General features: G+C 65.0%; 119 protein-coding genes, 3 tRNA genes and 1 other RNA gene (2 of these 123 only partly in view). 37 read left to right on the top strand and 86 right to left on the bottom strand.

Annotation, left to right across the window (positions count from 1 at the left end; all coding sequences use genetic code 11):
* Positions 1-700 carry the 5' portion of a PhoH family protein gene (locus F462_RS08710; RefSeq protein WP_038053304.1) on the bottom strand. The gene continues 308 nt to the left of window position 1, outside the view, so the window shows 700 of its 1,008 coding nt (coding positions 1-700); the start codon lies at positions 698-700; its stop codon lies off the left edge, out of view.
* A gap of 5 nt (positions 701-705) precedes the next feature.
* Entirely contained in the window at positions 706-2,058 is a 1,353-nt protein-coding gene (gene miaB / locus F462_RS08705) for a tRNA (N6-isopentenyl adenosine(37)-C2)-methylthiotransferase MiaB (RefSeq protein ID WP_038053300.1), read from the bottom strand.
* Between the two features lie 943 nt (positions 2,059-3,001).
* Between miaB and F462_RS08700 the strand changes: the two genes are divergently transcribed.
* A complete protein-coding gene (locus F462_RS08700; protein WP_038053297.1) occupies positions 3,002-4,684 on the top strand; it encodes a DUF4394 domain-containing protein in 1,683 nt (560 codons plus the stop codon).
* 313 nt (positions 4,685-4,997) lie between these two features.
* Here F462_RS08700 and ssb read toward each other — a convergent pair whose 3' ends face one another.
* Together ssb and F462_RS08690 are read right to left on the bottom strand one after the other, a co-directional pair.
* Entirely contained in the window at positions 4,998-5,480 is a 483-nt protein-coding gene (gene ssb / locus F462_RS08695) for a single-stranded DNA-binding protein (protein WP_038053294.1), read from the bottom strand.
* Between the two features lie 126 nt (positions 5,481-5,606).
* A complete protein-coding gene (locus tag F462_RS08690; protein ID WP_038053291.1) occupies positions 5,607-6,977 on the bottom strand; it encodes an MFS transporter in 1,371 nt (456 codons plus the stop codon).
* A gap of 177 nt (positions 6,978-7,154) precedes the next feature.
* Between F462_RS08690 and uvrA the strand changes: the two genes are divergently transcribed.
* Positions 7,155-10,004, top strand: coding sequence for an excinuclease ABC subunit UvrA (gene uvrA / locus F462_RS08685; protein WP_038053287.1), 2,850 nt, complete (start codon positions 7,155-7,157; stop codon positions 10,002-10,004).
* A 172-nt stretch (positions 10,005-10,176) separates the two neighbouring features.
* Here the strand turns inward: uvrA and rplQ are convergent, their stop codons facing one another.
* The 32 genes from rplQ to F462_RS08530 all read right to left on the bottom strand — a co-directional run bounded on the left by rplQ (position 10,177) and on the right by F462_RS08530 (position 25,245).
* Positions 10,177-10,569, bottom strand: coding sequence for a 50S ribosomal protein L17 (rplQ, locus tag F462_RS08680; RefSeq protein WP_038053285.1), 393 nt, complete (start codon positions 10,567-10,569; stop codon positions 10,177-10,179).
* Between the two features lie 43 nt (positions 10,570-10,612).
* On the bottom strand, positions 10,613-11,602 hold the full coding sequence (gene rpoA / locus F462_RS08675; RefSeq protein ID WP_018139893.1) for a DNA-directed RNA polymerase subunit alpha: 990 nt from the start codon (positions 11,600-11,602) through the stop codon (positions 10,613-10,615).
* A gap of 42 nt (positions 11,603-11,644) precedes the next feature.
* On the bottom strand, positions 11,645-12,265 hold the full coding sequence (gene rpsD, locus F462_RS08670) for a 30S ribosomal protein S4 (RefSeq protein WP_038053282.1): 621 nt from the start codon (positions 12,263-12,265) through the stop codon (positions 11,645-11,647).
* A 15-nt stretch (positions 12,266-12,280) separates the two neighbouring features.
* The gene (gene rpsK / locus F462_RS08665) at positions 12,281-12,670 is read right to left on the bottom strand and encodes a 30S ribosomal protein S11 (protein ID WP_017941093.1); all 390 of its coding nucleotides are present in this window, start codon (positions 12,668-12,670) and stop codon (positions 12,281-12,283) included.
* Positions 12,671-12,691: 21 nt separating this feature from the next.
* Positions 12,692-13,048 carry a 30S ribosomal protein S13 gene (gene rpsM, locus F462_RS08660; RefSeq protein WP_018139891.1) on the bottom strand — a complete coding sequence of 119 codons (357 nt, stop codon included), beginning with the start codon at positions 13,046-13,048 and terminating at the stop codon, positions 12,692-12,694.
* Between the two features lie 65 nt (positions 13,049-13,113).
* Positions 13,114-13,227, bottom strand: a complete 114-nt coding sequence (gene rpmJ / locus F462_RS13385; RefSeq protein WP_018881305.1) for a 50S ribosomal protein L36 — start codon at positions 13,225-13,227, stop codon at positions 13,114-13,116.
* Between the two features lie 15 nt (positions 13,228-13,242).
* Positions 13,243-14,589 (bottom strand): preprotein translocase subunit SecY, encoded by a 1,347-nt coding sequence (gene secY, locus F462_RS08655; protein ID WP_018139890.1) that lies wholly within the window; start codon positions 14,587-14,589, stop codon positions 13,243-13,245.
* Positions 14,590-14,592: 3 nt separating this feature from the next.
* Positions 14,593-15,024 carry a 50S ribosomal protein L15 gene (gene rplO / locus F462_RS08650; RefSeq protein WP_038053280.1) on the bottom strand — a complete coding sequence of 144 codons (432 nt, stop codon included), beginning with the start codon at positions 15,022-15,024 and terminating at the stop codon, positions 14,593-14,595.
* Between the two features lie 2 nt (positions 15,025-15,026).
* Positions 15,027-15,206 (bottom strand): 50S ribosomal protein L30, encoded by a 180-nt coding sequence (gene rpmD, locus F462_RS08645; protein WP_018139888.1) that lies wholly within the window; start codon positions 15,204-15,206, stop codon positions 15,027-15,029.
* Positions 15,207-15,209: 3 nt separating this feature from the next.
* Positions 15,210-15,716, bottom strand: coding sequence for a 30S ribosomal protein S5 (gene rpsE / locus F462_RS08640; protein ID WP_018139887.1), 507 nt, complete (start codon positions 15,714-15,716; stop codon positions 15,210-15,212).
* A 26-nt stretch (positions 15,717-15,742) separates the two neighbouring features.
* Positions 15,743-16,096: a 50S ribosomal protein L18 gene (gene rplR, locus F462_RS08635; protein ID WP_018139886.1), complete on the bottom strand. Its 354-nt coding sequence runs from the start codon at positions 16,094-16,096 to the stop codon at positions 15,743-15,745.
* A 10-nt stretch (positions 16,097-16,106) separates the two neighbouring features.
* On the bottom strand, positions 16,107-16,637 hold the full coding sequence (gene rplF, locus F462_RS08630) for a 50S ribosomal protein L6 (RefSeq protein WP_038053278.1): 531 nt from the start codon (positions 16,635-16,637) through the stop codon (positions 16,107-16,109).
* A gap of 10 nt (positions 16,638-16,647) precedes the next feature.
* Entirely contained in the window at positions 16,648-17,040 is a 393-nt protein-coding gene (gene rpsH / locus F462_RS08625; protein WP_018139884.1) for a 30S ribosomal protein S8, read from the bottom strand.
* A gap of 14 nt (positions 17,041-17,054) precedes the next feature.
* A complete protein-coding gene (rpsN, locus tag F462_RS08620; protein WP_018139883.1) occupies positions 17,055-17,360 on the bottom strand; it encodes a 30S ribosomal protein S14 in 306 nt (101 codons plus the stop codon).
* Between the two features lie 15 nt (positions 17,361-17,375).
* Entirely contained in the window at positions 17,376-17,915 is a 540-nt protein-coding gene (rplE, locus tag F462_RS08615) for a 50S ribosomal protein L5 (RefSeq protein WP_018139882.1), read from the bottom strand.
* Positions 17,916-17,932: 17 nt separating this feature from the next.
* Positions 17,933-18,247 carry a 50S ribosomal protein L24 gene (gene rplX, locus F462_RS08610; protein ID WP_038053276.1) on the bottom strand — a complete coding sequence of 105 codons (315 nt, stop codon included), beginning with the start codon at positions 18,245-18,247 and terminating at the stop codon, positions 17,933-17,935.
* 7 nt (positions 18,248-18,254) lie between these two features.
* Positions 18,255-18,623 carry a 50S ribosomal protein L14 gene (gene rplN / locus F462_RS08605; RefSeq protein WP_017941081.1) on the bottom strand — a complete coding sequence of 123 codons (369 nt, stop codon included), beginning with the start codon at positions 18,621-18,623 and terminating at the stop codon, positions 18,255-18,257.
* Positions 18,624-18,645: 22 nt separating this feature from the next.
* On the bottom strand, positions 18,646-18,912 hold the full coding sequence (gene rpsQ / locus F462_RS08600; protein ID WP_018139880.1) for a 30S ribosomal protein S17: 267 nt from the start codon (positions 18,910-18,912) through the stop codon (positions 18,646-18,648).
* A gap of 4 nt (positions 18,913-18,916) precedes the next feature.
* On the bottom strand, positions 18,917-19,111 hold the full coding sequence (gene rpmC, locus F462_RS08595; RefSeq protein ID WP_018139879.1) for a 50S ribosomal protein L29: 195 nt from the start codon (positions 19,109-19,111) through the stop codon (positions 18,917-18,919).
* Positions 19,111-19,524: a 50S ribosomal protein L16 gene (gene rplP / locus F462_RS08590; RefSeq protein ID WP_017941078.1), complete on the bottom strand. Its 414-nt coding sequence runs from the start codon at positions 19,522-19,524 to the stop codon at positions 19,111-19,113. Before rplP ends, rpmC begins: the two co-directional genes overlap by 1 nt.
* A gap of 10 nt (positions 19,525-19,534) precedes the next feature.
* On the bottom strand, positions 19,535-20,215 hold the full coding sequence (gene rpsC / locus F462_RS08585; protein ID WP_018874514.1) for a 30S ribosomal protein S3: 681 nt from the start codon (positions 20,213-20,215) through the stop codon (positions 19,535-19,537).
* Positions 20,216-20,217: 2 nt separating this feature from the next.
* Entirely contained in the window at positions 20,218-20,559 is a 342-nt protein-coding gene (gene rplV / locus F462_RS08580) for a 50S ribosomal protein L22 (protein ID WP_018139877.1), read from the bottom strand.
* Between the two features lie 9 nt (positions 20,560-20,568).
* Complete coding sequence (gene rpsS / locus F462_RS08575) at positions 20,569-20,841, bottom strand: 30S ribosomal protein S19 (protein WP_018139876.1); 273 nt, start codon at positions 20,839-20,841, stop codon at positions 20,569-20,571.
* 12 nt (positions 20,842-20,853) lie between these two features.
* The gene (rplB, locus tag F462_RS08570; protein WP_018139875.1) at positions 20,854-21,675 is read right to left on the bottom strand and encodes a 50S ribosomal protein L2; all 822 of its coding nucleotides are present in this window, start codon (positions 21,673-21,675) and stop codon (positions 20,854-20,856) included.
* Between the two features lie 2 nt (positions 21,676-21,677).
* On the bottom strand, positions 21,678-21,974 hold the full coding sequence (gene rplW, locus F462_RS08565; RefSeq protein WP_018139874.1) for a 50S ribosomal protein L23: 297 nt from the start codon (positions 21,972-21,974) through the stop codon (positions 21,678-21,680).
* The gene (rplD, locus tag F462_RS08560; RefSeq protein WP_018139873.1) at positions 21,971-22,576 is read right to left on the bottom strand and encodes a 50S ribosomal protein L4; all 606 of its coding nucleotides are present in this window, start codon (positions 22,574-22,576) and stop codon (positions 21,971-21,973) included. Before rplD ends, rplW begins: the two co-directional genes overlap by 4 nt.
* A 4-nt stretch (positions 22,577-22,580) precedes the next feature.
* Positions 22,581-23,225 carry a 50S ribosomal protein L3 gene (gene rplC, locus F462_RS08555; protein ID WP_018139872.1) on the bottom strand — a complete coding sequence of 215 codons (645 nt, stop codon included), beginning with the start codon at positions 23,223-23,225 and terminating at the stop codon, positions 22,581-22,583.
* Between the two features lie 110 nt (positions 23,226-23,335).
* On the bottom strand, positions 23,336-23,647 hold the full coding sequence (rpsJ, locus tag F462_RS08550) for a 30S ribosomal protein S10 (protein ID WP_018139871.1): 312 nt from the start codon (positions 23,645-23,647) through the stop codon (positions 23,336-23,338).
* A 5-nt stretch (positions 23,648-23,652) separates the two neighbouring features.
* Entirely contained in the window at positions 23,653-24,843 is a 1,191-nt protein-coding gene (tuf, locus tag F462_RS08545) for an elongation factor Tu (protein ID WP_038053273.1), read from the bottom strand.
* 67 nt (positions 24,844-24,910) lie between these two features.
* Positions 24,911-24,986, bottom strand: a tRNA-Thr gene (locus F462_RS08540).
* Positions 24,987-25,030: 44 nt separating this feature from the next.
* A tRNA-Gly gene (locus tag F462_RS08535) sits at positions 25,031-25,104 on the bottom strand.
* Between the two features lie 56 nt (positions 25,105-25,160).
* Positions 25,161-25,245: transfer RNA gene (locus tag F462_RS08530), tRNA-Tyr, on the bottom strand.
* Between the two features lie 215 nt (positions 25,246-25,460).
* On the opposite strand from F462_RS08530, the gene pilB reads away from it, so the two are divergent.
* From pilB to zapD, 5 genes are read left to right on the top strand one after another with little or no spacing between them, the layout of a single operon-like run.
* Positions 25,461-27,176, top strand: coding sequence for a type IV-A pilus assembly ATPase PilB (pilB, locus tag F462_RS08525; RefSeq protein WP_038053271.1), 1,716 nt, complete (start codon positions 25,461-25,463; stop codon positions 27,174-27,176).
* A 43-nt stretch (positions 27,177-27,219) separates the two neighbouring features.
* Positions 27,220-28,431, top strand: a complete 1,212-nt coding sequence (locus F462_RS08520) for a type II secretion system F family protein (RefSeq protein WP_038053269.1) — start codon at positions 27,220-27,222, stop codon at positions 28,429-28,431.
* A 33-nt stretch (positions 28,432-28,464) separates the two neighbouring features.
* Complete coding sequence (locus F462_RS08515; protein ID WP_038053267.1) at positions 28,465-29,328, top strand: prepilin peptidase; 864 nt, start codon at positions 28,465-28,467, stop codon at positions 29,326-29,328.
* 10 nt (positions 29,329-29,338) lie between these two features.
* Positions 29,339-29,986, top strand: coding sequence for a dephospho-CoA kinase (gene coaE / locus F462_RS08510; RefSeq protein ID WP_038053264.1), 648 nt, complete (start codon positions 29,339-29,341; stop codon positions 29,984-29,986).
* A 58-nt stretch (positions 29,987-30,044) separates the two neighbouring features.
* Complete coding sequence (zapD, locus tag F462_RS08505) at positions 30,045-30,815, top strand: cell division protein ZapD (RefSeq protein WP_038053261.1); 771 nt, start codon at positions 30,045-30,047, stop codon at positions 30,813-30,815.
* 366 nt (positions 30,816-31,181) lie between these two features.
* Here zapD and F462_RS08500 read toward each other — a convergent pair whose 3' ends face one another.
* The 4 genes from F462_RS08500 to F462_RS08485 all read right to left on the bottom strand — a co-directional run bounded on the left by F462_RS08500 (position 31,182) and on the right by F462_RS08485 (position 37,157).
* A complete protein-coding gene (locus tag F462_RS08500; protein WP_038053259.1) occupies positions 31,182-32,159 on the bottom strand; it encodes a Nudix family hydrolase in 978 nt (325 codons plus the stop codon).
* Positions 32,140-33,351, bottom strand: a complete 1,212-nt coding sequence (gene argJ / locus F462_RS08495) for a bifunctional glutamate N-acetyltransferase/amino-acid acetyltransferase ArgJ (RefSeq protein WP_038053256.1) — start codon at positions 33,349-33,351, stop codon at positions 32,140-32,142. The genes F462_RS08500 and argJ overlap by 20 nt, the downstream gene beginning before the upstream one ends.
* A 27-nt stretch (positions 33,352-33,378) precedes the next feature.
* Positions 33,379-36,177 (bottom strand): preprotein translocase subunit SecA, encoded by a 2,799-nt coding sequence (gene secA / locus F462_RS08490; protein ID WP_038053250.1) that lies wholly within the window; start codon positions 36,175-36,177, stop codon positions 33,379-33,381.
* Between the two features lie 89 nt (positions 36,178-36,266).
* Positions 36,267-37,157 carry a M23 family metallopeptidase gene (locus tag F462_RS08485; RefSeq protein ID WP_038053248.1) on the bottom strand — a complete coding sequence of 297 codons (891 nt, stop codon included), beginning with the start codon at positions 37,155-37,157 and terminating at the stop codon, positions 36,267-36,269.
* A 45-nt stretch (positions 37,158-37,202) separates the two neighbouring features.
* On the opposite strand from F462_RS08485, the gene F462_RS08480 reads away from it, so the two are divergent.
* On the top strand, positions 37,203-37,634 hold the full coding sequence (locus tag F462_RS08480; RefSeq protein ID WP_038053246.1) for a DciA family protein: 432 nt from the start codon (positions 37,203-37,205) through the stop codon (positions 37,632-37,634).
* On the opposite strand, the gene lpxC is transcribed toward F462_RS08480, so the two are convergent.
* From lpxC to rsmI, 19 genes are all read right to left on the bottom strand, one after another.
* Entirely contained in the window at positions 37,631-38,551 is a 921-nt protein-coding gene (lpxC, locus tag F462_RS08475) for a UDP-3-O-acyl-N-acetylglucosamine deacetylase (RefSeq protein ID WP_081610798.1), read from the bottom strand. The genes F462_RS08480 and lpxC overlap by 4 nt on opposite strands.
* 127 nt (positions 38,552-38,678) lie before the next feature.
* A complete protein-coding gene (ftsZ, locus tag F462_RS08470; protein WP_018140231.1) occupies positions 38,679-39,836 on the bottom strand; it encodes a cell division protein FtsZ in 1,158 nt (385 codons plus the stop codon).
* Positions 39,837-39,933: 97 nt separating this feature from the next.
* Entirely contained in the window at positions 39,934-41,169 is a 1,236-nt protein-coding gene (gene ftsA / locus F462_RS08465; protein ID WP_018140230.1) for a cell division protein FtsA, read from the bottom strand.
* A gap of 23 nt (positions 41,170-41,192) precedes the next feature.
* Complete coding sequence (locus F462_RS08460) at positions 41,193-41,882, bottom strand: cell division protein FtsQ/DivIB (protein WP_038054923.1); 690 nt, start codon at positions 41,880-41,882, stop codon at positions 41,193-41,195.
* Positions 41,883-41,980: 98 nt separating this feature from the next.
* The gene (locus F462_RS08455) at positions 41,981-42,919 is read right to left on the bottom strand and encodes a D-alanine--D-alanine ligase (protein WP_038053245.1); all 939 of its coding nucleotides are present in this window, start codon (positions 42,917-42,919) and stop codon (positions 41,981-41,983) included.
* The gene (murB, locus tag F462_RS08450) at positions 42,916-43,878 is read right to left on the bottom strand and encodes a UDP-N-acetylmuramate dehydrogenase (protein WP_038053243.1); all 963 of its coding nucleotides are present in this window, start codon (positions 43,876-43,878) and stop codon (positions 42,916-42,918) included. Before murB ends, F462_RS08455 begins: the two co-directional genes overlap by 4 nt.
* Positions 43,875-45,302 carry a UDP-N-acetylmuramate--L-alanine ligase gene (murC, locus tag F462_RS08445; RefSeq protein WP_038053240.1) on the bottom strand — a complete coding sequence of 476 codons (1,428 nt, stop codon included), beginning with the start codon at positions 45,300-45,302 and terminating at the stop codon, positions 43,875-43,877. Before murC ends, murB begins: the two co-directional genes overlap by 4 nt.
* Entirely contained in the window at positions 45,299-46,393 is a 1,095-nt protein-coding gene (gene murG / locus F462_RS08440; RefSeq protein ID WP_038053237.1) for an undecaprenyldiphospho-muramoylpentapeptide beta-N-acetylglucosaminyltransferase, read from the bottom strand. Before murG ends, murC begins: the two co-directional genes overlap by 4 nt.
* The gene (gene ftsW, locus F462_RS08435; protein WP_018140224.1) at positions 46,390-47,595 is read right to left on the bottom strand and encodes a putative lipid II flippase FtsW; all 1,206 of its coding nucleotides are present in this window, start codon (positions 47,593-47,595) and stop codon (positions 46,390-46,392) included. Before ftsW ends, murG begins: the two co-directional genes overlap by 4 nt.
* Entirely contained in the window at positions 47,592-48,941 is a 1,350-nt protein-coding gene (gene murD / locus F462_RS08430) for a UDP-N-acetylmuramoyl-L-alanine--D-glutamate ligase (RefSeq protein WP_038053234.1), read from the bottom strand. Before murD ends, ftsW begins: the two co-directional genes overlap by 4 nt.
* A 4-nt stretch (positions 48,942-48,945) precedes the next feature.
* Entirely contained in the window at positions 48,946-50,028 is a 1,083-nt protein-coding gene (mraY, locus tag F462_RS08425; protein ID WP_038053232.1) for a phospho-N-acetylmuramoyl-pentapeptide-transferase, read from the bottom strand.
* On the bottom strand, positions 50,009-51,379 hold the full coding sequence (gene murF, locus F462_RS08420; protein WP_038054921.1) for a UDP-N-acetylmuramoyl-tripeptide--D-alanyl-D-alanine ligase: 1,371 nt from the start codon (positions 51,377-51,379) through the stop codon (positions 50,009-50,011). The genes mraY and murF overlap by 20 nt, the downstream gene beginning before the upstream one ends.
* Positions 51,376-52,917 (bottom strand): UDP-N-acetylmuramoyl-L-alanyl-D-glutamate--2,6-diaminopimelate ligase, encoded by a 1,542-nt coding sequence (locus F462_RS08415; RefSeq protein WP_038053230.1) that lies wholly within the window; start codon positions 52,915-52,917, stop codon positions 51,376-51,378. The genes murF and F462_RS08415 overlap by 4 nt, the downstream gene beginning before the upstream one ends.
* On the bottom strand, positions 52,914-54,629 hold the full coding sequence (locus F462_RS08410; protein WP_038053228.1) for a peptidoglycan D,D-transpeptidase FtsI family protein: 1,716 nt from the start codon (positions 54,627-54,629) through the stop codon (positions 52,914-52,916). The genes F462_RS08415 and F462_RS08410 overlap by 4 nt, the downstream gene beginning before the upstream one ends.
* Positions 54,617-54,901: a cell division protein FtsL gene (ftsL, locus tag F462_RS08405; RefSeq protein ID WP_018140218.1), complete on the bottom strand. Its 285-nt coding sequence runs from the start codon at positions 54,899-54,901 to the stop codon at positions 54,617-54,619. The genes F462_RS08410 and ftsL overlap by 13 nt, the downstream gene beginning before the upstream one ends.
* Positions 54,901-55,827: a 16S rRNA (cytosine(1402)-N(4))-methyltransferase RsmH gene (gene rsmH, locus F462_RS08400; protein ID WP_026181449.1), complete on the bottom strand. Its 927-nt coding sequence runs from the start codon at positions 55,825-55,827 to the stop codon at positions 54,901-54,903. The genes ftsL and rsmH overlap by 1 nt, the downstream gene beginning before the upstream one ends.
* Before the next feature lie 5 nt (positions 55,828-55,832).
* A complete protein-coding gene (gene mraZ / locus F462_RS08395) occupies positions 55,833-56,273 on the bottom strand; it encodes a division/cell wall cluster transcriptional repressor MraZ (protein ID WP_018140216.1) in 441 nt (146 codons plus the stop codon).
* Positions 56,274-56,558: 285 nt separating this feature from the next.
* Positions 56,559-56,905, bottom strand: an RNA gene (rnpB, locus tag F462_RS12955) — RNase P RNA component class A.
* Positions 56,906-57,209: 304 nt separating this feature from the next.
* Complete coding sequence (rsmI, locus tag F462_RS08390) at positions 57,210-58,046, bottom strand: 16S rRNA (cytidine(1402)-2'-O)-methyltransferase (protein ID WP_038054919.1); 837 nt, start codon at positions 58,044-58,046, stop codon at positions 57,210-57,212.
* 81 nt (positions 58,047-58,127) lie between these two features.
* Between rsmI and F462_RS08385 the strand changes: the two genes are divergently transcribed.
* Genes F462_RS08385 through F462_RS08375 form a run of 3 tightly spaced genes read left to right on the top strand, consistent with a single transcriptional unit; the run spans position 58,128 to position 61,737 of the window.
* Positions 58,128-59,990, top strand: coding sequence for a penicillin-binding protein activator (locus tag F462_RS08385; protein ID WP_038053225.1), 1,863 nt, complete (start codon positions 58,128-58,130; stop codon positions 59,988-59,990).
* On the top strand, positions 59,991-60,347 hold the full coding sequence (locus tag F462_RS08380) for a YraN family protein (RefSeq protein ID WP_038053222.1): 357 nt from the start codon (positions 59,991-59,993) through the stop codon (positions 60,345-60,347).
* 10 nt (positions 60,348-60,357) lie between these two features.
* A complete protein-coding gene (locus F462_RS08375; RefSeq protein WP_038053219.1) occupies positions 60,358-61,737 on the top strand; it encodes an FAD-binding oxidoreductase in 1,380 nt (459 codons plus the stop codon).
* Between the two features lie 67 nt (positions 61,738-61,804).
* Here F462_RS08375 and F462_RS08370 read toward each other — a convergent pair whose 3' ends face one another.
* The 6 genes from F462_RS08370 to F462_RS08345 all read right to left on the bottom strand — a co-directional run bounded on the left by F462_RS08370 (position 61,805) and on the right by F462_RS08345 (position 66,809).
* On the bottom strand, positions 61,805-62,233 hold the full coding sequence (locus F462_RS08370) for a ClpXP protease specificity-enhancing factor (protein WP_018140211.1): 429 nt from the start codon (positions 62,231-62,233) through the stop codon (positions 61,805-61,807).
* Positions 62,230-62,856, bottom strand: coding sequence for a glutathione S-transferase N-terminal domain-containing protein (locus F462_RS08365; RefSeq protein ID WP_018140210.1), 627 nt, complete (start codon positions 62,854-62,856; stop codon positions 62,230-62,232). The genes F462_RS08370 and F462_RS08365 overlap by 4 nt, the downstream gene beginning before the upstream one ends.
* Positions 62,857-62,961: 105 nt before the next feature.
* A complete protein-coding gene (locus F462_RS08360; protein WP_038053217.1) occupies positions 62,962-63,705 on the bottom strand; it encodes a cytochrome c1 in 744 nt (247 codons plus the stop codon).
* A complete protein-coding gene (locus tag F462_RS08355; protein ID WP_038053214.1) occupies positions 63,705-65,114 on the bottom strand; it encodes a cytochrome b in 1,410 nt (469 codons plus the stop codon). The genes F462_RS08360 and F462_RS08355 overlap by 1 nt, the downstream gene beginning before the upstream one ends.
* Positions 65,114-65,716, bottom strand: a complete 603-nt coding sequence (gene petA / locus F462_RS08350) for a ubiquinol-cytochrome c reductase iron-sulfur subunit (RefSeq protein WP_026181447.1) — start codon at positions 65,714-65,716, stop codon at positions 65,114-65,116. The genes F462_RS08355 and petA overlap by 1 nt, the downstream gene beginning before the upstream one ends.
* Before the next feature lie 343 nt (positions 65,717-66,059).
* Positions 66,060-66,809, bottom strand: coding sequence for a Nif3-like dinuclear metal center hexameric protein (locus tag F462_RS08345; protein ID WP_038053211.1), 750 nt, complete (start codon positions 66,807-66,809; stop codon positions 66,060-66,062).
* 94 nt (positions 66,810-66,903) lie between these two features.
* On the opposite strand from F462_RS08345, the gene F462_RS08340 reads away from it, so the two are divergent.
* Positions 66,904-68,022, top strand: coding sequence for a S1C family serine protease (locus F462_RS08340; RefSeq protein ID WP_038054916.1), 1,119 nt, complete (start codon positions 66,904-66,906; stop codon positions 68,020-68,022).
* Between the two features lie 181 nt (positions 68,023-68,203).
* Here F462_RS08340 and pepN read toward each other — a convergent pair whose 3' ends face one another.
* A complete protein-coding gene (pepN, locus tag F462_RS08335; RefSeq protein ID WP_038053209.1) occupies positions 68,204-70,843 on the bottom strand; it encodes an aminopeptidase N in 2,640 nt (879 codons plus the stop codon).
* Positions 70,844-70,965: 122 nt separating this feature from the next.
* On the opposite strand from pepN, the gene F462_RS08330 reads away from it, so the two are divergent.
* Both F462_RS08330 and F462_RS08325 read left to right on the top strand, forming a co-directional pair.
* On the top strand, positions 70,966-71,787 hold the full coding sequence (locus tag F462_RS08330) for a TatD family hydrolase (RefSeq protein WP_038053206.1): 822 nt from the start codon (positions 70,966-70,968) through the stop codon (positions 71,785-71,787).
* A 246-nt stretch (positions 71,788-72,033) separates the two neighbouring features.
* Positions 72,034-72,579, top strand: a complete 546-nt coding sequence (locus F462_RS08325) for a glycine cleavage system transcriptional repressor (RefSeq protein WP_018140202.1) — start codon at positions 72,034-72,036, stop codon at positions 72,577-72,579.
* An 18-nt stretch (positions 72,580-72,597) separates the two neighbouring features.
* On the opposite strand, the gene F462_RS08320 is transcribed toward F462_RS08325, so the two are convergent.
* Positions 72,598-73,287, bottom strand: coding sequence for a haloacid dehalogenase type II (locus tag F462_RS08320; RefSeq protein WP_038053203.1), 690 nt, complete (start codon positions 73,285-73,287; stop codon positions 72,598-72,600).
* Positions 73,288-73,406: 119 nt separating this feature from the next.
* Here F462_RS08320 and F462_RS08315 point away from each other — a divergent pair, with 119 nt between their 5' ends.
* The 4 genes from F462_RS08315 to F462_RS08300 all read left to right on the top strand — a co-directional run bounded on the left by F462_RS08315 (position 73,407) and on the right by F462_RS08300 (position 79,844).
* Positions 73,407-73,730: a BolA family protein gene (locus F462_RS08315; RefSeq protein WP_018874839.1), complete on the top strand. Its 324-nt coding sequence runs from the start codon at positions 73,407-73,409 to the stop codon at positions 73,728-73,730.
* 49 nt (positions 73,731-73,779) lie between these two features.
* Positions 73,780-74,934 (top strand): alkaline phosphatase family protein, encoded by a 1,155-nt coding sequence (locus F462_RS08310; protein WP_156100419.1) that lies wholly within the window; start codon positions 73,780-73,782, stop codon positions 74,932-74,934.
* Between the two features lie 61 nt (positions 74,935-74,995).
* A complete protein-coding gene (locus tag F462_RS08305; RefSeq protein ID WP_018874837.1) occupies positions 74,996-75,298 on the top strand; it encodes a hypothetical protein in 303 nt (100 codons plus the stop codon).
* A gap of 16 nt (positions 75,299-75,314) precedes the next feature.
* Positions 75,315-79,844 (top strand): Lhr family helicase, encoded by a 4,530-nt coding sequence (locus F462_RS08300; RefSeq protein WP_038053201.1) that lies wholly within the window; start codon positions 75,315-75,317, stop codon positions 79,842-79,844.
* Positions 79,845-80,270: 426 nt separating this feature from the next.
* Here F462_RS08300 and hisC read toward each other — a convergent pair whose 3' ends face one another.
* The 11 genes from hisC to F462_RS08245 all read right to left on the bottom strand — a co-directional run bounded on the left by hisC (position 80,271) and on the right by F462_RS08245 (position 89,644).
* Positions 80,271-81,365, bottom strand: coding sequence for a histidinol-phosphate transaminase (hisC, locus tag F462_RS08295; RefSeq protein WP_081911384.1), 1,095 nt, complete (start codon positions 81,363-81,365; stop codon positions 80,271-80,273).
* Positions 81,362-82,663 (bottom strand): histidinol dehydrogenase, encoded by a 1,302-nt coding sequence (gene hisD / locus F462_RS08290; protein ID WP_038053198.1) that lies wholly within the window; start codon positions 82,661-82,663, stop codon positions 81,362-81,364. Before hisD ends, hisC begins: the two co-directional genes overlap by 4 nt.
* A 15-nt stretch (positions 82,664-82,678) precedes the next feature.
* Positions 82,679-83,746, bottom strand: a complete 1,068-nt coding sequence (locus tag F462_RS08285; protein ID WP_018874833.1) for a 3-deoxy-7-phosphoheptulonate synthase — start codon at positions 83,744-83,746, stop codon at positions 82,679-82,681.
* Positions 83,747-83,757: 11 nt separating this feature from the next.
* Positions 83,758-84,408, bottom strand: a complete 651-nt coding sequence (hisG, locus tag F462_RS08280) for an ATP phosphoribosyltransferase (RefSeq protein ID WP_017942743.1) — start codon at positions 84,406-84,408, stop codon at positions 83,758-83,760.
* Positions 84,409-84,446: 38 nt separating this feature from the next.
* Positions 84,447-85,706, bottom strand: a complete 1,260-nt coding sequence (murA, locus tag F462_RS08275) for a UDP-N-acetylglucosamine 1-carboxyvinyltransferase (RefSeq protein ID WP_038053195.1) — start codon at positions 85,704-85,706, stop codon at positions 84,447-84,449.
* 101 nt (positions 85,707-85,807) lie between these two features.
* Positions 85,808-86,125: an STAS domain-containing protein gene (locus F462_RS08270; protein ID WP_018140192.1), complete on the bottom strand. Its 318-nt coding sequence runs from the start codon at positions 86,123-86,125 to the stop codon at positions 85,808-85,810.
* Positions 86,122-86,793, bottom strand: coding sequence for an MlaC/ttg2D family ABC transporter substrate-binding protein (locus tag F462_RS08265; RefSeq protein ID WP_018140191.1), 672 nt, complete (start codon positions 86,791-86,793; stop codon positions 86,122-86,124). The genes F462_RS08270 and F462_RS08265 overlap by 4 nt, the downstream gene beginning before the upstream one ends.
* Positions 86,794-86,826: 33 nt before the next feature.
* The gene (gene mlaD / locus F462_RS08260) at positions 86,827-87,285 is read right to left on the bottom strand and encodes an outer membrane lipid asymmetry maintenance protein MlaD (RefSeq protein ID WP_026181443.1); all 459 of its coding nucleotides are present in this window, start codon (positions 87,283-87,285) and stop codon (positions 86,827-86,829) included.
* Between the two features lie 21 nt (positions 87,286-87,306).
* Positions 87,307-88,089, bottom strand: coding sequence for a lipid asymmetry maintenance ABC transporter permease subunit MlaE (gene mlaE, locus F462_RS08255; protein WP_018140189.1), 783 nt, complete (start codon positions 88,087-88,089; stop codon positions 87,307-87,309).
* Positions 88,082-88,915: an ABC transporter ATP-binding protein gene (locus F462_RS08250; protein ID WP_018874830.1), complete on the bottom strand. Its 834-nt coding sequence runs from the start codon at positions 88,913-88,915 to the stop codon at positions 88,082-88,084. The genes mlaE and F462_RS08250 overlap by 8 nt, the downstream gene beginning before the upstream one ends.
* Positions 88,916-88,996: 81 nt before the next feature.
* On the bottom strand, positions 88,997-89,644 hold the full coding sequence (locus F462_RS08245; protein ID WP_018874829.1) for a hypothetical protein: 648 nt from the start codon (positions 89,642-89,644) through the stop codon (positions 88,997-88,999).
* Positions 89,645-89,722: 78 nt separating this feature from the next.
* Here F462_RS08245 and F462_RS08240 point away from each other — a divergent pair, with 78 nt between their 5' ends.
* From F462_RS08240 to F462_RS08170, 15 genes are all read left to right on the top strand, one after another.
* The gene (locus F462_RS08240; protein ID WP_026280137.1) at positions 89,723-90,823 is read left to right on the top strand and encodes an LLM class flavin-dependent oxidoreductase; all 1,101 of its coding nucleotides are present in this window, start codon (positions 89,723-89,725) and stop codon (positions 90,821-90,823) included.
* A 13-nt stretch (positions 90,824-90,836) separates the two neighbouring features.
* Positions 90,837-91,769 carry an NAD-dependent epimerase/dehydratase family protein gene (locus tag F462_RS08235; RefSeq protein WP_038053192.1) on the top strand — a complete coding sequence of 311 codons (933 nt, stop codon included), beginning with the start codon at positions 90,837-90,839 and terminating at the stop codon, positions 91,767-91,769.
* 57 nt (positions 91,770-91,826) lie between these two features.
* On the top strand, positions 91,827-92,804 hold the full coding sequence (locus F462_RS08230) for a calcium/sodium antiporter (protein ID WP_018874826.1): 978 nt from the start codon (positions 91,827-91,829) through the stop codon (positions 92,802-92,804).
* Positions 92,801-93,778 (top strand): KpsF/GutQ family sugar-phosphate isomerase, encoded by a 978-nt coding sequence (locus tag F462_RS08225; protein ID WP_038053190.1) that lies wholly within the window; start codon positions 92,801-92,803, stop codon positions 93,776-93,778. Before F462_RS08230 ends, F462_RS08225 begins: the two co-directional genes overlap by 4 nt.
* Positions 93,778-94,317, top strand: a complete 540-nt coding sequence (locus F462_RS08220) for a KdsC family phosphatase (protein ID WP_038053188.1) — start codon at positions 93,778-93,780, stop codon at positions 94,315-94,317. The genes F462_RS08225 and F462_RS08220 overlap by 1 nt, the downstream gene beginning before the upstream one ends.
* Complete coding sequence (lptC, locus tag F462_RS08215; protein ID WP_081911383.1) at positions 94,314-94,895, top strand: LPS export ABC transporter periplasmic protein LptC; 582 nt, start codon at positions 94,314-94,316, stop codon at positions 94,893-94,895. The genes F462_RS08220 and lptC overlap by 4 nt, the downstream gene beginning before the upstream one ends.
* Positions 94,876-95,406: a lipopolysaccharide transport periplasmic protein LptA gene (gene lptA / locus F462_RS08210; protein ID WP_038053186.1), complete on the top strand. Its 531-nt coding sequence runs from the start codon at positions 94,876-94,878 to the stop codon at positions 95,404-95,406. Before lptC ends, lptA begins: the two co-directional genes overlap by 20 nt.
* Positions 95,403-96,170 (top strand): LPS export ABC transporter ATP-binding protein, encoded by a 768-nt coding sequence (gene lptB, locus F462_RS08205; protein WP_038053184.1) that lies wholly within the window; start codon positions 95,403-95,405, stop codon positions 96,168-96,170. Before lptA ends, lptB begins: the two co-directional genes overlap by 4 nt.
* 88 nt (positions 96,171-96,258) lie before the next feature.
* Positions 96,259-97,740 carry an RNA polymerase factor sigma-54 gene (locus F462_RS08200; RefSeq protein WP_038053183.1) on the top strand — a complete coding sequence of 494 codons (1,482 nt, stop codon included), beginning with the start codon at positions 96,259-96,261 and terminating at the stop codon, positions 97,738-97,740.
* Between the two features lie 17 nt (positions 97,741-97,757).
* Positions 97,758-98,096, top strand: coding sequence for a ribosome hibernation-promoting factor, HPF/YfiA family (gene hpf / locus F462_RS08195; RefSeq protein ID WP_018140177.1), 339 nt, complete (start codon positions 97,758-97,760; stop codon positions 98,094-98,096).
* A gap of 3 nt (positions 98,097-98,099) precedes the next feature.
* Complete coding sequence (locus F462_RS08190; RefSeq protein WP_038053181.1) at positions 98,100-98,567, top strand: PTS sugar transporter subunit IIA; 468 nt, start codon at positions 98,100-98,102, stop codon at positions 98,565-98,567.
* 60 nt (positions 98,568-98,627) lie between these two features.
* Entirely contained in the window at positions 98,628-99,659 is a 1,032-nt protein-coding gene (gene hprK, locus F462_RS08185) for an HPr(Ser) kinase/phosphatase (protein ID WP_038053179.1), read from the top strand.
* A gap of 7 nt (positions 99,660-99,666) precedes the next feature.
* A complete protein-coding gene (gene rapZ, locus F462_RS08180) occupies positions 99,667-100,557 on the top strand; it encodes an RNase adapter RapZ (protein ID WP_038053177.1) in 891 nt (296 codons plus the stop codon).
* A 56-nt stretch (positions 100,558-100,613) separates the two neighbouring features.
* Positions 100,614-101,039 carry a PTS sugar transporter subunit IIA gene (locus F462_RS08175; RefSeq protein WP_018140173.1) on the top strand — a complete coding sequence of 142 codons (426 nt, stop codon included), beginning with the start codon at positions 100,614-100,616 and terminating at the stop codon, positions 101,037-101,039.
* Positions 101,011-101,280 (top strand): HPr family phosphocarrier protein, encoded by a 270-nt coding sequence (locus tag F462_RS08170; RefSeq protein WP_038053174.1) that lies wholly within the window; start codon positions 101,011-101,013, stop codon positions 101,278-101,280. The genes F462_RS08175 and F462_RS08170 overlap by 29 nt, the downstream gene beginning before the upstream one ends.
* A gap of 32 nt (positions 101,281-101,312) precedes the next feature.
* On the opposite strand, the gene F462_RS08165 is transcribed toward F462_RS08170, so the two are convergent.
* On the bottom strand, positions 101,313-102,185 hold the full coding sequence (locus F462_RS08165; protein WP_038053171.1) for a carbohydrate kinase family protein: 873 nt from the start codon (positions 102,183-102,185) through the stop codon (positions 101,313-101,315).
* Between the two features lie 137 nt (positions 102,186-102,322).
* Here F462_RS08165 and F462_RS08160 point away from each other — a divergent pair, with 137 nt between their 5' ends.
* Together F462_RS08160 and F462_RS08155 are read left to right on the top strand one after the other, a co-directional pair.
* Positions 102,323-102,733, top strand: coding sequence for a YybH family protein (locus F462_RS08160; RefSeq protein WP_018140170.1), 411 nt, complete (start codon positions 102,323-102,325; stop codon positions 102,731-102,733).
* A complete protein-coding gene (locus F462_RS08155) occupies positions 102,733-103,170 on the top strand; it encodes a nuclear transport factor 2 family protein (RefSeq protein WP_038053168.1) in 438 nt (145 codons plus the stop codon). Before F462_RS08160 ends, F462_RS08155 begins: the two co-directional genes overlap by 1 nt.
* 186 nt (positions 103,171-103,356) lie before the next feature.
* On the opposite strand, the gene F462_RS08150 is transcribed toward F462_RS08155, so the two are convergent.
* The 6 genes from F462_RS08150 to F462_RS08125 form a co-directional block, all read right to left on the bottom strand.
* On the bottom strand, positions 103,357-103,899 hold the full coding sequence (locus F462_RS08150) for a shikimate kinase (RefSeq protein WP_038053166.1): 543 nt from the start codon (positions 103,897-103,899) through the stop codon (positions 103,357-103,359).
* Positions 103,900-104,003: 104 nt separating this feature from the next.
* Positions 104,004-106,136: a type IV pilus secretin PilQ gene (gene pilQ / locus F462_RS08145; protein ID WP_167549485.1), complete on the bottom strand. Its 2,133-nt coding sequence runs from the start codon at positions 106,134-106,136 to the stop codon at positions 104,004-104,006.
* Between the two features lie 18 nt (positions 106,137-106,154).
* Positions 106,155-106,697: a pilus assembly protein PilP gene (locus tag F462_RS08140; RefSeq protein WP_038053164.1), complete on the bottom strand. Its 543-nt coding sequence runs from the start codon at positions 106,695-106,697 to the stop codon at positions 106,155-106,157.
* The gene (locus F462_RS08135; RefSeq protein ID WP_038053161.1) at positions 106,697-107,278 is read right to left on the bottom strand and encodes a type IV pilus inner membrane component PilO; all 582 of its coding nucleotides are present in this window, start codon (positions 107,276-107,278) and stop codon (positions 106,697-106,699) included. Before F462_RS08135 ends, F462_RS08140 begins: the two co-directional genes overlap by 1 nt.
* Positions 107,278-107,841, bottom strand: coding sequence for a PilN domain-containing protein (locus tag F462_RS08130; protein WP_038053157.1), 564 nt, complete (start codon positions 107,839-107,841; stop codon positions 107,278-107,280). The genes F462_RS08135 and F462_RS08130 overlap by 1 nt, the downstream gene beginning before the upstream one ends.
* On the bottom strand, positions 107,838-108,905 hold the full coding sequence (locus tag F462_RS08125; protein ID WP_026181438.1) for a pilus assembly protein PilM: 1,068 nt from the start codon (positions 108,903-108,905) through the stop codon (positions 107,838-107,840). The genes F462_RS08130 and F462_RS08125 overlap by 4 nt, the downstream gene beginning before the upstream one ends.
* 143 nt (positions 108,906-109,048) lie before the next feature.
* On the opposite strand from F462_RS08125, the gene F462_RS08120 reads away from it, so the two are divergent.
* Both F462_RS08120 and F462_RS08115 read left to right on the top strand, forming a co-directional pair.
* Complete coding sequence (locus F462_RS08120) at positions 109,049-111,430, top strand: penicillin-binding protein 1A (protein WP_038053155.1); 2,382 nt, start codon at positions 109,049-109,051, stop codon at positions 111,428-111,430.
* Positions 111,431-112,060 (top strand): hypothetical protein, encoded by a 630-nt coding sequence (locus F462_RS08115; protein WP_038053152.1) that lies wholly within the window; start codon positions 111,431-111,433, stop codon positions 112,058-112,060.
* 30 nt (positions 112,061-112,090) lie between these two features.
* On the opposite strand, the gene hemE is transcribed toward F462_RS08115, so the two are convergent.
* Positions 112,091-112,187, bottom strand: the 3' portion of a protein-coding gene (hemE, locus tag F462_RS08110; RefSeq protein ID WP_038053151.1) for a uroporphyrinogen decarboxylase. 959 nt of this gene lie beyond the right edge of the window; the window shows 97 of its 1,056 coding nt (coding positions 960-1,056); the start codon falls outside the window, past its right edge — the gene reads right to left on this strand; its stop codon occupies positions 112,091-112,093.

The following is a 112,187-nucleotide window of genomic DNA, read 5'->3' as shown; positions in this document are numbered from 1 at the left end:
TGATGAAGGACTCGTTCAGGGTTCGGCCACGCATATAGGCCAGCGGCGCGACCTCGATCACCTGGCGCTCCATCAGGCGCGCGGTCTGGTCGAAGCCCATCAGTTCATACAATGCGTCGTACATCGGCCGCAGGTAGGGGTCGATCTTCTGCGCCAGATCGCCGGGCAGGAAGCCCAGGCGTTCGCCCGCCTCCACTGCCGGGCGCACTAGCACCAGGCGCTGTACGCGATCCTGCTCCAGCGCGGCCACCGCCGCCGCAACCGCGAGGAAGGTCTTGCCTGTACCGGCCGGTCCGATCCCGAAGCTGAGGTCGTGCTTTGCGATCGCGGCCAGGTACTTGGCCTGACGCGGTCCACGCCCGCGGATCACTGCGCGCTTGAGCCGCAGCGACGGGTCGCTGCCATTCGCCCCGCCCCCATCATCGGCCAACCCCTCGACGTGGGCCGTCTGCAATGCGGTATGCACCTGCTCCAGACTGACCGGTTCCTCCTGCGCCATGCGGTGCAGGTCATGGATCAAGGCCCCGGCGGCCTGTACCGCAGACTTCGGACCGGTCAGGTTGAAACGCGGCCCGCGATTGTGCACCGCCACACCCAGGTGCGACTCGATCAGGCGCAGATGCGCATCCAGTGGCCCGGAGATCCGCGCGAGCGTCTCCTGGTCACCGGGTTCCAGGGTGAAATCCAGACGATTGGCCATTCAGTTCAGGCGCCGACGGCAGCGGGGATGTCCCGCGCGACCGTCTGCCCGCGCAAGGAGTGCGCAAGGGCCTCGGTAATCTCGACCGGAACCATCTGCCCGATCAGGCTGGGGTCACCGGCAAAGTTGACGATACGGTTGTTCGCTGTGCGACCGGCCAGCTCGCCTGGATTGCGCTTGGCCGGACCCTCGACCAGCACCCACTCCACATTACCCACCATGGTCTGGTTACGCTCGCGGCCGTGCTGTTCGATCATGGCCTGCAACTCGGCGAGGCGCGCCTTCTTGGTCGCCATCGGTACGTCGTCCGGCAAGGCCGCAGCCGGGGTGCCCGGACGGGCGCTATAGATGAAGCTGAACGAGAAATCAAAGTGCAGTTCCTCGATCAACTTCATGGTCGCAGCGTGATCGGCGTCGGTCTCGCCGGGGAAGCCGATGATGAAATCGGAAGAGAGATCCAGATCCGGGCGTGCCTCGCGCAGACGCCGGATCTTGGACTTGTATTCGAGCACCGTGTGGCCCCGCTTCATCTGCGCCAGGATGCGGTCGGAACCACTCTGGATCGGCAGGTGCAGGTGGCTGACCAGCTTCGGCTCGTCGGCATAGGCCTGAATCAGCGAGTCGGAAAATTCAACCGGGTGCGAGGTGGTGAAGCGGATGCGCTCGATCCCGTCGACTGCGGCCACATAGTGAATCAGCAGGGCCAGGTCGGCGGTATCGCCGTCGTCCATCGGCCCGCGATAGGCGTTCACGTTCTGGCCCAGCAGATTGACCTCCTTGACTCCCTGCGCCGCCAACGCCGCAACCTCGGCGATCACGTCGTCGAACGGACGGCTGATCTCGTCCCCTCGGGTATACGGAACGACGCAGAAGGAACAGTACTTGGAGCACCCCTCCATCACCGACACAAACGCGGTCGGACCATCGGCCTTCGGCTCCGGAAGACGATCGAACTTCTCGATCTCGGGGAAGGAGATATCCACCACGGGTGCGCGCTCGCGGCGCACGGACTGGATCATGGCCGGCAAACGATGCAGAGTCTGCGGTCCGAACACAAGATCCACATACGGGGCGCGGGCACGCAGGGCATCGCCCTCCTGGCTGGCGACACAGCCACCCACGCCGATGATCACCTCCGGCCGACGTTCCTTGATCTGACGCCAGCGCCCCAGCAGCGAGAACACCTTTTCCTGTGCCTTCTCGCGAATGGAGCACGTATTCATCAGTAGGACATCGGCCTGCTCCGGGTCGTCGGTACGCTCCGCCCCGTGCAGCTCGCGCAGGGCGTCGAGCATGCGATCGGAGTCGTACTCGTTCATCTGGCAGCCGTGCGTCTGGATATAGACCTTGCGGATCATGCTTCGGTACTTCGCTGCTTTGGTTTCAGGACGCGAGCCTCAAAATGGAAAGAGGGACCTGCCCTCACTTTCGATGTCCGTAACCATTTGTTGCAAAAAGTTAACTTGGATCATGTGCACGAGTTCCGTCAAGATAAATGGAAAGAACGAGGCGCTTTCGGCCCTGACTTGGCAGTCGTTCTTTACAGGGCCTCGTGCTCGCTCGGGCACCCCACGCTGATGCGCTTCGAGTCGCCCTTTGCGGCACCTAGTCCAATAGTGTAACGCTGATAGCGTTTGAGATGGGCCGGTTAGCAGGAAACGGGTCGCCTTTAAGGCGTCTGCACCTGGCCAATTCCTTCCAGCACGCTACCACCGGGGACGGATTCACAGCGCACGAGTTCGCGCGCACCAGGCGTCGCGTGTGCGCGCGATCGCGGACCCCGCAGCGCCGGGCCGGGCGCCCAGGCGCTTCTCAGCATGAAGCGCTGCTGCGCAACGCACGCCCGCAGCAATCGCTCCAAACTGCTCCGTGGGCGCCCTCAGGCTCTCTTCCGATCCCCACCCTAGGCCGGAGAAATTGCGCTCCGATAATCACCCTCACCCCCGACCAAAAAAAGCTGGACGCCATGATCCTAAACCCGCTCGCAGCACGAGAGCAGCGACGGATTGAATCAGCGTTCCCCCAACACGGCCTGCATCTGATTTAAGGCGACTTGGCTCACAGAAACCGTCCGGATCGGTCCTGAATTGATGAGTTTTCTGAACTCGACGCTGCAACTCGTGCTCTTCCCCGTAGCCAAGGTGCGATTTACGTCTCGTGTGATGAAGTTTAAGCACAAGCCGTGAGGAAGCGTCGGCTGGAAGGGGGAACGCAATATATTACTCGCGCCTAAATCCACCCTCGCAGGACGCCACAAGCTCGGTGTCGATTTTTCATAGAGACCACAAGGAGTAAGGAATCATGAACCGTTACGTACATTCCACACTTTCCGTTACCATATCGATCGCGCTAGGGACCGTCGTCATCGGGGCCAGCAGCAGTTCCGCTGATTCGGGTGCAGATCTGGACGCCACCGACATCTTTGCAGTGACCGACGCGAATGACTTGATTCGCTTTTCGTCGGAAGCACCCGAAGATTTCGAGGTACTTGGCTCCCTGAACGGCATGGATGTTGTCGGCTTGGATTTCCGTCCTGATGACGGCGACCTGTTTGCATTGACCGCGGGCGGTGAGCTGGTGATTCTGGATCCGGAGTCAGGCGCTATCAAGTCCACAGTCTCGGCCGAGATTGCGGACCCGGCACTGGATGGCAAAATCGACATGGACTTCAACCCGGCGGCCAACGCGCTGCGCATTACCGGCTCGACCGACGGTCGAAATCTGCGCGTGGGCCCGGGCAACCTGGAGCCGGACGCGAACGAGACAGCGATCGAGGATGGAAAGTTCGGTTATCGACAGGGCGTGTCCGGCACGTCGTATTCGAACAATGATCCAGACACTGACGACACGACGCACTATACGATCGATGATGAGGTCAAAACGTTGTTCACACAGGCCTCGAACCCGGGTCTCCTAAACGAGGTCGGCGAGCTGTTCCCTGGCGATGACACGCCGAACAAGCTGCTCGGCTATGACATCTTCCAAAATGCAGATGGCGTCAACGAGCACTGGCTTGCACTGGAACGCGACGGCAAAGCGGCGCTCTATAAAATCGATGCGGAAACAGGTGCAGCGGGCGACCCGGTGGCGAAGCTGGAGCCAGCACAGGGCACCTACATCGACATGACCGTTGAGGGGGATGCTGACGACGCCAGCCAGCGCGAGTTCATGATGCTGGACCAGCGCGACGGAATGGCGCCGCAGATCGTAGTGTTCACCAGAGGCGAAACCTCGACTTCTAGATCCCTGGACATCCACGGACTGGATGATGAAGACCTGATCGGCATGGATCTGCGCCGTGCTTCGGAGGATCCGGACAATCCCAACGGCTTGTATGCTTTCGGCACGGACGGCGGCATCTTTTACCTTGAGGAGGGAAGCAGCTCGGTAACGGCGAAGCAGATCGCCGAGCTGGCCCTGGCGGATGACGTCAGCATGCAGGGCGACCGGTTCTCGGTAGACTTCAACCCAGCGGTAGACTTGGTGCGCATCCTGAGCAGTAGCGGGCAGAACCTGCGCGTCAACCTGCAGGACGGCCGCGAATTGGAAGACGAAGCTCGCGACGCGGGATTTGGTTTTGTCGATGGCACGGTGCGTCTCGGCGACACAATGGTCCCAGACGTGGTGGCAGTTGGCTATCGACCCGCACCGGAGGAACTGGAAGGCGAAGTTCCATCGTTGGACTTCCAGTATGTGGTCGACAACCAAGGTGATGAAGCAAGCCTAGCGCGGGTGGTAGTGCCGAACGACGGAGCACTGGTGGATGTCGGGAGTCTGGGTGTCGGTGCGCTTGCGGGCACCAGTCAGCACAGCATCGACATCACGCAGGGCAATTCCGGGATTGCGGCACTGGTGCGGGACGAGGAAAAAGTCTCGCGGCTCTACCATCTGGATCTGATCGAAGGCACGGCCAAGGAGGTCGGCATGATCGGTGATGGCACGTTTACCGTGACGGCCATTTCAGCCACTTTGGGCGACGACTAAGCCAGCAATGCCTGGCTTCGGACAGGCAAGGGCGCATCCGGCAGGTTCCGGATGCGCCCTCTCGCCAGCTAACGAACCATCGGAACGTCACGCGTCTGCCTCGCGGGCCGCGAGACGGGAACCGGAGTAGCGTGCATCACGCTAGTGACCGAGTCGATGGACGACGACAGCCCTCAAATAGATGCTCGTTCGGCGTCCACCGTCTTGGTTCTCTACATCCGATTGCGGGCACAAAAAAGCGAGACCCCCCGAATAGCGGGGAAAGTCTCGCCTTGAATACGCACTACTCTTTACACCTTAACCAAGGTACTTCTCAGAAGGGGACGTCATCGTCATCGAAGGCGCCACCCGAGGCCGGCGCAGGGCTGCGGTTGCCACTCTGCTGGCCGCCACCACCGTAGGCGCTGCCACCACCATAACCCGGATCCTGGTCGAAACCGCCACCGCCGCCGCTACCCCCGCGCGCGCCGATCAGCTGCATCTCGTTGGCGACGATCTCGGTGCTGTAGCGGTCATTGCCGGACTGATCCTGCCACTTGCGCGTCTGGATCTTGCCTTCGACATAGACCTGCGATCCCTTGGACAGGTACTGCGCGGCGATATCCGCCAGGCGTCCGAACATCACCACCCGGTGCCATTCGGTATTCTCGCGCTTTTCGCCGGAATTCTTGTCGGTCCACTGCTCCGACGTCGCCAGACGCAGATTGGTGACGGTCACCCCGTTCGGGGTTTCGCGCTTTTCCGGGTCGGCCCCGAGGTTGCCGAGCAGGATGACTTTATTGACGCCGCGGGCCATGGGGCCTCCTTCAGTCGGGCATGGAGAGACAGACCCGCTAGTGTAGCAGCCTGCCCCGTCGACGACAGTGCGGCCCCGCACAAGGGCAGCCTCCATCGCTTGCCGGCTACCCACATCACAGTGGCACTAGGTCCCGGGCGATCGTGCCAGCCAGAGCGTGAGCTCGGGAGTATCCGGACCGTTCGGCTCCACCTTCAGGTACAAGGAGCCAGCATCCGGTGACAACGCCGCCTCGTGCACACCCGGCCACTGCGCAAGTGTTTGCCGCAGCTCCTCCTCGCGCCCGCGCCAGTGAGCAGGCACGGCCATCACCCGGTTGGACCGATAACGCGGTTGCAACCCGCGCGCGCTCCACCACCAGATCACGAGCAGCGGCACTCCGGCGAGAAACACCCCAACCGGCCCCGCAAGCGTAAGCAGTCCGCCCCCCAGTACGCCGCCGGCAAAGATGCCGAGAAACTGCGCTGTGGCAAAACCGCCCATTGCGGTGCCTTTGTGGGCCACCGGCGCCACGCGGGCGACCAGCGACGGCAAGCCAGCCTCCAATAGGTTGAATGCGGCGAAGAACAGGATCATCAGCGCCGCCAGCGTCCACAGGCCACCGCCATCCAGCACCAGAAGCGCCAACAGGATCTGCACCCCGACCAACAGGGCGATGGCGGCACGCATCACGCTGTGTAGCCGGCGGCGGCGCTCACCAAAGAGAATCCCCGGCAGCATCAATACGAATCCCGCCAACAGCACCGGCACGTAGAACTTCCAGTGGCTCGCGCCTGGCAGCGCGAGCGTCTCGACCAATAACACGGGTATCACCAGGAAATTGGCCGCCAGGACCAGGTGCAGCACGAAGATGCCAAGGTTTAAGCGCAGCAGATCGGGGGTCCGCAAGATCCGCGGCAGGGCCGACCATGCCGGGACCATGTCCGGGTGGGCCCGTGTATGCGAAGGGTCAGGCACCCATAGAAACAGGATCACAATGGCGACCAGCCCGAGCAGGCCCGAAAGGCCAAAGATCCCGGGCAGCCCTGCGGCCTGATCCACCACGGGTCCCAGGGCCATCGCAGCCGTGAAGGTCAGACCAATGGTCAGACCAATCACGGCCAGGGCCCGCATCCGCCGCTCCTCGCCCACGAGATCCGCAGTGAGCGCGAGGATCACCGCCGCCACTGCGCCTGCGCCCTGCAGGGCGCGCCCCAGGATGATCCCGTGGATGGACTCGGCGAGAGCCGCCACCAGACTTCCCGCCACGAACAACAGGAGGCCCGCAAGGATTAATGGCTTGCGCCCAACTCGGTCCGAGAGAAGCCCGAACGGGACCTGCAGCAGGGCCTGGGTGAGTCCATAGACCCCAAGCGCCAGCCCCATCAGCAGGGGAGTCGCTCCGGGAATGCGGTCGGCATGCAGCATAAACACGGGCAAGACCATAAACAGGCCGGCCATGCGCACGCCGTAGATGGCCGCCAGACCGCTGGTGGCGCGCAGCTCGCGCGAGTTCATGGCGCCCGGGACCGGAACGAAGCAGGGAAGGTAGTCATGTCCGCGGAGTTTACCGGCAACCCTGGCGCGGAAACCATGGCGCTTGCGGCCCGGGTGTTACCATGAACGGTTTGCGGCGTCCCGGGAATTTCCCCGGCCGCGCCGCCGGACGCAAACCACTGGAGTCGACCCAGCCCCATGGACAGCATCAGCATACGCGGCGCCCGCACCCATAATCTGAAGAACGTGGACCTCGACCTGCCGCGCGAGCGGCTCATCGTGATCACCGGCGTCTCCGGGTCGGGCAAGTCGTCACTGGCCTTCGACACCCTGTTTGCCGAAGGCCAGCGACGTTACGTGGAAAGCCTGTCCACCTACGCCCGCCAGTTCCTGTCGATGATGGAAAAGCCCGACGTGGACCAGATCGAGGGCCTGTCGCCGGCCATCTCCATCGAGCAGAAGAGCACCTCGCACAACCCGCGCTCCACGGTCGGCACCATCACCGAGATCTACGACTACCTGCGCCTGCTGTTCGCGCGGGCGGGCGAGCCACGCTGCCCGGAACACGGCGAGACGCTGGCGGCCCAGACCATCTCGCAGATGGTCGATCAGGTACTGGCTCTCCCCGAAGGCGACAAGGTGATGCTCCTGGCGCCGGTGGTCCGGGGCCGCAAGGGCGAACACCACAAGATGCTGGAGGCGATGCGCTCGCAGGGTTATCTGCGCGCACGCATCAATGGCGAGATCCATGACCTCGACGCGCTGCCGGCGCTGGACCCCAAGCGCAAGCACAACATCGAGATCGTAATCGACCGTTTCCGTGTCCGCGAGGATTTGCGCCAGCGCCTGGCCGAGTCCTTCGAAACCGCCACGGAACTTGCCGACGGCCTGGCCCTAGTCGCGTGGATGGACGAGCCGGAACGCGAGCCGATGATCTTCTCCGCGCGCTATGCGTGCCCCGTCTGTGGCTATGCGTTGCGCGAGCTGGAGCCTCGGCTGTTCTCGTTCAACAACCCGGCCGGCGCCTGCCCCACCTGTGATGGCCTCGGCGTGCGCCAGTACTTCGACCCGGAGCGGGTGGTCTCGCAACCCGCGTTAAGCCTGGGCGGCGGCGCGGTGCGCGGTTGGGACCGTCGCAATGCCTGGTATTTCAGCCTGCTGACGAGCCTGGCTCGTCACTATGGCTTCGACGTAGAGACCCCCTGGGAAGAGCTCCCGGCCGAGGTCCGCGCCGTCGTGCTGCATGGCTCCGGTACCGATAAGGTCAAGCTTTCGACCCCGGCCGCCAATGGACGCGTGCGTACCGACGAACGCGTGTTCGAAGGGGTGATCCCGAACCTGGAACGACGCTACCGAGAGACCGACTCCTCGGCCGTACGCGAGGAGCTGGGGCGCTACTTGGCGGAACAACCCTGTCCCGACTGCCACGGTACGCGCCTGAACTCGGCCGCCCGCCACGTTTTTGTCAACGACATGACCCTGCCGGAGGTCACCCACATGAGCGTGGCCAACGCCCAGGCCTTCTTCAGTGACCTGCAACTCCCGGGACGTTTCGCCCAGATTGCCGAGAAGATCGTGCGTGAGATCTCGTCGCGGCTGGGTTTTCTCAACGATGTCGGACTTGACTACCTCACCCTGGACCGTTCCGCCGACACCCTGTCCGGTGGCGAGGCGCAACGGATCCGGCTGGCCTCTCAGATCGGTTCCGCGCTGGTGGGTGTGATGTATATCTTGGACGAGCCTTCTATCGGCCTGCACCAGCGTGACAATGCACGTCTGTTGAACACCCTCAGCCACCTGCGTGACCTCGGCAATACCGTGATCGTGGTGGAACATGACGAAGATGCGATCCGCCAGGCCGACTACGTCGTGGACATCGGCCCCGGGGCCGGCCGCCATGGCGGTCAGATCGTCGCCTCGGGAACACCGGAGGCGGTCACCCAGCATGCCGATTCCCTGACCGGCGCCTATCTGCGCGGAACACGCTGCATCCCCGTCCCCGGACACCGCATTGAACCCGATCCGGACCGAGAGATCCGCGTGATCGGCGCGCGCGGCAACAACCTCAAGGGTGGAGATTTCGCCTTCCCGACCGGCCTGTTCACCTGCGTCACCGGGGTCTCCGGGTCAGGCAAGTCGACGCTGGTCAACAATACGCTCTACCCCGCCGTCGCCACGGAATTGCATGGTGGGCGCCATCACATCGAGGAACACGAACGTATCGACGGCCTCGAGCTGATCGACAAGGTGGTCGATATTGACCAAAGTCCGATCGGACGCACACCGCGCTCCAACCCGGCCACCTACACCGGCTTGTTCACGCCCATCCGGGAACTATTTGCGGCCACCGCCGAGGCACGTTCCCGTGGCTACAAGCCGGGTCGTTTCTCGTTCAATGTGCGCGGCGGGCGCTGCGAGGCCTGCCAGGGCGATGGCGTCATCAAGGTCGAAATGCACTTCCTCCCCGACGTCTTTGTTCCCTGCGATGTCTGCAAGGGCCACCGCTACAACCGAGAGACCCTGGAGGTTCGGTACAAGGGGAAGAATGTCCATGAGGTCCTCGAAATGACCGTGGAGGAGGCCCTGGACTTCTTCCAGCCGGTCCCAGTCATCCATCGCAAGCTGGAGATGCTAATGGAAGTCGGCTTGTCCTACATCCAGCTGGGCCAGAATGCGACGACCCTGTCCGGCGGTGAGGCCCAGCGCATCAAGCTGGCACGCGAGCTCTCCAAGCGCGATACCGGACGCACGCTCTACATCCTGGACGAACCCACGACCGGCCTGCACTTCGAAGACATCGCACAACTGCTTCGGGTCCTGCATCGGCTGCGCGACCACGGCAACACCATCGTCGTCATCGAGCACAACCTCGACGTCATCAAGACCGCCGACTGGCTCATCGACATCGGGCCCGAGGGTGGCAGTGGCGGTGGCGAATTGTTGGTAGCGGGCACTCCAGAGGCTGTCGCCGGACACCCGCGCAGCCATACCGGCCGGTTCCTGGCGCCCATGCTGGCCGCGCCGACTCGCGAAGCCGCCAGCGTTTAAGCGCCTGCTGGACGATCCGACCCGCACCCCCTCCACAGACGGAGATTGCGGGCTTCTTCGTGTAACACTCCCAACCCATCGCCATGTATCTAGCCACAAAAAAGCCGGCTCTAGGCCGGCTTTTGCTCCGCCCCTGAGCCGGGGCAGATCTATCGAGAGGAATTCCGCGACCTCAGGCCGCTTCGTCCTCTTTCACCTCGGTGTCTTCCGGGCGGTCCACCAGCTCGACATACGCCATCGGGGCGTTGTCACCGGGACGGTTGCCGCACTTGAGGATGCGCAAGTACCCACCGGGGCGCTCCTGATAGCGCGGGCCCAGCTCACTGAACAGCTTGCCCACGATCTCTTTGTCACGCAGGCGGGCAAACGCAGTGCGTCGGCCGTGCACGCTGTCTTCCTTCGCCAGGGTGATCAGCGGCTCGGCCACACGACGCAGTTCCTTCGCCTTGGGCAGCGTGGTCTTAATCAGCTCGTGCCGGAACAGAGCCACGGACAGGGCCTGAAACATGGCCTTGCGATGCGAACTGTTGCGGTTCAGCTGGCGGCCGGAATGACGATGACGCATGAGAGGCTTCCTCTAGAAAAACGATGGGCGCGGGGCGCCGTGATTACTCGTTGTCGTCGCGCAGACCCGGCGGCGGCCAGTTCTCGAGACGCATGCCGAGCGACAGCCCGTGGGTCGCCAGCGTGTCCTTGATCTCGGTAAGCGACTTTTTGCCCAGATTCGGGGCTCGCAGCAGCTCAACCTCGGTGCGCTGCACCAGATCACCAATGTAGTACAGGTTCTCGGCCTTCAGGCAGTTCGCCGAACGCACAGTGAGTTCGAGCTCGTCAACCGGGCGCAGCAACACCGGATCGATCGCACCACCCGCAGCACCCACGACTTCGCCTGTCTCTTCCTGAAGATCCACGAACGGGGCCAACTGGCCCTGCAGAATCGTAGCGGCCTGCCGCACGGCATCGTCAGGGGCAATCGCACCGTTGGTTTCGAGTTCCAGTACCAGGCGATCCATGTCGGTACGCTGAGCCAGGCGCGCGCTTTCAACGCGATAGGACACTCGGCGGATCGGGCTGAAGCTGGCATCCAGCAGCAGTCGACCAATCCCGGTGTCATCCCCGCCCTCGGCCTTGCGACGAGCGCTCACCGGCTCGTAGCCACGACCGGCGCGGGCCTGAAGCGTCATGTCCAGTTCCACGTTCTTGGTGATGGTCGCGATCACGTGTTCGGGGTTCACCACCTCGACATCGTGATCGACCTGGATGTCACCCGCGGTCACGACACACGGACCCTTCTTCTTCAGGGTCAGGTTCGACTCATCGCGCGCATGCATGCGCAGCGCCACACCCTTCAGATTCAGCAGGATATCGACGACGTCTTCCTGAACACCCTCGATCGTGGTGTATTCGTGCAGCACACCTTCGATGCGGGCCTCGACGATAGCCGCGCCCGGAATGGACGAAAGCAAAACACGGCGCAGGGCGTTGCCCAGCGTGTGCCCAAAGCCGCGCTCGAGCGGCTCGAGCGCAACCTTGGCCTGATTCCGATTCTCGGCTTCGACCTCGATCTGCTGTTTCTTGACCAGTTCGTTGGACTGCATTGTGACTCCTGGCGCCGGGTCGCTGGCGACTAAAACGTACGATTACTTCGAGTACAGCTCGACGACGAGCGACTCGTTGATGTCGGCAGGCAGATCGGAACGATCCGGAACCGCCTTGAACTTCCCCTCAAACTTACTGGTATCGACTTCGATCCAGCTCGGGAATCCGCTCTGCTCGGCCAGGGTCATCGAGTCCTGAATACGGACCTGCTTACGGGCCTTCTCACGCACGGTAACCACGTCCGAAGGCTGCACCTGGTAGGCCGCAATATTGACCACCTGGCCGTTCACCTGGATCGCGCGGTGCGCAACCAGCTGACGGGCCTCGGAACGCGTGGAGCCGAAGCCCATGCGATAGACCACGTTATCCAGACGGCCTTCCAGCAGCTTCAACAGGTTCTCACCCGTGGAGCCCTTGCGCTGCGCGGCCTTCTTGTAATAGTTGCGGAACTGCTTCTCCAGCACGCCGTAGATACGGCGCAGCTTCTGCTTCTCGCGCAGCTGCACGGCGTAATCGGACAAACGGGTACGACGTTCGCCGTGCTGACCCGGCGGCTTGTCCAGCTTGCACTTGGTTTCCAGCGCGCGAGCGCCGCTCTTCAGGCCCAGATCCACGCCTTCGCGGCGGCTGAGCTTGCATTTCGGTCCAATGTAACGAGCCATTCTTGAACTCCAGCCTTAAACGCGGCGTTTCTTGGGCGGCCGGCAGCCGTTGTGAGGGATCGGGGTCACATCACTGATATTCGTGATCTTGAACCCGGCATTGTTCAGCGCACGTACCGCCGACTCGCGGCCCGGACCCGGACCGCGCACCATCACGTCGAGGTTTTTCACGCCGTGCTCGGCCGCCGTCGTCCCGGCACGTTCGGCGGCAATCTGAGCCGCGAACGGGGTCGACTTGCGGGAGCCACGGAAGCCGGACCCACCCGAGGTGGCCCAGCTAATCGTGTTGCCCTGCCGATCAGTGATCGTAATGATGGTGTTGTTGAACGTGGCATACACGTGAGCCACGCCCTCGGCGATATTCTTGCGGACCTTTTTCTTGGTCCGAGTTTGCGCTTGTGCCATGTACCTGAAATCCCAGTCTGATTACTTGCGAATCGGACGCCGCGGACCCTTCCGGGTGCGAGCGTTCGTCTGCGTCTGCTGACCGCGCAGCGGGAGGCCGCGGCGGTGGCGCACGCCACGGTAGCAGCCGAGGTCCATCAGCCGTTTGATGTTCATGCTGACCTCTCGGCGCAGATCCCCTTCTACGGGAATCTTGTCGATCTGGGCGCGCAGTGCATCGACTTCGGCATCGGTCAGATCCCGCACCTTGATGTCCCGACGCACACCCGCTCCATCGCAGATCAGGCCAGCCCGAGTCGGGCCAATGCCATAGATCGCGGTCAGCGCGATTACCGTGTGCTTCTGGTCAGGAATATTGATTCCAGCGACGCGAGCCATCCAACCTCTCCATCTAAATCCGGCAAAGCCGGCTATAGTAGCAATGAATATCCGTTACGCCAAGTTCAGCCTTGACGTTGCTTGTGACGGGCATCCGAACAGATCACCCGCACCACGCCGTTACGCCGAATGACTTTGCAGTTCCGGCAGATCGGCTTTACAGATGCACGTACTTTCATGGTCTTTCTCCTGGTCTACCGGATCCCGGTCCCGCCGAAACCCTTCAGATTCGCTTTCTTCATCAAGCCTTCGTACTGGTGCGACACCAAGTGCGACTGCAGCTGCGCCATGAAGTCCATGACCACGATCACGATGATCAGCAGCGACGTCCCGCCAAAGTAGAAAGGCACATTCCAGTACAGGATCAGGAACTCGGGAAGCAGGCAGACCGCGGTGATGTACACCGCCCCGACCGCCGTCAACCGGGTCATGACCCCATCGATAAACCGTTCCGTTTGCACGCCCGGACGAATCCCCGGGATAAACGCGCCCTGCTTTTTCAGATTTTCCGCTGTATCGCGCGAATTGAATACCAGCGCGGTATAGAAGAAACAGAAAAAGATGATCGCGGCCGCATAGAACATCACGTACAGCGGCTGACCTGGCGCCAACGTCGTCGAAATCTCGCGCAGCCAGTCCATGCCTTCGGCCTGGCCAAACCACTGCCCCAGCGTCGACGGGAACAGGATGATACTCGATGCGAAGATCGGCGGTATCACGCCCGCCATGTTGAGCTTCAACGGCAGGTGCGACGACTGGCCACCGACCATCTTCCGCCCCACCTGTCGCTTCGCGTAATTAATCGTTACGCGACGCTGCCCGCGCTCCACGAACACCACGAAGGCCGTCACCGCGAGGGCCAGGACGATCAGGATCACCACGAACGCCGCCGCCAACTCGCCGGTACGCGCCAGCTCCAGGGTACCGCCGATGGCGCCCGGAAGGCCCGCCACGATACCAGCGAAGATGATGATCGAGATCCCGTTACCTATGCCGCGCTCGGTAATCTGCTCACCGAGCCACATCAAGAACAGGGTCCCCGTCACCAGCGACACCACCACCGTAAAGATGAAGATGAACCCGGGATTCAACGCCATCGGCATGCCCTGAATGGTCTGCCCATTCAGCGCGATCCCAATCCCAATACTCTGGAACAACGCCAGCGCGACGGTCCCGTAGCGCGTGTACTGCGTAATCTTGCGGCGGCCTTGCTCGCCTTCCTTCTTCAACTGTTGCAAGGCGGGCACCGTCGCCGCGAGCAACTGCATAATGATCGCCGCCGAGATATAGGGCATTACGCCCAGGGCGAAGATCGACAACCGCTCCAGCGCACCCCCGGAAAACATGTTGAACATGTCCAGGATGGTGCCGCTTTGCTGTTCGAAGAATTGCGAAACAGCCACCGGATTGATCCCCGGCACCGGGATAAAGGTACCGATCCGGTAGACCACCAGAGCGCCCAGCACGAACAGTAAGCGTTGGCGTAACTCGGTAAAGCCGGTGAGTCCGCCACCGGAACGTGCTGTCGCTCCACGCGCCATTATTTACGCCTCAACGCTCCCGCCAGCGGCTTCAATCGCCGCCCGCGCGCCTTTGGTCACACCCACACCCTTAACAGTGCAGGCCTTCGACACTTCGCCCGAGGCGAAGATCTTGGCGCTCTGGACATCATTGCGCACCACGCCGGCGGCCTTCAGGCTTTCCAGGGTGACGTCACCGTCGACCTTGGCCAGTTCACTGAGGCGAACCTCGGCGGCATAGCGCTGCTTGCGGGAACGGAAACCCACCTTCGGCAGACGACGCTGCAAGGGCATCTGACCACCCTCGAAGCCGACCTTGGTGAAGCCGCCTGACCGCGACTTCTGGCCCTTGTGGCCACGGCCACCGGTCTTACCCAGACCCGAGCCGATACCACGGCCGCGGCGCTTAGCCGGCTTCCGGGCGCCGTCGGGGCTCGCAATCTCATTCAGTCGCATGGTTAGACTTCCTCTACCTTAAGCAGGTACGACACCTTGTTCACCATCCCCATATTCTCGGGAGTGGCCTCGATCGTCGAAGTGCTGTGGGTCTTGCGCAGCCCCAGACCTCGCACGCACGCCTTGTGAGAGGCGATGCGGCCTGCGGTGCTGCGTACCAGGGTCAATTTCAGCTTGCTCATGGCTTAGCTCGTCACTTCGTCAACGGTCTTGCCGCGCTTGGCAGCAACCCGATCCGGCGAACTCACCGCAGTGAGCCCGTCGATGGTCGCCTGCACGACGTTAATCGGGTTGCGCGAGCCGACGCATTTGGCCAGCACGTTGCGCACGCCTGCCACTTCAAGCACGGCACGCATCGCACCCCCGGCAATGATCCCGGTACCTTCGGACGCCGGCTGCATGTACACGTTCGCCGCGCCATGATGGCCATTGACTGCGTAATGCAGGGTCCCGTCGGTCAGTGAGACGTCGCGCATTTCCATGCGCGCTTGTTGCATCGCCTTCTGGATAGCCGCCGGCACTTCCCGCGCCTTGGCATAGCCATAGCCGACACGGCCTTCGCCGTCACCGACCACGGTCAATGCGGCAAACCGGAACTGGCGGCCGCCCTTGACCACCTTGGCCACGCGGTTCACGCCGATCAGTTTTTCCTGCAGGCCGTCTTGCGCTTCGCTTACATCGTTACGTGCCATTTCTATCTCCGCTCGATCCCGTTTGACTAGAACTGCAGGCCGTTTTCACGTGCGGCGTCGGCCAAAGCCTTCACTCGCCCGTGATAACGAAAGCCCGCGCGGTCAAACGCGACCTGTTCAATGCCGGCTTTACGCGCACGTTCAGCGATCGCCTGACCCACTCGGGCAGCGGCGTCCGTGTTACCGGTCGAACCGCCGGCATTCTTCAGATCCTTCTCAACCGTCGACGCCGCGGCCAACACCGCGTCGCCGGACGGCGCAATGATCTGCGCGTACATGTGGCGCGGCGTCCGGTGGATACAGAGACGATGCACCCCCAGCTCACGGATCTTGAACCGTGCGCGACGCGCCCTCTTAAGTCTGGCCTCTTTCTTGTCCACTGGTGCCTACCTACTTCTTCTTGGCTTCTTTGCGCACAATGCGCTCGTCTTTGTACTTCACGCCCTTGCCCTTGTAGGGCTCCGGCGGGCGGAAGGCGCGAATATTCGCAGCCACCTGCCCCACCTTCTGGCGATCCGTTCCCTTGACCACGACCTCGGTCGGGGTCGGCGTCTCGACCGTGACCCCTTCCGGGATCTCGAAGTTGATCGGGTGCGAGTAGCCCAACGTCAGATTCAGCTTCGCACCCTGCATCTGGGCGCGATACCCAACACCGACCAGCTCCAGCGCCCGTTCGAATCCTTCGCTAACGCCGTGGACGTGGTTGCCCAGCAAGGCGCGAATCGTACCGGCCAGCGCCACGTTCTTCGCGTTCTCGGCGGCTTTCACACGGACCACGCCGTCCTCGACGGTGACCAGCACCGCCTCGGGGCAGGTGAGCTGAAGCTCGCCCTTCGGGCCCTTGATCTTGATCTCGCTGTCCGACTGCTCGACGGAGACGCCGTTGGGCAGCTTGATCGGCAGATTTGCAATGCGCGACATGGCTGATTCCTCAGTAAATCTTGCAGAGGACTTCGCCACCCTGGCCAGCGGCCCGGGCAGCGCGGTCACTCATGACACCCTGCGGCGTGGAAATCACCGCGACACCGAGCCCCGCGTTGATCCGCGGAAGCTCATCCTTGCCGCGGTAGATCCGCAGCCCCGGACGGGAGATCCGATCGACGGACTCGATGACCGGCCGGCCCTCGAAATATTTCAGGCGAACCACGAGCTTTTTCTGGGCCGCTTCACCCTCGACCTGGATGTCGCCCACGTAGCCCTCATCCGCGAAGACCTTAAGGATGCGCTCCTTGGCCTTGCTGTAGGGAATAGCGACCTGCTCTTTATTCGCGCGCTGTGCATTGCGCACGCGGGTGAGCATGTCGGAAATCGGATCGGTCATCATCGCTTCAAATCTCCTTACCAGCTCGCCTTGCGCAGGCCCGGAATCTCGCCCTTCATGGCGTGTTCCCGAAGCTTGTTGCGCCCGAGGCCAAACCGGCGATAGTAGCCCTTCGGCCGGCCGGTCACGCCACAGCGGTTCGTTTGCCGCACGCGCGACGAATCGCGCGGCAGTTTCTGCAGCGCATGCATGGCCGCGAGACGCTCTTCAGACGACTTGGTGTCATCCACCAGAATCGCCTTGAGTTCAGCCCGCTTGGCCGCGTACTTGTTCACCAGTCGTGCGCGCTTTTTTTCGCGCTCGAGCATCGATACCTTCGCCATGTGCGCCTACCTCTTCTACTGCCGGAACGGGAACTGGAAGGCCTCCAAAAGGGCCTTGGCTTCCGCATCCGTCTTTGCGCTGGTTGTAATCGTGATATCCATGCCGCGCAGCTTGTCGACACGGTCGTAATCGATCTCCGGGAAGATGATCTGTTCCTTGATGCCCAGGCTGTAGTTACCACGGCCGTCAAATGCTTTCGCGGAAAAACCGCGGAAGTCGCGAACGCGCGGCAACGCCACGTTGATCAGGCGATCCAGAAACTCGTACATCTGCCGGCGGCGCAGGGTCACCTTGCAGCCGATCGGGTAATCGTCACGGATCTTAAAGCCCGCGATGGACTTGCGCGCCTTGGTGACCACCGGCTTTTGCCCGGCGATCGCCGTCATGTCGCTGACCGCGTGCTCGATCACCTTCTTGTCCGCCACGGCATCACCCAGACCCATGTTCAGGGTGACCTTGGTGATGCGCGGGATCTCCATCACGTTCGCATAGCTGAACTGCTCGCGCAGCGCCTGCTTCACGTTGGATTCGTATTTTTCTCTCAAGCGTTCCATAAACCGTCCGTCCCGCGTTATGCGTCCACGACCTCGCCGTTCGAGCGGAAGACACGCACCTTGCGGCCGTCTTCCAGGGTCTTGAACGACACGCGATCACCCTTGTCGGTTGCAGGGTTGAAGACCATCACATTGGAGATATCGATCGGCATTTCCTTCTCGATGATCCCGCCACCGACACCCTGCTGCGGGTTCGGCTTCTGATGCTTCTTCACCATGTTGATGTTCTGGACCAGAACCTTGCCATCCAGGACCTTGATAATGGTTCCTCGACGACCCTTGTCCTTGCCAGCAATCACGACGACATCGTCGCCCTTGCGAATCTTGTTCATTCCGTCCTCACAGCACTTCCGGGGCGAGGGAGATGATCTTCATATACTTCTCCCCTCGCAGTTCACGCGTCACCGGCCCGAAGATACGGGTGCCGATCGGCTGGTGCTGGTTATTCAGCAGGACCGCGGCATTGCGGTCGAAACGGATGATCGAGCCATCCGGACGGCGCACGCCGGAGGCGGTCCGCACGACGACTGCGTCGTACACGTCGCCTTTTTTCACCTTGCCGCGCGGGATCGCGTCTTTAACGCTCACCTTGATGACGTCGCCCACACGAGCGTAACGGCGGTGCGAGCCACCCAGCACCTTGATGCACTGGATGCGTCGGGCGCCGCTGTTGTCGGCGGCCTCGAGCACGGTCTGCATTTGAATCATGACTTATCTCCTGGCGCCCAAGTCAGAGCGCGTCCTGCCCGACCACTTCGATCAGGGCAAAGCGCTTCTGCTTGGAAACCGGCCGGCATTCACGGATACGGACGCGATCGCCCATGCGCGAGACATTTTCCTCGTCATGGACGTGCAGCTTGGTGCTGCGACGAATGAACTTGCCGTACAGCGGATGGCGGACACGACGCTCCACCAGGACCGTGCGGGTCTTGTCCATCTTGTCGCTGACCACACGGCCGACGACAGATCGCTGAGTCTTGGAACCTTCTTCGGTCATCTTCTTAGCCTGCCCTTCTGCGTTCATTCATCAGCGTCTTGATCTGCGCGATCTCGCGCCGCACCTTGCCCACGCGATCCGGTCGCGCGAGCTGTCCGACGGATTTCTGCATACGGAGACCGAACTGCTCCTTGTAGAGCGCTTCCAGTTCCTGATTCAGATCGTCGTCCGACTTCTTTCTGAGTTCTTCTGCTTTCATCACATCACCTGCCGACGGGTGAAGACCGTCTTGACCGGGAGCTTGGCAGCGGCCAGACGCATGGCCTCGCGGGCCACGTCTTCATGCACGCCTTCCATTTCGTAGAGCACGCGACCGGGCTGGATCTTGCAGACCCAATACTCGACGCCGCCCTTGCCCTTACCCATACGCACTTCGAGCGGCTTCTTGGTCACCGGCACGTCCGGGAACACCCGAATCCAGATCTTCCCGCCACGCTTGATGTGACGCACCATCGCACGCCGGGCCGCCTCAATCTGACGGGCCGTGATACGACCGCGTTCGACGGCCTGAAGGCCGTACTCGCCGAAGCTGACCTTGGCGCCGGTGGAGGCCATGCCTCGGTTCCGGCCCTTGAACTGCTTGCGGAATTTCGTTCTTTTTGGCTGCAACATGGTCTATGTCCTAGCTCGCGTTGGCCGCAGCGCGCGTCCCTTCGACCGGTTCCAGACCGAAGACTTCGCCCTTGAAGATCCACACCTTCACACCGATGATTCCGTACGTCGTACGGGCCTCGGCGAAGCCGTAGTCAATATCGGCACGCAGGGTGTGCAGCGGCACGCGGCCTTCGCGATACCACTCGGAACGCGCAATCTCGGCGCCGTTCAAGCGGCCGGACACGTGAACCTTGATGCCCTGAGCGCCCAGGCGCATGGCGTTACCGACCGCACGCTTCATGGCGCGCCGGAACATGATGCGTCGCTCCAGCTGCTGCGCGATGCCTTCCGCGACCAGCTGGGCTTCAATCTCGGGCTTGCGCACTTCTTCAATGTTGATCTTGACGTTACCCTGGTCCAAGCCGGTTTCAGCGGCCACTTCCCGGCGCAGCTTCTCGATGTCCTCGCCCTTCTTGCCAATCACGATGCCCGGACGAGCCGTATGAATCGTGATATGTGCGGCCTTGGCGGGGCGCTCAATGGCGATACGGCTGACCGACGCGTGGGCAAGCTTCTTCTGCAGAAACCCGCGCAGCTGGATGTCGTTGTTCAGCGTCTCGCCGAACTCGCGGCCATCCGCGTACCAGGTGGCCGACCACGGGCGAGAAATGCCCAGCCGGATGCCGGTTGGATGTACTTTCTGACCCATGGTTAGTTCGCTCCCTTCTCGCTAACGCCAATCACGATGTGACTGGTGCGCTTCATGATGCGGTTGCCGCGACCCTTGGCCCGCGCCTGCATGCGCTTCAAAACGGGACCCTCGTCGATCTGGATCCGCGAGATGCGGAGCTCGTCGATGTCGGCGCCGTCGTTGTTCTCGGCGTTGGCAATCGCGGACTCCAGCACCTTCTTCACGATGGCGGCCGGCTTCTTCGGGCTGAAGGTCAGCTCATTCAGAGCCTCCTCCACGCGCATGCCACGAACCTGGTCGGCGACCAGCCGCGTCTTCTGCGGCGAGATGCGCGCGTAGCGCAGTTTTGCAATCGTCTCCATCGTTCGTCCTCAGCGCGACTTCTTGTTGGCGATGTGACCCTTGAAGGTCCGCGTCAACGCAAACTCGCCCAGCTTGTGGCCGACCATGTTTTCGTTGACCAGCACCGGTACATGCTGACGCCCGTTGTGTACCGCAAGGGTGAGCCCCACCATCTGCGGGATGATCATCGAGCGGCGCGACCAGGTCTTGATCGGCCGGCGATCGTTCTTCTCGCGCGCCTCTTCCACCTTCTTGCGCAGGTGGTGATCGACGAACGGACCTTTTTTCAGTGAACGCGGCATGCTGGCACTCCGTTACTTCTTGCGCCGACGCACGATCATGCCGTCGGTACGTTTGTTGTTACGGGTCTTGTAACCCTTGGTCGGACGGCCCCACGGGGTCACCGGGTGACGCCCGAAGTTGCGTCCTTCACCACCACCATGCGGATGGTCGACCGGGTTCATGGCGGTACCGCGCACGGTTGGGCGTACACCCGTCCAGCGCTTGGCACCGGCCTTCCCGAACTTCTTGAGACTGTGCTCCGTGTTCCCCACTTCGCCGATCGTGGCGCGGCATTCGGACTGGATGCGGCGCATCTCGCCCGAGCGCAGCCGGATCGTTGCGTGGGTCCCTTCACGAGCCACGACCTGGGCCGAGGCACCGGCCGAACGCGCAATCTGGGCGCCCTTGCCCGGCTTCATTTCAATGCAGTGAATCACGGTCCCCACCGGGATCGAACGCAAGGGCATCGCGTTGCCCACCCGAATGGGGGCCTGCGAACCACTGGCGATCGAATCGCCCTGCTTCAGACCGCGGGGCGCGATAATGTACCGACGTTCGCCGTCCGAGTACAGTACCAATGCCAAATGAGCACTGCGGTTCGGATCATATTCCAGGCGTTCAACCTTGCCCGGCACCGAATCCTTGTTGCGCTTGAAGTCGATAACACGGTAGCGCTGCTTGTGCCCACCGCCGATATGACGGGTGGTAATGCGACCGGAGTTGTTACGGCCGCCCGAGCGGGTCTGCTTTTCGACCAGCGCGGCGTGCGGCGCGCCCTTGTGCAGCCCTTCGCCGCGGATCTTGACCGCGTGGCGGCGTCCAGCAGACGTCGGATTGGTCTTGATAATCGCCATGGCTAGACCTGTTCTCCTTCACCCATATCGATGCTTTCGCCCTCGGCGAGCGCCACATAGGCCTTCTTCCAGTGGTTGCGACGACCGAACTGGCGACCGAAGCGCTTGTTCTTGCCCTGCTGGTTCAGCGTACGCACCTGCTGCACCCGAACCTCGAACAGCTTTTCGATCGCAGCCTTGATCTCGGCCTTGTTCGCATCCGGCAGCACGCGAAACACGTACTGACCCACTTCCCCGGCGTTGGTCGATTTCTCGGAAACCACCGGGCCTTGAATAATCTGCATCAGCCGTGAATTCATGCCAGCCACTCCTCGAGCTTGCGGATGGCGCCTTCCGTGATCACGACCGTTTCGGCCCCAACCAGGTTGGCGGGATTAACACCGCTGACATCGATCGCGTCCACGTGCGGGATGTTGCCCAGCGCACGCGCGGTCAAGGCATCCTCTTCGGCCAGGACCACAAGGCCCCGCACCAGACCGAGCTCTTTCAGCTTGGCGACACCGTCACGGGTCTTGCCGGATTCAACCGCAAACCCCGCCACCACCTTGAGGCGGTCCTGACGCACCAGCTCAGAAAGGATCGATGCCATCGCGGCGCGATACATCTTCTTATTGAGCTTCTGCGAAAAGTCTTGGGTGCGCGAAGCGAACACCTTGCCGCCCCCGGTCCACAGCGGGCTGCGAATAGTGCCGGCGCGGGCGCGGCCCGTACCCTTCTGACGGAACGGCTTGATGCCGCCGCCACTCACCTGGGCACGGGTCTTCTGGGCGCGCGTGCCACTACGGGCACCGGCGAGCTGAGCGACCACGCTCTGATGCACCAGGGATTCGTTGAAATCCCGCTCGAAGCAGGCCGGCGACAGCTCGACGCTGGCCCCGGTATCGGCAGTCGTTACTTGCATTGTCTTAACCCTTCGCCTTCACGGCCGGACGGATCATCACGTCGGTACTCGGCGCGCCCGGCACGGCACCCTGAACCAGGACCAGGCTGCGATCGGCGTCGACGCGCACCACCTTCAGATTCTGAATGGTCTTGCGCTCGGCACCCATGTGGCCGGCCATCTTCTTGCCCTTGAACACACGACCGGGGCTCTGGTTCTGCCCGATGGAGCCCGGAGCGCGGTGCGACAACGAGTTGCCATGGGTCGCGTCCTGGGTGCTGAAGTTGTGACGCTTCACCGCACCCTGGAACCCCTTACCTTTGCTCTGCGAGGTCACGTCGACGGTCTGGCCTTCTTCGAAGCGGTCGACGGTGATCGCATCACCGGCGGCCAGCCCTTCGAGGTCGGCTTCCTCCACGCGGAATTCCCACAGCCCGCGACCCGGCTCCACCGACGCCGCAGCGAAGTGGCCGGCTTCCGGCTTGCTTACCCGGGACGGCTTGCGCGAGCCCGCCGTCACCTGGACCGCGTTGTAGCCGTCGCCTTCGGTGCGCTTGATCTGGACCACGCGATTGTTGTCCACCTGCAGCACCGTGACCGGCACGGAGACGCCATCGTCCGTAAAGACGCGCGACATGCCGAGCTTGCGACCGATGAGTCCAAGAGCCATTACAAAACCCCTTCCGTATCAGACGGCGCTTAAGAGCGCCCTAAAGCCGTGGCCCGGCGAAGATTCCGCCGGGCCACGGAAAGCCCAATAGTATGGCAGAAAATTTAACGTTAGTTAAGCCTGATCTGAACATTGACGCCTGCGGCCAGATCGAGCTTCATCAGGGCATCCACGGTCTTGTCGGTCGGATCGAGGATATCCATCAGGCGCTTGTGCGTACGCAGCTCGTACTGGTCTCGCGCGTCTTTGTTGACGTGCGGAGAAATCAGGACGGTGTACGCCTCGCGCTTGGTCGGCAGCGGGATCGGGCCCTTGACTCGGGCACCGGTCCGCTTGGCGGTTTCGACGATCTCGGCCGCGGAGCGGTCGATCAGTCGATGATCAAAGGCTTTGAGACGAATTCGAATGCGCTGGTTAGCCATCTGGTTCACTCAATAATCTTGGAGACGACGCCGGCGCCGACGGTGCGGCCGCCTTCGCGGATCGCAAAGCGCAGACCGTCTTCCATCGCGATCGGGTTGATCAGGGACACCGTCATCTTCACGTTGTCACCCGGCATCACCATCTCGGTGCCTTCCGGCAGCTCCACCGATCCCGTCACGTCCGTCGTGCGGAAGTAGAACTGCGGACGGTAGCCGTTGAAGAACGGCGTATGACGACCGCCTTCTTCCTTGCCCAGGATGTACACCTCGGCTTCGAAATGCGTGTGCGGCGTGATCGAACCCGGCTTGCACAGCACCTGACCACGCTGCACGTCGTCGCGCTTGGTACCACGCAGCAGAATGCCCACGTTGTCGCCCGCTTCGCCCTGATCCAGCAGCTTGCGGAACATCTCGACACCGGTGACCGTGGTCCTCTGGGTGTCGCGAATGCCGACAATCTCGATCTCTTCGCCCACCTTCACCACACCGCGCTCGATACGACCGGTCACGACCGTGCCGCGACCCGAAATCGAGAACACGTCTTCCACCGGCATCAGGAAGGCGCCGTCCACGGCACGCTCCGGCTCCGGAATCCAGGTGTCCATCGCCTCGACCAACTTGTAGATCGCCGGGGCGCCCACTTCGCTCTCGTCACCTTCCAGCGCCTTCAGCGCCGAACCGGTGATCACCGGGGTGTCGTCACCCGGGAAGTCGTAGGAAGACAGCAGGTCGCGCACTTCCATCTCGACCAGCTCCAGCAGCTCCGGATCATCGACCATGTCGGCCTTGTTCAGGAACACCACGATGTACGGCACACCCACCTGACGCGCCAGCAGAATGTGCTCGCGAGTCTGCGGCATCGGGCCATCGGCCGCCGACACCACCAGGATCGCGCCATCCATCTGCGCCGCACCCGTGATCATGTTCTTCACATAGTCCGCGTGCCCAGGGCAGTCGACGTGCGCGTAATGACGAATATCCGACTCGTATTCCACGTGCGCGGTCGCAATCGTGATCCCACGCGCCTTCTCTTCCGGCGCATTGTCAATCTGATCAAACGCTCGGGCTTCACTTCCGTACTTCTTGCCCAGCACCGTCGTCATCGCCGCCGTCAGCGTCGTTTTCCCATGGTCCACATGACCAATCGTTCCCACATTCACATGCGGCTTCTTACGCTCGAACTTTTCCTTGGACATCTCTCGCTTCCCCGGATCGTGACGCTAAAACTCAACAGCGACGCAGGTTGTACGCTGACATTAAATTTGGAGCTCATGACCGGATTCGAACCGGTGACCTCTTCCTTACCAAGGAAGTGCTCTACCGACTGAGCTACATGAGCCGAACTACCGCCAGGACCCCACCCGATACTCTGCGGGCCAATACTGGAGCGGGTGATGGGAATCGAACCCACATCATCAGCTTGGAAGGCTGAGGTTCTACCATTGAACTACACCCGCAGAACCCTGGCTTACTGAACCACCGCCTGCTTCAGGCCGCTGGCTTGAAAACCCGATGGTGGAGGGAGGAGGATTCGAACCTCCGAAGGCTGAGCCAGCAGATTTACAGTCTGCCCCCGTTGACCGCTTGGGTATCCCTCCTCGATCAAGCCGCGTATTCTGAACCAGCGCGAAGCGCAGCGTCAAGCGCTCCTGCGCGCCTGTCTTCATGCGCCGGCAACAGCCTTGTGTTTGGCAGGGCTGATTTCTATGATCGAGGCTCGACGAGGGCGCGCTCCATTAGGGAGTACGTTTCCCTTCCGCCGCGGACGCACGTAGAGTGTGGCGCATCACTAGGTTTGTTTACGCAGAGGCCCATGGCGAACACCACTACGGCACCGCGGCTACCCGGGCTGGCGAAGCGCCTGGTCGAAGCCGGCCTGATCGCGGAGGACATTGCCTCCCAGCTGGTCGAGGAGTCCCAGTCCCAGCAAACTCCGCTGATGACCCTGCTAGCCAGCAAGGGCCAGGTGGCCGAGGCACGCCTCGCCGAAGCGGCTGCCGAGGAGTTCGGTCTGCCGGTCTTCGACCTGGCCTCCTTTGAACCCGAGCTCCTGCCCAAGGACCACCTCAACGAGAAGCTGATTCAGAAACACCATGCCTTGCCGCTGATGGTCCGCGGCAATCGGCTTTACATCGCCGTATCCGACCCCACCAATCTGGGCGCCACCGACGAGTTCAAATTCGCGACAGGGATGCCCGTGGAAGCGGTCTTGGTGGAGTCGCACAAGCTCGACCGTCTGATCGACAGTGCCCTGAGTGCGGCGTCGTCGTTGATGGACGACCTTGGCGACGATGGCCTGGACGGGCTGGCAATCGAATCCGGTGACGACGACAAGGAAGGCTCGGACACCGCCGAAGGCGCCGACGACGCGCCCGTGGTCCGGTTCGTCAACAAGTTGCTGATGGACGCGATCAACCGCAAGGCATCGGACATCCACCTCGAACCCTTCGAGAAGGACTTCCGCGTGCGCTTTCGCATTGATGGGGTACTGCACGAGGTGGCCCACCCGCCGAATGCCCTGGCGCCACGTATCACAGCGCGCGTGAAGGTGATGTCACGCATGGACATCGCAGAACGTCGCGTACCCCAGGACGGACGCATTAAGCTAAAGCTCTCGCGCACGCGCGCGATCGATTTTCGTGTGTCGTCCCTGCCGACGCTGTACGGCGAAAAGATCGTGATGCGTATCCTCGACCCGAGCAGCGCGTCGATGGGCATCGACCAGCTGGGTTACGAAGAACCGCAAAAGGAAGCGTATCTCAAGGCGCTCAGCCGACCCTACGGGATGATCCTCGTAACAGGCCCCACCGGGTCGGGTAAGACGGTCTCGCTCTATACCGGACTGGGGATCCTTAACACCGCCGACCGCAACATCTCCACCGCGGAAGACCCGTCGGAAATCAACATGCCCGGGGTCAACCAGGTCAACATCAACCCCAAGGTGGGCTTGACCTTCGCGAGCGCGCTACGCGCATTCCTGCGCCAGGACCCGGACGTGATCATGGTGGGGGAAATTCGTGACCTCGAGACAGCCGAGATCGCCATTAAGGCGGCTCAGACCGGTCACCTCGTACTCTCCACCCTGCACACGAACGACGCCCCGCAGACGTTGACACGCCTCGCCAACATGGGCGTGCCCCCGTACAACATCGCCTCGTCGATCCTGCTGATCATTGCCCAGCGCCTCGCGCGTCGGCTGTGCCCGAACTGCAAAGAGGCAGAGCAGCTTCCGGAAGAGGTCCTGCGCAAGGAGGGCTTCACCGATGCCGACATCCAGGCGGGGGTCAGTTCCTTCCGCGCGGTGGGCTGCGACCAGTGCACCAACGGCTACAAGGGCCGACTGGGGATCTATCAGGTCATGCCGATCAGCGAAGAGATGCAGCGCGGGATTCTGGAGGGCTATAACTCCATGCAGCTCGCGGAGCAGGCAGAAAAAGAAGGTATCGAGGACCTGCGACGCGCCGGCCTCATGAAAGTCATGGCGGGGCTGACTAGCCTCGAGGAAGTTAATCGCGTGACCAAGGACTAGTGCCGCAAACAGCACAGGTCACCAGCTACAGGGGGACAGGGGGATGGCCGACTCCGGGACGATCTACACCTGGGAAGGACTGAACAAGAACGGGGACCGGGTCAAAGGCGAGACCCCGGCCGATAACGAGGCGACTGCGCGCGCCGATCTGCGCAAGAACGGCATCAATGTCGTCAAGATCCGCAAGAAGCCGAAATCGCTGTTCTCCGGGGGCAAGAAGAAGATTGTCCCGGCGGATATCGCCTATTTCCTGCGCCAGATGACCACCATGCTGCAATCGGGCGTGCCCCTGGTCCAGGCCTTCGAGATCGTCGGACGCGGGAACGAAAAGCCCGCGATGCGCGACCTGGTGCTGAGACTGAAGGCCGACGTCGAGGGGGGCGAGACTTTCGCCAAGGCGCTGTCCAAGCATCCGCGGCATTTTGACGACCTGGTGACCAACCTGGTCGAGGCCGGCGAACAGGCCGGGACGCTCGAGACCCTGCTGGACAAGATCGCCACCTACAAGGAAAAGACTGAGGCCCTGAAGGCCAAGATCAAAAAGGCGTTGTTCTATCCGGCAGCCGTGGTGGTGGTCGCCATCGTCGTAACCGCAATCCTGCTGATCTACGTGGTGCCGCAGTTCGAGGCCCTGTTCCAGGGCTTCGGCGCCGACCTGCCGGTATTCACGCGCATGGTGGTCGACCTTTCGGAGTTCACCCAGAGCTGGTGGTGGGCCATCCTCGGCGTATTCATCGCGATCGGCTTCATCTTCGTGCAGGCGCGCCGGCGATCGCCTCGCTTCGCGCGTTTTCTCGACATCATCATTCTCAAGGCCCCGGCATTCGGCCCGATCCTGCGCAAGGCGGCGATCGCCCGCTTCGCCCGGACGCTGTCCACCATGTTCTCCGCGGGCGTGCCACTGGTCGATGCCCTGACCTCGGTTTCCGGTGCCACCGGCAACGCGGTCTACCGTGAGGCCACGCTGCGCATGCGCGACGAGACCGAGGCCGGCGGGCAACTCCAATGGTCCATGCGCAATACCGCAGTGTTCCCGAACATGGTGGTGCAGATGGTGGCCATTGGCGAGGAATCCGGCTCCCTGGATTCCATGCTGTCCAAGGTCGCAGATTTCTACGAGGAAGAGGTGGACAACGCCGTGGACAGCCTGTCCAGCCTGCTCGAGCCCCTGATCATGGTGGTATTGGGCGTACTCGTCGGTGGTCTGGTCATTGCGATGTATCTGCCCATCTTCCAGATGGGCCAGGTGATTTGATGCCCCGGGCCCGCGACTCAGGGAACTAAGGGGATGCTGGCCGAGATCGGGACGGTACTGGGGGGCTGGGCACTCCCGATCGCCGGGGTGTTCGGGCTGCTGATTGGCAGCTTCTTGAACGTCGTCATCGCCCGTCTTCCGGTGATGCTGGAACGCGAGTGGGAGACCGAGGCCCGCGCGATTCTGGAGCACGAAGCACCCGGCGAGCGCGAACGCTTCGATCTGATCCAACCCCGTTCCCGCTGCCCGCAATGCCAACGCCCGATCCGGGCGCTGGAGAATGTCCCCATCCTCAGTTTTCTGTTCCTGCGCGGACGCTGCCCTGGCTGCGGCACGCGCATCAGCTGGCAATACCCGGCGGTGGAGGCGCTCACCGCACTGCTGTTCATCGTCACGATATGGACGTTCGGGATCGGCGCGGCTGGACTGCTGGCCCTGGCGTTTACGGCCACCCTGATCGCCGCGGCCGGAATCGACGCGCGCTCGACCCTGCTCCCTGATCAACTCACCCTGCCGCTTTTGTGGCTGGGCCTGCTGATCAACATCCCGGGCACCTTCACCGACCTGCAATCCGCAGTGATAGGAGCCGTTGCCGGCTACCTGACCCTGTGGTTGATCTTTCATGGCTTCCGTCTGCTCACCGGGAAGGAGGGCATGGGCTTTGGCGACTTCAAGCTATTGGCCGCCCTGGGGGCCTGGCTGGGCTGGCAGGCCCTGCCCGTAATTCTGCTGCTGGCCTCCCTGGTTGGCGCGGTGGTCGGCATCGCACTGATCCTGCTACGCGGCCGCGATCGCAACATCCCGATCCCGTTTGGCCCCTACCTGGCCGCGGCCGGGTGGCTGGCGCTTATCTGGGGCGACGAATTGCTGGCCCTCTACTTCCCGCAAGGGTTTTAGGGCCAAGCGGGTGCTGCAAGTCGGGCTCACCGGAGGGATCGGCTGTGGCAAGAGCCGGGTCGCAGGACTGTTCGCCAGTCTCGGGGTCCCCGTGCTGGATGCCGATACCATCAACCGCGAATTGCAAAACCCCGGGCATGACCTCTATGCCGCGATCATCGATCGTTTCGGTCCCGGCGTTCTGGATGCTCGCGGCCACCTCGACCGAGGCGCCCTGCGCAGCCGGATCTTCGCCGACCCGCGCGAGCGCCAGGCACTGGAGGCACTGGTGCACCCGGCGGTGGAAGCCGCCATCGAGGAGCGACTGACCGCCCTGTCGGACGAGAACGTACCGTATGCGCTGATCGTCGTGCCTTTGCTGTTTGAGGCCGGATGGGAAGGCCGGTTCGACCACGTGATCGTGGTGCATTGCGAACCCGCGGAACAGATCACCCGAGTGACTCGCCGCGACGGCCGCAGTCGCGCCGAGGTCGAGACGATCATCGAGGCCCAGATGGACCCCGAGGAACGGCGCCGACGCGCAGACAGCGAGATTCGCAATAGCGGAGACGCATCGGACGCCGAACTGGCGACACAGGTAGCAGATCGCGATGCTGCCCTGCGACAGCTAGCGACCACGACTGCCACACGGGTAGAAAACCATCCCCGGAATACCTGATACTGCGTGGATTGTTGGTCGACAACCCGCCCAGCCCACTTTGCCGAACAGGCGCGCCGTGAGCCAAACCCTGACCTTCGAACAACCCCTGCACGAACGCGTGCGCCTCCTGCTGCGTCTGGAGGCGCTGAACGCGCGTTTCGGGGATGCACTGGAATCCGGCCGTCCATTCGACCACCACGAGGCCCTAGTGTCGCTAGTCGACATCTATGCCTTGGTCACCCGGGTCGACATCAAGCGTGAGCTGATGGGCGAGATCGAGCGCCAGACTGCCAACCTGAACCGGCTGGCCAATCAACCGGGTGTCGACGCCGAGCGTTTCCGCGAAACCATGGATGGGCAAAGACGGCTGCACAGCGCCCTGGAGGAACAGGCAGGGGCACTGGATCACCGCGTACGCGGCAGCGAGTTCTTTTCCAGCGTGCGCCAACGCATGGCCTTGCCCGGTGGCGCATTCGACTTCGACCTGCCCATCTACCACTACTGGCTGGCCCAGCCCGTCGCCGCGCGCACCGAGCTGTTACTGGAGTGGTTCGAACCGCTCAACACCGTAGCGGAAGCGACCGGACAGGTTCTACGCTACATGCGCCATTCGGGGAATGCCGAGCCGACCACGGCCGAGGACGGCTACTTCGAGCGCAACCTCGATACTGCTCATGCCTGGCAACTCATCCGCGTCACCGTCGACACCGCACTCGGCGTCTATCCCGAGATCAGTGGCGGGCGCCAGCGCTTCACGGTGCGCTTCTTCACCCCGGGCGACTTCCGCGAGCGCCCTGTGCCCGCCAGTCGCGATATCCCTTTTAAGCTCTGCTGCTGCGCGATCTAACCGGGCCGGCGTACTACACAGGCGGTCCGGCTTACGCCGGGTGTTCCACTAGGGAGACGCTGATTTAATCGCGCGTCCGCGCTCGAGTCGCTTTTGCGTGCGCACAAGGCGCGGTGACTGCCGTGCAGTCATTCTGCACAAGGGAACCGCAACGCTGTGCGCGCACCAAAGCGGCCGAGCCCCTGCTTTCAATAGCTTGTGGGGTTGGTGCCCCCCCGATTCTGAATGAATATGGCCCGATCCTGCGTTGCGCGCCCAATCCATCAGAAACGGGCGGGTAGAACCACTACCCGCTACACGACGCGCCTTGTCTCGGAACGTTTGTCTCGAAAAACTGGGGGGCACCAACGCGGACGTGCGATTCAATCAGCGTCTCCCTAGCAATCCGCGAATGGCCGCGATCCCCTGCGCGCCGACCGCCTGCGCCCGGGGCAGAGCCCCAAGATCCATCCCGCCCAGCGCATACACCGGGATGGCGGACTGGCGCACCCATTCGCCAAACCGTTCCCAGCCCAAGGGCTCGGCCCCCGGGTGGGTCGCGGTCGCCTGAACCGGCCCCAGAACCGCGAAGTCGAGACCCAGGGACGCGGCCGCTTCAAGCCCCGCAACATCATGCACCGAAGCCGCCACCCGACCTGGGACCAACGGCCGCGCCTCCAGCGCGCGCCAGCGGCGCTCGGGCAGGTGCACTCCGACTTTAGAGAAACCGTTCAACCACTCCAGCGGCGCGTTCGCCAGTACGGGGATGTCGAGCGGGTCGGCCACTGCCGTGATTGCGGCGAGGAACTGACGATAGGCGTCGCGCGCCAGGGCCGGCGCGCGCACTTGCACCATACCTGCACGCGCCGCGCGCAACGCGTTCGCCACATCCAAGATCACCGAGCCCATTTCGGAGGCACTATCGGGCGACGGAGTCACCAGGTATAGGGAAGGCAGGGTCAGAGCCTGCAGCATGGGACGATTCGCCTCCGGGAAGTCCGCCGGGTCGAGCAGCGTCGGGTCTCGCCATTCAAGGGACTGGCGCTCGCGCCCTGCCGGCTGCCCCGACCACTCGATGACACGGAACACGTGCAGCCGGACCGTCCGTTCAGCGTAGCGATGGGGGATGGTGAGGCACTGGACGGCTGATTCCACACGGATGCTTAACTCCTCATCCAGTTCGCGCGCGAGGGCCTCCGCGGGCTGCTCGTCCCGATCCACCTTACCCCCAGGGAATTCCCACAGGCCGGCCAGGTGGCGGCCCTGGGTGCGATGGGTTACCAGCACCCGGCCCGTGGCATCAAGGATCATGCCGATCGCAACTTCGACCGGAACCGCACCCGTATCAGGAACGGTACTCGGCATTAATGCGTACGTACTCGTGGGAGAAGTCGCAGGTGTACTTGCGCGCCGTCGCGTCACCCCGCCCAAGGTCAATCACAATATGGATCTCCTCGGCGGTAAAGGCCTGCTGGCCATCGGCCTCCTGATACGCGGGTGCACGACCGCCGTTGCGCACAATCTCGACCTCGTTCACCCGGATCGCCACACGTTCAATCACCAGATCCGGAATCCCGGCGCGCCCCACGGCGGCCAGAATCCGACCCCAGTTCGGATCCGAGGCAAACAGCGCCGTCTTGACCAGTGGCGACAGGGCTACGGTCTCCGCCACTCGCACCGCCTCGTCGTGCTCGCGGGCACCGGTCGTCTCGACGGTCACGAACTTGGTGGCCCCTTCGCCGTCGCGCACGATGGCCTGGGCCAGCTCGAGGCAGATCGCATCCAGGGCAGAGGCGAAGGCCTCGCGATCTGCAGCGGTCGCCAGCCCCGCGCCGCTGGCACCGCTGGACATGCAGACCAGCGCATCGTTGGTCGAGGTGTCGCCATCCACGGTGATCGCGTTGAAGCTGTCTCGGTTGGCCTGACGCAACAGACCCTCCAGCGCATCGGCTTCGACAACCAGGTCAGTACCGATAAAGGCCAGCATGGTCGCCATGTTCGGATGGATCATCCCGGAGCCCTTGGCGATGCCGGTCAGCGTGACCTCTCCCTGCGACAGCTGAACGCGGCGGCTGCCGCCCTTGACCACGGTGTCGGTGGTCATAATCGCGCGAGCGGCCTGCATCCAGGCATTCGGAGCGAGGGCGGCATACAAGGCCGGCAATGCGGTCGTGATGCGGTCCACCGGCAACGGTTCGCCGATCACTCCGGTGGAAAAGGGCAGAACCGCATCGGCTGACCCACCCGCGACCCCGGCCAACGCCTCGCAGCAGGTGCGAGCAGCCAGCAGACCCGGTTCACCCGTGCCCGCATTGGCGTTACCCGCGTTGATCAACAGCCAGCGCGGATAGCCGCTCGCCTGGTGTTCGGCAGCGACCACTACCGGGGCGGCGCGAAAGGCGTTGGTGGTGAACAGCGCGGCGATGGTCGCATCGGGACCCGCATCCATCAGGACCAGGTCATCTCGCCCGGCATACCGGATACCGGCGGCCGCAGTGGCGAGACGGATTCCGGGAATGGGCTGCAGTGCCTCGGGGATGGAAAGTCCTACGGCCATGCGATCAGCTCGACACCGGGGACCGGCCTACAGCTTGCCGTGGCAATGCTTGAACTTCTTGCCGGACCCGCACCAGCAAGGTTCGTTACGGCCCAATTTCGGCTCCTCGCGCCGGTACGGGGCGTCGCCGCTAGCGACAGGCTCGCGGGTACCCGCCTCGCCCTCGGCGCCGGTGTTCAGGGCGCTGTCCGGGTTCTGGTGCTGGAACTGCAAATCGTCCTCGGCCGGCGCGGCCTTCTTCGGCTTGAGCGCCTCGACCTCCTCCGGGGAGCGCAACTGCATCCGCATCAAGAACTTCACGACATCGTGCTTGATGCGTTCCAGCAACGTCTGGAACATCGCGAAGGCTTCTTTCTTGTATTCCTGCTTCGGATTGCGCTGGGCATAGCCGCGCAAGCCAATACCTTGGCGCAGGTAGTCCATTGCCGCCAGGTGTTCCTTCCACTGGCTGTCGAGGACCTGCAGCATCACGTCGCGCTGCAGTCGGTTCATGGTCTCGTCCCCCAGATGCGCGCGCTTATAGCTGAGCATCTCGCGCGCGTGACCAACGATGCGCTCGCGCAGCGGCTCCTCGTGCAGGTCATCTTCATCGTCCAGCCACTGCTGGACCGGAAGGTCGAGCCCGAACTCGCCCATCAGAGCCTGCTGCAGACCCTCGATATCCCACTCGTCCTCGATCGACCCGGGCGGGAGATACTGACTGATCAGGGCATTGACCACATCCTCGATCAGCGTATCGATAGTGTCGCTGATGTCATCGGTGGTCAGCAGCTCGGCGCGTTGTTCGTAGATCACCCGACGCTGGTCGTTGGCGACATCGTCGTATTCCAGTAGCTGCTTGCGGATATCGAAGTTGTGCGCCTCGACCTTGCGCTGGGCGTTCTCGATCGCGCGCGAGACCCAGGCGTTCTCGATCGCCTCGCCCTCCTTCATGCCCAGGCGCTGCATCAGGCTGCGCACACGCTCGGAGGCAAACACCCGCATCAGATTGTCTTCCAGCGACAGGAAGAAACGGCTGGAGCCCGGGTCCCCTTGACGACCGGAGCGGCCGCGCAGCTGATTGTCGATACGGCGGGATTCGTGGCGCTCGGAACCGATGATGTGCAGGCCGCCCGACTCCAGCACGGCGTCATGGCGCTGCTGCCAGTCGGCGCGGGTCGCCTCCTGCTTCGCGGTATCCTCGGGATCGATCTCGGCCAGTTCAGCGTCCAGCGATCCCCCCAGCACGATGTCGGTACCACGACCGGCCATGTTGGTCGCCAGGGTCACGGCCTTGGGCTGGCCGGCCTGAGCAATGATCGCGGCCTCGCGTTCGTGCTGCTTGGCGTTCAGGACCTCGAAGGGGATGCCGGTCTTCTTCAGCGCCGTGGCCAGCTGCTCGGAGCTCTCGACCGAGGCGGTACCCACCAATACCGGTTGGCCACGATCCACACACCACTGGATCTCCTTGATGATGGCCTCGTACTTCTCTTCCTGGGTCAGAAACACCAGGTCCTGCATGTCATCGCGGACCAGCGGCTTGTTGCCGGGGATCACGACTACTTCCAGGTCATAGATCGTCTTGAACTCGTAGGCCTCGGTATCGGCCGTCCCGGTCATGCCGGAGAGCTTGTCGTAGAGGCGGAAATAATTCTGGAAGGTGATCGAGGCCAGCGTCTGGTTCTCACGCTGAATTGGCACACCTTCCTTCGCCTCGATCGCCTGATGCAGGCCTTCGGACCAGCGCCGCCCCCCCATAATGCGGCCGGTGAACTCGTCAATGATCTGGACCTTGTTATCGCGGACCAGATAGTCCACATCGCGATGGAACAACGCATGGGCACGTAATGCCGCATTCAGGTGATGCAGCACCGCGATGCTCGCGGAGTCATACAAGGTCTGATACTCCTCGAGCAGCCCGGCCTCGCGCAGCAGCAGCTCGGCTTTCTCGTGACCCTCTTCGCTGAGGAAGACCTGCTTGGCCTTCTCGTCTACGAAGTAGTCACCCTCGCTCTCTTCATCTTCCTGACGCACAAGCTGCGGCGGGATGGTATTGAGACGTTCGTAGAGTTCGGAACTGTCCCCGCTGGGACCAGAGATGATCAACGGCGTACGGGCCTCGTCGATCAGGATGGAGTCGACCTCGTCGACCACCGCAAAATTGAGCGCGCGCTGCACGCGCTGTTCGGCCGAGAACGCCATGTTGTCGCGCAGGTAGTCGAACCCGAATTCGTTGTTCGTGCCGTAGGTGAGATCCGCGGCATAGGCTTCACGCCGGGTCACAGGGCGCAGGTGATCGAAGCCGCCTTCCTCGGCGTGGTAATCCGGGTCGAACAGGTACGAGGCGGAATCCACCCCCAGGCCACCGGAGCTGTTCACCACCCCGACGGACAAACCAAGGGCATGGTAGAGCCGCCCCATCCAGGCGGCGTCACGGCGGGCCAGGTAATCGTTCACCGTAACCACGTGCACACCGTCACCCGTGAGGGCGTTGAGATAGGTGGGCAGCGTCGCCACCAGGGTCTTGCCCTCACCGGTGCGCATCTCGGCAATACGGCCGTCGTTGAGGACCATGCCCCCGATCAGCTGGACGTCGAAGTGCCGTAGCCCCAACACCTGCGCACTCATCGCGCGGCAGACCGCGAAGGCCTCGGGCAGCAACTTCTCCAGATCCTCGCCTTCGGACAGTCGGCGCTGGAACTCCTGCGTCTTGTGCCGCAGCTCCTCTTGCGGCAGTGCCTCGGTGGCGTCGGCTAATGCGTTGATACGCTCGACCGCGCGGACATAGCGCTTGAGGATGCGATCGTTGCGACTACCGAAGATCTTCTGTACGAGCTGCTTGACCATGGGGATCCGAAAGGGTTGGCTGAAACCCGCCTAGGATAAACGATCCGCCCGGGAAACGCTGTCCCGGGAGGCGGCAAGGGAAACGCTGATCAATCCTGATCGGGGAGGAAGGAATACGGATTGACGGCCTGGCCGGCCTTGACCACTTCGTAGTGCAGGTGGGTGTCGGTGGCGCGACCGGTGCGGCCCATGGTGGCAATGACGTCACCCGCCTCGACGCGCTGACCCGGTTCGACCAGGATGTCTTCGTTGTGGGCATAACGGGTGTTGAGTCCCCCGCCATGGGCAATCTCTACCAGATTGCCATAGGCACCGTGGCGTCCCGCAAACACGACCAAGCCACCTCCGGCGGCGCGAATGTCGGAGCCAGGCCGCCCGGCGAAGTCCATACCGGAATGAAAACGGCGCTGCCCGGTGAACGGGTCCTCGCGATAACCAAACGCCGAACTGACCCAGGATTCTTCATCCACCGGACGGAAATGCGGGTTCAATGCCTCGCGAGCGGCATCCTGCCGGAGTTCGGCGCCCATGGTATCGACTGCGTCGAGGTGCCGGCCGAGCAGGTGTTCCAGCGCGAGCAGACGATCATGGATCTCCAGCGGCGAGTCCGGCCCCTCCAGCAATGGCCCGCCCTGGCCACCGGTCTCCGGTTCCAGTTCGGTGACATCCAAGCCCAGGGAGTCTCCGACGGAGCGGATTCGCAAGTCCACCCTCGCCAGCTGGCGCTCGAGGGAGACGACGCGATCGACCAGCAGGGTCAAGCCCTCACGCGCCGCGTCGCGCTCGGCGGCATCCACCGCCACCGTGTCCAGGGTGCTGGTTACGGGGATCTTGACCACCTCGCGCTGACCTTGACCGGCGTGGTAAGCCGCCATCAGGGCCGCCAACATCAGCAGCGCAAAAACCGCCACGGCCAGCGTTATTACCCAAAGCGGCAGACGCGCACAGAGGCCGTCGGGACGTAGTACGATCAACTGCATGCAAATCCTCTCGTTCTATCCGGCACGAAACGGCGAAGGGCCACGATGAAACCACAGCGCATCAGCCGGTTCATTGCCCACGACTGGTCGGCTCACTCTAGCCGCGACCGGGGCGTGGAACGCGCCATGGAACCGCTCGTGGGCGATGCCCTCCAGGCCGGCCGTCTCGCCTTTACCTTGCGCGACGACAGCCTGGTCGCGATCTGCGCCGATCGCGGATTGGCCACGGAACTGCGCTTCCAGCAGCGCGAGCTCCTCAAGACACTGGCCGCTGCGGGCTTCGCGGGCATTGAGCAGATGCGAATTCGCCTGACCCAGACGCCGCGCGCCCCTGAACCGGCGCAGCGCCTGGAACCGCGCGAGATCCCGGAATCGGCACGCCAAATCCTCGCCGATACCGCCGCCGGGATTCAGGACGACGGGCTGGCCAACGCCCTGCAACGGCTGGCGTGCGCGGCGAAGACGCCGCCCGACTAGCCTGCCGGTGTCGGCGCCAGCTGGCCGAAGGAGATCGGCAACCGCTCGCTCGGATCCTCGAAGGTGACCTTTTCCCACGCCGTCTCGTCGGCGGCGAGCTGCCGAATCAACTGATTGTTCAGGGCATGACCGGACTTGTGCCCGGTAAATGCGCCAATCAGGCTGTGGCCCAGCAGATAAAGATCCCCGACCACGTCGAGGATCTTGTGCTTGACCAGCTCGTTGTCATAACGCAGCCCGTTTTCGTTCAGGATCTTGTAGTCATCAAGCACCACCGCGTTGTCCAGGCTGCCACCCAGTGCCAGCTGGTTGGCCCGCAGGGCCTCGATGTCACGCATGAACCCGAAGGTGCGGGCACGCGAGACCTCCTTGACGAAGGAGGTGGAGGAGAAATCCAGCTCCGCGCGCTGGCTTCCATCGGTAAACATGGGGTGTTCAAAATCGATACAGAAGCCGACCTTGAAGCCCTCGTAGGGGTCGAAGCGCACCCATTTGTCGCCCTCGCGGACTTCCACGCTGCGCTTCACCCGGATGAATTCCTTGGGTGCATCCTGCTCTTTCAGTCCGGCGGACTGCAGCAGAAACACAAAGGGACCGGCACTGCCGTCCATGATCGGCACCTCGGCGGCACTGACATCCACGTGCAGGTTGTCGATACCCAATCCGGCAATGGCCGAGAGCAGGTGCTCCACGGTCGAAACCCGGACATCACCTTTGACCAGCGTAGTAGACAGTCGCGTGTCGCCGACATTGTCAGCACAGGCGCGAATCTCCACGGACGGATCAAGATCGCAGCGGTGGAACACAATCCCGGTGTTCACCGGGGCCGGACGCAGGGTCAACACTACCTTTTCTCCGGTATGCAGACCGACACCGGTCGCCCGAATGCTGTTCTTGAGCGTTCTTTGTCTGATCAACGATTTGAGCCTCTTTCTCTATACAGCAAGGCGCATAAGCGGAGCCCGGGCCCTCCCAGGCTCCCTATGCACACAACGATGACCGCATTATTGCAGGATTCCGCCCATCCTGCATGTGCCCGCGGTCTCAGTCCGCCTGCTTTCGCAGGAAGGCCGGAATATCCAGCACATCAATGCCTTGCTGCTGGTTATAGTCCACCGCCAGGTTGTCGCCACCACGACGCTTGACGGTCGGCTGGTCCAGGTCGACCTCGACATCCGAGCCCACGGCCTTCTTCGGTTGTGCATCCACCACCCGTACCGCCGGACGCTCCGACTGCGTGGCCGGCGTACCGAGCCCAGTAGCCACCAGGGTCACCCGCAGCTCGTCGGTCATCTCGGGGTCGATGACCGTTCCCACGACAACGTTGGCATCTTCCGAGGCCAGGGCTTTCACTGCTTCGCCCACCTCTTCGAACTCGCCAATACCGACATCCATACCGCCAGTAACGTTCACGAGGATGCCGCGCGCCCCGGAGATGTCGATGTCTTCCAGCAGGGGGCTGGCAATCGCGGCCTCGGCTGCCTCGCGGGCACGATCCTCACCGGTACCGGTGCCGGTCCCCATCATCGCCATACCCATTTCGCGCATCACGTTGCGCACGTCGGCAAAGTCGACGTTGATCAGTCCCGGACGCGTGATCAGTTCCGCGATCCCCTGAACCGCCCCGAACAGCACATCGTTGGCGGCCTTGAAGGCGTCCAGCAGCGTGGTGTTCTTGCCCAGCACCGTTAGGAGCTTCTCGTTGGGGATGGTGATCAGGGAGTCCACCTGTTCGGTCAGGGCCTTGATCCCGGACATCGCGACCTGCATGCGGCGCTTGCCCTCGAACGGGAATGGCTTGGTGACGACCGCGACGGTCAGGATGTTCATCTCCTTGGCGATCTGTGCCACGACCGGCGCGGCACCGGTCCCCGTACCACCACCCATACCGGCGGTGATGAAGACCATGTCGGCCCCCTGCAGCAGATCCTGGATGCGTTCACGATCCTCTAGCGCGGCCTCGCGACCCACGGACGGATCCGCCCCGGCACCGAGGCCCTTGGTGATGTCGCCGCCCAGTTGCAGCAGCGTCTTGGAATCCAGGCTCTTCAATGCCTGGGCATCCGTGTTGGCGCAAATGAAGTCGACGCCTTCCAGCTGCGCGTTGACCATATGTTGGACGGCGTTACCACCGCCGCCTCCGACGCCGACGACCTTGATCGTCGCGTTCTGGCTATAGGTGTCCATCAGTTCGAACGTCATGGCTGCGTCCTCTCGTTGCGTGTGTACATAAACTGCTGTTGGCCTGCTTCATGGTCGGAGAGCGGTCCGACCCCCACGATCCGGCGTGTTCTAATCATCAGAACTGTCCGGAAAACCAGCGCTTCATGCGCGTCCATACGCCCTGGAACCCGCTGCTCACGGGCCGGGCCTCCTGCTCCGCACGCGACTCGCGGGCGTAGAGCAAAAGCCCAACACCCGTTGCGTGAATCGGATTTCTCACCACATCCAGGAGCCCGGTGACGCGTTGCGGCACCCCCAGGCGTACGGGCATGTGGAAGACCTCTTCGGCGAGGTCCACCACACCTTCCATTCGGGACGAGCCGCCGGTGAGCACCACCCCGGCGGCAATCATTTCTTCGGTGCCGGAGCGGCGCAGTTCCGCCTGCACCAGCTGCAACAATTCTTCGTAACGCGGCTCCACCACCGAGGCGAGCGTCTGGCGCGACAGCCGCCGCGCGGCACGATCGCCCACGCCGGGGACCTCGATGCTCTCACCGGGGTCGGCCAGCGAGCGCAGCGCGCAGGCGTACTTGATCTTGAGTTCGTCGGCGTATTGGGTCGGGGTGCGCAGGGCGACCGCGATGTCATTGGTGACCTGGTCGCCGGCAATCGGGATAACCGCGGTGTGCATAATGGCGCCGTGGGCGAACACGGCGATGTCGGTGGTACCCCCGCCAATATCAACCAGGCACACCCCCAAGTCTTTCTCGTCGTCGGTCAGCACCGAGTAGCTGGAGGCCAGCTGCTCGAGGATGATGTCATCGACCCGCAGGCCGCAGCGTTCCACACACTTGACGATGTTCTGCGCCGCGGACACCGCGCCGGTGACCAGGTGCACCTTGGCTTCCAGCCGCACCCCGGACATCCCGATCGGCTCGCGGATGCCCTCCTGCTCGTCGATGATGTATTCCTGCGGCAGCACGTGAAGGATGCGCTGATCCGCCGGGATGGCGATCGCGCGCGCGGCATCGATCACCCGATCGACATCGCCGGCGACCACCTCGCCGTCCTTGATCGCGACCACCCCCGTAGAGTTGTAGCTCTTGATGTGGGAGCCGGCGATCCCGGTGTAGACCGAGTGGATCTCACAGCCGGCCATCAGCTCGGCCTCCTCCACCGCGCGCTGGATCGACTGGACGGTGGACTCGATGTTGACGACCACGCCCTTCTTGAGCCCGCGCGACGGCGAGGACCCGATCCCGATGATCTCGATCTCGCCTTCTTCGGTCAGCTCCCCGACAACCGCCTCGATCTTCGAGGTCCCGACATCCAGGCCGACGATCAGACCGGGTTCCGACTTCTTTGCCATCATCTTTTTGCGTCCTGTCGTTCGTGTCATCGGGCTTTCCCCGCACCGTCATCCGCCGTATCCGCCCAGGCCACCGCGAGGCCGTGGGGATAACGCAGGTCGATGCGTTCCACCGGTGCCTCGCGATAACCCCGGATGGCCGGTACCGCCCGTACCAACTGCCCCAACCGACTCCGATCGGAGTCACGCCCCATGAGCACCCGCACGCCGTCGGCCAGATGGATGGTCCAGTCATGCCGCGCACCCTCTTCCAGACCCACCACCTCCAGCCCGGCATCGGCGAGCCGGGCCGAGACCTCCAGATAGCGATGCATCAGCACCACCTGGCGACCATCAGTGCCCGCCAACGCCGGCAGGCTGTCCCATTCCGTCAAATCGACCGGGCCGAACAGACGACCATGGCGATCGACCAGGTGGTCCGCGCCCCACTGCGCGACCGGAACCGGCTCGCGAATCTCGACCACCAAGGTGTCGGGCCACTGCCGCCGCAGACTCACCGCGTCGATCCAGGCCTGCGCCTCCAATGCATCGCGCAGCCGCTCCAGCTCGGCGCCGACGAACCCGGGTGCGTGGGCGCGGGCGAGCTCGCGTACCGCGGCGACATCGGCGTGCTGCGGATTACCGGCCACTTCGATGTGCTCGATCGGCAGCAGGGCGTCCGGGTCGAACTGGAGCCAAGCCACCGTGCCCAACACCAACACTCCGGCCAGGCCCATGCCGGCCATCAAACGCAGACCCGGCCCGACCGCACGGCGCAGGGGCGAGGGCCCCTGACGCTGTGGCTGGCGCGCCGGTCGAGTTGTGCGACGTGCGCTCAACGCAGCCCTCCACATTCGAAACTCGAATCCAGTATTCGCAGGCACAGCTCATCGAAATCGATGCCGGCCTGGGCCGCGGCCTTGGGTACCAGGGAGTGATCGGTCATACCCGGGATGGTGTTCACCTCGATCAGGAAGCTCTCGCCATGCTCGTCCTGCAGAATGTCGACCCGCCCCCAGCCGCAACCTTCCAGGGTCGCGAACGCCGCGATGGCCAGCGATTGCAGCTCGAGCAGCTCGCTGGAAGACAACGGCGGCGGGCAGATGTAGCCGGTATCATCGGCCTCGTACTTGGCGTGGTAGTCGTAGAAGCCGCCGGGGGTACGAATCTCGACCACCGGCAAGGGCTCGTTGCCCAGGATCGCGACGGTGTATTCGCGGCCCCGGATCCACTGCTCCGCGAAGACCTGGCCCGGCTGCAGCCGCGCGGCCTCGAAGGCGGCGGGCAGATCCGCCACCCGGTCCACTCGGGTAATGCCCAGGCTGGATCCGCCGCGCGCCGGCTTCACGATTAGCGGGAGTCCCAGGGCTTCAGCGACGGCGTCCAGGTCGAATCCCGGTGTCAACAAACGGTAGGGCGCGCTGGGCAGATTGCTGCCGGCCCACAGTCGCTTGCAGGCCAGCTTGTCCATGCCGAGAGCCGATCCGAGGACCCCAGTGCCGGTGTACGGCAAGCCTGCCATGTCCAGGCAACCCTGCAACGTCCCGTCCTCGCCGCACTCGCCATGGAGCACAATGAACACCCGGTCATAGCCTTCCACGGCCAGACACCGAGCATTCTCGCGGGTCAGATCCAGCGGATGGGCGTCCACACCTCGGCGCCGCAGCGCCGCCAACACCGCCTGGCCACTGTTCAGCGAGATCTCGCGCTCACCGGACCACCCGCCCATCAGGACGGCGACCCGGCCGTAGTCTTGTGCGCTTCGCTTGCTCATGACGTTCCCTCGTTTGCGTCGGCCCCGTCGACGGGTCGTCCCAGCACCCGCACCTCGGGCTCCAGCTGCACCCCGAACTGGCGCTGGACCTCGGCTTGGGCATGGCGCAATAGCCACTCGATATCGGCGGCCAGCGCAGTGCCGTCGTGGGTAATAAAATTGGCGTGCTTGAATGAGATCTCCGCCGCGCCGCGGCGCAGGCCCTTCAGGCCTGCCGCCTCGATCAGACGCGCGGCATGGTCGCCCTCCGGATTACGGAACACCGATCCACAGGACGGCAGCCCCAGCGGCTGCTTGGCGGAACGCTCGCGCAGGAGTTCCCGAATGCGGCGGGTGCCGACGTCCGCGTCGCCCGCAGTCAGCTGCAGTACACACCCGGTAAACCACTCCTCTTCGGGTCCATGCACGCTGCGATAACCGATGACGTAATCCTTCGGGGTGCGGCTATGGAGTTCGCCACGGGCATTCACCGTGCCGACCGACTCCACCAACGGCCAGATCTCGCCGCCCCACGCGCCGGCGTTCATCTGCAATGCACCGCCGACCGTGCCGGGGATACCGGCCAGGAACTCCGCCCCGACCAGGCCTTCGCGGGCACTGAAGCGCGCCGCCTGGGCGCAAGCGAGACCACCCCCCAGCAGCAGACGATTTCCATCCAACCGGCGGCGCTCGTTGAGGACCCCCGACAGATGGATCACCAGGCCGTCGACACCTCCATCCCGGACCAACACATTGCTGCCCAGGCCGAGGAAGGTCACCGGCAACTCCGGGGAGTGGCGGGCGTGATCGCGCAAGGCATCCACCAGGTCATCCAGGTCGGCAGGCTGGAACAGCCAGTCCGCCGGGCCGCCGACCCGCCAGGAGGTCAGGCCAGCGAGCGGCACTTGCGCCTGCAACCGACCACGCGGCGGCTGGGCGAACGGGCCCTTGGCCGGATCCACTGTGCGGGCCGCCATCATGATTCCCCCTCGGTGTCGCGCAGTTCCTGCGGCAACAGCCCAGCGAGGCGGCCGATGTCGCCTGCCCCCTGCGCGATCACGACATCATCGGGGCGCAGCATCCCCTGGATCACACCGACGACGTCCTCGGCATGCTCGACAAAGACGGGTTCCACCTGCCCGCGCAGGCGAATCGCGCGCGCCAGGCTGCGGCCATCGGCACTCGCAATCGGATCTTCCCCGGCGGCATAGACCTCCAACAGGATCAACACATCGGTCTCCGACAAGGCCTCGACGAAGTCCTCGAACAGATCCCGCGTGCGGGTATAACGATGCGGCTGGAAGATGGTGATCCGGCGGCGGCCAGGCCAGGCATCAAGTGCGGCGGCCTGAGTCGCGGAGATCTCGCGCGGGTGGTGGCCGTAATCATCGACCAGGGTCACCGGACCGCTGGCCGCATTCCAGGCCTGCACCTGGAAGCGCCGCCCGATGCCCTGGAATCGCTTGAAGGCGGCCTGGATTGCGGCCGGCCCCACTTCCAGCTCATGTGCGACGGCGGCCGCCGCCAGGGCATTCAGGACGTTGTGACGTCCCGGAAGATTCAGGGTCACCGGGAACGGGGCCTGTCCCGGGAGCTTCAGGTCGAAGTGCATCCGTACCCCTTCCTGACGCAGGTTGTGGGCACGGACGTCGGCGGGCTCATCGATGCCGTAGGTCAGACGCGGGCGCTCCAGTTCCGGCGCGAGCGCCCGAACCTGTGGGTCATCCAAACACAGCACGGCGAGGCCGTAGAACGGCAGGTGGTGCAGGAACTCGAGGAACGTAGCCCGCAGTTGCTGAAAATCGTTGCCGTAGGTCCCAAGGTGGTCCGCGTCGATATTGGTGACCACGCTGACCATCGGCTGCAGGTGCAGGAAGGAGGCATCGCTCTCGTCGGCCTCGGCCACCAGATAATCCCCGGCACCCAGGTTCGAGTGGCTGGCCGTACTGTTCAGGCGGCCCCCGATCACGAACGTCGGGTCCATCCCCGCCTCCGCCAACACGCTGGCGGTCAGACTTGTGGTCGTGGTCTTGCCGTGGGTACCGGCGACCGCGATGCCATAACGAAAACGCATCAACTCGGCCAGCATCTCGGCACGGCGCACGATCGGAATGCCGCGGCGGCGCGCCTCCTGGACCTCGGGGTTGGTCGGATTGATCGCGCTGGAGACCACCAGCACGTCGGCCTCGGCCACGTTGTCCTCGGTATGGGCCGCAACCACCGGGATGCCCATGCCCTTCAGGCGTTCAACCATGGGTGACTGACCCAGGTCCGAGCCCGAGACCTGGTAACCCAACTGATGCAGCACTTCGGCAATCCCGCTCATGCCGGAACCGCCGATCCCCACACAGTGGATTCGACGGATGCGACGCATCGCGTGACGGGGCAAACGGGCCGCGTTCATGACGATTTCTCCCGGCGGGCGCCCGCCATCTCCATACAGGCATCCGCCAGCCGCCGCGCGGTATCCGGACAGGCCTGTTCGCGCGCCCGCACCGCGCGGCCGCGCAAGGTCTCGCGGTCCAGTGGTGCCAGAAGGTCATACACCCGATCCGCGCTCAGGTCAGCATCCGCGATACGCCAAGCAGCGCCGGCCTGGACCAGGGCTTCGGCATTGGCGGTCTGATGGTCATCGACTGCATGCGGGTACGGGACGAAGACCGCCGGGAGGCCCGCCGCCGCGATCTCCGCGACGGTCAATGCCCCGGCGCGGCAGATCACCAGATCGGCCCAGGCGTAAGCGGCGGCCATGTCGTCGATGAACGCGCTGACGTCTGCTTCCAGGCGGGCCTCGGCATAGGCGGCTTGGGCCTCATCGAAGGTGCGCTCGCCCGCCTGATGGCGGATATTCAGGGGCTGTTCCGCGGCTATCCGTGCCAGCCCCGCCGGTAGCGTGCGATTCAGCGAACGCGCCCCCAGGCTGCCACCCAGCACCAGGATATTCAGGGCTCCGGAGCGCTCGTCATAACGAGCCTCGGGCGCGGGCAACGCACTGATCCGCGCGCGGACCGGGTTCCCTACAACGGTCACGGCGACCCGCTCGGGGAAACTGTTTTCAAATCCTGCGTACACGCGATCCGCAACCTTGGCCAACCAGCGATTAGTCATTCCCGCCACGGCGTTCTGTTCATGGATCGCCAGCGGGCGCCCCATGGCAGCGGCCATCAAGCCGCCAGGACCGGCGGCGAATCCACCGAAACCCATCACGGCATCAGGGCGCAGCCGGGTCATCAGACCCAAGGCCGCCCACAGCGAGATGCCCAGCCGCCAGGGGGCAAGCGCCAAGCCCATCAGGCCCTTGCCCCGCACGCCGGCAATCGGCAGCGTATGCAGCTCGATACCGGACTCCGGCACCAGGCGGGACTCGACCCCGCGAGCGGTGCCCAGCCAGCGCACCTCGGCGCCCCGCTCGCGCAGCTGTTCGGCCACCGCCAGGCCGGGGAACACGTGTCCGCCGGTGCCGCCGGCCATGATCAGGATGCGTGGGGCCCTCATGCGGCACCCCCGCGCCGACGACGTGCCGGCGGTGCCGCACGGGGAGCCGGCACCTGCGCCTCGCGATAGACCCGCATCACCAACCCGATGGCGGCCAGCGAAACGATCAGAGAGCTCCCGCCGTAGCTGAGAAACGGCAGGGTCAGACCCTTGGTCGGCAGCAGTCCCATGTTCACCGCGAGGTTGAGGAAGGCCTGTAGTCCCATCCAGATCGCAACGCCGAAGGCCAGGTGCGAACCAAAGGCATGGCCCGCGCGCTCGGCGGCAAGCCCGATCCGGATACAGCGCCACACCAACACCCCAAACAAAGCGATCAGGGCCACGACCCCGACAAAACCGAACTCCTCGGCAAACACCGCAAACAGGAAATCGTTGTGGGCCTCGGGCAGGTAGAAGAGCTTCTGCACGCTGTTCCCAAGTCCGGCGCCAAACCAGCCACCGGAACCGATCGCAATCAGCGACTGCGTCAGCTGGAAACCGGTGGCGAAGGGGTCCTGCCACGGGTCGAGAAAGGCGGTCAGGCGCGCAACCCGATACGGGGCCGCCACCGCCACGACCGCCATGCCAATGGCGATGGTCGCTCCCAGCGCCATGAACTGCCACAGCTTGGCACCGGCGAGGAACAGCATGCCCATACCGATGGCCAACATGATCGCAGCCCCGCCGAAGTCGGGTTGCAGCAGGAGCAGGATGGTCCCCACCCCGAGCACGATCAGGGGGCGGATAAAGCCGAGGAAATGGAGCCGCAACGTCGAGTAATGGCGCACGATATAACCCGCCAGGTACATCACCACCAGCAGCTTCACCATCTCGGCGACCTGGAGGTTGAAGACCCCCAGGGGAATCCAGCGTGTAGCGCCATTGACGGTGCGGCCGACACCCGGAATCAGCACCGCGATCAGGAGTGCCATCACGAGGATCAGAAGCCAGGGCCCGGCGCGTTCCCAGCGAGCCAGCGGGACCGTCCAAAGGAAGGTCGCGACCACGAGCCCAATCGCGGCGAAGATCACCTGGCGTTGAAAGAAATGCCAGGTATTGCCGAAATAGCGTTCGCCCAGGCCCATGGAGGCGGAAGCCACCATCACCAGGCCAATCCCCAACAGGATGGCGGTCACGGCGAGCAACGGCAGGTCCACATGGTCGCGCATGCCGGCGACCAGACCGCGCTCCGGGAGTCCGATATTGGCGCTGGAGACGCTCATGCCGCCAGCCCCCCAACGGCGCGCGCGAAGTCATCGCCGCGCGCCTGGTAATCCACGTACATGTCGAGACTGGCGCAACCGGGCGACAACAAAACGGTATCGCCCGGCTCCGCCCAGGCCGCCGCCTGGGCAACGGCCGCATCCATATCATCCACACGCTGCACCGGCACGACGGACGCCAGAGCGCGGGCGATGGCCGGCGCATCCTCACCCAGCAGGACCACCCCGCGGACCTTGCCCGGGATGTAGTCCGCCAGCGGCGCAAAATCCTGGCCCTTGCCCTGGCCACCCGCGATCAGCACCAGCGGTCCAGGTGTACCCCGCAGCGCGGCCAGGGTGGCACCCACATTGGTGCCCTTGGAGTCATTGATGTATTCGACGCCGCCAACCTCCGCGATCCACTGCGAGCGATGCGGGAGCCCGGCAAAGTCAGCCAGGGCCGCCAGCGCCTCGGCCCGGGAACGGCCCGACTCCAGCCAGGGCCATGCCAGGGCCAGTGCGGCAAGGGCGTTGGCCCAGTTGTGCTGGCCACGCAGACGCAGTCGGTCGGTCGCGAGCAATGCCTCATCCCCCCGCACGAGATCGGGACCGCCTTCGGTGGCGGCCCGCACACCGAAATCGGAGCCGGCATGGGGGGCATCCAGGCCAAAGGAGATCACCTGCAGGCCGGCTGGCAGGGGGAGTTCACGCAGCCAGGCGTCGTCGCGGTTCAACACCCCACGTTCGGCGCGATCCAGGATACGGGCCTTCGCTTGCACGTAGGCATTCAGGTCCGCGTACCGGTCCAGATGATCGGGGGAGATATTCAGGATCGCGGCCGCCGCCGGCGCCAGGCGTTCGCTGCGCTCGAGCTGAAAACTCGACAGCTCCAGCACATAGAGCTGCGGGGTAGGCGCCAGCAGATCCAGCGCCGGGGTCCCAAAATTCCCACCCACCGCGATGTTCCAGCCAGCGGCCTGCAGCAGCTCGGCCACCAGCGCGGTGACCGTGCTTTTGCCATTGGAGCCGGTGATCGCGATGACGGGTGCGGCGGCGGCATCGGCAAACAGGTCAATGTCGCCCGTCAGCTCGGCACCGGCGGCACGGGCCCGTTGCAACACAGGATGCCCCAGCGCTACACCCGGCGAGACGATGATGCGCTGAAAACCGGTGGTATCCACCTGATCCAGCGGACCCGTCCAGGCGTCTTGCAACCAACGGGGGGCGGCGCCCGACTCCAGCGCCGCCGGGGCCGCGCGGGTATCGGTAACCGCAAACGACTCACCTTGCGCCCGCAGGTAACGGGCGACCGACTGTCCAGTCGCCCCCAGGCCCACGATCAGGTTGTCGTTGTTGGCTTGCGTCATGGGATCAGCGCACCTTCAGGGTCGCAAGACCGATCAGTACGAACACCACGGTCAGGATCCAGAACCGCACAATCACGCGCGGCTCCGGCCAACCTTTGAGTTCGAAGTGGTGGTGCAAAGGGGCCATGCGGAAGATCCGACGCCCGGTCAACTTGAACGACGCGACCTGGATCATGACCGAGAGGGTCTCCAGGACGAAGATGCCGCCCATGATCAACAGCACAATCTCCTGGCGCGTAAGGATGGCCAGCATGCCCAGGGCCGCCCCCAGGGCGAGGGCCCCGACATCGCCCATGAAGACCTGCGCCGGGTAGGTATTGAACCAAAGGAATCCGAGGCCGGCCCCGACCAGGGCAGCGGTGAAGATCACCACCTCGCCCACGCCGGGTACGGCCGGGATACCGAGGTAGTCGGCAAAGATGGCATGACCGGCGGCGTAGGCGAACACGCCCAGCGCGCCCGCGACCAGGACGGCCGGCATGATGGCCAGGCCATCAAGTCCGTCGGTCAGGTTCACGGCATTCGAGGATCCAACGACCACCAGCCACACCAACGGGATGAACAACCACCCCAGACTGAACTGGATGTCCTTGAACACCGGGAGATAGAAGGTCGTCTCCACCGGCCCCTGTGCGGTGTACATGATCACGCCGGCCGCGATCAGGGCGAACAACGTCTGCCACAGAAGCTTGGCGCGCGCCGACAGTCCCTTGCTGTTGCCGTAGCGCAGCTTCAGGTAGTCATCCCAGCCCCCGACCGCACCGAAGGCAAGGGTGGTCAGCAACACAAGCCACACAAATCGGTTGGTCAGGTCGCTCCACATCAGGGTCGCAACCGCAACCGCAACCAGGATCAGGGCGCCGCCCATGGTCGGCGTGCCGGCCTTGGTAAGGTGCGATTCAGGACCATCGTCACGAATCTGCTGGCCGATATTGCCGACCGTCAGTCGGCGGATCATCGCCGGACCGATCAACAGTGCGATCGCCAGCGCGGTCACCACGCCGAGGATGGCGCGGACGGTCAGGTACTGAAAGACGGTGAAGCCGGAGTAGAACTGGCTCAGGTATTCAGTCAGCGCGAACAGCATCGGCCACCTCCGGCGCTGACGAGGCCAGATCCAACCCCTCGATAATCCGCTCCATGTGCTGACTGCGCGAACCTTTCACCAGAACCGTGGCGTTGGCATCCAGCAGTGGCGGGAGTCGAGCGGCCAGCGCCGCGTGATCGTCGAACCACTCGCCGCCGGAGCCAAAGGCCTCAGCGGTGGGTCGCGCGGCGGCGCCCAGGGCCAGGCAATGCTCGATACCCATCGCCCGCGCCAATTCTCCGGTCTCGGCGTGCAGGTCGGCCGCGCCTGCTCCCAATTCGCCCATCGCGCCCAATACCAGAATGCGGCGCCCAGGCATCGCGGCCAGGACTTCCAGCCCCGCACGCAGTGAATCGGGGTTGGCGTTGTAGCTGTCGTCCCACACACGGGCGCCGGTGACATGCCACAACTCTTGCAGGCGGCCCCGTACTGGCTGCCAACGAGACAGACCCTCGACAATGCGATCAATGCCAATGCCCACGGCGTTGGCAGCCGCTGCGGCCGCAACCGCATTGGCGGCGAGGTGGCGGCCCGGCCCCGCCAGACGCAGGTCACGCCCTGCCCCAAGAATGGCCAGTCGCAGCCGGTCCGGGGCTTGCCACATGCCCTCAACCTCGCCGCCACCTTCCAGCGAGAAGCGCTGGCAGTGATGGTGTTCGTTCAGCGACAACCAGTAGTCGGAGAAAGGGTCATCCAGATTGATGACCGCGGTGCCGCCCTGCGCCGGCAGACCGGAATAGATCTCGGCCTTGGCATGAGCCACACCCTCCAGACTCCCAAAGCCTTCGAGGTGGGCTCGGCCCGCGTTGGTGATCAGGGCCACCTGGGGTTCCACCCACCGCACCATACGGCCGATCTCGCCGGCGTGGTTCGCACCCAGCTCAATCACCGCGTAGTCGCTATCCAGCGGCATCGCCAGCAAGGTCAGCGGCGCCCCAATCTCGTTGTTCAGGTTGCCGGCCGTGGCATGCACCGACCCCACCCCTTCGAGGATGCAGCGCAGCATCTCCTTGGTCGTGGTCTTGCCGTTGGAACCGGTTAGCGCGATGACCCGCGCGCGACTCTGGCGGCGCCAATGACGACCGAGCCGGCCCAGGGCCTCGCGGGTATCGGCCACGATGACTTGCGGGCGAGGCAGATCAAGGGGCCGCTCCACCAGCAACACGGTTGCCGGAAGATCCGCCGCGAGGTGATCGTGAGCGTCAAAATTAGGCCCTTTCAGCGCGATAGACAGCGCACCGGGCCGTGGCTCGCGGGTATCGGTAAACACCCCCTCGAAGGACACGTCCGCAGCGCCCTGCAGGCGCCCACCCACGGCCGTGGCCAGCTCCTGGCTCGTCATTCGGATCATTGCCGCGTCTCCCCATTCGTGCGGTCTTGGCTGCGCGTTTCCTTTGCGTGCCGGCTTGCCCAAACCTGCACCTGCTCACGGTCGCTGAATGGATAGCGCTGCCCGCGAATTTCCTGCGTCGTCTCATGCCCCTTGCCAGCGACCAGGACCACATCGCCGGCGCCCGCCTCGGCCAGCGCGCTGGCGATCGCGGTGGAGCGATCACCGATTTCGTGGCATTCGGCGGGATTCGCGCAGCCGGCAAGGATTTCGGCGCGGATCGCAGCCGGATCCTCCCCGCGGGGGTTATCGTCGGTTACAAAGATCACGTCAGCCTGACGACAAGCCATCTCGCCCATCGCCGGCCGCTTGCCTCGATCGCGCTCGCCGCCGCAGCCAAACACCACACTCAAACGGCCCTCGGTATGCGGGCGCAGCGCGCAGAGAGCGGCTTCCAGAGCCTCGGCGGTGTGGGCATAATCCACCACTGCCAGTGCCCCGTTCGGCTGCGGGAACCGCTCCATCCGCCCCGGCACACCGGGCAATTCGGTCACCGCGGTGATCGCATGCTCGCGATCCACGCCCAAGGCCTGCAGGGTGGCCAAAGTGGCCAGCAGATTTCCGACCTGAAACAGACCGAACAGGGGGGATCGCACCGCGTACGCCTGGCCGCCGGCATGCAGGGTAAAACGGAGGCCCTCGGGGCTCGTCTCGACGTCCTGAGCGCACAGATCGGCCGGTGCGCCAGCAGCGCTATAGGTCACTGGCTGAACGCCGGATGGGAGGCGTTGGGCGACCTGACGGCCAAAGGCATCATCCGCGTTGAGCACCGCCGTCTGCAGCCCGGGCCAGGCGAATAGAAGGGCCTTCGCCGCGGCATAGGCCTCCTGATTGCCATGGAAATCGAGATGATCGGAACTCAGGTGCGTCAACACGCCGACGGTAATCGGCGTGCCAGCAAGGCGTCCTTGCGCCAGGCCATGCGAAGAGGCCTCCAGCGCCACCGCACCGCAGCCGACCTGAGCCAGCTCCGCAAGGTGCCGATGCAGGTCGATCACGCCCGGTGTGGTATGGCCGGTATCGACCAGGTGGCCAGGACGGCCCACACCCAGCGTGCCGATCAGACCCGCCGGCCGGCCCAAGGCTTCGAGGGCGAGCGCGATCAGGTGGGTCACCGAGGTCTTGCCGTCGGTACCGGTGACCGCCACGATCGGGGCCTTCTGCGGCCAGGCACCGAATACTTCCGACGCCATTTGCGGTAAAAGGCTGCGCAGCCCCGGCACGCGGAGCAGGGGGACATTGGTCGCCACGTCGGCGCTCTCGGCCTCGTCCCACAGGACGATGCTGGCACCCCGTGCGGCCGCATCGGCCGCGTGCTCCAGGCCATGGTGACGAGTGCCTGCCAAAGCCACGAAGACGGTTCCCGGCACGACCCGACGGCTATTCTGCACCAGATCCGCCACTGGCAGCGCCGCTTGGTCGCGAGTCAGGAACTCGACCGGGAGCAGATCCCCCAGCACAGGCCCGCCCACACCTCGGGTATCACGAGCGGCCATCATGTCGCCCCCTCGTGTTCGGCGGCCAATCGCATCGGGATTTCCGGCATCGCATCCGGGTACACGTTGAACATGCGCAGGGCCGAGCTAACAACGCGCTGAAACACCGGGGCCGCGACGGCACCGCCGTAATAGACGCCAGCACCCGGTTCGTCGATAACCACCGCCATCACAAAACGCGGGTCGGAGGCCGGAGCCAGCCCAACAAAGGATGAGAAATAGCGATCCTCGGTATAACCGCCTGGGCCGCTCTTGCGGCTGGTGCCGGTCTTGCCCGCGACCCGATAGCCGTCGATCGCGGCCTGCCGGGCCGTGCCCTCGGTACCGATCACGTGTTCCATCATCCCCAGCACCTGGCGCGCGGTACGCGGGGTCATTACCTGTGTCGGTTCGCGCAGGTCATCGGCGGTACGCACCAGGCGGACCGGTACACGCTGGCCATCGTTGGCGAAGGCGGTATAGGCCGCGGCCATCTGCAGCGGAGACAGGGACAGGCCGTAGCCGTACCCGAGGGTGGCCTGCTCAACCTCGCGCCAGGTGGGGAAGTCGCGCAGACGGCCGGCGGCCTCGCCCGGGAAGTGGGTGCCGGGGCGCTGACCAAACCCGGCCTGATGCAGGGCCTGCCAGAACTGATCCGGCGGGGTATCCAGCGCCAGCTGGGTGGCCCCCACATTACTGGAGCGCGCAATCAGGGTGGTGAGGTCAATCGTTCCGTAGTCGCGCAGGTCACGCACGGTCAGACGCCCCACCCGCATGGTGCCGGGTCCAGTTTCCAGCGTGTCGTTGACATCCACCGCCCCCGAATCGAGGGCTGCCGCCACGGTGAAGGGCTTCATGACCGAACCCGGTTCCAGCGTATCCGTGACCGCGCGGTTGCGAGCATGGTCGGAGCGGATGGCGCCGCGATTGTTGGGGTTAAACCCGGGCTGATTGACCAATGCCAGGATCTCGCCGCTGCGGGCATCCAGCAGCACGGCGGAACCTCCGCTGGCGTTGTGCTCGGTGACCGCAGTTTTCAACTCACGGTAGGCCAGATATTGCAGGCGCTGATCCAGGGTCAGCGCCAGGGTGTTGCCATCACGGGCGGGCCGGATGCTCGCCACGTCACGAATGGTCCGGCCATGGCGATCCCGCAGCACGCGCTTGGCGCCCGGCTGACCCGACAGCCATTGATCAAACGCCAGCTCCACGCCTTCCTGACCCTGGTCGTCGATATTGGTGTAGCCGAGCACGTGCGATGTGGCCTCGCCATGCGGATAGTAACGACGGAATTCGCGGGTCAACCCGACGCCCTGCATACGCAGTGCGGCGACGCGCTCGGCCTGCTCTGGAAGCATGTGGCGCCGCAAATAGATGAATTCGCGCGACGCACGGCTCTCGATCCGCTCCGCCAGCCAGCGATCCTCCACACCCAGTGCCGCGGCCAGGTCCGGCCAGCGCTCGCGCTGACCGATCAGATCCCGCGGGTTGGCCCAGGCGGTCTGCACAGGGGCCGAGATGGCCAGGGGTTCACCGTAGCGGTCGGTAATCATGCCGCGGTTGGCCGACTCGGTGAGGGTGCGCACCTGACGTTGCTCGCCCTGCTTGGTCAGGAAATCGCGCTCCAGCACCTGCAGGTCGATGGCGCGCAGCAACAGGGCCACACTGGCCACGGCAAAGACGGCAATCACGACCTTAAGACGGCCGCCGCTGATCTGTCGCTTCAAGGCGCCCATTGGTCACCCCCAATCACGACGATGCGGTCGGAATCCGGCTGGATCATCCCCAGGTTCTCGCGCGCCTGCTCCTCGACCCGGCCCTGGGTCGCCCAGGTGGACTGCTCGATCTGTAACTGGGTCCATTCGAGATTCAGGGCGTCGCGCTGGTCCAGGGCCTGTTGATGATCGACAAAGGCCTGGCGCGCCTCATGCTTGGCCGCCACAACACCGATGGCCGAAGCGAAAACACCCGTCGCCAGCGCCACCGCGAGGAGCCCGCGGGCAACCATCAGAGCCGCTCCCCGACCCGCAGGACCGCGGACCGCGAACGTGGGTTGATGCGCTGCTCTTCACGATCGGCATGGACCGGCTTGCCCACCGGGCGCAGTTTGCGCTCGGGTTCTTCCAGCATCACCGGCAGCCCCCGCGGCAAGCGCACGTTGGCCACCGGCTTGCGCAGGGCCTGCTTCACCATCCGGTCTTCCAGCGAATGGAAGCTGATCACCACCAGCCGCGCCCCACTGGGCAAGGCATCGGGGATCGTCGCCAGCCACTGCTCCAACTCGGCCAATTCCTCGTTCACGAAGATGCGGAGGGCTTGAAAGGTACGGGTGGCCGGGTGCTTGCCGGGTTCGCGCTTGGGGACGGCGCGACGCACGATCTCGGCCAGCTCTCCAGTCCGGGTGATCGGGGTCTCGGCACGCGCCGCCACGATGGCTCGGGCGATGCGACGGGAGTGACGCTCTTCGCCGTAGTGGTAGATCACATCGGCAATCTCGGCCTCGTCGGCAGCGGCCAGCCAATCCGCCACGCTCGCGCCGCTCGTCGGGTCCATGCGCATGTCCAGAGGGCCGTCGTGCTGAAAGCTGAACCCACGCTCGGGGGTGTCCAGCTGCGGCGAGGACACGCCGAGGTCCAGAAACACGCCATCCGGCCCGCGGTCTGGCGAACGCTGCTGCAGGGTGGCGGCCATAGTGGAGAACGGTGCCGCCTCGAAGGAAAAGCGGGAGTCATCGGTAAAGGCCGCAGCGGCGGCGCCCGCCTCCGGGTCGCGATCCATCGCCAGCAACCGGCCATCCGGCCCCAGGTGTTCCAGGATCGCGCGGCTGTGACCACCGCGGCCGAAGGTGCCGTCGACGTAGAAGCCATCAGCGCGCACGGCCAGGCCCTCCAGGACTGCGTCGCGCAGCACCGGGGTATGGGAGACGGCTTCCATGTCCGTCACAACGCGATGGACTCGAGCGCTTCGTCATCCACGTCACCCCCCAGTACCTGGGCGCAGGTCTCCTCCCAGGTCGCTTCATCCCAGATCTCGAACTTCTTGCCCTGACCCAGCAGCACCACCCGTTTTTCCAGGCCGGCATAGCTGCGCAGGGGCGTGGGCAGGAGCAAACGGCCACTGCCATCCAGTTCGCACTCGGTGGCGTGACCCACCAGTAGGCGCTGCAGGTTGCGCACCTTGGGATTCATGTTGGGGCGGGACATCAGGTTCTGCTCGATGCGCTCCCACTCCGGAAACGGGTAGAGGAGCAGGCAGCGGGAAGGGTCGACCGTAATCACCAGCTGGCTGTTGCAGCTCGCCGCCAAGTCGTCGCGATACCGCGCCGGCATGGCCAGGCGGCCTTTCGCATCCAGATTGAGTTGGCTGACACCTCGAAACATGATTAAGCGGTGGTTACCCACCTTTCCCCACTTTGCCCCACTTTTCGACACTATAGGTACGGGCATCCCCCAGAGTCAAGAAAATCGACCCTGAAAAACGAAAAATAAGCGTTGAATCACAGAGACTTAGCGCGACCACCGCCAGGCGGATGAAAGACCGGAAAGAAGGGTATTAAAAGCCTGGCGTTGAACCTCAAACTTAATGCATCACTTTATAAGTTTTCGGCACACACGACGGGTTGGGTGCAACCGGAACCGGCCACCTGAGGAAGCAACGTGGGAAAAAGTGGGAGCCGGCCGTAAGCCGGGTTCTGTCGTGGACAGTCATTCATCTGGGACGTCCGTCACCGGACGCCTCGAGCAGCCTACCCGGGTGCGATGCGGGCCACACCATGCACCCCTATTTGGCCTTGCTCCGGACGGGGTTTACCCTGCCACGGACTGTTACCAGCCGCGCGGTGCGCTCTTACCGCACCATTTCACCCTTACCTGTGCCCGAGGGCCATCGGCGGTGTATTTTCTGCGGCACTTTCCGTCGGCTCGCGCCGCCCAGGTGTTACCTGGCGTCCTGCCCTGTGGAGCCCGGACTTTCCTCCACATCCAATGGATGCAGCGACTGCCAGGCCGACTCCCGCGCTCCTTGTACGCCGCCCCGCCCCCGAACGCAAGGCTTTTCAATGGCCTGCCCCGACGTCCCTTTTTTTTCACCACGAAGCACACGAAGGCACGAAGAAGGTCAAGGGCGCTTCACAGGAAGACGGGAAGATTTGAAGGAATGAATGCGGGTTAAACACGCCGGGCTCGGACGGTGTAGCCATGAGTGTCCGGCCAATCCTGCCAGCGGGAATGCCCTTCTATCGTTCCAGCCTTCCTGTCGATTGCTTTTGACCTTGCCCTTCTTCGTGCCTTCGTGTGCTTCGTGGTGGAAAAGAGGCTCTAGCCCTCGGCGTCTTTGAGGGCGAGGGCGCGGGCGTAGACGCGGTTGCGGGGCAAGTCGGTGGCGTCGGAGAGGAGACGCGCGGCGCGCTTGAGGGGGAGTTCCTGCAGTAGTCCGGCGAGCAGGCGTTCGTGTTCGGCGGACAGGGGATCGTCGGCCTCGCCGCCCGTGTCGGGCAAGGGTGCCGGCGCCAGGATCAACACGAACTCGCCACGAGTGCGGTTGCTGTCGGCATCCAGCCAGGCGGGCAGCTCGCCCGCGGGGCCACGATAATGCTCCTCGAACTGCTTGGTGAGCTCACGCGCCAGGAAGACCTCATGCTCCGGTGCCAGTTCCGCCAGGTCATCGGCGGCGGCCCGAATGCGGTGGGACGATTCAAACAAAATGGTCGTAACCGGTTGTGCGAGCAGCCGCTCGAGCCGGCGGTGACGCGCGCCGGAGGCGTGCGGCAGAAAGCCCTCGAAGCAGAAGCGGTCCGACGGCAAACCCGCAACGGCGAGCGCCGCAAGCGGCGCACTAGGACCCGGCACCGCACGCACGGGAGCGCCGGCCTCGCGGGCAGCCCGTACCAGGCGGAAACCGGGATCGGAAACCAGTGGCGTACCGGCATCCGAGATCAGGGCGATGTCCTCACCCGCCGCCAATGCCTCCAGTAACGACGGGATGCGCTCGGCCTCATTGTGCTCATGCAGGCTGACCAGGGGCGTGCGCACCCCTAAATGTGCCAGCAGCCCGGCGCTGTGTCGCGTATCCTCCGCGGCAATACGCTGCACTCGGCTCAGGACCTCACCGGCGCGCGGGCTCAAATCCCCGAGGTTGCCGATCGGGGTCGCCACTACCCACAACGTGCCCCAGTTCGTTGACACGGCCTGATGCGCTTTCAATACTGACTCCTCATTCGCTGACGAATCGCTATCGTGATCCTAATCCCCAATCGCGCCGGGCCCGCCCGGCCCCTGTCCCGCCTTGCCTTGTTGGTGCTCACCACCGCGATCGTGGTGGGCTGCGCCACCCCGCGCCCGGACCCGGAGCCAACCCCGGATCCCGAAGAGCGCCCCGACCTGGCGGAGCTTCCGGCCGAGGTACAGGCCAGCCTGCTTCTAAGCGAGGCCCGCGCGCGCCCGGAACCCGAGACCGCCCGGCGCGCGATTGGCGCCGTGCTGGCACTGGACGAGCCAACACAGGACCAGATCGACCAGGCCGAGGCCCTCTGGGCCGAACTCCCCGATGTCGAACGCGAGACGCAGGCGGGGCGCCTGCTGGGGGCGCAGCTTGCGGCCCTCCAGGAAGACTGGGAACGGGCCCGAGAGCGACTGGGTGCGGATGATCCGGAGGACCCCACCCGAACCCCGGAGGTGTACAGCCAAGGCCTGTCGCTGCACGCCCGGCTGCTGGAGCGCGAGGGGCAATGGTATCAGGCCCTGGACACCCGCCTGCGCCTCGATGGGCTGCTGGTGATGGAGCCGGATGCGCATGGCGAGAATCAGCACCGCATCTGGGGCCTGCTGGCCGCCCTCCGGCCCGCTCAACGCGAACAGGTCGTGGGCAACCACCTCCCGGATGGCGATGCCTGGGTGAGCCTGTTCCGACTCTTGCGAGCGGCCGAAACAGAAGAAGAGGCGCGCCGGGCCGCCGGGCAATGGCGCGAACGCCATCCCTCGCACCCCGCGAATAGCCTGCTACCAGACCTGCTGGCGAGTCACCCCCTGGCCGTGGACGCACCCGGCGACACTCTGGTGCTGTTGCCGCTATCCGGGGACCTTGGTGAACTCGGCAATGCCATTCTCGATGGAATCACTCGCGCCTATTACGCGGAGGGCGGTCAAGGCCGCCTGATCGTACAGGACACGCGGGGCGAACCAGAGGCCGCCGCCGCCCTCTATCGGCGCGGAGTGGAATCCGGGGTGGACCGCATTATCGGGCCATTGCGGCGTGAATCCGTCGCCCAGGTCGCCAGCAACGACCGTCATGCCCGCACCGTCCTGCTAAATCGGACGGAATCCCCCGTGGACGCGCCACTCACCACCCTGGCGCTAAACCCGGAAGAGGATGCCCGCGCCGTCGCCGATCGCGCCGACCGGGCCGGATGGCACCACGGACTGATCATCCTGCCCGAGGGGACATTCGGCGACCGTGTGGCGTCGGCCTACCAGGCCGCGCTGGAAGAACAGGACCGGCGCCCCCGCGACATCATCCGGATTCAGTCCGACGACGGCGAACTGAATAGCACCATTGGCAACGCCCTGGGCATCCAACAAAGCGAATCGCGCATCCGCGATGTCGCCCGACGCACCGGGTTGCAACTGGAAGCTGACCCGCAGGTTCGCGCGGATGTCGACCACATGTTTATTGCGGGTTCGGCGTCCCAGGTCCGCCGGGTCGTACCGCATTTGCATTTCCACCGGGCCAGCCACCTGCCGATGATGGCCACCGCCCATGTCTACGGCGGGTCTCCGAACGCCAATCGCGATGCCGACCTGAACGGCATCGTGTTCCCCGACGCCCCCTGGCTGTTTGACCGGGTGAGCCCGCTTGTTGGAGACGAAAACGGCACGCCCGATCCGGAGACCCTTCCCCGCTTCGTGGCGCTGGGAATGGACGCGATGCGCCTGAGCGTGCGCCAGGACTCGGTGCGCAGCGCCGCTCATCATCAACTCACCGGGGGCAGCGGCACCTGGGGTCTGAATCTCTTTGATGGCCAGTGGGTGCGCGAGCCTGCATGGGCCCGCTTTGAACGCGGCGAACCCCGACGTATCGACGTCATGGGTACGGATTCCTGAATGTTCAGACCGGGCGTCTCGGGCCAGGCGGCCGAAGACCAGGCCGCCCGTCACCTTGAACAGCAGGGGTTGCGGGTCCAGGCTCGCAATGTGCGCCGCCCCTACGGCGAGCTGGACCTCGTGGCGATGGAAGGCGAAACCCTGGTGTTGGTGGAAGTCCGCAAGCGCAGCCACCCAGGCTTCGGCGGGGGCGCGGAGAGCATCGACCGCCGCAAGCAGGCGCGCCTGCTTCGAGTGGCCGAGGCCTATTTGCAGGAACGTGACTGGAACGGGCCGGTGCGCTTCGATGTGATTACCCTGGACGGCCAGGACCGGATCGAGTGGCTGCAAGATGCCATCCAGGCCTCCGTCTCGTGAGGCGGCTGCTATGAAGCCGCTGGCGCGCGAACTCGAGCAGATTCTCTCCACCGGGGATCGCCTCCTGGATCCCGCGGACTGCTGGGCCTACGGTGCTGACAACTCCAAGCTGCATGCCGCGCCGGACGCGGTTGCCTTCCCGCGCGACGCCGACACGGTGCGCGAACTCGTGCGCCTGTGCCGCCGGCTGGGCGTGCCGCTCACTAGCCGCGGACGCGGTACCGGCACCACCGGGGCCGCCGTTCCCGATCATGGCGGGCTGGTCGTGTCCTTCGAGCGCATGAATCGCATCCTGGAGGTGGACCCCGCCAACCGCGTGTTGATTGCAGAGCCGGGTGTGACCAACGGAGAGATCCAGCAGGCGGCGGGGCGCGAGCGCTTTTTCTGGCCCCCAGACCCCACCAGCAGCGCCTACTGCACCCTGGGTGGGAACCTGGCGTACAACTCAGCCGGACCCCACGCGGTGAAATACGGGACCCCGCGCGACAACACGCTGGGGCTGGCCGCGGTGGCCGGTACCGGCGAGGCCTTCCGCACGGGCGTCCATACCACCAAGGGCGTGGTCGGATACGACCTGACCAGGCTTCTGATTGGCTCGGAAGGGACCCTCGCCGTGATCACCGAGGCGACGTTGCGACTCACACCCCAGCCTGAGGCCACCCGGCTGATCCAGGCGGTCTACCGTACAGTCGGTGACGCAGCGCGAGCGGTCTCGCGCCTGATGGCCCGTGCGGAGGTGCCATCGGCGCTGGAGTTCATGGATCACTCCGCGATCGCGATGATCCGTGACTATGCGCCCGACAGCCCCCTGCCCAGAGAGGCCGGTGCGATCCTGATGATTGAGACGGACGGTACCGAGGCCGGCATCGAGGCGACGACGACCGGCATCCGCCGAGCCGCCGAGGGCGAGGGCTGCCTGCAGACGCTGGCGGCCGACACACCCGAGGAAGCCCAGGCCTTGTGGGCGGTGCGCAAGGCATTATCCCCTGCCTTGCGCACCGTCGCGCCGAAAAAGATCAACGAGGATGTGGTGGTGCCGGTCTCGCACATCCCCGATCTGATTACCGGGCTGGACCGGCTGGCCCAGGAGCACGGAATCAAGATCGTAAACTTCGGTCACGCGGGGAACGGCAACATCCACGTGAACCTGCTGGTCAACCCAGACGATCCCCAGGAACTGGCCGCAGCCGAACGCTGCCTGGATGCGGTGTTCGCATTGGTCCTGTCGCTGGACGGGACCCTGTCGGGCGAACATGGGATCGGACTGGTGAAGCGCCCCTTCCTCGCCCGTGAGTTGGATCCGGTCGCACTGGGGCTGATGGCGGGGATCAAGCGCGAGTTCGATCCGGACAACATCCTCAACCCGGGGAAGGCCCCCGGCCCGCCCTGAGGCGCCGCTCCCTTCGGCCGGAACCCGTCCCCGGAAAAGAAAAGGGCCCCGTACGGGGCCCTCCACACTACTTGACGACCTTGAGCGACGGCCCCTTGCGCTTGGGCGCCGGGGCATCCTCTCCGCCCCCGCCATCCCCGGACCCATCCGGCGGCGCGCCTGGACCATCGTCCTCGGGGCCAGGCCCCGGCTCGCTGCCGAACATCATCCCCTGCCCGTTCTCGCGTGCATACACCGCAAGCACCGCCTGCATGGGCACAAAGACATCCATCGGGTTACCCGCGAAACGGGCGGAAAAGGCAACGGCCTCGTCCCCAATGTTCAGGGCCTGGACCGCCGAGGGACCCACATTCAAGGTGATCTTGCCCTGCTCCACAAACGCCTCGGGCACAATGACGCCTTCAATGGTGGCATCGACCAGCAGATGTGGCGTAAAGCCGTTATCCGTGACCCACTCCCACAGTGCACGGAGCAGATAGGGGCGGGACGAAGTCACAGCCGCAGCTCGCGCTCGGCCTCAGTCAAACTCAACTGGAACGACTCGCGCTTGCACACGCGGTCGGCGTACTCCTGGATGGCCTGCGGCAACGCCGACAGATCGATCCCCACCGCAGGCAGCCGCCACATCACCGGTGCGATGGCGCAGTCCACAATGGAAAACTCGTCACTCAGGAAGTACGGCTTGAGCTCAAAGATCTCCGCCGAGTTGACCAGACTCTCACGCAGGATCTTGCGGGCCTTGGTCAGGCCGGAGCCCGATGCCTGATACACGGCATCCATACCGTCATACCAGTCGCGCTCCACGCGGTAGAGCGCCAGGCGCGCGGCCGCACGCGAGACCGGGTCCACCGGCATCAGCGGCGGATGCGGAAAGCGCTCGTCCAGGTACTCGGTGATGACATGGGTGCCGTACAGGGCCAGATCACGATCCACCAGGGTCGGGACCTCGTTGTACGGATTCAGATCGGAGAGATCTTCGGGCAACTCGTCCGGCCCGAGATTCACGACATCTACGGCGATGTCCTTCTCCGCGAGAATAATGCGCACCCGATGGCAACGCACGCAGTCGTGGGCGGAAAACAGGGTCATAACAGAACGACGGTTGGCGACCAGCGCCATAGCTTTCTCCCTACCCCGGCCTGGCGGTTTCCCGCGCCGGGCAGACGGTCAATAACACCGGCGGGCGCCCATCCCTGAGCGCCCGCCGGCGACGGATCAGGCCGCCTAGTGTACGTCTTTCCAGTACTCCTTTTTCAAGAAGTAGGCGAGGATCGTGAAAATACCCAGGAAAATCAGCACGTACAGACCGATACGCTGACGGTCCAGCTGCATCGGCTCGCCCATGTAAGAGAGGTAGGTGACGATGTCGCGCACCGCCCGGTCGTATTCGCTCGGCGTCATTTTGCCGGAGCGCACGAGCTCGATCCGCTCGTTGCCGTCGTCGTCAACCACCTTTTCCTGCCAACCTTGCAGCTCCCAAAGCACGTGCGGCATGCCGACGTTGCTGAACACGGTGTTGTTCGCGCCCAGCGGACGCGACTCATCGATGTAGAAGCTCTTCAGGAAGGTGTAGACCCAGTCTTCACCATGAATACGCGTGGTCATGGTCAGGTCCGGCGGGACCACACCAAAGGCCTCTTCGCCATAGTCGTCGCTCATGGCGTTCTTCATCAGCGAACCAACGCCGACCGGCTCACCATCCTCGTCGGTGATGAAGATGAAGTTGTCCTCCACCTGCTGCTCGGTCAGACCAATGTCCCGGCCTACACGGTTGTAGCGCATGTATTCGGTCGAGTGACAGGCCATGCAGTAATTCATGAACAACGTGGCGCCGCGCTGCAGCGAAGCCTCGTTGGACACGTCGACATTGGCCTTTTGCAGGTCACCCGAGGCCGAGGCGGCGGAAGCCGCCGGCACGGTGAACAGGGCCGCAGCGGCCAGGAACGTAGTTGCAATCAGCGTTTTCATTACGAAGTCACCCTTTCCGGAACGGCACGGTCACGGCCCAGGCCACGCGCGAAGGCGGGGGCCACCATGGTCACGAACAGATACACGGTCGGAATCAACCAGGACCACATGATCAGACCCGCGTCACTCGGATCAAACCGCAGGATGTCGTAGATCGTATAGATCCCGGCGACCACGGCGAATGCGATCAGGCTGAAGGCCACGGAACGTTCCTTGCTGAGGAACCACAGCAGGAAGAAGAACGCGAAGTAGACCGTCGAGAAGCGATAGCTCATCTCGCTGACCTCGGTGGTGGCCTGCTGCAGGCCCAGCCAACCCAGGATCACGAAGGCCACCACGAACACCGCCAGGTTGAACTTGGCCGCGAACGAGCGGTAGCGCATCGACAGAACCGGGTTGCGATCCAGCCAGGGGATGAAAAACAGCATCACCACCGCAAGACCCATGGCAACCACACCCAGGAACGGGTCGGGCACGGAGCGCAGCACCGAATACATGGAGGTGAAGTACCACACCGGCGGAATCAGGTCCGGCGTCACCAGCGGATCCGCCGGGATCATGTTATCCGGCTTCAGGAACAGACCGGCCCCGGTAGGGAAGAAGAACATGATCGCGGCGAACACCATCAGGAACACGCCGACACCCACCAGGTCCTTCACGGAGTAGTAGGGGTGGAACGGGATGCCATCCTTCGGGATGCCGTTCTCGTCCTTGGTGTCCTTGATGTTGACGCCATCCGGGTTGTTGGAACCCACTTCGTGCAACGCAATGATGTGCGCGGCCACCAGCATGATCAGCACCAGCGGCAGGGCAATCACGTGCAGCGCGAAGAAGCGGTTCAAGGTCGCGTCGGACAGCAGGAAGTCACCGCGAATCCAGGTGACCAGGTCCGGCCCGATATACGGGATGGTCTGGAACAGGTTCACGATGACCTGCGCACCCCAGTAGGACATCTGACCCCACGGCAGCAGGTAGCCGGCGAAGGCCTCGGCCATCAGCACCAGGTAGATCAGCACACCAAAGATCCAGATCAGCTCGCGCGGCTTCTTGTAGGAGCCGTACAGGAGCGCCCGGAACATGTGCAGATAGACCACCACGAAGAACAGGGAGGCGCCCGTGGAGTGCATGTAGCGAATCAGCCAACCCCACTCCACATCACGCATGATGTACTCGACCGACGCGAAGGCGAGCTCGGCGTCAGGCTTGTAGAACATGGTCAGGAAGATGCCGGATACGATCTGGATGACCAGCACCAGCAGGGCCAGGGAACCGAAGAAGTACCAGAAGTTGAAGTTCTTCGGTGCGTAGTACTGCGCCAGATGCTCGTTCCACATCTGGGAAAGCGGGAAGCGGGCGTCGACCCAGCCCAGAACACCGCCCTGGATCTTGGTATCAGGATTGCTGGCCATTAGATCGCCTCCCCGTCTTCATCTTCGCCAATGACAAGCACGGTGTCGGTCCGATACATGTGCCGCGGGATCACAAGGTTGGTCGCTGCGGGCATGTTGCGGTAGACGCGACCAGCCAGGTCGAAACGCGAGCCGTGGCAGCCGCACAGCCAGCCGCCCTGCCAGTCGGAACCCATCTCGGGGTCGCCGATCTCCGGGCGGTAGCTCGGCGAGCAGCCCAGATGGGTGCAGATGCCGATGACTACCAGGAACTCCTCCTCGCGCGAACGGTGTTCGTTTTGCGCATATTCCGGCTGCTGGCTTTCCACTTCGGAATCCGGATCACGCAGGCGATCCCTGATCTCGGACAAACCGGCAATCATCTCGTCGGTGCGCCGCACCACCCAGATCGGCTGACCGCGCCACTCGACGCTGACACGCTGACCCGGCTCGATGGCGGACACGTCGAACTCGACAGGGGCCCCAGCTGCCTGAGCGCGCGCGCTGGGCTGCAAGGACGCCAGGAACGGGGCCGCGACTGCGGCGACCCCGGCTCCGCCTACGACGGATGTCGCGGCGACGAGGAACCGGCGACGGCCTCGGTTTACGCCTTGGTTTGCCATGTTTGTCTCTCCAAACAACGTGTTGAAATCGTGTTCCCGCGACCGCACAACGAAGGCGCAGCCAGCGCGCGAACGCCCGGGGCGATGCGCGCGAATACCCATCTGGGCGGGCTGTAAAATCCGATAGAATTCCCGAACACGCTAATAAGGTCAAGTAGATTACTGCCTTAAGACCGAGCGCGGCACTCGGAGACAGCACAACCACTTAAACATAAGCGATTGATGATAGAAGACTAATCCGAGCCACATCCACGAACGCTCAAATGCCCCGAATCGGAACACCCCGCACCGCGGGAGGGCGGAGCCGGACGATCCTGGGAAAACGAATCCCTGAACCCGGCGATCAGGCCGGGTTATCAATCTCGATAAACTGGTGATGAACCCCGAATCGGTCGGCGCACCACTGCCCCAGGGCGGGTGCCCCATAGCGCTCGGTGGCATGATGCCCCGCAGCGAAATAATGCACCCCCAATTCGCGCGCCTCGTGTGTGGTCTGCTCGGAAATCTCGCCACTGATGTACGCATCCACCCCCAGCGCCGCCGCCTCGGTCAGCAGCGACTGGGCGCCACCGGTGCACCAGGCAATGCGCCGAATCGAGTGGTCACCCGCCTCCACACACAACGCCTCGCGCCCCAGCACCTGACTGATGTGAATCCGCATCGCATCGGCCGACATCGGCTGCGCCGGGGTTCCGACCTGTCCCACCCCGTCCTCACGCAAGGTCCCGTCAATGGAGAAGCCCAGTCGACGGGCCAGTTGCGTGTTGTTTCCAAGCTCCGGGTGGGCATCCAGCGGCAGGTGATAGGCCACCAGATTGATCTCGTGTGCGAGCAACTGACGCATGCGCGCGCGCTTCATGCCGGTCACCGGCTGTGGCTCGCCTTTCCAGAAGTAGCCATGGTGCACCAGAAGCATGTCCGCATCCGCCTCCACGGCCGCCTCCACCATGGCCAGAGAAGCGGTCACCCCGCTGATGATCGAACGGATCTCGCGACGCCCCTCCACCTGGAGCCCGTTCGGGCAGTAATCATGGAAGCGTTCCGGCTGGAGCTCCGCATCCAGTGCCTGCATCAGTTCTTCGCGGTCGACCACGACGGGATCCCCTCTTGATTGTTCGCACGCAAAAGTGACTCGAGCGCGAGTGTGTTCAGTGTTTCCTTAATCTATGTTTCGGTATATTCAGCCTATGGTGAATTTCTCTCGCTTCCTGCTGCAAGCCGCGCTGACCGGGGTCGCCCTGGCCGTGGTGATCGCCGTGTTCTTTCCCGACATCCTCAACCGCGGCGACGAGGCTTCGCTGCAGGTCACGGAAACCGTCGGCGAATCGACCCCGGCCGCCGCCCCCGCGAGTTACGCAGAGGGCGTGCGCCGCGCCGCGCCGGCGGTGGTCAACATCATGACCTCGCGCACCATCGACAGGCCCACGGGCTTCGGCCTCCACGAGTTCTTTGGCCAGCCACTGCCACCCGACGAACGCGAGCAGTCCAGCCTCGGCTCCGGGGTCATCATGACCGATCAGGGGCACATCCTCACCAATCACCACGTGATCGAGGAGGCGGATGCCATCGCGATCATGCTGCCCGACGGTACCGCACACCCTGCGGAGATCATCGGCATCGATGCCGACACCGATCTGGCCGTGCTTCGGGTGCGCGTGCCGGACCTGGCGGTCGCCACGCTTGGGCACTCCCGCGACCTGCAGGTGGGGGATGTGGTCCTGGCCATTGGCAACCCGTTCGGCGTAGGTCAGACCGTTACCCAGGGCATCGTCTCGGCAACCGGGCGCAACCAGCTCGGCATCAACACCTTCGAGGACTTCATCCAGACCGATGCGGCCATCAACCCCGGCAACTCCGGCGGCGCGCTGATCAACGCCGGCGGCGAGGTCATCGGCATCAACACCGCGATCTTCTCGCGCTCCGGCGGTTCGCACGGCATCGGCTTCGCCATCCCCGTGGACCTCGCCCGCAGCGTGATGACGGAAATCATCGAACAGGGCTATGTCGCCCGCGGCTGGCTCGGCATCGAGGTTCAGGCCATGAACCGCGAGCTGGCCGAATCCTTTGGCCTGGACGCCCCGCGCGGCGTGCTCGTCGCCGGCATCCTGCGCGAAGGACCCGCCGAAGAGGCGGGCATCCGACCGGGCGACATCATCACCCATCTCGACGGCAACAGCGTCAATACCCCGCACGAGGCCCTGAACGTGATCGCCCGGACCACCCCCGGCGAAGCACTCGACATCCGTATCCAGCGCGACGACGAGTCTCAAGAGCTGGCCGCCACGGTCGCCCAACGCCCGATCTGACCCACGGAACAGACAGGCCAGTCCCCACTACTAAGGGGACTGGCCTCGGTTGCGCCACCGAAGACCCCATTCAGAACCTTTCCACAGGAGCCTGCTTGCAGGCGAAACCCCGCTAGAGTCAGACCCGCTTAGAACATTCGCCTGCAAGCAGGCTCCCACAAGGACCCAGGTCAACAGACGCCTATTCCGCCAGCGCGCGCTCGATCACGTCGCGCAGGTCGCGCGACAAATCGAGCGCGGCGAGGCGCTCGAGTTCCGCGCGCATCTGTTCGCCGCGGGCGCTGTCCACCTTTTGCCAGCGGGTCAGCGGCTGGGCCAGGCGCGCGGCGGTCTGCGGGTTCATCACGTCCAGCTTCTCGACGAAGCCGCCCATGCGGCGGTAGCCCGCGCCGTCCTCCTGGTGGAAGTGGCGTTCGTTGCGCGCCATGAACGGCCCGAGCACCGCACGCACCCGGTTCGGGTTGGTCCAGCGGTAGCCGGGGTGCTCCAGCAGCGCCTCCAGGCGCTCGAAGCCGCCCGGGACCTGACTGCCGGCCTGCAGGCCGAAGTATTTGTCCAGCACCAGCGGGTCGTCCCGGTAGCGCTGCTCGAAGTCCGTCAGCAGCACCTCGCGGGCCTCGTGATCGAGCTCGTTCACCGCATTCAGCGCGCCCATGCGCATGGTCATGCTGCGCGCCTTCTGGTACTGCGCCAGGGCCTCGGGCACCGCGGCCTGGTCGCGGGCTGCCACACGCAGCGCCAGCAGGCGGTTGCGCAGCTGGCGCAGGCCCATCGCCTCGGCGGTGAAGGCCCCGTTGTCGACGTCGTCCAGCTTCGGCTGGATGTGCTGCATCGCGCCGGTCAGCGGGGCGTAGAGACGCTTCTCCAGGTCGTCGCGCTCCATGCGCAGGCGCACCGGATCGACGCGCTCGAACAGCTCGGCCAGCTCGCGCGTGGGCGGCAGCTGCAGGATGGTCGCCAGCAACACCGGCTCGATCGCCGGGTCCTCGATCAGGGCATGCAGGGCCTGCTCGATGGCGGCCTCCAGTGCGGAGTCGGCGGCGTCATCCTCGATACGCGCACGGATCGCACGGCGGAACAGGGTCTGCGCGGCCTCCCAGCGGGCGAAGGCGTCATCATCGTGCGCGAGCAGGTGGGCCAGTTCGTCCACGCCCTGGTTGGCGTTCAGGATCACCGGGGCGGAGAAGCCACGCAGCCAGGAGATCGCGGCCACCTCGGCGGAAAGATCCTCGAAGCAGAAGGTGTGCTCGGCGGCGTCCAGCTCCAGCACCCATTCGTCGCGCGCGGCGGCGTCGCCTTCCCGACGCGCGCGGATGCGCTGGCCATCCGCATCTAGAAAGGCGACCCGCATCGGGATCACCACCGGCTCCTTGTGCGCCTGCCCCGGGGTCGGCGGAGTCTCCTGCGCCAGCGTGATGCGGGCCGGGCCGCCGGGGCCGTCGAACGCAGTGCCTGCGGTCACGTGCGGGGTGCCGGCCTGGGTGTACCAGCGCTTGAAGCGGGAGAGATCGCGCCCGCTGGCCTCGGCCATTACCGCGACAAAGTCGTCCGTCGTCACGGCCTGGCCGTCGAAGCGCTCGAAGTAGAGGTCCAGCCCGCGGCGGAAGGTCTCGCGCCCGATCAGGGTGCGCAGCATGCGGATCAGCTCCGCGCCCTTCTCGTAGACCGTCAGGGTGTAGAAGTTGTTGATCTCGGCGTAGTGGTCCGGGCGCACCGGGTGCGCCAGCGGGCCCGCATCCTCCGGGAACTGGAAGGCGCGCAGCATGGCGACATCGTCGATGCGCTTGACGCCGAACAGGGTGCAGTCGGTGGTGAACTCCTGGTCACGGAAGACCGTGAGCCCCTCCTTCAGCGACAGCTGGAACCAGTCGCGGCAGGTCACGCGGTTGCCGGACCAGTTGTGGAAGTACTCGTGGGCGATCACCGACTCGATGGCGACAAAGTCGCTGTCGGTGGCGGTGTCGGGGCTGGCCAGCACGTACTTGGCGTTGAACAGGTTCAACCCCTTGTTCTCCATCGCCCCCATGTTGAAGTCGTCCACCGCGACGATCATGTACACGTCCAGATCGTATTCGCGGCCGAAGGCCTCCTCGTCATAGCGCATCGCGCGCTTCAGCGAGGCCAGCGCATGATCGCAACGATCCGCGTTATGCGCCTCCACATACAGCTCCAGCGCCACCTCGCGCCCGGACATGGTGGTGAAGGTGTCGCGCTGGCAGGCCAGCTCCCCGGCGACCAGCGCGAACAGGTACGACGGCTTGAGGAACGGGTCCTCCCACACCGCGTAGTGACGTCCGCCGTCCAGCTCGCCGGCCTCCACGCGGTTGCCGTTCGCCAGCAGCACCGGGTACTGCGCCCGATCCGCCTTTAAACGCACTCGGTAGGTGGTCAACACGTCCGGACGGTCGGGGAAGAAGGTAATGCGGCGAAAGCCCTCCGGCTCGCACTGGGTGCACAGGTTCCCACTGGAGGCGTAGAGGCCTTCCAGCGCGGTGTTCTGCTCCGGGCGGCAGCGGCCGACGATCTCCAGCCGCGCCGACTCCGGCAGGCCGTGCAGCAGCAGGCCCTCGGCATCGTGCTCGAGCATGTCCTCGCCGGGCTCTGCATCATCGACGGTCAGCGACACCAGCTCCACGCCATCGCCGTAGAGCCGCAGCGCGCCGTTCGGCTTCGCCGCCTGCGGGTTGCGGCGCACCGCCATGCGCGTGGTCACCTCGGTGGTCGCCGCCGCCAGATCAAAGTCCAGCTCCAGGCTCTCCACTACGAACGCCGGCGGCCGGTAATCGCTGAGATAAACCGCCTGGGGACTCGCGTCACGCATTCCGAACTCCAAATCAAAGGCACTGAAAAAGGTTTAACACACCGCCACGGCAGCTCCGGCTCCTCGCCATGATGACGGCCCGGAAACTGGCACCACAACATCAATCCGTTAGCATACCGCGCATGGAATGGATCGATATCTGCTTCAACCTCACCCACGAATCCTTCAACAAGGAACGCGACGAGGTCCTCGAGCGCGCCCGCGAGGCCGGCGTCTCCTGGATGCTGATCACCGGCGCCGACGCCCACCAGAGCGAGAAGTGCATGGAGATCGCCGACCAGTACCCGGACTGCTGCCGCGCCACCTTGGGCGTGCACCCGCACCTGGCCAGACAGTGGACCGACGCGATCGCCGCGCGGTTCAGTGACCTCGCCCGCGCGGACGACAACGTCGTCGCCATGGGCGAGATGGGGCTGGACTACAACCGCGACCACTCGCCGCGCCCGCAGCAGCGCATTGCCTTCGAGGCCCAGCTGGAGCTGGCCGCCGATCTCGGCCTGCCGGTGTTCCTGCACGAGCGCGACGCCAACCACGACTTCGCCCAGATCCTGCGCCGCTGGCGTGACAAGCTGCCGGCCACCGTGGTGCACTGCTTCACCGGCGAGGCCGACGCCCTGGCCGAATACCTCGACCTCGACTGCCACATCGGCATCACCGGCTGGGTCTGCGACGAACGCCGCGGCACCCACCTGCACCCGCTGGTCCCGCGCATCCCGCGCGGCCGCCTGATGATCGAGACCGACGCCCCCTACCTCCTGCCACGTACCCTGCCGAAAGGCTCTGGCAAGAAGATCGGCAACGGCCGGCGCAACGAGCCCGCCTTCCTCCCCCACATCGGCGAATACGTGGCCCAGCTACGCGACGAGACCCCGGAAGACCTCGCCGCCCACACCTCCGCCACCGCCCGGGCCTTCTACAACCTCCCGGAAACCACCTACGCCTGACCTTTTTTCGGCGGCCGACGCACCGGGGCTCATCAGCCAGGGCATCCCTTCTATCCGCGCCCCGCTGGGCGCACTAGAACCCCGTCAAGAAAACCGAGCGGCCTTGGGAAACTGGCCGCCCAATGGCTCAGCGACCCGCGGATCTTGCCAGAGGCTTCCAAAGTTCCCACGGGGGTCGCCATACCCAGCCCCGGGGACGATGCCGTAGGATGGTTCGCCTACGATATTTTCGCTGGGAGACGGAACATGAAGACTTCGCTGATTCTGACGCTGGTCGGGCCGGACCGGCCGGGGCTGGTGAGCGCAGTTGCCGCGCGGGCGCGTACGGCGGGCGGCAACTGGCTGGAGAGCCGGATGGCGCAGCTGGCCGGGCAGTTCGCGGGGGTCGTGTTACTGGAAGCCGAAGCGGAGGCCGTCGAGGGGCTGGAAGCAGCCCTGCGTGAGCTGGAGGGCGAGGGTCTTCAAGTCCACATTCAGCGCGGGAGTGAACTGCCGGCGCCGACCCGGCACCGCGTACGGCTGGATCTGATGGGGCATGACCATCCAGGCATTGTGCAGGACATCACGGCCGTCCTGTCTCGCCACGGCGTCAGTGTCGAGACGCTGGATACAGCCTGCGAGCCGGGTTCCATGACCGGAGAGCCGATGTTTCGCGCCCAGGCCGAGCTGGGTGTCCCAGACGACGTGGACCTGGATACCCTGCAAGACGACCTTGAGGCCCTGGCCAACGAGCTGATGGTCGATCTGGAACTCCACGACCCGCAGCGTGAGCCTGCCGAAGTCGTAGCCTGAGCCCTCAGTCGTGCGGGATCAGGTCTGGCCGTGGGGCGCAACACCCTCAAGAGTAGGCAGTTCGGCGAGCCGCTGAATCGTGGCCGCAGGCTCCACGCCCCAGGGATCGAATAGCCCCTGTCCCGGGCGGTCGAGCCACACCGTCTGCATGCCCACCGCCTGCGCGCCGATCACGTCGAACGGATTTCCGGATATCAGCCAGGCCTCGGTCACCGGCACGTTCGCGCGCTGCAGGAAGTGACGGTACACCACCGGGTCCGGCTTGAAGCGCCCGATCTCATCCACGCAAACCATATCCGCGAAGTACGTGTCCAGTTCGGCTTGGCTCAGCAGGCCGCTGACCGTCTCCGCGGTTCCGTTGGAGAAGGCGAACAACCGATGGCCGGCCGCGCGCAGTGCCTCCAGCGCCGGGGCCGCGTCATCAAAAGCCGGGAGCTGGCGATAGCGCTCCAGCAACTCCGCCTCCTGCTCCGCGCTTAACGTTATGCCCTGGGCCGCACAGCAATACTGCAGCGCCTGCTCGGTGCAAACATCGAAGTCCGCATACGCGCCCATTAGCCCGCGGCGAAACGTGTACTCCAGCTGCTTTTCTCGCCAGGCGCGCGCGAGCACCGGGGCCTGCTCCCCGATCCAGGCCTCGAGCGTCTCCGCAATCCTCTGCGGATCGATCAGGGTCCCGTAGATATCGAACGCCAGCGTCTGTCGCATACCCCCCTCCCCATCTCTCTGAAGACGCGGCGCATCCCGCCCGCTGCATACCGGTTCTGGACATCCTTGCCCGGCAGCGAAACACTGCGCACATCGAATCCAATTGTCGGGAACTATCCATGACCATGCAGGAAACCATCACCCGGAAGCTAGAGGAGCGCTTTGCGCCCGAGCATCTGGAGGTGGTGAACGAGAGCCACATGCACAACGTGCCGCCGGGTTCGGAGTCGCATTTCAAGGTGACGGTGGTGTCCGAGGCCTTTCGCGACCAGAAGCTGATCGCGCGGCACCGGCTGGTGAACCAGGCCCTGGCCGACGAGCTGTCCGGAGGCATTCACGCGCTGGCATTGCACACACTGGACCCGGACCAGTGGTTCGAGCGCGCCGGCAAGGTGGCCGAATCCCCGCCCTGCATGGGTGGAGACGGCGGCGCGAAAGGCTGACGGCTTGTCGATAACACCTAAAACCGCGGCCCGACCGGCCGTGGACGCGATGCTGCGTGCGCGCCTGGAATCACCCGGGCTGATGGACCTGCTCGGCCAGATCGAGGCCAGCCTCAATCCGACGGCCACTCACCCGCCGCTGGCGGGCGTGACCGAACACCTGGGGCCAGATCGCCACGTTGTGCTGTGGCTGATCGACGGCTTCGCCACCCGCTACCGCCGCCACACTCCGCTGATGGGCGCGGACCACGTGACCGACCTGGAAACCGTGTTCCCCAGCACAACGGCCACCGCGATCACCAGCATCCTCACCGGCCGCCACCCCGCGCAGCACGGACTGCTGGGCTGGCATACCCGACTGGCAGCGGCGGAACGCACCCTCACCGTACTGATGGGCCAGGAACGCGATGGCGAGGACCGCGCGGCCACGCTCGGCTACCGCGAACTGACCGGCCGCGTGCAGCCCGACCGCCTGAGCGACCGCCTCGGCTGCGCCATGACCTGCATCGGACCCGAATGGATCGGCGGCACACCGTATAACCGAATGATGAATCGCGGCGCGGACTTCATCGGTTTCGAGGAGCTATCCGAGCTCCCGGCGCGTGTGGCCGCACATGTAAACGCCACCCCCGGCCCGCATTTCACGTACGTGTACTGGTCCGAACTGGACCACCTGGGCCATCAGTACGGCCCGGAAAGCCCCGAGGTAGAGCGCCACCTGAAACAGCTGGACCTGGCCTACACCGCGACCTGCGCCCAGATCCAGCGACCCGAGAGTGTGTTTCTGACCACCGCCGACCACGGCATGCGCACGATGGAGCGGCGCCTGGACCTGCGCGAACACCCTGCCATCCAGGCCTGCCTGCGCCACCGCCTGACCGGCGAACCCCGCGCCGCCCTCGCCCATGTGCAGGACGGACGGGATCGCGAATTCTTGGCCGCCATGCACGCCACATTCGGCGACGATGTGACGGTCATGCCCGCCGCCGACTGGCTGGACCACGGTACCCTGGGACCGGGCCCCGCGCACCCGGAACTGCGCCAGCGTGCGGGCGACTATCTGCTCCTGCCGGCGGAGGATGCCTACCTGGTGGACCCGCCCGCCGACGACGACGGCCCGCACTTCCGTGGCGCCCATGGCGGCCTGTCCGCGGAGGAACGCCACATCCCGCTGTTTCTACGCAGCCCAGCGCATTCGGGGTAAACTGTGGGGTTTGCCCGCGGTCGAATACCGTGCGGCCCGCCGGAAAACGATTCGAGACCCCATGAACGACACCCCCGACCAGACCTACAACAACGCCGCGCAACACCTGATCGAGCTGGCCAACCGCCTGGCGGACGACGGTCAGGCCGACGAGACGGGGGACGTCGCCGACGGCCTGCTGGCCGGCGCGGTGCATTTCTGGCTCTACAGCCGCCAGCCCTGCGGCGACCCGTTGTGCGAGGACTGCGCCCCGTTCGCGGACGCTGAGAGCCGACTGGCCATGCTGCACGAGTTGATCGACGAACTGGCACGCGACAGCGACTACTTCCACTCCACTACCGACAGCACCGTCGGCCACGCCTGACCCGCCAGTCAGCGCCATGCCGGTCACGCCCTTTCGCCCCGCGACCGACACCTGGTTCCGCGAGGCCTTCGGGCAGGCGACCACCATCCAGTCCCGCGGCTGGCCTGCGACCCGCGCGGGCCAACACAGCCTGCTCATTGCCCCCACCGGCAGCGGCAAGACCCTCGCCGCCTTTCTCAGCGCCATTGACCGCCTGACCAGCGAGCCCGCACCGGATGCCCGGCGCGGCTACTCGGTGCTGTACATCTCGCCACTGAAGGCGCTGGCCACCGACATCGAACGCAACCTGCGCGCCCCGCTGACCGGCATCGCGCAGACCGCCGCGCGTCTGGGCCAGACCGTAGGCGAGACCGCAAGCGAGCCGGTGGTACACATCCGCACCGGCGACACCCCGCAGGCCGAACGCCGCGCCCAGGCGCGCGAACCCGGCGACATCCTGGTAACCACGCCGGAGTCGCTGTACCTGCTGTTGGGCTCGAAGGCCGCCGAAAACCTCGAGTCCATCCACACGGTGATCATCGACGAGGTGCATGCGCTGGCCGGCAACAAGCGCGGCGCGCATCTCGCCCTGTCGCTGGAACGCCTGGCCGAACGCTGCGGCGAGGACCCGCAGCGCATCGGGCTGTCCGCCACCGTGCACCCGGTGGAGGTGGCGCGCGGCTTCCTTGGCGGCGACCGCGAGGTGGAGGTGATCGACGCCGCCGAGCCACCGCGCCTGGACCTGGAGATCCTTGCCCCCGAGGAGCCGCCCGCCGAGCACGCACCCGCCACCGTCGAAGCCACGGAGGCGACAAGCCCCATCCCGTCCGGCTCCATCCTCGGCACGGTGTACGGCCAGGGCACCGGGCAGCTCCCTACCGGTGGCGGCGACCGCGCCGCACGCCTGGAGCCGCGCCTGCTGGCCGCGATCCTCGAGCACCGCTCCACCATCGTGTTCGTGAACAGCCGCGGGCTGTGCGAGCGCCTGGTCCAGCGCATCAACGAGGCCTGGCGCGAACAGCAGCCGGAGGACGCCGAACCGGTGGAGGACCTGGTCGCCGCCCACCACGGCAGCGTCTCCCACGAGCGCCGCGCCGAGATCGAGGGCCGGCTGAAGACCGGGCGCCTGCGCGGCATCGTCGCAACCAGCTCGCTGGAGCTGGGTATCGACATGGGCGCGGTGGACCTGGTGATCATGGTCGAATCCCCCGGTGCGGTCGCCCGCGGACTGCAGCGCGCCGGGCGGGCCGGGCATGGCGTGGGCCAGGTCTCGCGCTCGCTGCTACTGCCGCGCTTTCGCGGCGACCTGCTCGAATGCGCGGTGATCGGCGAGCGCATGCAGGCCGGCGCGCTGGAACCGATCCACGCCCCGCACAACCCGCTCGATGTGCTGGCCCAGCAACTCGTCGCGATGGTCTGCGAACGCCCGCGCACGGTGGACGAGCTGCATGCGCTGGTGCGCCGCGCCGCGCCCTGGCGCGAGCTGTCGCGGGCGCTGCTCGAGGCCACGCTGGACATGCTCTCCGGCCATTATCCGAGCACCGACTTCGCCGACCTGCGCCCCTGGCTCGCCTGGGACCGCGCCCGCGACGAGCTGACCCCGCGCCGGGGGGCGGCACTGGCCGCGCGCCTGAACGCCGGGACCATCCCCGACCGCGGGCTGTACGGCGTGCATGTCGGCGAGGGCGGGCCGCGCATCGGCGAACTGGACGAGGAGATGGTGTTCGAGCTGAAGACCGGCGAGAACGTGACCCTGGGCGCCAGCACCTGGCATGTGGAGGCGATCACCCGCGACCGCGTGCTCGTCTCCCCCGCCCCGGGCGAGGTCGGCAAGCTGCCGTTCTGGCATGGCGACGGCCCCGGCCGCCCGATCCAGCTCGGCCAGGCCATCGGCGCCGCCACCGAGCGGCTGGCCCGCATGAACCGCGCCGAACGCACGACCTGGCTCAGGGAACACGCGCCACTGTCGGAGGCGGCGGTCGAGACCCTCAGCGACTACATCGACGAGCAGCGCGAGGCCACCGGACAGCTGCCCTCCGACCAGCGCATCGTGGTCGAACGCTTCCGCGACGAGGTCGGCGACTGGCGCGTCTGCATCCTGACCCCGTTCGGCGCGCGCGTGCACGCCCCCTGGGCGCTGGCCCTGCAGGGCGCGCTGACCAGCCGCTCCGGCTTCGAGGTGCAGGTGATGTACACCGACGACGGCATCGTGCTGCGCCTGGCCGACAGCGAGGACCTGCCCGAGCTGGATGCCCTGTTCCCGGACCCGGAGGAGCTGGAGGAGGCGGTCACCCGCGAGCTGGGGAACTCCACGCTGTTCGCCAGCGCCTTTCGCGAGAACGCGGCGCGCGCCCTGCTACTGGTGCGCAACCGTCCCGGCCAGCGCACCCCACTGTGGGCGCAGCGCCTGAAGTCGCAGCAGCTGCTGGCCTCGGTGCGCGAGTACGCGAGCTTCCCGGTGGTGCTGGAGACCTACCGCCAGGTACTGACCGACGTGTTCGATCTGGACGCCCTGCGCCAGATCCTGCGCGGCGTGCAGGAACGCCGCATCCACGTGCACGAGGTGGAGACGCCACAGGCCTCGCCGTTCGCCCGCAGCCTGGTGTTCGCCTATGTCGCGGCCTACATCTACGAGCAGGACGCGCCGATGGCCGAGCGCAAGGCCCAGGCGCTGACGCTGGACCGCGGCATGCTGGCCGAACTGCTGGGCCAGGCCGAGCTGCGCGAGCTGATCGACCCCGAGGCCCTGGCCGAGCTGGAGGCCGAGCTGGCGCACGCCACCGAGGCGACCCGGGTGCAAGACGCCGACGCCCTGCACGACCTGCTGCGCCGGCGCGGGGACCTGACCGCGGACGAGGTCGCAGCCGCCTGCGCCGAGGCACCGGGGCCGTGGCTGGAGCCGCTCGCCCGGTCCCTGCGCGCGGTGGAGGTGCGCATCGCCGGCGAGCCGCGCTGGATCGCGGCCGAGGACGCCGCACTGTACCGCGATGCCCTCGGCGTGGTGCCCCCGCCCGGCCTGCCCGCCGCCTTCCTGGAACCGCCGCAGCGCCCGCTGGAACAGCTGCTGCGCCGCTACGCCCGCACCCACGGACCGTTCCGCAGCGAGGACCTGGTGGCACGCTACGGCCTCGCGCCGGGCGCGCTGCTGCCGGCGCTCGAGAGCCTGGAGCGCGCCGGTGTGCTGCTGCGCGGTGAGATCCGACCGCAGGGCACGGGCGAGGACTGGTGCGAACTGGACATCCTGCGGCGGCTGAAGCGCCGCACCCTGGCGCGGCTGCGCGACGAGGCGGCCGCGGTCGATGCCCGTGCGCTGGGCCGCTTCCTGCCCGCCTGGCAAGGCCTGACCGAGCCCGGCCGCGGAGCCGGCGCCCTGCGCGACACGCTGACGCAACTCGAGGGTATCGCCCTGCCCTGGTCCGCCTGGACCGCTCACGTACTGCCGATGCGGGTGCGCGACTTCTCGCTGGATGCGCTCGACCGCATCACCGCCTCCGGGGAGTTCGTCTGGGTGGGCAGTGGTGCGCTGGGCCAGCGCGACGGGCGCGTCCGCTTCCTGCGCCGCGAACAGGCGATGGTGCTGCTGGAACCGGAGGCCGATGCCACGAATACCCCCGCCAGCGACGACCCGCTGGCGGAGGCGATCCTGGACACCCTGGACCAGCGCGGCGCCTGCTTCTACCTGGAGCTGGAACGCGCGGCCCGGACGGCGCAGTCGGATGCCCGCCAGGACGCGATCGAGGCCGCGATCTGGGACCTGGTCTGGGCCGGGCAGATCACCAACGACACCGTCGCGCCGCTGCGCAGCCTCGGTCAGCGCAGGACGTCCGCGCGCGGCCGGCGGCGACCGGGACAGGGTCTGGCCGGCGGGCGCTGGTCACGGGTCGCCGAGCTGATCGACCCAGGCGTGTCGCTGACCGAGCGCGCCCGCGAACAGGCCGAGAACCTGCTGGCCCGCTACGGCGTGGTCAGCCGCGAGATGGCCCGCGCCGAGGGCCTGCCGGGCGGCTTCGGGCGCGTATATCCCGTCTACCGCGCGATGGAAGACGCCGGCAAGCTGCGCCGCGGCCACTTCGTGGAGGGCCTGACCGGCGCGCAGTTCGCCCGCGCCGGCGCGGTGGACCGCCTGCGCGCCCTGGAACGCGCGGCCGACGACACCCCCGAACCGCAGTGGCTGGCAAGCGTCGACCCGGCCAGCCCCTGGGGCCAGCTCCTGCCTTGGCCGCAGCCGCCGGAAGCGGCCGAGGGCCGCCTGCGCCGGGTCGCCGGGGCGCTGGTCGCCCTGGCCGGCGGCCAGCCGCTGCTGTACCTGGCCGCCTCCGGTCGCCAACTGTTCGTCTGGGAGACCATCCCCGGCATCGACACCGGCGAGGCCTACGCGGCACTCGTCACCGAGGCGATTCGCCAGCTCGCGAGCAGCGGCTGGCTGCCGAAACGCCGCGGCGTGACCATCGAGAGCATCAACGGTGAACCGGCGCGCCAGTCCCCGTTCGCCGCTGCCCTGCGCGCCGGCGGTGCACTGGGCGAGGTGCGCGGCCTGCGCCTGGAGCCACCCGCCGGCCGCCGCTAATCCGACCTGCGGGGCAAGGGCGAGGAAAGCCTTTCCACCACGGAGGGCACAGAGGACACGGAGAAGTTCAGGTCGGGATCTACAGGAAGAGGGAAAGGCTGGAAGGAGGGCTTTCGGGTGGTGGAGGATTGGGCGGATTGCCGTCGCAGCGCGACATTCACACGCCCCCGTCAATCTTGGCCATAGCGGAGCGGAGAGCCGGGATCTCCGTCGTAAGGCCACCCCGCGAGGTTCGGAAGGCCCCACCGCAGCGATCCCGGATAACCGCGCCGCAGTTTTCGGGATGGCAATCCGGGTTGGTGATCCGGCACGGTCCGTCAGACTTCGAGCTTGCAGCTGGCACAGCACCTTGCCCCTCAAGAGTTGCTCCGTGCTCTCTGTGCACTCCGTAGTGCAACAAGAACCGACGTTGCAATCGGCAAAGCGTCAGGTGGAGAGGGCCTGCCCCAGGGCGCCAAGGAAGGCATCGTTCTCGTCGGGGCGGCCGACGGTTACGCGCAGGCAGTCGGCGAGCAGGGGATGCGCGCGGCCGACGTCCTTGATCAGGATGCCGGCCGCGCGCAGTGCGGCGAAGGTCGCATGCCCCTGCCCTGCACGTACCCGGAACAGGATGAAGTTCGCCTGGCTGGGAAAGACGCGTTCGACACCAACCGTCGCGGCCAGGCGCTCGGTCAAGCGGCCGCGCTCCTCGACAATGCCGCGGGCCTGGGCATCCAGGGCTGCGCGATGCTCCAGGGCGAAGGCGACGGAGCGCTGGGTCAGGGTGTTGATGTTGTACGGCAGGCGCAGCCGGTCCAGCGCGTCGATCCAGGCCGGGGTGCCGGCCAGATAGCCGAGCCGCGCGCCGGCCAGCCCCAGCTTGGAGACCGTGCGCATCACCATCAGGCCGTCGTCCGCGCCAACCCGTGAGAGGAAGCTGTGGGCAGCGAACGGGGCATAGGCCTCATCGAACACGGTAACCCCCGGATTCGCGTCGACGACCGCCTCCACCGTCGCGGCGTCGTCCAGCGTCCCGGTCGGGTTGTTGGGGTAGGCAAGGAACACGACGGCCGGGTTGTGCTCGGCCATCGCCTCGCGCATCGCCGCGAGATCCAGGGTGAAGTCCGCGTTCAGGGGCACGCCAACGAACGGCACGCCCAGCGCCCGGGCCAGCACGCCGTACATCACGAAGGTCGGCTCCGGCGCCAGCACCGGTCGCCCAGATCCGGCGATCGCCGTGATCAGGATCTGGATCAGCTCGTCGGAGCCGTTGCCGAACATCAGCCCGGCCGCTTCGGGCACGCCGTGGGCGGCGCGCACCTGCCCGGCCAGGCCCAGCGCCTGGGCATCCGGGTAGCGGTTCAGTTGCGGGTCGCGCAGGGCCTCCAGCCAGGCGTCTTCCAGCGCGCCGGGCCAGGGGTGCGGGTTCTCCATCGCGTCCAGCTTGATCAGGCCGGTTGCGTCGGCCACCTGATAGGCCGGCTGCGCCAGCACCTCCGGGCGCATCAGGGCGTCCGGGGTTCGTGTCGAGCGTGCGGTCATCGACTGCGCAGTTCGGCGGATCGCGCGTGGGCGGTCAGGCCCTCGCCGTGCGCCAGCGCGGCGGCGGTCGTGCCGAGCTTGGCCGCCCCCGCGGCCGAGCAGTGGATGATGCTCGAACGCTTCTGGAAGTCGTACACCCCCAGCGGCGAGGAGAAGCGCGCGGTGCGCGAGGTCGGCAGCACGTGGTTGGGCCCGGCGCAGTAGTCGCCCAGGGCCTCGGAGGTGTAGCGGCCCATGAAGATCGCGCCGGCGTGGCGCAGTCCGGCGTCCAGCATCGTCTGCGGGTCGGCCACCGACAGCTCCAGGTGTTCCGGCGCGATGCGGTTGGCGACCGCGACTGCATCGGCGGAGTCGCGCACCTTCACGAGCGCACCGCGCTTGTCGAGGCTGGTGCGGATGATCTCGGCGCGCGGCATCTCGGCCAGCAGGCGGTCCATGGCCTCGGCCACACGGTCGAGGAAGGCCGCATCCCAGGACACCAGGATGGACTGGGCCTGCTCGTCATGCTCGGCCTGCGAGAACAGGTCGGCCGCGATCCAGTCCGGGTCGGTCTCGCCGTCGCAGACCACCAGGATCTCCGACGGGCCGGCGATCATGTCGATGCCGACCGTGCCGAACACCTCGCGCTTGGCCGCGGCCACGAAGATATTGCCGGGGCCGACGATCTTGTCCACCGCCGGGATGGTCTGGGTGCCGTAGGCCAGGGCCGCCACGGCCTGGGCGCCGCCCACGGTGAACACGCGGTCCACCCCGGCCACGGCGGCCGCGGCCAGCACCAGGTCGTTCAGTTCGCCGCCCGGGGCAGGCACGACCATCACCAGCAGTTCCACGCCGGCGACCTTCGCCGGGACCGCGTTCATCAGCACCGAGGACGGATAGGCCGCCTTTCCACCGGGCACATACAGGCCGACGGAATCCAGCGCGGTCACGCGCTGACCGAGGACCGTGCCGTCTTCGTCGGTGAAGTTCCAATCCTGCATCTTCTGGTGTGCGGCGTACTGGCGGATGCGCGCCTCAGCGGTTTCCAGCGCCTTGCGCTGCTCCGCGGGAATGGACTCCAGCGCGGCCTTCAGGCGCTCCTGCGGGATCTCGAGATCGGAGACCGCGCCGCGGTCCAGACGATCGAACTTGGCCGTGTAGCGCAGCACCGCAGCGTCGCCCTCCTCGCGCACCGCGGCGAGGATCTCGTCCACCGCATCCCGCACGCCGGTATCGGCTACGGATTCCCAGGACAAAAGATCGGTCAGGGCACGGTCGAAACCGTCCTGCTGGGTGTCGAGACGGGCAATGGATGGCATGTTCGGATCCTCGGATCAGACGGTAACAGTGGCCTTGCGGCGCGCACGCACAGCATCGGCCAGCAGGCGCAGGGTAGCTTCACTGTCATCCCAGCCCATGCAGGCATCGGTAATGCTCTGGCCGTATTGCAGCGGCTTGCCGGGCAGGATGTCCTGGCGACCACCAGTCAGGTGACTTTCCAGCATCACACCCATGATGCGCCGATCGCCGCCGGCGATCTGCTCGCCCAGCACCCGCGCGACCTCCACCTGCTGCTTCGGATCCTTGCGGCTGTTTGCGTGGCTGCAGTCGACCATCACGTTCTCCGGCAGCTCGGCCATGCGCAGCTCCTTGCAGGCCTGCTCGATGCTCTCGGCATCGTAGTTCGGCTGCTTGCCGCCGCGCAGGATGATGTGGCAGTCGTCGTTGCCGGTGGTGGAAAAGATCGCCGATCGCCCGGCCTTGGTCACCGACAGGAAGTGGTGCGGGCGCGAGGCGGAGCGGATGGCATCGATCGCCACCCGCAGGCTACCGTCGGTGGAGTTCTTGAAGCCCACCGGGCAGGACAGCCCGGAGGCCAGCTCGCGGTGCACCTGGCTCTCGGTGGTGCGCGCGCCGATAGCCCCCCAGGCGACCAGGTCCGCGATGTACTGCGGGCTGATCAGGTCGAGGTACTCGGTGGCCGCCGGCATGCCCTTGACCGCCAGATCGCGTAGCAGCCCGCGCGCGACGCGCAGGCCCTTGTTGATGTGGAAGCTGCCGTCCAGGTCCGGGTCGTTGATCAGGCCCTTCCAGCCGACCGTGGTGCGCGGCTTCTCGAAGTACACCCGCATCACGATGTGCAGGGCGTCGGAGAGCTCCTCGCGCAGGGTCTTCAGGTGATCGGCATAGTCCAGCGCGGCATCCACGTCGTGGATCGAGCAGGGGCCGACGATCACCTGCAGGCGGTCGTCCTCGCCGTGCAGGATGCGGTGGCAGGCCTGGCGTGCCTCGAACACGGTATCGGCAGCCGCATCGGTGATCGGCAGCTCCTCGCGGACGGTGTCCGGGGCGGACACCTCCTGGATTTCGCGGATTCGGAGGTCGTCGGTATCGGCGGTCATGGTGTTCTCGGTTACGTCGTCGCGGGCGTGACGGCCTCCCGCAGGCCCTCAATGAGATTTTGAATGGTTCTATGTCGCATCTTCATGGCTGCCTGGTTCACGATCAACCGGGAACTAATAGGGGTAATCAGCTCCAGCGGCTCCAGACCATTGGCCTTGAGGGTGTTCCCGGTGTCGACCAGGTCCACGATGTAGTCGGCCAGACCGACCAGCGGCGCCAGTTCCATCGAGCCGTAGAGCTTGATGATCTCGACCTGACGGCCCTGCTGGGCGAAATAGTTCTGCGTGATGTTCACGAACTTGGTGGCAATGCGCAGGCGCTGCTGCGGGTCCGGCTGCTGGCCCGGGCGCCCCGCCAGCATCAGGCGGCACTGGGCGATGTGCAGGTCCAGCGGCTCGTACAGCCCCGCGGCCCCGTGCTCCATCAGGACGTCCTTGCCGGCCACGCCAATGGATGCCGCACCGTGCTGCACATAGGTCGGCACGTCGGTCGCGCGCACCACCACGATCTTCACGTCCTCGCGGTTGGTGTCGAGGATCAGCTTGCGCGTCTTGTCCGGGTCCTCCAGCAGTTCGATCCCCGCGCTGGCCAGCAGCGGCAGGGTATCCTTGAGGATACGACCCTTGGACAGGGCGATGGTCAGGGCGTTGGGATCCATCATGGGTCAGGCGTTCGTCCGGTTCCGTGTGAGTCGCGGTGTCAGACCGGCTCGCGACGAATGGTCGCGCCGATCTGGCTCAGTTTTTCCTCGATGCATTCGTAGCCACGATCGATGTGGTAGATGCGGTCCACCTCGGTCTCGCCTTCCGCCACCAGGCCGGCGATGATCAGGCTGGCCGAAGCGCGCAGGTCAGTCGCCATTACCGGCGCGCCGACCATCTTTTCCACGCCCTCGACGATCGCGGTGTTGCCCTCGATGGTGATGTGCGCGCCCATGCGCTGCAATTCAAGGGCGTGCATGAATCGGTTCTCGAACACGGTCTCTACCACGGAGCCGGTGCCCTGGGCCACCGTATTCAGCACCATCATCTGCGCCTGCATGTCGGTCGGGAAGGCCGGGAACGGGGCGGTGCGCAGATTCACCGCCTTGGGCCGGCGTCCCTCCATATCCAGTTCGATCCAGTCCGGGCCGGTCTCGACCCGAGCGCCGGCCTCGACCAGCTTGGCCAGAACCGCGTCCAGCAACTCCGGACGGGTGTTGCGGCAGCGCACGCGCCCGCGGGTCACCGCGGCGGCGACCAGGAAGGTGCCAGTCTCGATACGATCCGGCATCACGTCGTATTCGCAACCGTGCAGGCGTTCCACGCCCTGCACCCGGATGGTGTCGGTGCCGGCGCCCTGGATCTTCGCCCCCATTGCGGTCAGGCAGTCCGCCAGATCGGTCACCTCCGGCTCGCGCGCGGCGTTCTCGATCAGGGTCTCGCCCTCGGCCAGGGTCGCGGCCATTAGGAGATTCTCGGTACCGGTTACGGTGACCTGGTCGAAGACGATGCGCGCGCCCTTCAGGCGATCCGCGCGGGCATGGATATAGCCACCGTCAACATCAATCTCGGCACCCAGGGCCTCCAGGCCTCTCAGGTGCAGGTTCACCGGGCGCGAACCGATGGCGCAGCCGCCTGGCAACGAGACCTCGGCCTCGCCGAAGCGAGCCAGCAACGGCCCCAGAACCAGGATGGAGGCACGCATGGTCTTGACCAGGTCGTACGGGGCGACACACTGGGTCAGCGTGGTCGGATCGACCTCGATGCGCATGCGCTCGTTGACCGTCAAGCTCACGCCCATGCGGCCCAGCAGCTCCATGGTCGTGGTCACGTCCTGCAAGTGCGGGACGTTGCCAATGGTCATTGGCCCGTCCGCCAGCAAGGTGGCGGACAGGATCGGCAACACGGCGTTCTTGGCCCCGGAGATCCAGACCTGACCCTCGAGGGGTCCGCCTCCGGTAATGATCAACTTGTCCATGGGATGCCCGAATTCATCGCCCAACCGACCTTGGTCCGGCGAAACGCGCCATGATAACGAATCCGAGCCGGGCTCGCCCGTTCACTCGATCTCGCGGTGGGTCAGGCGACAGAACGGGCGGACGAGTCCGTAATGATCGCCTCGAGGTCGTAGAGTTCGAGTAGCGGGCGCAACCCGTCCGGGATCGGCTCGAAGACCAGGGTGCGGCCCTGTTCCCGGGCGCGCCGCCAGAGGATCACCAAAAAGGCCACCCCGGCACTATCGATGCGGGCGGACTGCGTCAGATCGACCCGCGCATGCTCGGGCAACGCGGCGCCCAGCTCACGGGCTCGCGCCTCCAGGTCGGGGACCGTGGCAAACGTCAGCGGACCACTCAGCACCAACCCGCTGGCGTCCGCCTGGATGCGCGCGTCGCTCACTGGTCTCCATCGCCGTTGTCAGTGGTGATATCACCCACCGCATCTTCGATCAGGGCTTCGTCACCGTCTTCCAGGCGTTCGATCAACGCCTCCAGACCATCGCGGTTGATCTCTTCGTTGAAGCGGGTGCGGAAGTTACCGACGAAGCTGAGGCCCTCGGCCTCGACGTCGAAGACCTTCCATTCGCCGTCCACCGGGCGCAGACGATAATTGACCTGGATGTTCGACTGCCCCGAGCCCATGACGATCTCGGTGGCCACCACGGCCATACGCTCGTCCTGACGCGAACGCCGCTCGATCACACGTACATCCTTGTCCAGGTGCTCGCCCAGCTGCCCGCCATACGCCTGCAGCAGAGTCTGGGTGAAGGCCTCGGTGAAGCGGGTTTGCTGCTCACTGGAGGCATCGCGCCAGTGACGCGCCAGGACCAGGCGGGCCATGCCGTTGACATCCACGCCCGGCAGGATCTTGTCCTCGATGACACCAATCACGAAGTCCGGATCATCCCGTGCCCGCTCCCGGTCGGCGCGCAGGATTTCATAGACCTCGTCAATGGACTCCTGAATCATTTCCGTCGGATTGCCCGATTGGGCGTGCGCCGGCGCCAGCAGGATCAAGGCCAGCAGTGCCAGCGGCAGGATCAGCATTCGTTCACGCAACCATTTCATCTGCAAAGCTCCTGGTTTGTCTTGGCCAAGCGATCAATCGCTTCCCATGTTGGTCATGAATCGGCCGATCAGGTTCTCCAGCACCAGCGCGGACTGCGTGAACATCACCTCGTCGCCGTCCTGCAGGGTCTCGTAGTCACCGCCCGGCTCCAGTGCGATGTACTGTTCACCGAGCAGGCCAGCGGTATGGATCGCGGCCTGGGTGTCCATCGGCAGATAGTCGTGTTCCGACCGAATCGCCAGCACCACCTCGGCGCGAAAACGCTCCGGATCGTAACGAATATCCACCACCCGCCCGATACGCACGCCAGAAACCGTGACCGGGGCCCGTGTCTTGAGCCCGCCGATATTGTCGAAGTAGCCAGTCACTTCGTAGGTATCACGGTCGTGGTAATCGGTGACGTTGCTGACCTGGACGGCCAGGTAGAACAGCGCGCCGATGCCCAGCAGGACGAACACCCCGACCGCCAGTTCGAAGAAACGTACTTTCATCATTACCACCTACGTTGTTGATCAGCCCGCGCCGAACATCAGTCCGGTCAGGATGAAATCGAGACCCAGCACTGCCAGCGAAGAGACCACCACGGTCTGGGTGGTCGCGCGCGAGATGCCCTCGGAGGTCGGCTGCGCGTTGAATCCCTGGAACACTGCGATCCAGGTCACCACGAAACCGAAGACGATGCTCTTGATCACGCCGGAGAGCACATCCTCGTTCCAGTCGGTCACCGACTGCATCTGCGAGAAATAGGCCCCACTGTCCACGCCCAACAGGCCGACCCCGACCAGGTAGCCGCCCATCACGCCCACCGCGCTGAAGATGGCCGCCAGAAGCGGCATGGAGACAAACCCGGCGACAAAACGCGGGGCGAAGATCCGGCGATACGGGTTCACCGCCATCATCTCCATCGCGGAGAGCTGCTCGGTGGTCTTCATCAGGCCCAGCTCCGCGGTCAGCGCGGACCCGGCGCGTCCGGCAAACAGCAGTGCGGTCACCACCGGACCCAGCTCGCGCACCAGCGACAGCGCCACCACACCCCCCAGGGCCTCGGCCGCGCCAAAGTTCACCAGCGTGATGTAGGCCTGGTATGCCAGGACCATGCCGACAAACAACCCAGCGACCACGATAATCACCAGTGAACGGACACCAACCGAATAGATCTGCACCATCGTCAGCCCGAACCGGCGTACCACCACGTCAAGACTGGCCAGGAGCCGCAGCAGAAACACAAAGGCCCGACCGAACACCGCCAGGGCATTGATCGAGGAGCGCCCAAGGGAGGCGATCGCGTCAGTCATCGCGGCGCTCCTCGTGGCCCAGCAGATCCTCGCGGTAGGCGGCCCCCGGATAATGGAACGGCACCGGCCCGTCCGGGCGTCCCTGCAGGAATTGCGCGCTCCAGTCCGAGGCGCGGGCCTCCAGTTCGTCCGGGGCCCCCGCATCCACCACTCGGCCATTGGCAATCAGCACCACCTGGTCGGAGATCGCCATCGCCTCGGCGACGTCGTGCGACACGAGCACGCTGGTCAAGCCCAGGCTCTGATTGGTCCGGCGGATCAGACTGACGATCTGCCCCATGGTGATCGGGTCCAGCCCGGTGAACGGCTCGTCATAAAGAATCAGGTCCGGATCCAGCGCGATCGCCCGCGCCAGTGCCACACGCCGGGCCATACCGCCGGACAGCGTGGCCGGATCCATATCGCGCGCCGCACGCAGCCCCACTGCCTCCAGTTTCAACAGCACCAGGGTGTGCAACACGTCTTCCGGCAGATCGGTGTGTTCGCGCAGCGGAAAGGCGACATTCTCAAAGACCGTCAGATCAGTCAGCAGGGCACCACTCTGGAACAGCATGCCCATACGCTTGCGCAAGGCGTACAGGCGGCGCGTCGAGAGCTTGGCGACTTCCTGACCATCGACCCATATACGCCCTTTGTCCGGGCGCAGCTGCCCACCGATCAGACGCAGCAATGTGGTCTTGCCGCTACCACTGGGCCCCATCACGGTAGTCACCTGTCCACGCGGGATACGCATCGACAGATCATCGAAGATCATTTTGCGCCCACGCCGGAAACGCAGGTTCTCGATCACGATGTGTGGACTGTCTTCCACTGCCGGCTCAGCCACGCGCGCTCCTCGCGGTTCGGCCCCAGGAATGGTGGAGTCTGGCCGCCCTCCCGAGGCCCGTCAAACCTTTGGGTGCGGCCTTCATCCCACACCCAGCAACGCGGCGATGGTGCGAAAGTCGGACAAGCGTTCCGGGCGCGCCCGCAGGAAGACTAGGGTCTCGCCCGTGCCTCCCGCCTGACTAAGGGCCTCAACCAGCGCCCGCCAGCCCGGGGCATCAAGACCCGCCCGGGGCTCAACCTGCCAGGCACCGCCCTGATCGTTCAGCCCCGGCGGATAGAACCAGGCCGCCTCGGCGCTGGCGAGTGGGCGTGACTCACCCGCCTCGTAGACACGCACATGGCCAAGCCCGACCGATTCCATGACCGCACGGATTGCCGCGACCCCTTCTGGCCCCATGGGGCCGGGCGCGACCGCCTGCAGGCGGTCCCCGATCGCCTGCGCCAACACCCGCACCTGTTCGGCGCCCGCCTGCGGAGCGAGGTCGGCCGGCCATTCCAGCGTCAGGCGCAGGGCCGATGGCACCGCCTCGGCCCAGTCACCAAAGGGCGGCTCGGCGTTCGCCCACACCACACCCGGCAGCAGGAGCCGGCTGTAATAATGGGTGTAGTACTCGAGCTGCCACTCCTGCGGCAGACCTTCGGGGAAGAAGCGATCCCACCAGTCCGCGCCCGGCCCGGCCACGCCCGCGGCATGCAGCCTGAGTGGAATCGTTGCTGTATTCGTCATGTGTCTCCTGAGTGACCGCAACCGCAGTCCGAAGCAGTGTGCTTGTATCGCGCCCTGGCGCGCGGCACAGTTGGCGCCATGCGTTTCGACCTGTTTCACGAGCTCTCCGTGCCGGATTTCCTGCGCACCTCCGAGGCGGAGGTGCTGGAGAACACCCTGCGCCTGTGGGAGCGCGCCGATCGCCTCGGCTTCGGCACCGCCTGGCTGGTGGAACACCACCTGATGCCGGAGTTCTCGCATTCCACCGCACCGGACCTCGTTCTGGCCGCCGCCAGCCAGCGCACCGAACGTCTGCGGCTCGGCCTGGGCGTGGTCCCGCTGCCCTATCACCATCCGCTGCGCGTAGCGCAGCGGGTCGGCATGCTGGACCAGCTCTCCGGCGGGCGCCTGGACCTCGGCATCGGGCGCGGTTTCTCGCCGCGCGAATATGCCACATTCGGCGCCGAGATGAGCGAGTCCCGTGCGCGGGTCGATGCCGGGCTCGACGCCCTGCGCCAGGCCTTTGCAACCGGCCGGATTACGCAGAACGGTCCGTTCCATCACCTGGACGACGTGCCGGTGATGCCGCGTCCGGTGCAGGAGCCGCACCCGCCGATCTGGACCGCCGCGGTCAGCCCGGAGTCCTTTACCTGGGCCGCCCAGCAGGGCATCGGGGCACTGGCCGGGCCGTTCAAGCCCTGGCAGATGATCCGCGAAGACATCCGCCTCTACCACGAGGCCTGGGACGCGACGCGTTCCGACATCGCCCATCCACCTCGGGTCGGCATGACCCTGGGCGTGCTATGCCTGCCGGATGGAAAGCGCGCCCGGCGCGAGGCCAAGCCCGCCTTCGAATGGTTCTATCGCCACATGTTCCAGCAGACCCTGCCGGTGCTGGAACGCCTGATCGAAGGCTACGACTACTACCGCTCGCTGGGTCGCTTCCGCCACCTGGTCAAGGCCGGGATCAACCTGAAAGTCCTCGACATGCTGGGCATGACCCTGGTCGGCACGCCGGCGGAGTGCCGCGAGCGCATCGAAGCCCTGCGCGAAGCTGGCGTCGATCAGGTCCTGCTCGCCTTCGGCGCCGGGGCCGTGCCGCAGGCGCTGGCCGAGGAGTCCATGGACTGCTTTGCGGAAGAGGTCATGCCGGCATTCGCCGCCGCGCCCCCGGCCACCGCCGCCCGCACGGCCACGTAGGAAACACGGGACAATGCAGGTTGCCGTGACCGGCGCCGCCGGGTGCCTGGGGCAAGTGCTTTTGCCCGCCCTGGCACGCGAACTATCGATCCAGCGTATCCGCGCCCTGGACCGGGCCGCCCCCGCACTTCCGCGCCCCGGTGACGGCGCCACGATTGATGCCCGCGTGCTCGACCTGGGGCAGCTCCAGCCCGATGACCTGAACGGCGTGGACACACTAGTGCACCTGGCCTTTCAGTTGATGGGCGGGCACGGCGGCCGGCGCCGGCATGACCGCAGCTGGGTGCGGCAGCAAAACGTTGCCCTCAGTGAGCACACATTCCACACGGCAGTGAACGCCGGCGTGCGCCACATCGTGTTCCTGTCCAGCGCGGCGGTCTACGGTCCGTGGCCGGACAGCCCGCAACCGCTCGGTGAATACCACCCGACCCGACCTCGCTTTCCCTATGCCGAGGACAAGGTCGCCGTGGAGCAGGCCCTGCTCGCACTCGCCCGCAAGTATCCCGAGTGCAGCGCGACCATCCTGCGGCCGCCAGCGATTATTGGCCCGCACGCTCACCCACTGTTGCTGCAGATTGCCCGCGGCCGATTCTACCCGGCCGGCGACGAGCAGCCGGTGCAAATCCTGTGGGAAGACGATGCCGCGGCCGCGATCGTGCGCAGCGTAACGACTCGCACCGCCGGGATCTTCAACCTGGGCGCCGAACCGGTCTGGTCACTGCGGGCGATGGCCCGTTTCCAGCGGCGTTGGGCAATCCCCGTGCCCCTGAGGCTGATCCGCGCCCTGCACCCGCTGGCCTGGCGCCTGACCGCCCGCGCAGGCGATCCCGGCTGGGTCCAGGGACTGGACGGCCCCCTGGAACTCGACTGCACCCGCGCCCGCGAACACCTCGGCTGGACACCACAAGTGACCACCGCCGAGTGCCTGAAACGCCTGCGCGACTGACCCTCCACCCGATCCGCTACAATTGCCAGCCCCGTCTCTGCCGGACCCGATTTGTCCATGACCCTCCCCCTGATCGCCATCATTATGGGTCTAATCCTGCTGACCTGGAGCGCCGACCGCTTCGTGTTCGGCGCCTCGACGTTCGCGCACGGGGTCGGGGTCAGTCCGCTGATTATCGGTCTAACCATCGTCGCCTTCGGCACCTCGGCGCCCGAGATCGTGGTCTCGGTGCTCGCCAGTCTGCAGGGCAACCCAGGGCTGGCGGTGGGCAACGCAATCGGCTCGAACATCGCCAACATCGGGCTGGTACTGGGGGCCGCCGCAGTAATCGCGCCACTTGCGATCGGGCGTGGCATGGTGCGGCGCGAGTTGCCGATCCTCCTGCTGGTCAGCTTCGGCGTCCTGCTCCTGCTGATTGACGGGGAACTGCGGCGACTGGAAGGCTTCGCCCTGCTCGCCGGCCTGGTCGCATTCACCATCTGGATGGCACTGAGCGCCCGACGCGCACAAAAAACCGTCGGAGAGGACACCCCTGAGGTGGTGCGCGGCATGGTCGAGACGATCCCGGACAGCAACCGCCTCGGCCCGGCGATCGCCTGGCTGGTGTTCGGCTTGCTTCTGTTGCTGGCCAGCAGCCAGGCCCTGGTCTGGGGCGCCGTCGAGGTCGCCGAACAACTCGGTGTCAGCGACCTGGTGATCGGTCTGACCATCGTCGCCGTGGGCACCAGCCTGCCGGAGCTAGCCACCTCCGTCGTGGCCGCCTTCCGCCGCGAGGCGGGGCTGGCGATCGGGAATGTGGTCGGCTCCAACCTGTTCAATCTACTGGCCGTGCTGGCCGTTCCGGCCCTGATCGCGCCGCTGACAATCGACGCCGACGTACTTGCACGCGACTATCCGGTCATGTTGGCCTTGACGGCCGCCCTGTTCCTGATCGCCGTGGGCCGCCGCGGGCAGATCCTGCGCTGGCAGGGCGCCCTTCTCCTCGTCGCCTTCGCAAGCTACCTTGTCTATTTGGGAATTACGGCAACCGTATGAACTTCAACCCCGAGACCACCCGCAACCTCGCGTTGGCCGTCCTCAACGACGAGGCTGATGCCGTGCGCAACCTGACCGGGCGTATCGACGAGCACTTTCTCGAGGCCTGCCGCCACATCCTCGCGTGCAAGGGCCGCGTGATCGTCACCGGCATGGGCAAGTCCGGGCACATCGGCAGCAAGCTAGCCGCAACGCTGGCCTCCACCGGGACGCCGGCCTTCTTCGTGCACCCCGGCGAGGCCAGTCACGGCGATCTCGGCATGATCACTCGCGAGGATGTGGTCATCGCGCTATCGAACTCGGGCGAGACCGACGAACTCCTCACCATCCTGCCGCTGATCCGGCGCCTGGATGCCCCCCTAATCGCGATGACCGGCAACCCCGGCTCACGCCTGAGCATCGACGCCACGGTACACCTGGATGTCAGCGTAGATCGCGAGGCCTGCCCGCTGGGCCTGGCCCCGACCTCCAGCACCACCGCGGCATTGGCGATGGGCGACGCCCTGGCCGTTGCGGTGCTCGACGCCCGTGGCTTCACCGCCAACGACTTTGCCCGCTCCCACCCCGGCGGCCGCCTCGGTCGACGCCTGCTGGTCCATGTGACCGACATCATGCATACCGGCAACGCGATCCCGCGAGTCACCCCGGACGTCCCGCTCAAGGATGCCCTGTTCGAGATCACCCGCAAGGGCCTGGGCCTGGTCATCGTGGTCACCGATGACGATCGCATCCGGGGCGTGTTCACCGACGGCGACCTGCGCCGCACCCTGGACGCCGGGCACAGCCTGGACAGCCTGACCATCGGCGAGGCCATGACCGCCGGCGGCCATACCGCGCGCCCCGGCTGGCTGGCGGTAGAGGCCCTGGAGGCAATGGAAAGCCGACGCATCAATGCCCTGCCCGTGGCCGACCAGGACCAGCGTCTGGTTGGCGTAATCAACATGCACGACCTTCTGCGCGCCGGGGTGGCCTGATGAATCGCGCCGCAGAGCCCCTGACCACGCGCCAGCAGGCCGTACGCCTGCTGATCCTGGACGTGGACGGCGTACTCACCGACGGCAGCCTGTTCCTGGGCGACGCCGGCGAGCAGTACAAGGCTTTCAACAGTCGCGATGGCCATGGGATCCGCCTGGCCCTGGATGCCGGCATCGAGATCGCCATCCTGACCGGGCGCATCTCAGGCGTAGTCGAGCACCGCATGCGCGACCTCGGCGTAGAGCACCTGATTCAGGGCCGACGCGACAAGGGAGAGGCCCTGCACGAGCTTCTGCAGCGCACCGGCCACGCCCCCGCCGAGGCGGCCTTTATGGGCGACGACATCGTTGATCTTCCAGCGATGCAGCGAGTCGGACTCGGAATTGCCGTCGGGGATGCCCATCCACTGGTGCGCCAGCACGCCCAGTGGGTCACCGAGGCCCATGGCGGACGCGGGGCGGTACGCGAGGCCTGCGAGGGCCTGTTGGCGGCCCAGGGGCGGCTGGATGCATTGCTCGATACCTACCTGAACGGATGAGCACCCGGTATCGCAATCTGTTCATCGGGTGCACGGCCCTGGTCGGACTAGCCGCCACCCCGCTGGCACAGGCCGAACTGGCTCCGCCCGAGGGTGAGGTCACGCTGGAGATCGATGGCTTCACGCTGCATGCGACCGGCGACGACGGCGAGCTGACCCACCGCCTGCGCGGATCGCGCCTGCGCGAGTTCGGCCGCGACGGCCCGCAGTGGGTGGACGAACCGGACCTTGACCTGTTTGCCGAAGGCGACATCGAATGGCGCTGGACCGCGCCCGCCGCCCTGCACCAACCTGCCGACGCCACCCTGGACCTGGTTGGCCCCACCCAGGGCGTTCAGCCGGCGCGCGGCGATCGCGTGGAGACCATCATCGACTCGCGGGATGTCCGTGTCGCCACGGACACCATGGTGGCCACGTCCGATGCACTCTCGACGCTGAATCAGCCAGGCCTCTTCCAACGCGGGACCGGCCTGCGCGTGGACTCGCAAGCGGATACCATAGAGCTGTTACATGCCGTGTACTCGCTCTACAGCGAGACGAGCGAGGAGGATTCCACGCATGACCCCGAGACTGAGTAGCCCGCAGCGCCTCCCGGCCATCTTCGGGGCGGGATTCCTGCTGCTGTTTCTCCTGGCCAGTCCGGTGTTGGCCCAGCAGGGCTCGGGCTCGTCGTTGCCGGTCGAGATCACGGCCGACCGCGCGGAGATGGACGAACGCAAGGGCCTGGGGACCTACACCGGCGACGTGGTCGTGATCCGTGGCGACATGACCCTGGAGGCCGACAAGGTCTACGTACGTACCCGTGATCGCCGCCCCTACGAAATGGAGGCCCACGGGGAACCCGCGCGCCTGGAGTCCCCGGATCCCGAGACCGGCGAAATGCGCATCGCCACCGCCCTGCGCATCGACTACCTGCTGAACGAGGACCGCATGATCCTTACCGATCAGGCGCACGTAATCACGACCAACGAAGAGGCACGCGGAAAACGCATTACCTACGACCTGGCAACGGACGTGATCGAGGCCGAGCGCGGCGACGGTGACAGCGAACGCGTGCGCATCACCATCCAGCCGCGCGACGACGAATGAACACCACTGCCAGCCAACCGGCGACCGCAGGCGCGCCCCACGACCGCCTGATCGGACGTGAACTGACCAAACGCTATGGCAAGCGCACCGTCCTCGACCAGGTCGACGTCGATCTGGCTCCCGGCGAGGTCGTCGGCCTGCTGGGCCCGAACGGTGCGGGCAAGACCACCTGCTTCTACAGCCTGGTCGGACTGATCCGCCCCAACGCCGGACGCATTACCCTGGGCGAGCGCGACATCACCCGCGCCCCGATCCATGTGCGGGCCCGCGCCGGCCTGGGCTATCTACCGCAGGAGGCCTCGATCTTCCGACGCCTGAGCGTTTGGGACAACCTGCAGGCAGTGCTGGAACTTCGCCCCGGACTGGACCGCCATGAACGCCGGCGCATCGGCGACGCCCTGATCGAGGAGTTCCAGCTAGAGACCGTGCGCCACAGCCCCGGCATTTCGCTATCCGGTGGTGAACGTCGGCGGGCCGAGATCGCCCGCGCCCTGGCCGGCGATCCCCAATTCATCTGCCTGGACGAACCCTTTGCCGGGGTGGATCCGATCTCGGTGGGGGACATCCAGGCCGTCATCGAACACCTTGCCCGCCGCGGAATCGGGGTACTGATCTCCGATCACAACGTCCGCGAGACCCTCGGCATCTGCCACAGGGCCTATATTCTTAGCGAGGGGCGCCTGCTGGCCGCCGGGACACCCGACGAGTTGCTCGCCGACCCTCAGGTTCGCCGAGTCTATCTCGGCGAGAATTTCCGCCTGTGATTCCGACGCACACGTCGCGCGGCCAGTGCACAAACCACGAGGCAGGCTTTAAGATTTCACGTATGGTCACCTTCGACCCGACACCACAATGCTGAAACCCGGCCTCAATCTACAGCTGGGTCAGACGCTCACCATGACCCCGCAACTGCAGCAGGCGATCCGTCTGTTGCAGTTGTCCACGCTTGAGTTGCAGGTGGAAATCCAGCAGGCGCTGGAGAGCAACCCCATGCTCGAACAGGTGGAGGACGAGGACGCCGATCCGAATACCGAGCGCCTCGACCAAGAGGGCGAACTGGTGGAAGGCGACCGCATGGAGGCCACCACCACCAGCGACGACGTCATCCCCGAGGAGCTGACGACCGACAGCCGCTGGGACGACATCTACGAGCCACCGACCGCCCCCAAGGGCCTGGACGACCGCGACCCGCTGGAGAACACCAGCGACGACGGCGGCGAGGGCCTGCAGGACCACCTCCTGTGGCAGCTGCACCTGAGCCATCTGACCCCGCGCGACCAGCGCATCGGCGCGGCCTTGATTGACGCGATCAGCCCTGACGGCTATCTCGAAGGCGACCTCGAGACCCTGGCCGAGACCATTAACCGTGGCGAGGAAGAACCCGTCGGGGTCGACGAGGTCGAAGCCGTGCTGCACTGGATCCAGCAATGCGACCCGCTGGGCGTGGGCGCCCGTAACCTGCGTGAATGTCTGGAGATTCAGCTACGCGAGCTCGCCCCGGATGCCCCGGCCCGGGAGGCCGCGCGCGCCATCCTGGAGCACGGCATGGACAGCCTGGGCAAGCGCGACTACAAGGCGCTGCAAAGCCAGTCCGGCGTACGCGACCCGGACGAGCTGGCACGCGCACTGGATCTGATCCGCACCCTGAACCCGCGTCCTGGCGCCCAGATCAGTACGGCCACCTCGGAATACGTAGTCCCGGATGTCTATGTGCGCCACACGGTCGATGGCTGGAGAGTGGAGCTGAACCCGGAGATCGCCCCGCGCATCCGCATCAACGACCTCTATGCCGGCATGGTGCGTCAGGTCTCGGACGCCCGCGACAGCGCCTTCATGCGCGATCAACTGCAGGAAGCGCGCTGGTTCCTCAAGAGCCTGCACAGTCGCAACGACACCCTGCTCCGAGTCGCCGAGGCGATCGTGCTCCGCCAGCAGGGCTTTCTCGAACATGGCGAGGTTGCGATGCAGCCGCTGATCCTCCGCGACATCGCCGAGATCCTGGAGATGCACGAGTCGACCATCTCACGCGTGACCACACAGAAATTCATGCACACCCCGCGCGGGGTCTTCGAGTTCAAGTACTTCTTTTCCAGCCACGTCGGTACCAACGATGGCGGTGAGTGTTCGGCCACCGCCATCCGTGCCATGATTCGGGAATTGATCGGCGACGAGCCTGCGAACAAGCCGCTGAGCGATGCCCGGCTCGCCCAGATCCTCTCGGATCGAGGCATTAACGTGGCACGCCGTACCGTGGCCAAATACCGTGAGGCCATGCATATCCCCTCATCCAGCGAACGTCGGCAGATGGCTTCCATGCCCACCGGCAGCAAGTAACCCAAGGAGACCCAACCATGCAGATCAATCTGACCGGCCACCATGTCGACCTGACCGACGCCCTGCGCGAATACGTCAACGAGAAGTTCGCGAAGCTGGAGCGCCACTTTGACAAAGTCATCGACGTCCACGTCGTGCTGACCCATGAGAAGAATCAGAGTCAGCACAACAAGGCCGAGGCCAATCTCCAGGTTAGCGGTAACCATATCCATGCCGAGGCCTCCCACGACGATATGTACGCAGCCATCGACGGCCTGATCGACAAGGTTGACCGTCAGCTGATCAAGCACAAGGAAAAGGTCAAGGATCACCACCGCGCCGAGGGTGCCCAGCGCAACCGCGAGCAGGCCTCCTGATCCATGACCATTGCCGAGCTGATCACCGCCGACCGCATAGGTCTGGAGCCCGAGTGTTCCAGCCAGAAACGGGCCCTCGAGACACTGGCGGAGCTCCTCGCCGCCGGCGGTGACGCCGAGGGGCCGGCCAGCAGCGCGATCTTCGAGGCCCTGTCCGCCCGCGAGAAGCTGGGCTCCACTGGCCTGGGGCATGGCGTCGCCATCCCTCACGGCCGGCTGCCCGATCTTGCGACTCCGCGCGTGGCCGTGCTGCGCCTGAAGCAGGGTGTCGACTTTGACGCAATGGATCACGAGCCGGTCGATATCCTGATCGCCCTGCTCGTCCCGGAAGCCGCGACCAACGATCACCTCAACCTGCTTGCCCAGCTCGCACGCGGCCTGTCCCAGCCGGACACGATTGCCGCCCTGCGCCGAGCCGGCGATGCGTCGGCTCTGGAGCAGGAACTCGTGGGCCGCTTCAGCGAGGGCTAGGCCCTTGCAGACGGTCTACCCATACGTCGACCAGCGGGAGGCCGGCCCACGCCGGAGGCCATGAACGAGGCATTAGGGGAAGGCGGAATCGCCCGGGACATCACCGTGGAAAGCCTGATCCAGGCGATGGGCAACCGTCTGGATCTGCGCTTTGTGCATGGTGAACACGCGGCCGCCGACCGCAAACTGGTGGGCGAGGATGGCGACGACCTGCCCCTGGCCGGGCACCTCAACCTGATCCGACCCAACCGCATCCAGGTCATCGGAGACTTCGAATCCCGCTACATCTCCAGCCTCAGTGACCGCCAGTGCAATGACCTGATCCTGGAGATGGCCCGCACCGGAACCACGGCTGTGATCTTCGCCGAAGACACCTGCCCGTTCTCGGAAATGCCCGACGTTCCTCAGGCCGCGTTGCCCCTGATTCTGTGCTCGGGCAGCAGCAGCCACGAGATCATCTCGTTGTTGCGATACTTCCTGCAGCAACGCCTCGCCCATTTCGAGGTTCGCCATGGCGTATTCATGGAGATCCTCGGCATCGGGGTCCTGATCAGCGGCGCCTCCAGCGTTGGCAAAAGCGAGGTCGCGCTGGAGCTGATCTCCCGCGGGCATCGCCTGATCGCCGACGATGCTCCCGAATTCGCGCGGATTGCCCCGGATATCGTCCGCGGCCATTGTCCTGCACTGCTCCAGGACCTGCTCGAGGTTCGCGGGCTTGGAGTTCTAAACGTCCGCGCCATGTACGGCGATTCAGCCATCAAGGGTGGCAAGTACCTCCGTCTGATCATCGACCTGCGTGATCATGGCGAGCCTTCACCGGTGCCCGATGACCGACTGAACGGACGCCGGGGCGAGATCGACATCCTCGGTCTGCGCGTGCCCCTGAGCAGCCTGCCAGTGGCCCCCGGCCGCAACATCGCGGTGATGATCGAGGCCGCCGTGCGCAACCACATGCTGCACATCCAGGGCTACATCGCGGGTGACGACCTGCGGGCGCGACAGCGCCGCCAGATAAGCGGTGAGGCCGACGAACCCCCTTATCATCGCGCCGTGCCCGCGACCACCGTACCCAATCCGGACCCGGAGGGCTGACGCCACTATGCGCCTGCTGATCGTCAGTGGCCTCTCTGGCTCCGGCAAGACCGTGGCCCTGCATACCCTGGAGGACGCCGGGTACTTCTGCGTCGACAACCTCCCCTTGCCGTTGCTGCCAGGCCTGATCGAACGGGTCCGGCAAGGCCATTACGACACCGAGGGCGACCGTCATCTGGCCGTCGGCGTGGATGTGCGAAGCGGCCTGGACGCCCTCAAGGGCTTCGCCGACCTACTGGCCCAGCTGCGGCAGGATGGCATCCAGGTGGAGGTCCTGTTCCTGCAAGCGTCCAGCGAGGTCCTGTTGCGGCGCTACCACCTGACGCGACGACGCCACCCGCTGGCGCGCGACGGCGTGCCACTGGTGGACGCGATCGAACGCGAACGGGAATGGCTGGGGCACGTCGCCGTGGAGGCCGACCTGACGGTCGATACCTCGCGGCTGTCGATGCACGACCTGGCCCGTACCTTGCGCGACCGCATCGGGGAGCGCGGAGAACACGAACTTTCATTGCTATTCCAGTCGTTCGGATTCAAGCACGGCGCGCCCATGGATTCGGATTTCGTTTTCGATGTGCGCTGTCTGCCCAACCCTTACTACGAGCGCGACCTGGCCGGACTTACCGGACGCGATCTGCCGGTATGCGACTTCCTCGAGGGACACGCGGAGGTCGCGGCAATGTTCGACAGTATTCAGGCCTTCCTCTCGCAGTGGCTGCCCCGCCTCATCGAGGACCATCGTAGTTATGTCACGGTCTCCATCGGCTGCACCGGCGGACGCCACCGGTCGGTTTACCTGGTAGAACGCCTCACGGGGGCGTGGGAAGACCAGGAACATGTTACTGTTAGCACCCGTCACCGGGAGCTGGGGACCCCGCTTAAATCCGGGTCTCCCTGAGCGAACGCCGGGCACGGATACACGGCCCTTCAGGAACCCGCAATCGGAGCAGATCCATGGGCGTTGGTCTCATTCTGATCACGCATCAAAACCTGGGCGACACCCTGCTGCAGACCGCGCAAAGCATGCTCGGGAGCCTGCCCGAGAACTGCGAATCCATGGCGATGTCGCAGAACGACGACCCCGACGAGGTCCGGGCCCGCGCCCGCGAGCGGCTGACCACCCTGGACACCGGGTCCGGGGTATTGATCCTGACCGACATGTTTGGATCGACCCCCTCGAATGTGGCCAGCCGGGTTGCCCGTGGCGCCAATGCGCGGGTGATCGCCGGGATCAACCTGCCCATGCTGGTCCGTGTACTCAACTACCAACATCTTCCATTGACCGAGCTGGTCAACAAGGCCCTGTCCGGTGGCCACGACGGAATCCTTCTTTGCGATCAGGAGTGCAGCGATGCCGCAGCGCGTAGTCCCCATCGTTAATCGCCTGGGGATGCATGCTCGCGCCGCAGCCAAGTTCGTCAGCCTGGCCAGCCAGTACAGCGCGGACGTGACGGTCTCACGCAATCATCAGGAAGTGAATGGGAAAAGCATCATGGGCGTAATGATGCTGGCCGCGGCCCAGGGCAGCGAAGTCACCATCGAAACCAGCGGGGCGGACGCCCAAGACGCGCTGGACGCCCTGACCGAACTGGTTGCCGACCGCTTTGGTGAAGAGGCCTGACCTCTTGGGCCAGACCTGACCGAGCTTGCGGCCTAGTCGGCCAGCGCGCTTCCCAGACCGTCAAGACCCACCTGGTTGAGCTTACGTTCGGCCAACCGCACCGCAGCCGTCAGCGCTTGCTCCGGCGGCTCGCCGGAGACCAGTGCGTGTATCAACCCGGCATTAAACGTATCCCCCGCACCAACGCTGTCGACCACCCGCAGCCCTGGTGTCGGCGCACAGTGACGGATTTCACCCCGGGCCGCGATCCAGGCCCCGGCGCTCCCGGCCGTCAACGTCACCAGGCGATCGGGAAATCGCCGAGCCAGCAGCCGCAAGGCTGCCTCGGGGGTGTCCGCCATGGTCGCCGCCCAATCGCGAGACAGCATCAGGACGTCCGCATACTCCAGGCATTCGTCGAGGCCGGGGCGGGCTTTCTCCAGCTCGAGCGAGATCGGCTGATCGAATATGCTCTGGCGTGCGCCACTTATAATGGTTGCCAGGGCCTCCGGATTACGTCCTTCGAAATGCAGCCAGTCGTACTCCGACCAGGGAATCGACGCGACATCGTCCACCTGAAGCTCGGGCAGATCCCGATAATGCACAATCGTTCGAGTGCCGTTCGCCCGCGAACGCAGGATGTGCGACGTCGGGGTTACCCCGGATCGGCGGACACAGTGATCCACAGCCAGTCCAGCGGACTGCAGGCGCTCACGCAGCGCTTCTCCCGTGGCATCCTCGGCGATCACGGACGCAAGCTCCGACCGATGCCCGAACTGCGCCAGGAGCAACGCGGTATTGGTCGCGTTTCCTCCCGGCTGCGAGGTGCTCGAGAGCGCCCGCACCTCGTCGTCCTCGACTGGGAACGCCGCAACATCCAGCGTGTGGTCGAGCGTCACAATGCCTGTGGCGAGGATGCGTGCCATGCCGACTCCATGCGGGCGGAAAAGGGATTATTCTCACCGCTTGCGCCCTGGACGTCACCCTCGGACGCACCCCTGCATTCGTCATCGGCCGGTCCGCCTGCGACAATGATGCTTCGTTCCCCTGAGGACCTGCCCGTATGTCCACATTCCCCTCTCCCGAGTCCGTGGAAACGGCCTTCTATGAGGCGTTTCAGGCAGGCGACCCACAGCGGATGCGCGCGGTCTGGCACGATAGCGCGGAGTGCGTCTGCATCCACCCCGGCGGGGAACGCCTACAGGGGACGGACATCATCCTGGAAAGCTGGGACGACATCCTTCCTGGCATGCGCGGGGTCATCATCCACCGGACCCAATGCACCGTCATCCATGGCGATGACCTGGCGCTCCATGTATTGCGGGAGAACCTCTACGTCCACGGTGAGCGGCGCGGGGTGATGCTGGCAACCAACGGCTACCGCGAGGATGGGGACAGCTGGCGCATGGTACTCCACCATGCCAGTCCGGACCCGGAACCCACGGCCGAGTGGCCTAGCGGGGGCATGCATTGATGACAACGGAAGTCGATCGTTGCATCGAGGAATACTATGCCGCCTTCCGCGCCGCCGACATCGAACAGATGATGCGGCTATGGGGCGAACGCCCCGATATCGTCTGCATCCACCCGGGTAGCCCACGCGCCCACCGCGGCGTAGCCGAGGTCATGGAGAGCTGGCTACTGGTCTTCGCCCGCGAGCTCAACATCGGCATCGAACCAAAGATCGTGGGACGCCACCAAACCGGAGACACTATTAGTATCGTCATCGAGGAGGCGATCACCCGCCCAGGGGACGTCGCCCCCACCGGGACCATCCTGATCAGCCAAACCTGGCACTTGCTGGATTCGCGCTGGCGACTCCTGTTCCACCACGCATCCCACGGCCGCCGCGCCGCTCCCCCTCAAGACGGCATGTTCGTCCCGAACGCCGGCGACAAAACTCGCCACTAAACCAGGCGCAGCCACCACAACAGGAGGGCATCAACAGGAAGAACGGAAGAGTGGAAGCGATACCAGGGCCCTGCAATCACCGCTCAAACCCAAGAATGGCTTTTGCATTGCTTCCGGGCCTCCCGCCTTCCTGTGAATCGCCCTTGACCTTCTTCGCGCCTTCGTGTGCTTCGTGGTGAAAAACCGCTAGCTGTCGGAGCGGGGTTGGCAGAGGTCCGGGCGCTGCATCTGCAGGGCCGAGCAAACCCCTCGCACCGCATCGCGCACGCGGCGCCCCTTGCCCTCCAGGGTCAGGTCGGCCACTTCTTGGTAAAGCGGATCGCGCACCTCGAAGAGTTCCTGTAGACGGGCCCTTGGATCCGCCGCCTCCGCGATCAACGGGCGCTTGCGGTTGCGCCGCGTCCGCCGGAACTGCTCCTCCACCGGCACACGCAGGTAGATCACAAACTGGTCGCGCAGGCATTCCCGATTCTCCGGGCGCTCGACAATCCCGCCGCCGGTGGCAATCACGGCGCCTTCCTGTTCCAGCAAGGACTCCAACATCGCCGTCTCGCGTTTGCGGAAACCGGCCTCGCCCTCGAATTCGAAGATCGTCGGGATATCCACGCCGGTGCGACGCTGAATCTCCTGATCGGTGTCGAAGAACGGGCGGCGTAACAGCCCCGCAAGGCCGCGACCGATAGTGCTCTTGCCGGCCCCCATGGGACCTACCAGTACGATGTTCTGCATGGGCGCCAAGGCTACTGGCTGGGCCACCCAAAGAAAAGCCGGGGACAAGCCCCGGCTCTCAGAAAGTTCTTCGGGCGGCAACCGCCCGAAGCCACGTGTAATGGTTAATCCAGCACGCGCGGGGTCACGAAGATCAAGAGTTCCGCCTTGGTATTCTCGGTCGAGCGGTTGCGGAACAGATTCCCAAGGAACGGGATATCCCCGAAGAACGGCACCTTTTCGAGATTGGTGCGGCTGTCTATCTCATACACGCCGCCCAGCACGACCGTCTCGCCGTTGCCGACGAACACCTGGGTCTCGACCTCCCGCTTGTTGATCCCCGGCACGCCCAGGATCACACGCTGGCTCGGCTCGTCCTTCGTCACCTTGATGTCGAGGATTACATTGCCGTTCGGCGTGATTTGAGGAGTCACCTCGGTCGACAGCACAGCCTCGATAAACTGGGTCGAGGTCGCGCCAGAAGCGGTCGCCTCCTGATACGGGATCTCCTCACCCTGCTTGATCGTGGCCGTCTGCCCGTTGGCGGTGATGACCCGCGGACTGGAAATAATCTCGCCACGGCCTTCGACCTGCAGGGCCGACAACTCGAGATCGAGCAACACACCGCTGCGCAGGATACTCAGTCCGGCACGACCGGCGTCTCCTCCAGCCGGCAGGGAACTGTTCAACCGATTGCCAATGGCGACCCCCCCCAGGCCGTCGGTAGTAGACCCGCGGGCACCGTCGGCGCCTTCGAGGGAGCCACCAACCCCGAGCTGGGTTCGCCGGTCGGTACCACGTGTTCCACTAATGCCGAATCGTGCACCCAGTTCGCGGTTGAAAGTGTCCTCCGCAATCACGATGCGGGTCTCGATCAGGACCTGCTGCACCGGGACGTCCAGCGTCGAGACCAGACGACGCACGTCCTCGATGCGGCTCTGGGTGTCCTGCACCAGTAGGGTGTTGGTGCGGCTGTCGATCGTGATGCTGCCACGCTCGGACAGGAATTCGCCGCCATCTCCACCGCGGATCAGGGAAGCGATCTGCTCGGCCTGGGCGAAGTTGATCTGCACAAATTCGGTTCGCAGGGGCTCCAGCTCCTGACGATCACGCGCGGCTTCCATCTCCTGACGTTCGCGGGCCGCGATTTCCTCGCTAGGGGCAACATAGAGCACGTTACCGTCCATGCGCTTGTCCAGGCCGCGCGAGCGCAGGATGATGTCCAACGCCTGGTCCCAGGGGACGTTATTCAGGCGCAAGGTAATGTTGCCGCCAACGGTATCGCTGACCACGATATTGAGATCGGTGAAGTCGGCGAGCAGCTGCAGGACGGAGCGTACTTCGATGTCCTGGAAATTGAGCGAAAGGCGCTCGCCGGCGAACTCCTCTTCCTCCCGCGCGCGGGCCTCGCGCTCGGCTTCGGAGATCGGGGCCACCTCAAGCACAAATTGGCGGTCGCTTTGATACGACAGGATTTCGTATTCACCTCGAGCCTCGACCTCCATGCGGACACGGTTGCGCTCGGACACGGTGTCGATGGTATGGACCGGGGTCGCGAAGTCGACCACATCCAGGCGCCGCTCTAACGATTCATCGATCATGGCGCGCGGGAAGGTCAATTCGATCCGTCCGGCCTGCTCGCGCACATCGATTTCCGCACCGGAGCGGGACAGATCGACCTCAACGCGGCCCTCCCCCTCTCCACCGCGACGAAAATCGATGCCGGTGATCTCCATCGGACGGGCGCTACGCGTTGTGGTGGTCGGCTCACCCGTGCGGTCCACGACCTGTTGGGTCTGCGCGTCCGCCTCGGATACCCCACGTCCCAGCGTCAGGATCAGGTTGTTACCTTCCACGCGGGTCTGATACTCGGATGCCTGGGTCAGGTTCAGGACCACCCGGGTGCGGTTCCCGGCCTCCACGGTGCTGGCGCGCAACAACGGCCCCACGTTCAGTTCGGTCTCGCGGCGCGGCAGGGCGTTGCCCACTTCCGGCAGGTCCAGCGCGATGCGCGGCGGGGAGTCAATCGCGAAGGCACGGATGTCGGAAGGTGGCGTATCCGAGAACCGGAGATTGACCTGCACCCGATCGCCGCTAAGACTGCCGGCCCGGATCTCTTCCAGCTCGGTGGCCGCCACCCCCTGCGACACCATGAACAGCAGGCCGGCCACGACAGTGGCGGCGAACGCGCGCATGGAAGAACCCATGTTGAATCCCCTGTTGGTTGTGCCGGTCTTGCGGCGAATACTCGTCATCATGTTCTTCTCCCCCAACCGCTAGTCGCTCAGCGCCACGGAGTTCTCGCGCTCCACGTGGCCGCCGAAGGCGTCCGGTACCACTTCGATCAAGCTGATCTTGGTGGACGTAATTTCGACGATCTGCCCGTGGTTCTGGCCCATGTAGTTTCCCGCGGTGACACGCTGGATACCTCGGTCCGGCGTCCGCACCAGGGCATAGCGTGTGCCGTGCTGCTCCAGCGACCCCACCATTCGCAGCGAGTCGAGAGGGAAACCTTCAAGGAATTCGCGCGGTCGATCGGCATCAAGCTCGGCATCGCCGGCTTCGCCTTCGGCTGCGGCCAGTTCCGGCTGCGCGATCACCGAGGAGTCGAAAGGCGAGCGCGTATGCCCGGGGTAAAGGTAGGGTTCGTGTGGCTCCAGGGTCGGAATCGGTTCGATCCCGCTCCCCGGGCGCTCTTTGATCTCGGCGATGTACTGCTGAAGGTCACGGTTGTCCTGTGCGCAGCCCGACAACAGCAGGCCGCCAATCAGGACCAGCCCCAACCCGGGCCCAATCGCTCGCGAGGAAGAAGGTTTCATCAGTTCTCCTCCAGATAGCGATAGGTCCGCGCAACCGCATCCATCAGCAAGTCGTTATCGGAATTGCCCGGGCGGATATACATGTTGTGCATGGTCACGACCCGCGGTAGTGCCGAGACACCACTGACGAATTCCGCCAGGTCTTCGTAACCACCCCGCACGCGCAGACGGATGGGAACCTCGGCGTAGAAATCGCGACGGTTCTCGCCGCGCGGCTCGAACAGCTCGATCTCAAGCCCCGCCTGCAAACCGGTCTGTGAAATATCCACCAGCAAGCTCGGGATCTCGGCACTACTCGGCAGCAACTCCAGGAGGGAGGCGAACATGCGCTCCATCTCTTCGAGCTGCTCCTCGTAGGCCTGGAGGTTGGCGGCTCGTTGCTGCTTGTCCTCGAATTCGTCGCGAAGCTGAAGTTCGCGGCTCTCCGCGCGTTCGAGATCGGTGCGCTGATCGCTGATGAAGAGGTAGTAGGACAGGCCGAGAATCGCCAGAACGATCACGGCCAGAATCAAGCCCTTGACACCCCAGGAGGCTTCGCCAATGTTGTTGAAATCAACCTGCTTGAGTTCATTGAGATCCATCAGGAGCCCTCCTCTTCGGCATCCGGCCGGGTCTGCGTGGCATCCAGTCGGAAGTCACGGACTTGGAGGCGACCCTCCTCACGGGTCTCGATAATTTGCAGGTTGGAGCCCCCCAGCCAGGGCGAAGCGTCGAGCCGGCGCATCAGCGCTGAGATCCGGGTGTTCGACTCGGAGCGGCCCACCAGGCGAACATTCTCACCCTCCTGGCGAACCTCGTTGAGATAGGTTCCTTCGGGTAGCGTCTCGACCAACTGGTCAAACAGGTGCACCGCCTCCGGGCGCTGTGACTGCAAGGTTTGAATGACCTCCATCCGTGCGATCAACGCCTCTCGCTGGTCGTCGAGGTCACGGATGCGGGCGATCTGGCGATCCAGTTGGCGAATCTCGCTTTCCAGCATCTGGTTGCGAGACTGCTGATGGTCGATCAATGCGCCCATGAAGCTGTATCCGGCAAAGGCGAGCAGAACGCCCACAACCGCGGCACCACCCGCCGCGGTAAAGAATTCCTTGCGCCGCTGTTCGCGAGCCTTCTCGCGCCAGGGAAGCAGGTTGATGTAGATCATGACGCATACCCCCGCATGGCCAGGCCACAGGCCGTCATTAGCGCCGGGGCGTCATTGGCGAAGCGTTCCTGGTTGACCCGTTTGGCCAGGGCCATACCGCGAAATGGATTGGCAATGGAGACCGGGGTCCCAGCCGCTTCCTCGAGCAGTTCATCCACGCCTGGGATGGCGGCACAACCACCTCCCAGCAAGATGTGGTCGATCGTGTCCTGCGGGCGCGTCACATAGAAGTACTGCAGCAGGCGCTGAATCTGATCGACCATCGTCTGTTTGAAGGGCTCGAGGATGGAACTGGCGTAGTCGGCCGGCAGATCACCGCTCATCTTCGCGGAACCAGCCTCCTGATAGTTCATGCTGTAGCGGCGCATAATCTCTTCGGTGAGCATGCGCCCACCGAAATTCTGCTCGCGGGTGTAGACCACGCCCTCGCCCTGACTGACCACATAGACGGCTGTCACCGACGAGCCCACATCGACCACCGCAACGATCGGCTTGTTTTCGCTATCGGGAACTTGCTCCATCAGCCGTTCGGCAGTGTGCTCGATGGCATAGGCTTCGACATCGACCACTTCGGGGGTGAGCTTGGCGGCCTCGGCAATCGCCACGCGGGAGTCGACGTTCTCACGACGAGAGGCGACGACCAACACGTCGACCATCTGCGGGTTCTTGTCATTCGGGCCCAGGACCTGAAAATCCAGGTTGACCTCTTCCAGGGTGTAGGGGATGTATTGATCCGCCTCCACAAAGACCTGGCCCTCGAGTTCCGCATCACCCAGCCCAGCCGACATCTGAATCGTCTTGGTAATGACGGCGGAGGAAGGGACGGCCATCGCGCACTGCTTGAGCCGCGTGCCAGAGCGCTTAACGGCCCGTGCCAGAGCATTCCCGACGGCTTCGGTGTCCTGGCAGACCTTGTCGACCATCACGCCATCCGGGAGTGGCTCGACCGCAAAGGCCTCAACCCGGTAGCCCTTACCCTGTCGCGCCAGCTCCAGCACCTTGACGGCTGCTGAGCTGATATCCACGCCCAGGACCCCTTGTTTGGATTTTCCGAGACTCAGCACACATCCCCCTGTATACCCCAACGAAAGTAACTGGTAGCGTTACAATCACGTATGCTAGCTCGTTCACAATATACACCGCGACTTCAAGGTTGCAAGTCGCATTGAATGCGACTTCTCACCTTGGCCTCACTTTTTTTGCTGTCATGAACCCGGTCTTGAAGATTATTACGGCGCTGCTGGCCCTGATTCTGGCAGCCGGCATCGGCCTGTCCATTGCCTTGGCGGCCCTCTATGTTCATTACGCGCCGACCCTCCCCGAGGCCGATGCGGTGCGCGACGTGCGCCTGCAAACGCCCCTGCAGGTTCGCAGCGTGGACGGACGGCTGATGGGCGAATTCGCCGAAGAGCGGCGCATCCCCGTACCAATAGATGCCATCCCCCAGCAAGTCCGCGAGGCGTTCATCGCCGCGGAGGACGAGCGCTTTTATGACCACCCGGGCGTCGACGTGATGGGCCTGGCACGCGCGGCACTCAACGTCGTCTCGACTGGCGGCGAGCGCAGCCAGGGCGGTAGCACCATCACCATGCAGCTGGCACGCAACATCTTCCTGACGCGCGAGCGGACGTATGAGCGCAAACTGCGGGAGATCTTCCTGGCCATTCGCCTGGAACAGGAAATGACCAAGGACGAGATTCTCGAGTTATACCTGAACAAGATCTATTTAGGTCAGCGTGCCTACGGGATCGAAGCGGCCTCGCGGGTCTACTTCGGGCGTTCCCTGGACGAGCTGGAACTGGACGAGATCGCCACGCTTGCCGCCCTGCCCAAGGCCCCGTCGACCACGAACCCCGTTACCAGCCCCGAACGCGCCGAGATCCGACGGAATTACGTTCTGAGGCGGATGCTGGAGACCGGTGCGATCGACGAACAAGCCTTCGAAGAAGCGCTTGCACGACCAGTATTGTCCGAGCGCCATACGGCTGCCACCGAGATTGATGCCCACTGGGTCGCCGAGATGGCTCGCCAGATGGTCGTCAACCTGTGGGGAGACGAGGCCTACCGACGTGGCCTGCAGGTGCATACCACGATCGACTCCCGCCAGCAGGAGGCCGCGAACCAGGCCCTGCGGGAGGGCCTGTTGGAATACGACGAACGCCACGGTTTTCGCGGCCCGGAGATGCGCATTCCGTCCACCACTCTGGAAGATGCCGACGCCCGCGAGCGCGCCCTGAAGGCAATAGGGGTCCATGGACGGTTATTGTTCCCGGCCGTTGTCCTGGAACCATCTGGAGAAGGCGTGCTGCAGGTCGACGGCGGTCCGATCGGGGAACTGGAAATCCGGCCGGAAGATCGCGAATGGGCGGGCTCGCCTGACTTCGCCCCCGGTGACGTAATTCGCGTGCGCCCCTACGTCGACGGCCGCTGGCGCCTGGCCCAAAAACCGGAAGTTACGGGCGCCGTCATCGCGCAGTCGCCAGAAGATGGCGCTATTCTTGCGCTGGCGGGCGGCTTCGACTTCTTTGAGAATCGCTACGACCGAACCACACAGGCGCAACGGCAGGCCGGCTCCGCCTTCAAGCCGCTGGTCTATTCATTGGCCCTGCGTCAGGGGCACCGGCCTGATGGGACGGTGATCGACGCGCCCATGGTGTTTGACGATCCCGCCCTCGGAGCCGAATGGCGACCGCAAAACTACACACGGCGCTTCCACGGCGAGACCACCCTGCGCGAGGCGCTGGCGAACTCCCGTAATCTGGCGTCCATCCGCCTGCTCAACACCCTGGGGACCCGCAATGTGCACCAGGAACTGGCCCGCTTTGGCCTGGACCAGGAGGCACAGCCTGACAACCTCTCGATGGTCTTGGGGACCGGGACCCTCACCCCGCTCCAGCTGAACAACGCCTATGGCGTGTTCGCCAGCGGCGGCCGACTCAACAGCCCCTGGATCATCTCTCGGATCGAGACGGTGGAGGGAGAAGTCCTGTACGAGGCCGCCACCGAACGGGCCTGCCCTGCCCCCTGCGAGAACCCGAAAGGACAGGATCTGCCCTTGGTCGCAAGCGGCGGAGCGCTTCAGTACACGGACCCGGTTCCGGTTCTGGAGCCGGGCGTTGCATGGCAGATGAGCGACATGCTGCGTAGCGTCATCACCTCCGGCACCGGGCGCCGCGCGATGGAACTGGGGCGATCCGATTTGGCCGGGAAGACGGGCACCACCAACAGCTACCGCGATGCCTGGTTCGCCGGCTTCAATGCCGAGCTGGTCGCAACCGCCTGGATTGGCTTTGACGACAATCGCGAACTGGGACGGCGTGAGAGCGGAGGCCGCGCGGCACTGCCCATCTGGACTCGCTTCATGGGGAGCGTACTAGCCGATCAGCCGGAACGCCCGGTGGAGCGTCCAGACGACGTCGTGCGCACCGCGATCCTGCCCAGTGGTCAACGTGCATCCAGCGACGATGCCCCAGGCGCCCGCAACCAATGGCTGCTACCGAACCAGATCCCTGAACGCGGCCACGCCATGCCGGGGCGCGGAAGCGGAAATGGCAGCGAAACCGGCCAAGACCCCGAACTGGTCTTTTGAATGGCGGCCCCATCGCGTGTCCGCCAGGAACTGGCGCAAGAAGCTGCGCGCATCATGCTCGACGACGGGATCCGGGATTTCGGGCTGGCCAAGCGCAAGGCGGCGGAACACCTGGGCGTCGATGCGCGCCATGAAATGCCTAGCAACATGGAGATCCAGGACGCCGCGATCGAACGCAGCCGCCTGTTTGCGACTCCGGCCAGCCGCGCCGCCTACCGCAGCCGCCTGGAAGCGACACTGGTCGTGATGGAACGCCTGGAGCACCTGGAACCGCGGCTGGTCGGCCCGCTCCTTCAAGGTCTAGTGGAGTCGCAACCGCTGATCAACCTACATGCCTTCGCCGAGACAGTCGAAGAGGTCATCCTGGAGATGGGGGATCGGGGGATTCACTGCGAGACCGGCGAGCGCCGTTACCGCAGCCGGCAGGGTCGGGAACAGCGCATCCCCTTCCTCGCCTTCCGCGGACCGGGCGACACCGATGTGGAACTCACGGTATTCCCGCTGGACGGCATGCGCCAGGCGCCACCGTCGCCGGTGGACGGCCGCCCGATGCAACGTGCAACCCGCGCGGACGTAGAGAGGATGCTGGCGGATACCGGCGCCGAAGAGGCGGCGGCCCCGGCGGAGTAGTAACCGGACCGTACGCTCGCGCCGGGCGGACTAGCGTCGGTAGTTGGTGACGGTGTCCACCATCGCGGCGACACGCTCCGGATCGATACCCGGATGGATACCGTGCCCGAGATTGAAGACATGCCCG

This window comes from Thioalkalivibrio sp. ALJ1 (genome assembly GCF_000745395.1).
In the GTDB taxonomy this organism is placed as follows: Bacteria; Pseudomonadota; Gammaproteobacteria; order Ectothiorhodospirales; family Ectothiorhodospiraceae; genus Thioalkalivibrio.
This window is presented reverse-complemented; position numbering and strand designations above follow the sequence as displayed.

Coding starts and splice junctions, on each gene's coding strand:
- F462_RS08460 (WP_038054923.1), bottom strand. CDS start 41,882: ATGGGCCTGGCCGGAGTGTTGGTGTTGGGCACGGTGGCTTGGCTCCAG.
- F462_RS08325 (WP_018140202.1), top strand. CDS start 72,034: ATGAAGACTTCGCTGATTCTGACGCTGGTCGGGCCGGACCGGCCGGGG.
- F462_RS08285 (WP_018874833.1), bottom strand. CDS start 83,746: ATGACCGCCGATACCGACGACCTCCGAATCCGCGAAATCCAGGAGGTG.
- secA (WP_038053250.1), bottom strand. CDS start 36,177: ATGGTCAAGCAGCTCGTACAGAAGATCTTCGGTAGTCGCAACGATCGC.
- F462_RS08455 (WP_038053245.1), bottom strand. CDS start 42,919: ATGAGCAAGCGAAGCGCACAAGACTACGGCCGGGTCGCCGTCCTGATG.
- mraY (WP_038053232.1), bottom strand. CDS start 50,028: ATGCTGTTCGCGCTGACTGAATACCTGAGCCAGTTCTACTCCGGCTTC.
- rapZ (WP_038053177.1), top strand. CDS start 99,667: ATGCGCCTGCTGATCGTCAGTGGCCTCTCTGGCTCCGGCAAGACCGTG.
- F462_RS08200 (WP_038053183.1), top strand. CDS start 96,259: ATGCTGAAACCCGGCCTCAATCTACAGCTGGGTCAGACGCTCACCATG.
- rplV (WP_018139877.1), bottom strand. CDS start 20,559: ATGGAGACGATTGCAAAACTGCGCTACGCGCGCATCTCGCCGCAGAAG.
- lptA (WP_038053186.1), top strand. CDS start 94,876: ATGACCCCGAGACTGAGTAGCCCGCAGCGCCTCCCGGCCATCTTCGGG.
- F462_RS08315 (WP_018874839.1), top strand. CDS start 73,407: ATGACCATGCAGGAAACCATCACCCGGAAGCTAGAGGAGCGCTTTGCG.
- mraZ (WP_018140216.1), bottom strand. CDS start 56,273: ATGTTTCGAGGTGTCAGCCAACTCAATCTGGATGCGAAAGGCCGCCTG.
- hpf (WP_018140177.1), top strand. CDS start 97,758: ATGCAGATCAATCTGACCGGCCACCATGTCGACCTGACCGACGCCCTG.
- F462_RS08410 (WP_038053228.1), bottom strand. CDS start 54,629: ATGGGCGCCTTGAAGCGACAGATCAGCGGCGGCCGTCTTAAGGTCGTG.
- rpsK (WP_017941093.1), bottom strand. CDS start 12,670: ATGGCACAAGCGCAAACTCGGACCAAGAAAAAGGTCCGCAAGAATATC.
- F462_RS08140 (WP_038053164.1), bottom strand. CDS start 106,697: ATGAAACCTTCTTCCTCGCGAGCGATTGGGCCCGGGTTGGGGCTGGTC.
- ftsL (WP_018140218.1), bottom strand. CDS start 54,901: ATGGTTGCCCGCGGGCTCCTCGCGGTGGCGCTGGCGACGGGTGTTTTC.
- rplW (WP_018139874.1), bottom strand. CDS start 21,974: ATGAATTCACGGCTGATGCAGATTATTCAAGGCCCGGTGGTTTCCGAG.
- pilQ (WP_167549485.1), bottom strand. CDS start 106,136: ATGATGACGAGTATTCGCCGCAAGACCGGCACAACCAACAGGGGATTC.
- rplE (WP_018139882.1), bottom strand. CDS start 17,915: ATGGAACGCTTGAGAGAAAAATACGAATCCAACGTGAAGCAGGCGCTG.
- F462_RS08700 (WP_038053297.1), top strand. CDS start 3,002: ATGAACCGTTACGTACATTCCACACTTTCCGTTACCATATCGATCGCG.
- rplF (WP_038053278.1), bottom strand. CDS start 16,637: ATGTCGCGCATTGCAAATCTGCCGATCAAGCTGCCCAACGGCGTCTCC.
- F462_RS08360 (WP_038053217.1), bottom strand. CDS start 63,705: ATGAAAACGCTGATTGCAACTACGTTCCTGGCCGCTGCGGCCCTGTTC.
- murD (WP_038053234.1), bottom strand. CDS start 48,941: ATGACGCAAGCCAACAACGACAACCTGATCGTGGGCCTGGGGGCGACT.
- rsmH (WP_026181449.1), bottom strand. CDS start 55,827: ATGGAAGCCGTCTCCCATACCCCGGTGCTGCGCGACGCAGTCCTGGAG.
- F462_RS08225 (WP_038053190.1), top strand. CDS start 92,801: ATGAACTTCAACCCCGAGACCACCCGCAACCTCGCGTTGGCCGTCCTC.
- rpsH (WP_018139884.1), bottom strand. CDS start 17,040: ATGATGACCGATCCGATTTCCGACATGCTCACCCGCGTGCGCAATGCA.
- murG (WP_038053237.1), bottom strand. CDS start 46,393: ATGAGGGCCCCACGCATCCTGATCATGGCCGGCGGCACCGGCGGACAC.
- F462_RS08515 (WP_038053267.1), top strand. CDS start 28,465: ATGCTGGCCGAGATCGGGACGGTACTGGGGGGCTGGGCACTCCCGATC.
- lptB (WP_038053184.1), top strand. CDS start 95,403: ATGAACACCACTGCCAGCCAACCGGCGACCGCAGGCGCGCCCCACGAC.
- hisG (WP_017942743.1), bottom strand. CDS start 84,408: ATGATGGATCCCAACGCCCTGACCATCGCCCTGTCCAAGGGTCGTATC.
- F462_RS08485 (WP_038053248.1), bottom strand. CDS start 37,157: ATGCAGTTGATCGTACTACGTCCCGACGGCCTCTGTGCGCGTCTGCCG.
- F462_RS08340 (WP_038054916.1), top strand. CDS start 66,904: ATGGTGAATTTCTCTCGCTTCCTGCTGCAAGCCGCGCTGACCGGGGTC.
- F462_RS08130 (WP_038053157.1), bottom strand. CDS start 107,841: ATGATCTACATCAACCTGCTTCCCTGGCGCGAGAAGGCTCGCGAACAG.
- miaB (WP_038053300.1), bottom strand. CDS start 2,058: ATGATCCGCAAGGTCTATATCCAGACGCACGGCTGCCAGATGAACGAG.
- rpoA (WP_018139893.1), bottom strand. CDS start 11,602: ATGCAGTCCAACGAACTGGTCAAGAAACAGCAGATCGAGGTCGAAGCC.
- F462_RS08690 (WP_038053291.1), bottom strand. CDS start 6,977: ATGAACTCGCGCGAGCTGCGCGCCACCAGCGGTCTGGCGGCCATCTAC.
- F462_RS08175 (WP_018140173.1), top strand. CDS start 100,614: ATGGGCGTTGGTCTCATTCTGATCACGCATCAAAACCTGGGCGACACC.
- ssb (WP_038053294.1), bottom strand. CDS start 5,480: ATGGCCCGCGGCGTCAATAAAGTCATCCTGCTCGGCAACCTCGGGGCC.
- F462_RS08480 (WP_038053246.1), top strand. CDS start 37,203: ATGAAACCACAGCGCATCAGCCGGTTCATTGCCCACGACTGGTCGGCT.
- ftsA (WP_018140230.1), bottom strand. CDS start 41,169: ATGATGGCAAAGAAGTCGGAACCCGGTCTGATCGTCGGCCTGGATGTC.
- F462_RS08415 (WP_038053230.1), bottom strand. CDS start 52,917: ATGATGGCCGCTCGTGATACCCGAGGTGTGGGCGGGCCTGTGCTGGGG.
- mlaD (WP_026181443.1), bottom strand. CDS start 87,285: ATGAAAGTACGTTTCTTCGAACTGGCGGTCGGGGTGTTCGTCCTGCTG.
- tuf (WP_038053273.1), bottom strand. CDS start 24,843: ATGTCCAAGGAAAAGTTCGAGCGTAAGAAGCCGCATGTGAATGTGGGA.
- secY (WP_018139890.1), bottom strand. CDS start 14,589: ATGGCGCGTGGAGCGACAGCACGTTCCGGTGGCGGACTCACCGGCTTT.
- rpsQ (WP_018139880.1), bottom strand. CDS start 18,912: ATGACCGAAGAAGGTTCCAAGACTCAGCGATCTGTCGTCGGCCGTGTG.
- F462_RS08265 (WP_018140191.1), bottom strand. CDS start 86,793: ATGAAATGGTTGCGTGAACGAATGCTGATCCTGCCGCTGGCACTGCTG.
- hisD (WP_038053198.1), bottom strand. CDS start 82,663: ATGCCATCCATTGCCCGTCTCGACACCCAGCAGGACGGTTTCGACCGT.
- rplC (WP_018139872.1), bottom strand. CDS start 23,225: ATGGCTCTTGGACTCATCGGTCGCAAGCTCGGCATGTCGCGCGTCTTT.
- F462_RS08520 (WP_038053269.1), top strand. CDS start 27,220: ATGGCCGACTCCGGGACGATCTACACCTGGGAAGGACTGAACAAGAAC.
- rpmJ (WP_018881305.1), bottom strand. CDS start 13,227: ATGAAAGTACGTGCATCTGTAAAGCCGATCTGCCGGAACTGCAAAGTC.
- F462_RS08220 (WP_038053188.1), top strand. CDS start 93,778: ATGAATCGCGCCGCAGAGCCCCTGACCACGCGCCAGCAGGCCGTACGC.
- rpsD (WP_038053282.1), bottom strand. CDS start 12,265: ATGGCTCGTTACATTGGACCGAAATGCAAGCTCAGCCGCCGCGAAGGC.
- rplX (WP_038053276.1), bottom strand. CDS start 18,247: ATGAACAAGATTCGCAAGGGCGACGATGTCGTCGTGATTGCTGGCAAG.
- hisC (WP_081911384.1), bottom strand. CDS start 81,365: ATGACCGCACGCTCGACACGAACCCCGGACGCCCTGATGCGCCCGGAG.
- F462_RS08190 (WP_038053181.1), top strand. CDS start 98,100: ATGACCATTGCCGAGCTGATCACCGCCGACCGCATAGGTCTGGAGCCC.
- murF (WP_038054921.1), bottom strand. CDS start 51,379: ATGATCCGAATGACGAGCCAGGAGCTGGCCACGGCCGTGGGTGGGCGC.
- F462_RS08375 (WP_038053219.1), top strand. CDS start 60,358: ATGAAGCCGCTGGCGCGCGAACTCGAGCAGATTCTCTCCACCGGGGAT.
- F462_RS08380 (WP_038053222.1), top strand. CDS start 59,991: ATGTTCAGACCGGGCGTCTCGGGCCAGGCGGCCGAAGACCAGGCCGCC.
- F462_RS08320 (WP_038053203.1), bottom strand. CDS start 73,287: ATGCGACAGACGCTGGCGTTCGATATCTACGGGACCCTGATCGATCCG.
- rplP (WP_017941078.1), bottom strand. CDS start 19,524: ATGTTGCAGCCAAAAAGAACGAAATTCCGCAAGCAGTTCAAGGGCCGG.
- rpsC (WP_018874514.1), bottom strand. CDS start 20,215: ATGGGTCAGAAAGTACATCCAACCGGCATCCGGCTGGGCATTTCTCGC.
- F462_RS08330 (WP_038053206.1), top strand. CDS start 70,966: ATGGAATGGATCGATATCTGCTTCAACCTCACCCACGAATCCTTCAAC.
- ftsW (WP_018140224.1), bottom strand. CDS start 47,595: ATGAGCGTCTCCAGCGCCAATATCGGACTCCCGGAGCGCGGTCTGGTC.
- F462_RS08235 (WP_038053192.1), top strand. CDS start 90,837: ATGCAGGTTGCCGTGACCGGCGCCGCCGGGTGCCTGGGGCAAGTGCTT.
- lptC (WP_081911383.1), top strand. CDS start 94,314: ATGAGCACCCGGTATCGCAATCTGTTCATCGGGTGCACGGCCCTGGTC.
- F462_RS08155 (WP_038053168.1), top strand. CDS start 102,733: ATGACAACGGAAGTCGATCGTTGCATCGAGGAATACTATGCCGCCTTC.
- rplB (WP_018139875.1), bottom strand. CDS start 21,675: ATGGCGATTATCAAGACCAATCCGACGTCTGCTGGACGCCGCCACGCG.
- F462_RS08355 (WP_038053214.1), bottom strand. CDS start 65,114: ATGGCCAGCAATCCTGATACCAAGATCCAGGGCGGTGTTCTGGGCTGG.
- F462_RS08300 (WP_038053201.1), top strand. CDS start 75,315: ATGCCGGTCACGCCCTTTCGCCCCGCGACCGACACCTGGTTCCGCGAG.
- F462_RS08115 (WP_038053152.1), top strand. CDS start 111,431: ATGGCGGCCCCATCGCGTGTCCGCCAGGAACTGGCGCAAGAAGCTGCG.
- rplN (WP_017941081.1), bottom strand. CDS start 18,623: ATGATTCAAATGCAGACCGTGCTCGAGGCCGCCGACAACAGCGGCGCC.
- argJ (WP_038053256.1), bottom strand. CDS start 33,351: ATGGCCGTAGGACTTTCCATCCCCGAGGCACTGCAGCCCATTCCCGGA.
- rpsM (WP_018139891.1), bottom strand. CDS start 13,048: ATGGCTCGCGTCGCTGGAATCAATATTCCTGACCAGAAGCACACGGTA.
- rpmD (WP_018139888.1), bottom strand. CDS start 15,206: ATGAGCAAGCTGAAATTGACCCTGGTACGCAGCACCGCAGGCCGCATC.
- hprK (WP_038053179.1), top strand. CDS start 98,628: ATGAACGAGGCATTAGGGGAAGGCGGAATCGCCCGGGACATCACCGTG.
- F462_RS08150 (WP_038053166.1), bottom strand. CDS start 103,899: ATGCAGAACATCGTACTGGTAGGTCCCATGGGGGCCGGCAAGAGCACT.
- rpsJ (WP_018139871.1), bottom strand. CDS start 23,647: ATGGCTAACCAGCGCATTCGAATTCGTCTCAAAGCCTTTGATCATCGA.
- F462_RS08165 (WP_038053171.1), bottom strand. CDS start 102,185: ATGGCACGCATCCTCGCCACAGGCATTGTGACGCTCGACCACACGCTG.
- rpsE (WP_018139887.1), bottom strand. CDS start 15,716: ATGGCACGTAACGATGTAAGCGAAGCGCAAGACGGCCTGCAGGAAAAA.
- F462_RS08160 (WP_018140170.1), top strand. CDS start 102,323: ATGTCCACATTCCCCTCTCCCGAGTCCGTGGAAACGGCCTTCTATGAG.
- uvrA (WP_038053287.1), top strand. CDS start 7,155: ATGGACAGCATCAGCATACGCGGCGCCCGCACCCATAATCTGAAGAAC.
- F462_RS08135 (WP_038053161.1), bottom strand. CDS start 107,278: ATGGATCTCAATGAACTCAAGCAGGTTGATTTCAACAACATTGGCGAA.
- F462_RS08170 (WP_038053174.1), top strand. CDS start 101,011: ATGCCGCAGCGCGTAGTCCCCATCGTTAATCGCCTGGGGATGCATGCT.
- murC (WP_038053240.1), bottom strand. CDS start 45,302: ATGAACGCGGCCCGTTTGCCCCGTCACGCGATGCGTCGCATCCGTCGA.
- rplO (WP_038053280.1), bottom strand. CDS start 15,024: ATGCGACTGAATGAGATTGCGAGCCCCGACGGCGCCCGGAAGCCGGCT.
- ftsZ (WP_018140231.1), bottom strand. CDS start 39,836: ATGACGTTCGAACTGATGGACACCTATAGCCAGAACGCGACGATCAAG.
- F462_RS08240 (WP_026280137.1), top strand. CDS start 89,723: ATGCGTTTCGACCTGTTTCACGAGCTCTCCGTGCCGGATTTCCTGCGC.
- rpsN (WP_018139883.1), bottom strand. CDS start 17,360: ATGGCGAAGGTATCGATGCTCGAGCGCGAAAAAAAGCGCGCACGACTG.
- murA (WP_038053195.1), bottom strand. CDS start 85,706: ATGGACAAGTTGATCATTACCGGAGGCGGACCCCTCGAGGGTCAGGTC.
- F462_RS08230 (WP_018874826.1), top strand. CDS start 91,827: ATGACCCTCCCCCTGATCGCCATCATTATGGGTCTAATCCTGCTGACC.
- F462_RS08245 (WP_018874829.1), bottom strand. CDS start 89,644: ATGACGAATACAGCAACGATTCCACTCAGGCTGCATGCCGCGGGCGTG.
- mlaE (WP_018140189.1), bottom strand. CDS start 88,089: ATGACTGACGCGATCGCCTCCCTTGGGCGCTCCTCGATCAATGCCCTG.
- rplQ (WP_038053285.1), bottom strand. CDS start 10,569: ATGCGTCATCGTCATTCCGGCCGCCAGCTGAACCGCAACAGTTCGCAT.
- F462_RS08305 (WP_018874837.1), top strand. CDS start 74,996: ATGAACGACACCCCCGACCAGACCTACAACAACGCCGCGCAACACCTG.
- rpmC (WP_018139879.1), bottom strand. CDS start 19,111: ATGAAAGCAGAAGAACTCAGAAAGAAGTCGGACGACGATCTGAATCAG.
- rpsS (WP_018139876.1), bottom strand. CDS start 20,841: ATGCCGCGTTCACTGAAAAAAGGTCCGTTCGTCGATCACCACCTGCGC.
- pilB (WP_038053271.1), top strand. CDS start 25,461: ATGGCGAACACCACTACGGCACCGCGGCTACCCGGGCTGGCGAAGCGC.
- F462_RS08120 (WP_038053155.1), top strand. CDS start 109,049: ATGAACCCGGTCTTGAAGATTATTACGGCGCTGCTGGCCCTGATTCTG.
- murB (WP_038053243.1), bottom strand. CDS start 43,878: ATGATGGCGGCCCGCACAGTGGATCCGGCCAAGGGCCCGTTCGCCCAG.
- F462_RS08365 (WP_018140210.1), bottom strand. CDS start 62,856: ATGGCGCTGGTCGCCAACCGTCGTTCTGTTATGACCCTGTTTTCCGCC.
- F462_RS08500 (WP_038053259.1), bottom strand. CDS start 32,159: ATGCCGAGTACCGTTCCTGATACGGGTGCGGTTCCGGTCGAAGTTGCG.
- petA (WP_026181447.1), bottom strand. CDS start 65,716: ATGGCAAACCAAGGCGTAAACCGAGGCCGTCGCCGGTTCCTCGTCGCC.
- F462_RS08310 (WP_156100419.1), top strand. CDS start 73,780: ATGCTGCGTGCGCGCCTGGAATCACCCGGGCTGATGGACCTGCTCGGC.
- pepN (WP_038053209.1), bottom strand. CDS start 70,843: ATGCGTGACGCGAGTCCCCAGGCGGTTTATCTCAGCGATTACCGGCCG.
- rplD (WP_018139873.1), bottom strand. CDS start 22,576: ATGCAAGTAACGACTGCCGATACCGGGGCCAGCGTCGAGCTGTCGCCG.